Annotated in this window: 103 protein-coding genes (1 of these 103 running past the window's edge); 30 read left to right on the top strand and 73 right to left on the bottom strand. The window is 39.1% G+C overall.

What is annotated here, in order from left to right:
• The 30 genes from R2S57_RS08915 to gmd form a co-directional block, all read right to left on the bottom strand.
• Nucleotides 1–926, bottom strand: partial view of a glycosyltransferase family 4 protein gene (locus R2S57_RS08915; RefSeq protein ID WP_316844697.1) — the 5' portion only. It extends 112 nt beyond the left edge of the window; only the first 926 of its 1,038 coding nucleotides appear in the window; it begins with the start codon at nt 924–926; its stop codon lies off the left edge, out of view.
• Nucleotides 923–1,414 (bottom strand): serine acetyltransferase, encoded by a 492-nt coding sequence (locus R2S57_RS08910; RefSeq protein WP_316844696.1) that lies wholly within the window; start codon nt 1,412–1,414, stop codon nt 923–925. Before R2S57_RS08910 ends, R2S57_RS08915 begins: the two co-directional genes overlap by 4 nt.
• A complete protein-coding gene (locus R2S57_RS08905) occupies nt 1,414–2,637 on the bottom strand; it encodes an O-antigen ligase family protein (protein WP_316844695.1) in 1,224 nt (407 codons plus the stop codon). Before R2S57_RS08905 ends, R2S57_RS08910 begins: the two co-directional genes overlap by 1 nt.
• A gap of 6 nt (nt 2,638–2,643) precedes the next feature.
• Nucleotides 2,644–3,801, bottom strand: coding sequence for a hypothetical protein (locus R2S57_RS08900; RefSeq protein WP_316844694.1), 1,158 nt, complete (start codon nt 3,799–3,801; stop codon nt 2,644–2,646).
• 47 nt (nt 3,802–3,848) lie between these two features.
• Entirely contained in the window at nt 3,849–5,360 is a 1,512-nt protein-coding gene (locus tag R2S57_RS08895; protein ID WP_316844693.1) for a lipopolysaccharide biosynthesis protein, read from the bottom strand.
• Between the two features lie 127 nt (nt 5,361–5,487).
• Nucleotides 5,488–7,857 (bottom strand): polysaccharide biosynthesis tyrosine autokinase, encoded by a 2,370-nt coding sequence (locus tag R2S57_RS08890; RefSeq protein WP_316844692.1) that lies wholly within the window; start codon nt 7,855–7,857, stop codon nt 5,488–5,490.
• A gap of 23 nt (nt 7,858–7,880) precedes the next feature.
• A complete protein-coding gene (locus R2S57_RS08885; protein ID WP_316844691.1) occupies nt 7,881–8,663 on the bottom strand; it encodes a polysaccharide biosynthesis/export family protein in 783 nt (260 codons plus the stop codon).
• A 109-nt stretch (nt 8,664–8,772) separates the two neighbouring features.
• Nucleotides 8,773–9,504: a tyrosine-protein phosphatase gene (locus tag R2S57_RS08880; RefSeq protein ID WP_316844690.1), complete on the bottom strand. Its 732-nt coding sequence runs from the start codon at nt 9,502–9,504 to the stop codon at nt 8,773–8,775.
• Nucleotides 9,505–10,562: 1,058 nt separating this feature from the next.
• Complete coding sequence (locus tag R2S57_RS08875; protein ID WP_316844689.1) at nt 10,563–12,275, bottom strand: capsule assembly Wzi family protein; 1,713 nt, start codon at nt 12,273–12,275, stop codon at nt 10,563–10,565.
• A 105-nt stretch (nt 12,276–12,380) separates the two neighbouring features.
• Entirely contained in the window at nt 12,381–13,349 is a 969-nt protein-coding gene (locus tag R2S57_RS08870) for a glycosyltransferase family 2 protein (protein WP_316844688.1), read from the bottom strand.
• A gap of 10 nt (nt 13,350–13,359) precedes the next feature.
• Nucleotides 13,360–14,295 (bottom strand): glycosyltransferase family A protein, encoded by a 936-nt coding sequence (locus R2S57_RS08865; RefSeq protein WP_316844687.1) that lies wholly within the window; start codon nt 14,293–14,295, stop codon nt 13,360–13,362.
• Nucleotides 14,288–15,268, bottom strand: a complete 981-nt coding sequence (locus R2S57_RS08860) for a glycosyltransferase (RefSeq protein WP_316844686.1) — start codon at nt 15,266–15,268, stop codon at nt 14,288–14,290. Before R2S57_RS08860 ends, R2S57_RS08865 begins: the two co-directional genes overlap by 8 nt.
• On the bottom strand, nt 15,258–16,064 hold the full coding sequence (locus R2S57_RS08855; protein ID WP_316844685.1) for a DUF5672 family protein: 807 nt from the start codon (nt 16,062–16,064) through the stop codon (nt 15,258–15,260). Before R2S57_RS08855 ends, R2S57_RS08860 begins: the two co-directional genes overlap by 11 nt.
• Before the next feature lie 6 nt (nt 16,065–16,070).
• On the bottom strand, nt 16,071–17,516 hold the full coding sequence (locus R2S57_RS08850) for a flippase (RefSeq protein ID WP_316844684.1): 1,446 nt from the start codon (nt 17,514–17,516) through the stop codon (nt 16,071–16,073).
• A gap of 3 nt (nt 17,517–17,519) precedes the next feature.
• A complete protein-coding gene (locus R2S57_RS08845) occupies nt 17,520–17,756 on the bottom strand; it encodes a hypothetical protein (protein WP_316844683.1) in 237 nt (78 codons plus the stop codon).
• 27 nt (nt 17,757–17,783) lie between these two features.
• Nucleotides 17,784–18,770: a UDP-GlcNAc--UDP-phosphate GlcNAc-1-phosphate transferase gene (locus R2S57_RS08840; RefSeq protein WP_316844682.1), complete on the bottom strand. Its 987-nt coding sequence runs from the start codon at nt 18,768–18,770 to the stop codon at nt 17,784–17,786.
• A 508-nt stretch (nt 18,771–19,278) separates the two neighbouring features.
• Nucleotides 19,279–20,187, bottom strand: coding sequence for an NAD-dependent epimerase/dehydratase family protein (locus R2S57_RS08835; RefSeq protein ID WP_316844681.1), 909 nt, complete (start codon nt 20,185–20,187; stop codon nt 19,279–19,281).
• Nucleotides 20,180–21,388: a glycosyltransferase family 4 protein gene (locus R2S57_RS08830; protein WP_316844680.1), complete on the bottom strand. Its 1,209-nt coding sequence runs from the start codon at nt 21,386–21,388 to the stop codon at nt 20,180–20,182. Before R2S57_RS08830 ends, R2S57_RS08835 begins: the two co-directional genes overlap by 8 nt.
• A gap of 3 nt (nt 21,389–21,391) precedes the next feature.
• Complete coding sequence (locus R2S57_RS08825; RefSeq protein WP_316844679.1) at nt 21,392–22,246, bottom strand: SDR family oxidoreductase; 855 nt, start codon at nt 22,244–22,246, stop codon at nt 21,392–21,394.
• Nucleotides 22,243–23,361: a non-hydrolyzing UDP-N-acetylglucosamine 2-epimerase gene (gene wecB, locus R2S57_RS08820; RefSeq protein WP_316844678.1), complete on the bottom strand. Its 1,119-nt coding sequence runs from the start codon at nt 23,359–23,361 to the stop codon at nt 22,243–22,245. Before wecB ends, R2S57_RS08825 begins: the two co-directional genes overlap by 4 nt.
• 24 nt (nt 23,362–23,385) lie before the next feature.
• On the bottom strand, nt 23,386–23,808 hold the full coding sequence (locus R2S57_RS08815; RefSeq protein ID WP_316844677.1) for a WxcM-like domain-containing protein: 423 nt from the start codon (nt 23,806–23,808) through the stop codon (nt 23,386–23,388).
• 12 nt (nt 23,809–23,820) lie between these two features.
• On the bottom strand, nt 23,821–24,864 hold the full coding sequence (locus tag R2S57_RS08810; RefSeq protein ID WP_316844676.1) for a polysaccharide biosynthesis protein: 1,044 nt from the start codon (nt 24,862–24,864) through the stop codon (nt 23,821–23,823).
• A 477-nt stretch (nt 24,865–25,341) separates the two neighbouring features.
• Nucleotides 25,342–26,367: a glycosyltransferase gene (locus R2S57_RS08805; RefSeq protein ID WP_316844675.1), complete on the bottom strand. Its 1,026-nt coding sequence runs from the start codon at nt 26,365–26,367 to the stop codon at nt 25,342–25,344.
• A gap of 32 nt (nt 26,368–26,399) precedes the next feature.
• Nucleotides 26,400–27,155, bottom strand: coding sequence for a glycosyltransferase family 32 protein (locus R2S57_RS08800; RefSeq protein ID WP_316844674.1), 756 nt, complete (start codon nt 27,153–27,155; stop codon nt 26,400–26,402).
• Entirely contained in the window at nt 27,152–28,192 is a 1,041-nt protein-coding gene (locus tag R2S57_RS08795; RefSeq protein WP_316844673.1) for an EpsG family protein, read from the bottom strand. The genes R2S57_RS08800 and R2S57_RS08795 overlap by 4 nt, the downstream gene beginning before the upstream one ends.
• A 35-nt stretch (nt 28,193–28,227) precedes the next feature.
• Nucleotides 28,228–29,088, bottom strand: coding sequence for a glycosyltransferase (locus tag R2S57_RS08790; RefSeq protein ID WP_316844672.1), 861 nt, complete (start codon nt 29,086–29,088; stop codon nt 28,228–28,230).
• Between the two features lie 19 nt (nt 29,089–29,107).
• A complete protein-coding gene (locus R2S57_RS08785) occupies nt 29,108–30,586 on the bottom strand; it encodes an oligosaccharide flippase family protein (protein ID WP_316844671.1) in 1,479 nt (492 codons plus the stop codon).
• 215 nt (nt 30,587–30,801) lie between these two features.
• The gene (locus tag R2S57_RS08780) at nt 30,802–31,905 is read right to left on the bottom strand and encodes a lipopolysaccharide biosynthesis protein (protein ID WP_316844670.1); all 1,104 of its coding nucleotides are present in this window, start codon (nt 31,903–31,905) and stop codon (nt 30,802–30,804) included.
• Between the two features lie 52 nt (nt 31,906–31,957).
• Nucleotides 31,958–34,498 carry an SLBB domain-containing protein gene (locus R2S57_RS08775; RefSeq protein WP_316844669.1) on the bottom strand — a complete coding sequence of 847 codons (2,541 nt, stop codon included), beginning with the start codon at nt 34,496–34,498 and terminating at the stop codon, nt 31,958–31,960.
• Nucleotides 34,499–34,532: 34 nt separating this feature from the next.
• Nucleotides 34,533–35,666: a GDP-mannose 4,6-dehydratase gene (gene gmd / locus R2S57_RS08770; protein WP_316844668.1), complete on the bottom strand. Its 1,134-nt coding sequence runs from the start codon at nt 35,664–35,666 to the stop codon at nt 34,533–34,535.
• Between the two features lie 206 nt (nt 35,667–35,872).
• On the opposite strand from gmd, the gene R2S57_RS08765 reads away from it, so the two are divergent.
• Complete coding sequence (locus R2S57_RS08765) at nt 35,873–36,550, top strand: hypothetical protein (protein ID WP_316844667.1); 678 nt, start codon at nt 35,873–35,875, stop codon at nt 36,548–36,550.
• Nucleotides 36,551–36,718: 168 nt separating this feature from the next.
• Here R2S57_RS08765 and R2S57_RS08760 read toward each other — a convergent pair whose 3' ends face one another.
• Both R2S57_RS08760 and R2S57_RS08755 read right to left on the bottom strand, forming a co-directional pair.
• The gene (locus tag R2S57_RS08760) at nt 36,719–37,885 is read right to left on the bottom strand and encodes a glycosyltransferase family 2 protein (protein WP_316844666.1); all 1,167 of its coding nucleotides are present in this window, start codon (nt 37,883–37,885) and stop codon (nt 36,719–36,721) included.
• Nucleotides 37,886–37,932: 47 nt separating this feature from the next.
• The gene (locus R2S57_RS08755) at nt 37,933–38,850 is read right to left on the bottom strand and encodes a glycosyltransferase family 2 protein (RefSeq protein ID WP_316844665.1); all 918 of its coding nucleotides are present in this window, start codon (nt 38,848–38,850) and stop codon (nt 37,933–37,935) included.
• Nucleotides 38,851–39,198: 348 nt separating this feature from the next.
• Between R2S57_RS08755 and R2S57_RS08750 the strand changes: the two genes are divergently transcribed.
• Both R2S57_RS08750 and R2S57_RS08745 read left to right on the top strand, forming a co-directional pair.
• Nucleotides 39,199–40,623 (top strand): MBOAT family O-acyltransferase, encoded by a 1,425-nt coding sequence (locus R2S57_RS08750; protein ID WP_316844664.1) that lies wholly within the window; start codon nt 39,199–39,201, stop codon nt 40,621–40,623.
• Nucleotides 40,624–40,625: 2 nt separating this feature from the next.
• On the top strand, nt 40,626–41,540 hold the full coding sequence (locus R2S57_RS08745) for a hypothetical protein (RefSeq protein WP_316844663.1): 915 nt from the start codon (nt 40,626–40,628) through the stop codon (nt 41,538–41,540).
• 45 nt (nt 41,541–41,585) lie between these two features.
• Here the strand turns inward: R2S57_RS08745 and R2S57_RS08740 are convergent, their stop codons facing one another.
• On the bottom strand, nt 41,586–42,314 hold the full coding sequence (locus R2S57_RS08740) for a glycosyltransferase family 2 protein (protein ID WP_316844662.1): 729 nt from the start codon (nt 42,312–42,314) through the stop codon (nt 41,586–41,588).
• Nucleotides 42,315–42,575: 261 nt separating this feature from the next.
• Here R2S57_RS08740 and R2S57_RS08735 point away from each other — a divergent pair, with 261 nt between their 5' ends.
• The 6 genes from R2S57_RS08735 to R2S57_RS08710 all read left to right on the top strand — a co-directional run bounded on the left by R2S57_RS08735 (nt 42,576) and on the right by R2S57_RS08710 (nt 48,837).
• Nucleotides 42,576–43,475 carry a glycosyltransferase family 8 protein gene (locus R2S57_RS08735; protein ID WP_316844661.1) on the top strand — a complete coding sequence of 300 codons (900 nt, stop codon included), beginning with the start codon at nt 42,576–42,578 and terminating at the stop codon, nt 43,473–43,475.
• Nucleotides 43,476–43,575: 100 nt separating this feature from the next.
• Complete coding sequence (locus R2S57_RS08730) at nt 43,576–44,352, top strand: glycosyltransferase (protein ID WP_316844660.1); 777 nt, start codon at nt 43,576–43,578, stop codon at nt 44,350–44,352.
• Between the two features lie 142 nt (nt 44,353–44,494).
• A complete protein-coding gene (locus R2S57_RS08725; RefSeq protein ID WP_316844659.1) occupies nt 44,495–45,460 on the top strand; it encodes a hypothetical protein in 966 nt (321 codons plus the stop codon).
• Nucleotides 45,461–46,798: a flippase gene (locus R2S57_RS08720; RefSeq protein ID WP_316844658.1), complete on the top strand. Its 1,338-nt coding sequence runs from the start codon at nt 45,461–45,463 to the stop codon at nt 46,796–46,798.
• Nucleotides 46,795–47,613, top strand: a complete 819-nt coding sequence (locus R2S57_RS08715) for an alpha-1,2-fucosyltransferase (RefSeq protein ID WP_316844657.1) — start codon at nt 46,795–46,797, stop codon at nt 47,611–47,613. The genes R2S57_RS08720 and R2S57_RS08715 overlap by 4 nt, the downstream gene beginning before the upstream one ends.
• 12 nt (nt 47,614–47,625) lie before the next feature.
• Nucleotides 47,626–48,837 carry a glycosyltransferase gene (locus R2S57_RS08710; protein WP_316844656.1) on the top strand — a complete coding sequence of 404 codons (1,212 nt, stop codon included), beginning with the start codon at nt 47,626–47,628 and terminating at the stop codon, nt 48,835–48,837.
• Between the two features lie 11 nt (nt 48,838–48,848).
• Here the strand turns inward: R2S57_RS08710 and R2S57_RS08705 are convergent, their stop codons facing one another.
• The 6 genes from R2S57_RS08705 to R2S57_RS08680 form a co-directional block, all read right to left on the bottom strand.
• Nucleotides 48,849–50,069: a glycosyltransferase gene (locus tag R2S57_RS08705; protein WP_316844655.1), complete on the bottom strand. Its 1,221-nt coding sequence runs from the start codon at nt 50,067–50,069 to the stop codon at nt 48,849–48,851.
• Nucleotides 50,070–50,091: 22 nt separating this feature from the next.
• Entirely contained in the window at nt 50,092–51,261 is a 1,170-nt protein-coding gene (locus R2S57_RS08700; RefSeq protein ID WP_316844654.1) for an acyltransferase, read from the bottom strand.
• Between the two features lie 88 nt (nt 51,262–51,349).
• A complete protein-coding gene (locus R2S57_RS08695) occupies nt 51,350–52,762 on the bottom strand; it encodes an O-antigen ligase family protein (RefSeq protein ID WP_316844653.1) in 1,413 nt (470 codons plus the stop codon).
• Between the two features lie 23 nt (nt 52,763–52,785).
• A complete protein-coding gene (locus R2S57_RS08690) occupies nt 52,786–53,970 on the bottom strand; it encodes a glycosyltransferase (RefSeq protein WP_316844652.1) in 1,185 nt (394 codons plus the stop codon).
• A complete protein-coding gene (locus R2S57_RS08685; protein ID WP_316844651.1) occupies nt 53,970–56,126 on the bottom strand; it encodes a lipopolysaccharide biosynthesis protein in 2,157 nt (718 codons plus the stop codon). Before R2S57_RS08685 ends, R2S57_RS08690 begins: the two co-directional genes overlap by 1 nt.
• Nucleotides 56,126–56,827: a TolC family protein gene (locus R2S57_RS08680; RefSeq protein ID WP_316844650.1), complete on the bottom strand. Its 702-nt coding sequence runs from the start codon at nt 56,825–56,827 to the stop codon at nt 56,126–56,128. Before R2S57_RS08680 ends, R2S57_RS08685 begins: the two co-directional genes overlap by 1 nt.
• An 84-nt stretch (nt 56,828–56,911) precedes the next feature.
• Between R2S57_RS08680 and R2S57_RS08675 the strand changes: the two genes are divergently transcribed.
• The 4 genes from R2S57_RS08675 to R2S57_RS08660 all read left to right on the top strand — a co-directional run bounded on the left by R2S57_RS08675 (nt 56,912) and on the right by R2S57_RS08660 (nt 64,365).
• Complete coding sequence (locus tag R2S57_RS08675) at nt 56,912–57,532, top strand: acyltransferase (RefSeq protein ID WP_316844649.1); 621 nt, start codon at nt 56,912–56,914, stop codon at nt 57,530–57,532.
• A 166-nt stretch (nt 57,533–57,698) separates the two neighbouring features.
• A complete protein-coding gene (locus tag R2S57_RS08670; RefSeq protein ID WP_316844648.1) occupies nt 57,699–61,310 on the top strand; it encodes an Ig-like domain-containing protein in 3,612 nt (1,203 codons plus the stop codon).
• A gap of 1 nt (nt 61,311) precedes the next feature.
• Nucleotides 61,312–62,229 (top strand): type IX secretion system membrane protein PorP/SprF, encoded by a 918-nt coding sequence (locus R2S57_RS08665; protein WP_316844647.1) that lies wholly within the window; start codon nt 61,312–61,314, stop codon nt 62,227–62,229.
• A gap of 3 nt (nt 62,230–62,232) precedes the next feature.
• The gene (locus R2S57_RS08660) at nt 62,233–64,365 is read left to right on the top strand and encodes an OmpA family protein (RefSeq protein WP_316844646.1); all 2,133 of its coding nucleotides are present in this window, start codon (nt 62,233–62,235) and stop codon (nt 64,363–64,365) included.
• 132 nt (nt 64,366–64,497) lie between these two features.
• Here the strand turns inward: R2S57_RS08660 and R2S57_RS08655 are convergent, their stop codons facing one another.
• Nucleotides 64,498–65,580: a sugar transferase gene (locus tag R2S57_RS08655; protein WP_316844645.1), complete on the bottom strand. Its 1,083-nt coding sequence runs from the start codon at nt 65,578–65,580 to the stop codon at nt 64,498–64,500.
• A complete protein-coding gene (locus tag R2S57_RS08650; protein WP_316844644.1) occupies nt 65,567–65,950 on the bottom strand; it encodes a response regulator in 384 nt (127 codons plus the stop codon). The genes R2S57_RS08655 and R2S57_RS08650 overlap by 14 nt, the downstream gene beginning before the upstream one ends.
• 343 nt (nt 65,951–66,293) lie before the next feature.
• On the opposite strand from R2S57_RS08650, the gene R2S57_RS08645 reads away from it, so the two are divergent.
• Complete coding sequence (locus R2S57_RS08645) at nt 66,294–66,542, top strand: hypothetical protein (RefSeq protein ID WP_316844643.1); 249 nt, start codon at nt 66,294–66,296, stop codon at nt 66,540–66,542.
• Nucleotides 66,543–67,320: 778 nt separating this feature from the next.
• On the opposite strand, the gene R2S57_RS08640 is transcribed toward R2S57_RS08645, so the two are convergent.
• The 19 genes from R2S57_RS08640 to R2S57_RS08550 form a co-directional block, all read right to left on the bottom strand.
• Nucleotides 67,321–68,598, bottom strand: coding sequence for a nucleotide sugar dehydrogenase (locus tag R2S57_RS08640; protein WP_316844642.1), 1,278 nt, complete (start codon nt 68,596–68,598; stop codon nt 67,321–67,323).
• Between the two features lie 341 nt (nt 68,599–68,939).
• Complete coding sequence (gene rfbA, locus R2S57_RS08635; protein ID WP_316844641.1) at nt 68,940–69,800, bottom strand: glucose-1-phosphate thymidylyltransferase RfbA; 861 nt, start codon at nt 69,798–69,800, stop codon at nt 68,940–68,942.
• 78 nt (nt 69,801–69,878) lie between these two features.
• Nucleotides 69,879–70,739, bottom strand: a complete 861-nt coding sequence (gene rfbD, locus R2S57_RS08630) for a dTDP-4-dehydrorhamnose reductase (protein ID WP_316844640.1) — start codon at nt 70,737–70,739, stop codon at nt 69,879–69,881.
• A complete protein-coding gene (gene rfbC, locus R2S57_RS08625; RefSeq protein ID WP_316844639.1) occupies nt 70,736–71,284 on the bottom strand; it encodes a dTDP-4-dehydrorhamnose 3,5-epimerase in 549 nt (182 codons plus the stop codon). The genes rfbD and rfbC overlap by 4 nt, the downstream gene beginning before the upstream one ends.
• Nucleotides 71,284–72,336, bottom strand: a complete 1,053-nt coding sequence (gene rfbB / locus R2S57_RS08620; RefSeq protein ID WP_316844638.1) for a dTDP-glucose 4,6-dehydratase — start codon at nt 72,334–72,336, stop codon at nt 71,284–71,286. The genes rfbC and rfbB overlap by 1 nt, the downstream gene beginning before the upstream one ends.
• A 192-nt stretch (nt 72,337–72,528) precedes the next feature.
• Nucleotides 72,529–73,602, bottom strand: coding sequence for a relaxase/mobilization nuclease domain-containing protein (locus R2S57_RS08615; protein ID WP_316844637.1), 1,074 nt, complete (start codon nt 73,600–73,602; stop codon nt 72,529–72,531).
• Between the two features lie 29 nt (nt 73,603–73,631).
• Nucleotides 73,632–74,012 (bottom strand): plasmid mobilization protein, encoded by a 381-nt coding sequence (locus tag R2S57_RS08610; RefSeq protein WP_316844636.1) that lies wholly within the window; start codon nt 74,010–74,012, stop codon nt 73,632–73,634.
• Nucleotides 74,013–74,756: 744 nt separating this feature from the next.
• Nucleotides 74,757–75,320, bottom strand: a complete 564-nt coding sequence (locus R2S57_RS08605) for a DUF3109 family protein (protein ID WP_316844723.1) — start codon at nt 75,318–75,320, stop codon at nt 74,757–74,759.
• 2 nt (nt 75,321–75,322) lie between these two features.
• Nucleotides 75,323–76,096 (bottom strand): DUF3108 domain-containing protein, encoded by a 774-nt coding sequence (locus tag R2S57_RS08600; RefSeq protein WP_316844635.1) that lies wholly within the window; start codon nt 76,094–76,096, stop codon nt 75,323–75,325.
• Between the two features lie 99 nt (nt 76,097–76,195).
• Entirely contained in the window at nt 76,196–76,711 is a 516-nt protein-coding gene (locus R2S57_RS08595) for a DUF2480 family protein (protein WP_316844634.1), read from the bottom strand.
• 65 nt (nt 76,712–76,776) lie between these two features.
• Nucleotides 76,777–78,852, bottom strand: coding sequence for a SurA N-terminal domain-containing protein (locus R2S57_RS08590; RefSeq protein WP_316844633.1), 2,076 nt, complete (start codon nt 78,850–78,852; stop codon nt 76,777–76,779).
• A 287-nt stretch (nt 78,853–79,139) separates the two neighbouring features.
• Nucleotides 79,140–79,706: a hypothetical protein gene (locus R2S57_RS08585; protein WP_316844632.1), complete on the bottom strand. Its 567-nt coding sequence runs from the start codon at nt 79,704–79,706 to the stop codon at nt 79,140–79,142.
• Complete coding sequence (locus tag R2S57_RS08580) at nt 79,706–81,019, bottom strand: hypothetical protein (RefSeq protein ID WP_316844631.1); 1,314 nt, start codon at nt 81,017–81,019, stop codon at nt 79,706–79,708. Before R2S57_RS08580 ends, R2S57_RS08585 begins: the two co-directional genes overlap by 1 nt.
• Nucleotides 81,000–81,734: a type III pantothenate kinase gene (locus R2S57_RS08575; RefSeq protein ID WP_316844630.1), complete on the bottom strand. Its 735-nt coding sequence runs from the start codon at nt 81,732–81,734 to the stop codon at nt 81,000–81,002. The genes R2S57_RS08580 and R2S57_RS08575 overlap by 20 nt, the downstream gene beginning before the upstream one ends.
• A gap of 156 nt (nt 81,735–81,890) precedes the next feature.
• Nucleotides 81,891–82,871 carry a DUF6427 family protein gene (locus R2S57_RS08570; RefSeq protein WP_316844629.1) on the bottom strand — a complete coding sequence of 327 codons (981 nt, stop codon included), beginning with the start codon at nt 82,869–82,871 and terminating at the stop codon, nt 81,891–81,893.
• A 98-nt stretch (nt 82,872–82,969) separates the two neighbouring features.
• Entirely contained in the window at nt 82,970–83,959 is a 990-nt protein-coding gene (locus tag R2S57_RS08565) for a glycosyltransferase family protein (RefSeq protein ID WP_316844628.1), read from the bottom strand.
• A gap of 20 nt (nt 83,960–83,979) precedes the next feature.
• Nucleotides 83,980–84,834 (bottom strand): UDP-2,3-diacylglucosamine diphosphatase, encoded by an 855-nt coding sequence (locus R2S57_RS08560; protein ID WP_316844627.1) that lies wholly within the window; start codon nt 84,832–84,834, stop codon nt 83,980–83,982.
• Between the two features lie 1,409 nt (nt 84,835–86,243).
• On the bottom strand, nt 86,244–87,341 hold the full coding sequence (locus R2S57_RS08555; protein ID WP_316844626.1) for a hypothetical protein: 1,098 nt from the start codon (nt 87,339–87,341) through the stop codon (nt 86,244–86,246).
• Between the two features lies 1 nt (nt 87,342).
• Complete coding sequence (locus tag R2S57_RS08550; protein ID WP_316844625.1) at nt 87,343–88,158, bottom strand: sigma factor-like helix-turn-helix DNA-binding protein; 816 nt, start codon at nt 88,156–88,158, stop codon at nt 87,343–87,345.
• 436 nt (nt 88,159–88,594) lie between these two features.
• Between R2S57_RS08550 and R2S57_RS08545 the strand changes: the two genes are divergently transcribed.
• On the top strand, nt 88,595–88,807 hold the full coding sequence (locus R2S57_RS08545; RefSeq protein ID WP_316844624.1) for a helix-turn-helix transcriptional regulator: 213 nt from the start codon (nt 88,595–88,597) through the stop codon (nt 88,805–88,807).
• 416 nt (nt 88,808–89,223) lie between these two features.
• Here R2S57_RS08545 and R2S57_RS08540 read toward each other — a convergent pair whose 3' ends face one another.
• Nucleotides 89,224–91,719 carry a YfhO family protein gene (locus R2S57_RS08540; RefSeq protein WP_316844623.1) on the bottom strand — a complete coding sequence of 832 codons (2,496 nt, stop codon included), beginning with the start codon at nt 91,717–91,719 and terminating at the stop codon, nt 89,224–89,226.
• 130 nt (nt 91,720–91,849) lie between these two features.
• Between R2S57_RS08540 and R2S57_RS08535 the strand changes: the two genes are divergently transcribed.
• The 5 genes from R2S57_RS08535 (at nt 91,850) to R2S57_RS08515 (ending at nt 96,198) form a co-directional block, all read left to right on the top strand.
• Complete coding sequence (locus R2S57_RS08535) at nt 91,850–92,950, top strand: alginate lyase family protein (protein WP_316844622.1); 1,101 nt, start codon at nt 91,850–91,852, stop codon at nt 92,948–92,950.
• A 46-nt stretch (nt 92,951–92,996) separates the two neighbouring features.
• Nucleotides 92,997–93,503, top strand: coding sequence for a GbsR/MarR family transcriptional regulator (locus R2S57_RS08530; RefSeq protein ID WP_316844621.1), 507 nt, complete (start codon nt 92,997–92,999; stop codon nt 93,501–93,503).
• A 281-nt stretch (nt 93,504–93,784) separates the two neighbouring features.
• Nucleotides 93,785–94,600, top strand: coding sequence for a DUF393 domain-containing protein (locus tag R2S57_RS08525; protein ID WP_316844620.1), 816 nt, complete (start codon nt 93,785–93,787; stop codon nt 94,598–94,600).
• A gap of 5 nt (nt 94,601–94,605) precedes the next feature.
• The gene (locus R2S57_RS08520; protein WP_316844619.1) at nt 94,606–95,529 is read left to right on the top strand and encodes a TIGR01777 family oxidoreductase; all 924 of its coding nucleotides are present in this window, start codon (nt 94,606–94,608) and stop codon (nt 95,527–95,529) included.
• A gap of 192 nt (nt 95,530–95,721) precedes the next feature.
• Nucleotides 95,722–96,198 (top strand): SRPBCC family protein, encoded by a 477-nt coding sequence (locus R2S57_RS08515; RefSeq protein ID WP_316844618.1) that lies wholly within the window; start codon nt 95,722–95,724, stop codon nt 96,196–96,198.
• Here the strand turns inward: R2S57_RS08515 and R2S57_RS08510 are convergent.
• From R2S57_RS08510 to R2S57_RS08490, 5 genes are all read right to left on the bottom strand, one after another.
• Nucleotides 96,182–97,240: a nucleoid-associated protein gene (locus tag R2S57_RS08510; protein ID WP_316844617.1), complete on the bottom strand. Its 1,059-nt coding sequence runs from the start codon at nt 97,238–97,240 to the stop codon at nt 96,182–96,184. The genes R2S57_RS08515 and R2S57_RS08510 overlap by 17 nt on opposite strands.
• Nucleotides 97,241–97,299: 59 nt before the next feature.
• A complete protein-coding gene (locus R2S57_RS08505; RefSeq protein WP_316844616.1) occupies nt 97,300–97,800 on the bottom strand; it encodes a MarR family winged helix-turn-helix transcriptional regulator in 501 nt (166 codons plus the stop codon).
• Nucleotides 97,800–98,303: a GNAT family N-acetyltransferase gene (locus tag R2S57_RS08500; RefSeq protein WP_316844615.1), complete on the bottom strand. Its 504-nt coding sequence runs from the start codon at nt 98,301–98,303 to the stop codon at nt 97,800–97,802. The genes R2S57_RS08505 and R2S57_RS08500 overlap by 1 nt, the downstream gene beginning before the upstream one ends.
• Before the next feature lie 105 nt (nt 98,304–98,408).
• Complete coding sequence (locus tag R2S57_RS08495; RefSeq protein WP_316844614.1) at nt 98,409–98,981, bottom strand: TlpA family protein disulfide reductase; 573 nt, start codon at nt 98,979–98,981, stop codon at nt 98,409–98,411.
• Nucleotides 98,981–99,409: a hypothetical protein gene (locus R2S57_RS08490; protein WP_316844613.1), complete on the bottom strand. Its 429-nt coding sequence runs from the start codon at nt 99,407–99,409 to the stop codon at nt 98,981–98,983. Before R2S57_RS08490 ends, R2S57_RS08495 begins: the two co-directional genes overlap by 1 nt.
• A gap of 157 nt (nt 99,410–99,566) precedes the next feature.
• On the opposite strand from R2S57_RS08490, the gene R2S57_RS08485 reads away from it, so the two are divergent.
• The 3 genes from R2S57_RS08485 to R2S57_RS08475 all read left to right on the top strand — a co-directional run bounded on the left by R2S57_RS08485 (nt 99,567) and on the right by R2S57_RS08475 (nt 103,206).
• Nucleotides 99,567–99,899 (top strand): hypothetical protein, encoded by a 333-nt coding sequence (locus R2S57_RS08485; RefSeq protein ID WP_316844612.1) that lies wholly within the window; start codon nt 99,567–99,569, stop codon nt 99,897–99,899.
• Between the two features lie 111 nt (nt 99,900–100,010).
• Nucleotides 100,011–102,323 (top strand): TonB-dependent receptor, encoded by a 2,313-nt coding sequence (locus R2S57_RS08480; protein WP_316844611.1) that lies wholly within the window; start codon nt 100,011–100,013, stop codon nt 102,321–102,323.
• A 166-nt stretch (nt 102,324–102,489) separates the two neighbouring features.
• Entirely contained in the window at nt 102,490–103,206 is a 717-nt protein-coding gene (locus tag R2S57_RS08475; RefSeq protein WP_316844610.1) for a hypothetical protein, read from the top strand.
• Nucleotides 103,207–103,366: 160 nt separating this feature from the next.
• Here the strand turns inward: R2S57_RS08475 and R2S57_RS08470 are convergent, their stop codons facing one another.
• The 3 genes from R2S57_RS08470 to R2S57_RS08460 all read right to left on the bottom strand — a co-directional run bounded on the left by R2S57_RS08470 (nt 103,367) and on the right by R2S57_RS08460 (nt 105,941).
• Nucleotides 103,367–104,446, bottom strand: a complete 1,080-nt coding sequence (locus R2S57_RS08470) for an NADH:flavin oxidoreductase/NADH oxidase (protein ID WP_316844609.1) — start codon at nt 104,444–104,446, stop codon at nt 103,367–103,369.
• A gap of 107 nt (nt 104,447–104,553) precedes the next feature.
• Nucleotides 104,554–105,543: an aldo/keto reductase gene (locus tag R2S57_RS08465; RefSeq protein ID WP_316844608.1), complete on the bottom strand. Its 990-nt coding sequence runs from the start codon at nt 105,541–105,543 to the stop codon at nt 104,554–104,556.
• Between the two features lie 2 nt (nt 105,544–105,545).
• Entirely contained in the window at nt 105,546–105,941 is a 396-nt protein-coding gene (locus R2S57_RS08460; protein ID WP_316844607.1) for a DoxX family protein, read from the bottom strand.
• A 138-nt stretch (nt 105,942–106,079) separates the two neighbouring features.
• Between R2S57_RS08460 and R2S57_RS08455 the strand changes: the two genes are divergently transcribed.
• The 6 genes from R2S57_RS08455 to R2S57_RS08430 all read left to right on the top strand — a co-directional run bounded on the left by R2S57_RS08455 (nt 106,080) and on the right by R2S57_RS08430 (nt 111,680).
• Nucleotides 106,080–107,021, top strand: coding sequence for an ABC transporter ATP-binding protein (locus R2S57_RS08455; protein WP_316844606.1), 942 nt, complete (start codon nt 106,080–106,082; stop codon nt 107,019–107,021).
• Nucleotides 107,022–107,024: 3 nt separating this feature from the next.
• Nucleotides 107,025–107,822 (top strand): hypothetical protein, encoded by a 798-nt coding sequence (locus R2S57_RS08450; RefSeq protein ID WP_316844605.1) that lies wholly within the window; start codon nt 107,025–107,027, stop codon nt 107,820–107,822.
• Entirely contained in the window at nt 107,823–108,197 is a 375-nt protein-coding gene (locus R2S57_RS08445; RefSeq protein ID WP_316844604.1) for a GntR family transcriptional regulator, read from the top strand. It abuts the gene before it with no gap.
• 3 nt (nt 108,198–108,200) lie between these two features.
• Complete coding sequence (locus R2S57_RS08440; protein WP_316844603.1) at nt 108,201–109,058, top strand: hypothetical protein; 858 nt, start codon at nt 108,201–108,203, stop codon at nt 109,056–109,058.
• Between the two features lie 26 nt (nt 109,059–109,084).
• The gene (locus R2S57_RS08435) at nt 109,085–110,563 is read left to right on the top strand and encodes a TlpA disulfide reductase family protein (protein ID WP_316844602.1); all 1,479 of its coding nucleotides are present in this window, start codon (nt 109,085–109,087) and stop codon (nt 110,561–110,563) included.
• 130 nt (nt 110,564–110,693) lie between these two features.
• Nucleotides 110,694–111,680 carry an alpha/beta hydrolase gene (locus tag R2S57_RS08430; protein WP_316844601.1) on the top strand — a complete coding sequence of 329 codons (987 nt, stop codon included), beginning with the start codon at nt 110,694–110,696 and terminating at the stop codon, nt 111,678–111,680.
• Between the two features lie 73 nt (nt 111,681–111,753).
• Here the strand turns inward: R2S57_RS08430 and R2S57_RS08425 are convergent, their stop codons facing one another.
• From R2S57_RS08425 to R2S57_RS08415, 3 genes are all read right to left on the bottom strand, one after another.
• Nucleotides 111,754–112,644, bottom strand: a complete 891-nt coding sequence (locus R2S57_RS08425; protein ID WP_316844600.1) for a DUF6263 family protein — start codon at nt 112,642–112,644, stop codon at nt 111,754–111,756.
• A 15-nt stretch (nt 112,645–112,659) separates the two neighbouring features.
• A complete protein-coding gene (locus R2S57_RS08420) occupies nt 112,660–113,436 on the bottom strand; it encodes a zinc-dependent peptidase (protein WP_316844599.1) in 777 nt (258 codons plus the stop codon).
• Between the two features lie 97 nt (nt 113,437–113,533).
• Nucleotides 113,534–114,559 carry a Gfo/Idh/MocA family oxidoreductase gene (locus R2S57_RS08415; RefSeq protein ID WP_316844598.1) on the bottom strand — a complete coding sequence of 342 codons (1,026 nt, stop codon included), beginning with the start codon at nt 114,557–114,559 and terminating at the stop codon, nt 113,534–113,536.
• 105 nt (nt 114,560–114,664) lie between these two features.
• Here R2S57_RS08415 and R2S57_RS08410 point away from each other — a divergent pair, with 105 nt between their 5' ends.
• Nucleotides 114,665–115,015, top strand: coding sequence for a hypothetical protein (locus R2S57_RS08410; protein WP_316844597.1), 351 nt, complete (start codon nt 114,665–114,667; stop codon nt 115,013–115,015).
• 134 nt (nt 115,016–115,149) lie between these two features.
• On the opposite strand, the gene R2S57_RS08405 is transcribed toward R2S57_RS08410, so the two are convergent.
• A partial coding sequence (locus R2S57_RS08405; protein ID WP_316844596.1) for a hypothetical protein occupies nt 115,150–115,343 on the bottom strand: 194 nt, incomplete at its 5' end.

The following is a 115,343-nucleotide window of genomic DNA, read 5'->3' as shown; positions in this document are numbered from 1 at the left end:
GACATCAATGTGTCTAAGGCCAAAGATAAAGCTTGGACATCCCCGGGAGGAACAAATAGTGCGGTTTCCCTATTTGTTAATACGTCTGGTATTCCGCCAACAGGGGTAGTAACAATTGGAACTCCATACCCCAAAGCATCTAAAATAGCCATCGGCAATCCTTCAGCATAACTAGGAAGGCAAAAAATTTTTGCATTGTTAAATAACAACTCTTTATCCTCACCTACTACCCAGCCAGAAAAGACTACATTACTACTTATGCCCAGTTCCGATACAAGTTCCTTGCCCTTATCTAATTCACCATTTCCTGCTAAAATCAATCGCCAATTGCCATGCTTTTCAGATATAAGGGCAAACGCATTTATCAAGTCTATGAAGCCTTTTCTTTCAGATAACGTTCCTGCGAAAAGTATTGTATTATCGCGCTGATTAATAGGATTTCGACCCTCAACAATATTTGAAGGATTATAAATTACATGAATTGGAAGCCCTTTACCAAATTTATCCTGAATATCATTTTTCCAAGAATCTGTTAACACAATTAGCTGATCACATTTAGTGAATAAATATCGGTAAAGTTGACCAAATTTACCATTTATTGTTGTTTGAATTGAAAACGCATGAAAATGAAGAATAACTTTTTTTCTTAGCAATTTTGCAATCACAAAAAACACCGTCTTCCTAAGGGCAGATACAGGTTCGCTTAAATGAATATGAATTAGTTGCGAATTATTGACATGAAATAAAAATTGCCAGATAGCTCTAAAAAAATATCCAAGCTTTTGGAATACTCCTCTGTCAATTTGTGTTTCAATCCAGTGACAGCTATACTCGTTCCATTCTTGAGTACCACTATATGCATTAATCACCGATGTAACTCCACCGCGTGTTTTGCTTGAAGGGCCCACCACTAATACTTTCTTCATAAACTAACAGTTTTGACGTTAACAACCCTTGCCGGATTGCCGACTACAATCTCATTATCGTTAACATTTTTCACCAGCACAGAGCCAGCCCCTATATCTACATTATTACCAACGAAAATTTCCCCAATAATACATGTATTAGCACCGATGTTGACATCGTTTCCTATTACAGGCGATTTCCCCCCGTCTCTCTTATTACCAATTGTGCTGTTTTGTCGTACAGTGACCCTTTTACCAATCACTGTTCCCTCATTTATCACTAAGCCTTGTCCATGAAAGACATTGAAACCGAAGCCAATTTGTGTTTTGTCAGATATATCAATCCCTAAGCACCATTGAACAATAATTGTATAGAAAATTCGAACGAAAAATAATAAATACCTTAAAATTTTATGTTTATAAATACCTGAGCTTATCCTAAAACAGATTATAAAAATCCTTCCTTTAGTATTGCCTTTTAAAAATTTCAATTCTCTAATCAACTCCATTATTTAGTAATATTTATTTGTTCAGCCGTTAGATTGTCTCGTTTTACATAAAGTAATGCAAATACCATTGCTAAGATAATTTCCATAATAGAAGAAATCACCCCGCCTTGAACTAATTGATAAAAAAAATAAGAAATACTAAAACTAAAGCATAGATCTCGGTCCGGGGACTTGCTATAGAAAGACTTCTTAATGATTAAAAACATATATGATATAAATAGTATAAAACCTATTAATCCATCTTTAACCAACGCAGTCAAAAATCCATTATGAGTATAAATTTTAAGACCAATTAACGATTGCATGTTCAGCATAAAGTTTTCAAGACCTATACCGAAAAGCATCTCCCAAAAAGAGAGATTTGACCAAATATGAAGTGCAGCGAGCTGAAAAACCAAGCGCCCAGATCCAATATCAGACTCCTCATTCCCTGTAGAAAACTGTTGTTGATCCAAAATTCTGTTTCGTAAAACCTCATCCGTACTAAATAAAAAGGCTACTACTAGCCCTACTGCAATTAAAATAGCAATATAAATTGGACTATGTTTCAATTTAAAGTTCTTGAAGAAGAGATATAATGAACCAGTAATCAGAGTTAAATATCCCGTCCTAACATAAGTTTTATATATAACATAAAGTCCAATAACGATAGCAAAGTAAATTACATATTTCGAAATATTGATATTAGCCAAATCGGACTTCACATAAAAACTGTAGTAAATGAGGATTAGAATACAAAAACTTAATGTAATACTGGCACTATGAGAATTTTCGAAAACACCAATAAATCCCGAAGAATCCTCAGCTCCAAAGATGCTAAGCCTGTATCCAGATTTAATAGGGCTTAATACCTTCAATAAAAAAGGTACGCTAGCATAAATTAATATCAAAGAAAATACAATCAAATATCTACGGAGTTTTTCTAATGTAAAGAACCTACTCATGTATAAGATAACCAGGGGAAAGGTTAATGATTTAATAACATCTAGCATCACTGACCCCAGATTATTAAGACCAAAAGAAAATAAAGGTTTAACGGCTATAAGGAACCCAATATTTGATAGTGCGTTTCCTTTTAACTTCCTCTTTATTAGTTTTGAAACCATATACAAGTAGATCAAACCTATCGTAACAAAAGAAACTTTTACTCCTCCGGCAGATAAAGGCTGTATATAAAGAATAAAGAAGATTATTACAAACAACAAAATTGATTTGATCTTCATATATGATTATTTTTTGAGGCCCACAATCTTGTCAAACTCATATTTTATGTCATATTGATCATTATTCAGCTTAAGTCTCTTTGTATAATCTTGCTCAAAAAAGCTTAAAATATCTACACTATTATTCTCATTAATCTTATACTCAAATATAGGCCGATCGGAGGCAACATAGTCTACAAGTTTACTTGTTAAAAGGTGGTCCGTACCTGATATAATGTTTAGCAGAAAATCTGATTTCTTTAATACAGTTATCACATCATACCGATCAAGGTCATAATATACCCTTACTTTATCACCTAAAATGTTTTTTATCTCTTCAACAACCTGAACACTTTCGACATTACTGCTAATTGTGCATATTACAAATATGAAATCTTGCCTAATGTGCGTTTTAATAAATTCCATTAGTACCTTAGGATTTCTCATCTCCTTATAAAGAATCCCTGTGTACGCAAAGATAATTCGTCCTCTGTCTTCAAGATCAAATGCCCTGTTACTTATTTTTAAGTTATCAAAGTTCATACAATGATTGACAACTTTAATCTTATTTTCTTCAACTAACGGTAAAAATGCATGAATAGATCTAATATTAGGAACGATCAAATAATCAAAATACGTCAGCACTTTTTTTTCAGTCTCAACAAAGCGCTCCAGTGGTTTATTCGAAGCGGTTGAAAATGGATCGCCATAGTCAGCAAATTTCACAGCTTTTTGTAATGAAGGATTAATCTCAATTGCTTTGGCAACGCCTTTATGAACATGAAAGGGAAGACCAATTGACACAATACTCTCATAAACAGTTACATTTAATTTAAGTGCACTAAAAATTTGATTAGAGAATTTAACGAGATAGTGTGTTTCAGGAAAAAAAAATTTGTATAAATTCATTAGGCCTCCCTTAAATGAATCAAGAATGCCTTTTCCTTTATTCTCCTTCTGTGCTCCAGTAAAAGCAGGGTATTCCGTTTCACCGAGGAAGCTAATTGTTATCTTATCAGGATTTCTAAATTCAGATAATAAATTAGCAAATTTGTTTTTTTTGGGGAGAATTAAGTCTACGTTATAGCCCCTTCTCGTATACTCATTAACAAATTCGAAACATCTAAATCCACGTGGCGTCGATTCAGGATAACAATAATAAGATACAATTAGAACTCTATTCATATAAATTAAACATTTTACGGTTATATACTCAGGCTTACGTGCATAAACTACTTCCTTTTCAAAAGCGAAGAAGAGATTGATTCCTTTTCACTCCGAGATAATAAAAGGAATGATATTGCTGCCAACAACAAAAACAAGAATCCACAATGAAACACTATACCACCCCAATTTTTAATCTCTACATATGATTTGTAGACAAACATCAAACCAATTGAAATAAGCATAATTAAAATTGAAGAGATTGATGATCTAAAAAAAGTTATTTTAGGCACCCCCATGTTCATTGCTGTATATATAGGCATAAATAAAAAATTTTTCATTGTTAGAACAACTGCACTTGCAATAGCAATCCCATAAAGTTTAAGATTTGTAAACCTTATTAAAGAAATGGCAAGAAGAAGATTAATTATTCCCATCACACAAGTGAATATTCCTGGCACTCTTACCTTGTTATATGCGCGGTTAATTGAAAAGAGAGGTAATACCCCCAAATTTAATGGCAAGGGAATAAGCATAATGATAAACAACCAATACATTTCACCGATTCCCTTACCTACCCATACTGTAAGAAGAGGTTTTGATACAATACATAATACCCCTACTCCACAAGAGATAAATAATGTCAGTAATTTGTTTGACAATAACGTCAGTCTAATCATTTCTTGCTTTTTTTTCTGGGCATATAGATTAAGGACGAGTGGAGCTAATGCTCCAGAGAGTGTAATCGCAAATGTTCTTACCATGGTGCTCCATTGCAATAAAACTCCATATTGACCCGCGGCATGATTTCCTAACATCTTGTTTGCAACCAACAGGTCTATTTGCAAGAATAATATAGTCCCTAATTGAATGACAACCAGCCAACCACCCATAGAAAGTAAATCCTTTAAAATGGTATTATCAAAAGACTTAAAAGTTAGGCTTATAAAAGGGGTATATTTTCTGAAAAGGTAGTAACTATAAGCAGCAGAGATTAAACTCCCAGCCAAAAATGAGATACCATAACCAAGTAATGAAATTTTAAAAGCGAAGAAAATGAGAAAAATAAATATCAAGCGAACATAGGTATTTATTACAGTCACACGATTCACTAAATCCAATCTATTTGCAACATAGGCGGATGAATTAAATAGCGAAGAGAAGCATGTTAGTGCAAACGAAACGGTTACGCAAATAAAAAGCAGATTTGAATCTCCAATTAATTCGTTAGGGATTGAAATAAGGGACGAAATATTCAATGACCCATAGATCATAATAGGTAGTAGACAAACAACCAAAACCGACATTGCTACATAAGAGGTGTTAAAGGTTCGTGAAGCCTTGTCAAAGTTTTTTTCGGCAATGTCAATTGCTAAATACCTTGAAAGTGAGCCGTTAATAGCAACTGTAACTAACGCTGCATAGCCAACAATAGCTGTCGATAAAGGAATTATACCATATGCACCTATTCCAAGTTTACGAATTAAAAAAGGCGGTAGCCAAAAGCTTATTATACCATTAAGAAGAAACAATACAATATTAGACGTTAGATTTTTTCTAAGTGCTCCGTTATTATTCATTTATTTTAGAATATCGATTTGGCATTAGAGCTGTGAGTCAAACAACAGTATCTAAAAGCCGTTAATAATAGTATTTATACAGATTATCTAGACAGCAACAATAATTATATGATCTATTGAGAAAAATTTACTTTTTAAACAAACGTTTCCAGATACTTTTACTTTTGTTGTCAGTTAAACCATAACTTCCGTAGCCATAACCATAACCATAACCATAGCCATAACCATAGCCATAACCATAGGATCCAGTTGCTTGTATATCGTTTACAACTATCCCAAGTTTCTTCATTTTTTTATTTAAACTTAGATCATTGACTATGTTTAATTGTGTCTTCGATGTATATTTTTGACGCACGAGGTATAAACATATATCAGAATAAGTGTCTAGTAATTGAGCATCTGTCACAACACCGATTGGTGGAGCATCAATAATGATGTAATCAAATTGGGATTTTAACTCCTCGAAAAGTTGTTTTGTCCGAGGATTCAATAGCATTTCTGTTGGATTAGGCGGAATTGGACCAGAGGTCAAAATAAATAAATTTTCTTGAAAGGCAAGATTTTTAATTATATCGCTACTTTTAACCTCTTTATTGATAATGAAATTTGTAAATCCTAAGTTATTAGGGATACTTAATTTCGGTGACAAACCGGGCTTTCGTAAATCCAACTCCATCAATAATACTCGTTTCCCTGCAACTGCGAGAATATTACCCAAATTTATAGCGACAAAAGATTTACCTTCTCCTGAAATACTTGATGTCAATAATATTACCTTTTCGGAGGAGTCATTAAGATAAAATGAAAGATTTGTTCGCATTGCCCGAAATTGCTCAGCGATGGCGGATCGCGAACTATTTGCAATGACTAGATTATCAGGTTCTTCATTATGACTGATTTCTCCTAGAATTGGTACACTCGTAGCTCTTGTAACATCCTCTTTTGTATTGATTCTGGTGTTTAAAAAGTCTAAAATAATAATTGTTGAAACTGGAAGTAATAGTCCAACTACCAAGCCGATTAAGATTATAATAGATCTTTTTGGGCTAAAAGGGCTAAACTCTGATTTTGGAGGATCAATAGTTTTGGAGTTGGAAATAGTAGACGTCTTTGAGATTGCAGTTTCCTCACTTTTTTGCATTAAATAAATATACAGTTCTTGCTTTATTTGTTGTTGCCTAGCTAAATTCAGGTAATTACGCTCCGTTTCAGGTACTTTTTTGACCTCACTTTCTGCAGAGTTCATTTGTTTCGTCAAACTATTTTTGGTGATAGTTAACGCATTTTTTGTACTTGCCAAATTAGCCAACATATCTTTTCGAAGATTGGCAATTTGTTGATCTAAGTTGACTATTTGCGGGTTGGTTTCCGTCACCCCCAGTAACCTTCTATCTCTTTCCAATAAAAGAGTGTTATATTTCTCAATAAGACTTGTAAAGACTAAATCAGAGGGCAGTAATGAGCTCGGTAAAACTCGTTTAGAATCATCATTTAGATAACTCTGCAAACTATTTAAAATACTTAACTGAGTTTCTGTATTCGCTAACTGACTTACAAATTGCGTCGTATTCTGAACAAGCAATTTGGATTGTTCGGTCATGTCAGCTAGATTATTTTTTTGCTTAAAACCTTGAATATCACCCTCTAAATCCCCTAATTCGCTACTAATGTAAGCCAATCTATTTTTTATAAATTTGATGGTACTATCTGCAATTTCATTCTTGTCCTTCAAATTGCTTTCTACATATTTCTGTATTAACTTATTTAGAATGTCTTCTCCCTTTTTAGGTATGGGATGATTTATAGTTAAATCTATTATTGTTACCAATTTATTGTTTACTGCAACATTAAGATCACTCATTAAGCTACCTACCTTTTCATCGATAGACACTATAGTAAAACCATATTTCTGGTCTTTAAATGATTGACCTGGATTTCTTGATATAGTAAAAGTTCCCATTCTACGGATATTAATGGGTTTATCAAATGAAATTACTGTATCAATGTCATCACTGGAAAGAGACAATTTACCGTTATGGAGTAATGTTAGATCTATTTTGGCCTTACGAATACTGTCCGCCGGTACAATTAGATTAACTGAAAATGGGCTTTTATACTGTTCTACATCCTTCACATTGCCCCGCTGATAGTATGTTATGTTCAAATTCATGTCCCGAACAACCTGCTCCATCAGAAATCTTGTCTTCAGAATCTGTACTTCATTGTCAACAGTACTTTTAACTCCTAACAATCCACTAAGATCTCCTAGCATTGCACTACCGTCGGGCAGCCCTCCACCCTTTTTATCATCATTCACGAGTAACTTTGCAGAAATCAAATAAATAGGGGTTTGATACCTAATGTATGTATAAGCGACACCTAAACAGAAAATTAACGAAAGCAAAATCCAGGGCCATTTACCCAACACTTTAGCAAACATTAGCATTAAATCAATCCCATCTTCGTCTTCGTGAGTATTATTTACAACTGTATTCATTTATATTCTTAAGTGTGTTAAAATTAGAAAACTCTTGATATTAAAACTATTGCAACTGAAAGCGCTGATCCAATGATTGCAAATGTTTGAGTACGAGCCGCATTATTTGCTGCGACACGAGCTTTATTAGGTTCGACATAAATCACATCGTTTTGCTTTAAATAAAAATATGAAGATTTAAATAACATCTCTGAGTTCAAATTTAATCTTGCAAATTCCTTTTTACCATTGACCTCACGAATTAATAGTATATTCTCTCTTTTCCCATAAATTGTCAGATCGCCTGCTAATCCTATGGCGTCGAGAACACTAACTTTTTCGTTTGGCAAAGTATAAGCTGCAGGCCTCGCGACCTCTCCTAAAACAGTTACCTTGAAGTTAGCAAAGCGGACTTGTACAGTCGGGTTCTTAAATAATTCTTTAGCTCTTGACCGAATAGTATCTCGTGCTTCAAATGTGGTAAGGCCTGCTAATTTTATCTTTCCGATGACGGCTAATTCAATTTCTCCCTTTTTATCCACTAAATACCCTGACACTTGTTGTTGACCAACCGTAGTTACAGAACTAACCTGATTAACCACCCCAGTATTTTCTGGATCACCTGTAAATATTGAGATTGATAGTATATCATCAACTTGTATTTTAGGATCTGAATAATCTGCAGTACTTTCTAAAACCGATTTGCCTGCCAATGATACATCTTGAAAATATGGCACATTTTTGGTGGATACACATGATGAAATTAAGACAACTAATAATATAATGACAGATATATTAATTTGTTTAATTGTAATTTTTCTATTCATAAAGCGGGGATATATTTATTGATTTGCAGGCAAATATATCAGTTTAACTTATATATTTTACCATTTTTGTATATATGTAGAATAATATGGTGGGTATATTTAAGGAAGCCTATCCAAAGATCTCTACGTTTCTAAAATTATAATTTCCTATTAAATCATAAAGCTCACCCTTTTTAACAGACTTTTCAAGTGCTGACATATGCCTTTCATGATGTAAATCCGTCCCTGCTAGATCATATAGCTTTAATCTAAGTAAATAATCGGCGGCTTGTTTGACTTGTGGCCCGTAATATCCAATCACTGAAAGTAAATTTAGTTGAAATAGACATCCCATATCTTTAAGCCGATGTAAACGTTGGTAATTTTTGTGGTAGAAGGTGTATCTTTCAGGGTGGGCTAAGATAACTATGTACCCTTTTATCTGTAGGTCAAATATAATCTGTTCTACATTGGGCGATTCGTTAAGATAAGACATTTCTATGAGAATGTATTTTTTTGGTAAACAAATATGCTCATCTTCACTTTCAAAGTTCTCATCAATCATATATTCTGCAGCAGCCTCAATTTCGACATTTATTTTAGCTGCCTTCAACGCGTCTTTGGCCGCCTCAAGTGCTTGTCTAATGCTATCTGATGTATTCGGATAAAGCTCTTTAAAAATGTGTGGTGTGCAGAAAAATTTACTTAGACCTAAGGCATTAAGTTTTGTAATTAGAGCTACCGTCTGGGCAACATCAGGCGCCCCATCATCTATCCCTGGCAAGAGATGAGAATGCATATCTAAACCAAGCCAACACAAATCTGTAACCTTAACTGGTTTTTTTTTAAATATCGAGAACATTAAGCAACGTTAACTTTCACAATCAATCCTTTTATTGACTACTAAAGTAGATATATTTTTTCTCATAGAGAACATTTAATGCAAAAATGAGTTTAAAGTTTATATTTTTTTTCCGCAAAGCCAATATGTTATGCAAAAAAAAATCGATTGCACGATACAAATCAACGAATTAACAATTTCATAATGAAAACGAAATGAACTTTTCACAATTTATCCTTACAAAAACATAAAATCGACCTAACATCGTTTTTTTATCAGGAAATTAATATTCTACATATTAATTAATCCCACTTTTAGACGAGATTATTTATACCTTGTTATCCCAATTCCAAAAGTTCTTATCTGTATAAACGATATCTTTTGCCGTATATTGATAATTGTGGGAACTAATGTAAGTCAATTGAGAATTTATGACTAAATTCTTATAACTCGAGTCAAATTTGCCCAAAAACAAACTCTATCCATTTCCTCCCTGGATCGGTAGTAATAGCGGCATAATATATAGCATCGTTATATACAAGCCTCTCGATTTGCAAACCGATTCTCTTCATGGCTTTACCCAGCTTACATCTAAAGATTGCGGGTTACTGCCCCGAAACAATTCCTGCGCCAAGACCTGCCCATACTTGTATAGCCGTCTTTCACCTGATTATGAACATACGAATGATTTTTAATCGAAATTACTAGTCAAACTAATCCGAATCAAGATGAGTTAATCGTACACCTTCGATCTAGTGCTTACCTAGTTAGCTCTTTTTTGCTTGGTAGTTGTTTGCTGTTTGATTAATTAGATCGATAGCTTTGATGAATACATTCCATTGCCTACTTACATCGTATAACTGATGGGTTATTTTCGCAGATTTAGCGATAAGTCCTTTAAGATCCCAATTCAGGCTGAAGATTCTGGTTTTCGCGGGCTTGACCATCTACCCCCAAAATTAATGCATCGATTCATCGCTTTTAAGCAATAACGTTTTGCACCGATTTTGATACTAGCATTTCGATAGGCTCAAGGTGATATTAACGGTGACTGATAAATAGGTGCTGATCGGAATTCCCTAGAAATTATAGAGTACACCTATTTTGATCTGTAAATTATTTACATCTTTCTTTTTCCACTCCCAATAATCAGGACCCGCCTCCCAATTATACTGATAGTTTAATGATCGAATATAGGTTAGTTGGGAATTGATTATAAATTTATCGAAATTCCATGCGAATTTGCCCCCAAACGCTAAATCGACCCAATGCCTGTTGATGTATTGTGGTTTTTCCCCAGATGCCTCTGCGTAACGGTACAATAAATCGTTATTATTAACCACTCTCTCTATTAACAAACCTATTTTTTTAAGGCCCTTTACCCAAGCCAAATCCAAAGATTGCATGTTACTTCCAGGGCCAATGCCTGCGCCAAGAACTTGCCCTCTATTCGTGTAACCGTCAAGTACCTGATAGTGTGTATACCACGTCTCGCTAGCTCTGGTTTCTCTGGTAGTGCTTTTTTGTAACTGGGTAAACTCCAAGCCTATTTGAATAAACTCATCTTCCTGAACTAATGGTACTAGTTTTCTAAAACCGGCCACATAGGCTCTGGTATGCTCAGGCTCGACAATCGCATCCCTTAAATCGTAAGCATGATCATTACGGCCGTATTGCAAATAAACTTCGGCTTTGCTTTCTGGTAACACATAACGTGCAGAAAAGGAGATATACTGGTCTTGTTTAGATTGATCTTCGGAATTGGTGCGATCGGGATTAACAAAATCTTCTTTAGGCAAGGCCTTAAATATGGGGAAATAATCTGCAAATCCCCTGCCCATATCTCTCCTATTTACTATAAACGATCTGTCTGCACCAAGGTATAAGCCTGGCACCCATTTCGGCTGATAGGTGACTGCAATCGCCGAAAGGTACCTCCAATCGTTAGCTTTGCGCACAAACCCCGTACCTGCCGGTGATGCTACGCCGGACTGTTCTAGTTTCCCTGCTATGATTTGTCCTTCAAAATCACCGATATAGGTTTGAATGGGTCTGGATGTATTTAAACTAAAATGCTTAAAACCAGATGCATTATTAGTCATTAGTAAGGAATTCCTAACGCCTGGTCCCCACCATAGGTTTTCATTGGACAGGCTCAGCGCCACTTGCCCTACACTTACTCCTATACTGCTTTGACCCCAGCTTAGCTTGCTATATTTCTCGTCGCCAAATCGGTCTGGCAAATCGATTCTGTTATAATACAGGGAAACTACATTTTTAAAAACGGATCCATTTGCATCGCTTAATTTTTGGAAGTTGCTATTCTCTGCAAAGACGTACTCCGGCCTTAATTGAATAAACAAAGGACCAATTTTGGCGAATACACCTGCAGACACCTGGGTTTGATATCCTTTAGCTTGCACCATAGATCCATCATTTATCCCATATGGGTGGTGCGTATTCAGTTGCTGTTGCACTACTGCAGGCAATAAGTAAAATGCGATCTTACCTTCATTTGCTATATAAAGTTCTTTCCTAAACTGGGTAATATAGAGTAATTCGCCATTTTTCTGCTGACCCAAAGCAAGGTTATTGGTAGCTGAAATATGCATAGGTCTGATCATGTAGGAGGCATTGGAACTATCAAGTCCCAGCAATTGTTGTCTTCTATATGCATCCTCAACATTCTCTAACAACCCTACAGGGATAGTTTGGGCGTAACTTGGAACCGCGAATAAACAGATGAATGATACAATACTTAAACCGAGAATTCTGATTTTTGAATGATGCATATTTTTTTAAGAAATGTAGCCGAAGTTAGTCAATTTAGGCCATGTTTGAGAATAGTGTAATTAATTTTAATGTTTTGCAAAAAAATAAATCTATAAGACAAAGTTTTAAACTTGATTTAAAGCCATTTTAATTTTCTTACGCAGGCGAAGGAGTAGGTAATACTGCGCAACTGTTGACAACAATCCTACCTTTTTAAAATGATGACGTAGCATAAAGCTAATTAATATGCGGTTGCTTTGCTTCATTGCAGTTAAAAACCCCGAGATAATCGGTAGGCTGGTTTTGTTGAAATGCGGTTTGTAGGTTTCGAAGAAAACATCCATCATTTGATATTGCTTTGTGAGTGCAGGTAATTGAGTTGTAGTGTACAAGTATCTTTTAAAACGAGAGCCCATCGAGCGGCTGTCTAGGTTGGTACTGAAATTTTTACTATGCTGGCGATAGGCCAATAATTTCTGGGGTAATAATATTGCTTTGCCGAACGAGCAAGCTACCAGAGCTATCCAATAATCATGATAGACTGCATTGCTGGGAATGATATTGATTTGATTGATTAATGCCTTGTTGAGCATCATGGTACAACCATAGGCATAGTTGCCAAACAGCAACACAGGTAGCTTTAAGGTTGCAGGCATGCTCAACTCCTCATTAATTTCGATACCCATCTCATCAACAAACTGAAATTTTGTGTATACTAATATCGGAAAGCCTTCCAATTCAGCTTGTTCCAGTAGCTGCATGTAGGCAAGGCTTGCCTCTACTTTATTTGCGCACCAAATATCATCCTGGTCGGCAAACATCATATAATCTATCCCCCTTACACCAATATAGTTAAACAACGTGCCAAAATTAAGCACTGGCGATCCATGTCCCCCTTCTAATTCCAATATCTTAATACGGGAATCTTTAGCAGCGTATTTTTCTAAAAGGTTGCGTGTTTGGTCAGTTGATTGGTCATCGCGGATATATAGTTCCCAATTCGTATACGTTTGAGAAATTATGCTCTCCAGCTGTTCGCTTAAAAATGCTGAACCATTGTAAGTGGCCATCAAAATTGTAATTGTAGTTTTCATTATGCCTGTCTCATTTTTTATACAGTCTGACCATCATTTTGAAGCAGCCTTTGCAAAGCAAACGAAAGTTTTGCAGAGGATGACGAATAAAATGTTTCATTATATACCTCATTCCAATATGTAGTTCAAGTGAACGGATATGATGCAAAGCCAATAGGTCTGCATTGTTTTTTTTGAGTTGCCCAACACCATGTCCATTAGGCTGACTAACAAGTTTAGCTTCCATCTTGTTCCTTACCGCTACTTCGGAAAGGGACATTCGCCGGTGGTTGTTCATCAGACTTTTATTGTGGACTCTAACTCTTGTGAAGGAAGTTTCCACATGGTCAAAAACAAATTCCGGATTTAATAATGCGATATCAAACCAAAAAAGCCAGTCTTCATTACTATCCAGGCCGGGATCAAATTCTCCGGCTTTTTTAACAAGGGCAGCATGTACAAGGGCACTGCTTACGGGAAAAATATTGTTTTTTATCAGGCGGTTTAAAAGCTTGAACCCCGACAGGGTCTCCTTTGCAAGATACCCTTGCGGATATTTCTCTACCGAAACGGAACGTCCATCTTCCTCTTTAAAAAAAGAGGATTGGGAGAAGACAAGCGCACAATCCTTCATTTGCAGTAAGCGAAGCTGGAGAGCAAATTTATCTCTAGAGAGCAGATCATCTGCATCTAAAAATTGAATGTAAATCCCTCGGGCCTTTTTTATACCTACATTTCGGCTGGCAGAAGGCCCTGAATTTGATTGATAAACATATTGAAAGTTTTGCTCGGGATGTTGTTTGATATAATCCTGCACCACTTCCTCCGTATGATCAGTTGAGCCATCATCTACAATAATACACTCCCAGTTTGGATAGGTTTGCGCGGATATGCTTTCCAGGGTTTCTGTAATCAGGTGACCATAGTTATAAGCGGGTACGATAACTGAGATCAGGGGATTATTCATGAACTTCCTCTATTTTTTGTTTCATAATTGCCCAACGATGGATCCATTGATGCTTAAGCAGTACTTCCTGATAGTTCCGCTCAATAAGCGAAAGATATGATTCATAATTATCGAGAATTGACAAGAGTTGTTGGGCCGCGTTTTTCATGTCGATTTCTATAATTGCATCATAATCGAACAACTCCCGCATATCAAAAGGCGTTACTCCGACAATCAGGCACTTGGAAGCCATGGCTTGAAGGTATCTTAAGGTCATTGTAGATATATACTCCGCGCGTTCAGGATGAGTGATATCAGATGGGACGCAGATCACAATTTTTGTTTGCGCCAGGGCTTGTACAAAGGAGGGCTTATCTGGATATAACATTGGCAGATTTTGCTTTCGGTACTGGTGGTTTTTTCCAGCCTGAGTGAGTGGCATCTGAATTAAATCGTGGTACTCTTGATACATCCGCCCAAACTCCAGCACGTCAATCGTTTTATTTGCATAGGATTCAAAGTGGTATTCGGAAGCATTGAGTGCTTCGGGTAGCCACATACTCTTACAGGTACTTTGGGGATCTTTTTTCAGGTGGTCTTGCAAGACTTGTTTGGAGGAGAAAAATACATATCTGATGTTAAAAAAATTGAGCAAAGGGAATATCCAGGATTGAAACCTTGGCCAAGCATCGTGCATGTAAATATAATTTTGACGGGTAAAAAAGACGTAAGGTAGCATGAGCCTAAAATCGCCACTGATCATGGCCGAGAAATTAACTTGCTCCCGGTGCTCTAAATTGATACGGAAATGGAACAGGAAAGGCATAGCACTGAGTGCGCGTACAAGATACGACTTCAGCCGGCCATATCTGACCACTTGCCGACTCACCTCGAATGCAGGATCCTGCTCAATGACATGGTAAAGTTCCTGAATGCCATCCAGAAAGAAATCTGCTTCTTTGGCCTGCAGGAGCCGCATTTTTTTACAATTCATATCCATAGGCGTTAATGTGATTTTTCCAGAAGTTCAGGTCATATCTCCACCAGGCATGACAGCCAAAAGGAACCCTGTTTCCGTTCATTTGATATAAGCCTCTAGGATTAACTTCAAAGCTAAATGGGATAGCTGCTGAAGCCGGTGGCACCCTGAAGTTTTTAAAAGCTTCAGGGATCAATACCGACCAAAAAATATCTTCATTGACCACTGGCTGAAATGGATAAAAAGAAAAATTATATATAAAATTATACTTTATATCTCTCCACAAATTGATATAAAACGGTTTTTGGTTAGAATAAAAAGGATGTTCGAAACCCATTTTCTTAAACTGCTTCACAGCATTATAGCAATTTGAAATTTTCCGAAGACTGAAACCTCCATTTCCCTGGCCCGAGATAGCAAAAGTTCCGTCACTATTTTTTTTAATAAAAGGTGCGCCAATATAATCATAACCACAATTACACCAGTATGCTAATTCATTCTTAAACACAAATGCATCTAATTGATAGATAAGCATAAATTCGTAATCCAAAAATGCTTTATAAAAACCTGGTTTTTTCATTAGCCGATTATAGCCGGTTGTACTGAAAAAAAATCGGTTGTCAAATATTTTATACTGTGCTTTTTTCTCTTTGATAAATTGGTTATCAGCAATTGTTGCTGACAGCCGGGCTGGAATAACAAAATAAATATCATACTCGCCCAGCACATTAAAACACTGCTGAAGCGAAATCAACTCAAATGCACTGAGGACTTCCTTGTAAATTGGAATAACAATACATACTTGCTTCATTTTATTTTATTTCATTAAAAATCTTAATCCAGGGTAGGTCGACAACACTTCAATCACATCCTTGTTTCTCCAGATGAACAACTGTACCAGCAAATAGGCTATTGCAGAAAGACCAACCGTAAAGGTAAGTACTAATATGGGCATTATCGTGATTTGCAAAATAAGGTATCTGATCAAAAAAAACGTTAGGCTAGCCAGAACACTCTTTAGAAAAACCTGTACAGGTAATACGACCGAAAAATGTTTTCTGACATAAACATACAATACCAATGTAACTGAAAATTCGGCAAAGAGTGAGCTAATCGCAGCGCCTAATTGCAAAAACCTGGGAATAAGCATAAAATTTACGGAGAGACTAATTATTACCCCCACTATAGAGGCATACAAAATTTTTTTTTCCTGCATTAGTGGTAACAGAATTTGGTTGCTTAACACTTGAGCCAGACCTATTACCACAATAAGAAAGGACAAAACCCTTAAGGAATTTACACCAGGCAAAAACGCCTGCCCGGCAAATACGCTAATGATTTCGTTTGCTAAGCAAAAAATACCGATGGCAATCGGTACACTAAAGAAACAGACAAAGCGTAGCGACTTGTTTAATAGACTAGCGGCTGCTACATTATCCTCTTGATTGAACAAGAAAGTAAGACGGGGTAGCAAAACAAGAGAAACCGCTCCTAATACCGAAAGTGAAATTTTTGCGACCCGCATGGAAGCTGCATAATAGCCCACAGCAGTATCATTGGTTAAAAAGCTTAAAATAACCGTATCAAACACCAAATATATGGTGGTAACTAAAGCACTTGCCAATAGAAGAAACAGTGGCTTAAGGTGTTTCCTGATGGTTAGATTTTTAAAAGAAATATGGATCTTTTTGCGGATGTAATACATATTAAATGCGGCTGAAGCGAGCATAGCAATTAGGTTCAAACCATAATAAATGCTACTATCTTCTGGGCTCTTTACAAGTATAAATAATAAAGGAACGGTACATGATCTAATGATAACGGTTCTGATGGTGATATACTTAAATTCTTCCAAACCTTGAAAAAACCATTCTGCAATAAAAACATTTCCTAATACAATAGCCATCCCTATCTGGTATAGCACAAAATTTGAATAAAGTTTATCGATAGAAATTGTTAGAAGAAAAAATAGGATAATTGCAACTATAGCAGTAACCAAATGAATGAAAAGAAGTGATGAAAAGGTTTGCCCAAGAAGTTGACGGTTATGCTTAACCTTTGCCACCTCACGTAAACCATAAAGTGGAATACCAAGACCTGAAAATATTAGAAAATATAAGGTAAAATTATCTGCCAGACTGACTGCTCCCAGCGCTTTTGGGCCTAAAATTCTAGAGGCATAAGGAAAAGTAATTAAAGGGAAAGCAAATTGGGTAAGCGACAATAGCACATTATATCCAGCATTTTTTCTTAAGACAGCCATCCCTCAGTTTTTTAAAAAATAAAGCTCCACCATTTTAAATAAGTATTTTGCATAAACCAATGGCGTAATGGTGAAAAGACCATTGCCTTGACAAGAGATGAGAATTTCCTTGTTCTGTTTAATGATACTTGCTAATCCGGATATGCTTATACCACCTAAACGCATTTTTACTGCTAATATAGCTAACATTAAATAAATATCAATGGCGACAAGATAATCAGCTTCACAAATTGCCGCCAACGCGCTACGCTATAGTGAAAATAAAATTTAAGCTTTGGAAGGTTGCTTCTCTCTGAGAAGCAACCTTCTTTTTCCTTCTAATGTAAACCGTAAGGCGACAAATAACAAACCTAGCAATACGACTCCAATTATTGTCCAGGTCAGGCTTGGTTCTAGTATAATGAGTAGGGCATTAAAAATAGATTGAGAAATAGCATAACCTAATGCTACCATAGGATGGGGGATACGCTTTTCATTAGCTAGAAATTGATAAAAGTGACTTCTATGTGCTTTGAAAATATTTTCTCTACGAACTAAACGAAAAACAATGGTAGAAATGGCATCTAACCCATATAAAAGTAATAGTAGTAAATAGGTCACCTTGCCAGAGGCGACTATCAAACTTACCATAAAAAAGATAATGATAAAAGCAATTCCTACGCTACCAACATCCCCGGCAAAGCTTTTTGCTTTGGTACGGAGATTAAAAAACATAAATACAGTTACCGCTAATATAGCTGTAATGAGTAGGTCCTTTGACACGAAATCTGGTGTAACATTGGTATCCAGATAATACAATGTGAGCAAAGTAACAAAAGAATAAATACCAGTAAGTCCATTTATACCGTCCATAAAATTTATGGCATTAATGATCCCAATCGCCATGACAAAAGCGACAGGTACGATATAAATAGGCAATTTAAATAATCCAACCTGATAGAATAATAGAGATACCGCCAGAAAATGACAAATAATTCTAAACCTGTTACTAATTGGTTTGATGTCATCTGCAAAACTAATACTACTGATGATGACCAAACCCAGCACAAAAAAAGGATAGCTAAAGTCAGAAATGAAGCAATGCAACAGTACGGCGATGGTAAAAATGATCCCTCCGCCACGGATGGTGATCTTACTGTGCGAACTTCTAAAATTGGGCTTATCAATAATGTTATAGCGATCTGCTATTCTAAAATAGAATAGTTCGATTAGAAAAAATAACGCTAAAAATATGGCACTTGAGGTAATGTTCATTTGATAAGTAAATATTTACAGTATAGTTTTAAGGCGTCAAGAACAGACGTTGGATTCCATCGAGACAATCTTCTTTCTTTCAAATCATTAAAGGTTAAAGTTAACTTCTAAAACTTATAGTCATTAATTGGTGAGATAAAACTCAAATTCTTTGCAGAGATATGAGGCCCTTGCTACACCAGTTCGGAATGCTTAAGGGCCTGGGTTTATTTAGATGCTTTGGTATTAAAGTTGCTAATTCCTGGAAAGAGCGGTGGCAGCCATAAGTTAAATTAAATGTTCCTGTCATTCCTATTGTCGGGGGAATTAGCTTAGCCATGTCTTCTGTTATGACAATGCTTTTAAGAACAGCAACCTTAAAACCAAATGCATCCAGATGTTTCCGAACGTAGGTGCCCAGGTAACCATTTCCACCGGTTAGTAAGTAAGTATTAGATACCGTTTCTGTTGAATTATTTACCGCCATTTGATTAAGTTAGTTAACTTTCCAGTTTTTTGCGTTGTTTTGTTACTGTTTTGAATGTGCAAATGAATTGGCGGTCTTAATCAGTCCATCCTTAGCACTTAGAGGAAGTGTAATACCTAGAGTTTGTCTTATTTTAGTATTGCTTACCACATAGTTCTCCGTAAGCTTATGCAATCGCTCGGAATTAAGTGGAAGTTTTATTTTATCCCCAATCTTCGCTATAAACCTTATAAATGATGAAGAAATCTTCCATAGCCTTGCTTTTGTTCCTATTGATTTGGAGAGAATTTCGACAACTTCATTGGTCGATAATGGTTTGTCATCTGAAACATTATAAATCCCTGATGGAATATCTTTTTCCAGTAAGGATTTGATTACAAAACACAAATTTTCAACACTCAAAAAAGATCTTTCATTTTCAAATGCTGCTAATGGATAGGGTATACCTCTTTGCACAAATTTATATAACAAGTTTAGATTTCCTTTATTACCTGGCCCGTGAATCATACAAGGACGTAAAATATAATAAGATTTACCATCGGGTAAGGCTTTGCTTTGTATGTATTGTTCGGCCATTAGCTTTGACTTACCATAATGTGTTTTAGGGTTCGGCATTATATCTTCCACTAAAATACCATCAACCCCGTCAGCTGCGGCTTTTACAGAACTGATAAAAATAAATTTTTTAGCCTCAGACAATAAAAAAGCATCATAAAGCTTTTTCGTTAGCTCAAAATTTACCTGATAATATTCATCGGGATTAGAAGTTTTTTTGAGATCGTGTGCTTTTCCTGCCAGATGGACAACCACTTCATCATCCTGAGCAAAAGAAATTACTGATAAAAGTTCTTCCCGACTTACAGCCGTCGTATTGATGCTGTAGTGCTTTAAGTATGAAACCAGGTTATTACCTACAAATCCAGAAGTACCAGTTATCTTAACTTTATTCATTAGTAAAAATTTTTTCCAATTTATTTAACAGTAATTCACGTTCGAAATTAACATCAAAATAAGCTCTAGAATTTTCTCCCATTTTGTGTAATGCATCAGGAGACATACCCGCCATTTCTATTGCCTTATTTGCTAACAATTGAGGATTTTGAGCATCACTAACTAAACCTGCTTTAGCCTCTATAAGTATTCTTCCACCCTCACCATCCAGTGAGGCAAGAATAGGTTTACCACAGGCCAAATAAGATTGAATTTTTGAAGGTATTGTTAAACTGAAAATATAATCTTTTTTTAGGCTAACCAGTAAGCAATCCGCGCAGGAAAAATAATTTGGCATTTGCTCAACTGGAAACGAGCCCAGCAGATAAAGCTGATTTTCTAAGTTTAACTCTTTAATTTTTTCTTCTACAAACTCCTTTTTTCTTCCATCCCCTAGAATGATCCATTTTATGTTTGGATTTATCTTCGCAACAATTTTTGCACTCTCAATGATGGTTTCAAAATCTTGTGACTCACCAATATTGCCAGCAAACATAATCTTAAATCCAATTGGAAGGCTTTTTAGAATGTTATGATCAGGTTCAATAACTTTAAAAAAATTTTCAACAGAATTAGGATAATAGATAATTTTACTATCTGCCACTTGTTGCTCAAGCAAAATCTCTCTAAATGCTTCTGACTGGATAAGAACTTTGTCGCTTTTTTTGTAAATCCATCTGGTTAGTTTTTCCAGTAACTTTATTATTAATGTGTTATTTATTCCTCCAGCAGCGGTTACACTTTGCGGCCATAAATCCTGAACCCAGAAAAAAATGGGGGTGTTCTTTCTGATTTTATATGCAATTGCAGGTAATCCTACGGTAATCGGAGAGGGTTCATAAACTAATATCTTATCAAAATCACCTTTGAGAAAAATAGCCTTAAAAGAACTAAATAATGCAAAAGAAAAATAATTAATCATTAATCTAAAACCACCTGCTGCTCCTCGCGGAATAACTTTGCTGCGATGAATTTTTATTCCTTCCCATATTTCTTCTTTTTTTGAAAAAAAAGAATAGCCTTTATAAAAATTTCCATTAGGATAATTTGGTTTACCAGTTAAAATCTCCACACTATACCCCCTTTGAGCTAGTCCTAAAGCAATATCATTTATCCTGAAATTCTCTGGCCAAAAATATTGGGTAACAATCAGAATTTTCATCAATTAATAGAAATTATAAAGAGCATGTTTCTCATCAATCCAGACTTTCATTTCATGTAACATCTGTCTATATGATGGCACAGTATAACTAAATGAATTATTGGTTTTTATCAATGATTTATCTACTCTGTAGTCATCATAAGGCTCAACTTCAATATCAGTTTTATCGAATATTTCCTTAAAAAGATTTACTAAATTATATTTACTGATTTTCTCATTATTAACTACATGATGTAAACCTGTAATTCCTTCACTGATTGCAGCGACAATCACCTTTGCCAGTTCAACCGTGGTTATTCCAGTCCAATAAGCATTTGTATAACCTTTAATTTTACCCTGCTGATTCATAAACCAATGAAAAAGACCAATACCATTCTCTTTCAGTTCAGGTCCTATTATAGAGGTACGAATAGTTAAGTTATTCGCATAGGTAACTTCCCCTAAAGCTTTTGTTTCGGCATAAAAACCTTTCCCATCTTTAAAACTATCTTCTGTGTAACCACCTTTTTTACCATCAAAGACACAATCTGTACTAATATGAATTAATCGGAAGTTAAGCGCCTTACCATTTTTCGCTAAAAAATGAGGAAAATAGCTATTTAATAAAATAGATTTCTCTGGATTATCTTCAGCATCCCTGTTTAAAATACCAATGCAATTGATTACATAATCTGGCATTTCCTTTTTTAACACATCTGTCAAAGATGCCAAATTAGTAACGTCGATCTGATGTGTTGGCAAATGGCCATCACTCCCTCTTGCAATATCTACCACAGTAAAATCAGTATTTTCTTTGAAGTGATTATAGATGACGTGACCTGCCATCCCTTTTGAGCCTATTATTAATACTTTTTTCATTTATTCCAGGTTACGCGATTCACAATTGAGGTATAACTTTGTATAGCTTTGATTACTCTATTTGAAGTGTTTTCAACATTATATTCCCAAGGTAATTCATCTCCACTGCCCTGAGTTCCTTTAACCACTTCTATAGCTTGCAAGATTTGATCTTTACTTATGCTACCTAAAACTATCGATCCGGCATCAATAGCTTCTGGTCTTTCTGTACTCGTTCTAATACTTATCGCCGGGAAATTCATCATTGCAGATTCTTCACTAATTGTTCCACTATCCGATAAAACAATATATGACATCTGTTGTAAATGAACATAGTCAAAAAAACCTAAAGGCTGCACATTTTGAATAAGAGGATGAAACTTTATTTTTTTTTCTTTTATACGCTTTTGTGTTCTGGGATGAGTAGAAAATATTATTGGCATTTGATACTTCTCTGCAACGGCATTTAAACTTTCAGAAAGAATATCAAAATGATCTTTTAAATCAATGTTCTCTTCACGATGGGCACTTACAACAATATAATTCCCACTTTGTAATTTAAGTTTTTCAACAACTTTTGAATTTTCAATCTGTAATGCATATTTATTAAGCACTTCCTTAAGAGGTGATCCTGTTACAAATACGTGATCTTTTCTAAATCCCTCACTTAATAAGTATCTTCTGCTATGTTCTGTATAGCACAAATTAATATCACTGATGTGATCTGAAATTTTTCTATTAATTTCTTCCGGCACATTTTGATCAAAACATCTATTACCTGCCTCCATGTGAAAAATTGGGATTTTCAATCGTTTTGCAGCGATGGTAGATAATACGCTATTTGTATCACCAAGAACAAGTAATGCATCTGGCATTTCATCCTGCAATACCTCATAAGATCTGGCAATAACATTCCCTATAGTTTCACCCAAATTTTTACCAGCAACACTTAGAAAATAATCTGGTTTTCTAAGCTCAAGATCCTCAAAGAATATCTCATTTAATTCATAATCATAATTTTGACCTGTGTGAATTAGTATATGCTCGAAAAACTGATCGCATTTTTTTATACATTCGGCCAGCCGTATAATTTCTGGTCTAGTGCCTACAATTGTGGCTACTTTTAATTTCTTCATATCTGAATATTCTATATCAACTTGTTACCATTTATACCATAAACCCTTTGCAAATCTATAGTCATCCGCTATGGATTGTTCAAGAGTTACATCAGAAAAAATCATCAACTTGGAATATGGTTCTAAAGCCTGAAAGCCTGTAGCTGTGCCAGCGCTAATATTCAGGATTTCATTAGTATTAGCATGCAAAGCAAATTCTTTATAGGGTAAGTCTTTTGAAGGTTGATCCCAATCATCAGGTTCAACCAATATTACTTTAAATGATCCTTCCAAAACAAAAAACCACTTCTGCTCTTTCTTATGGCCTTGCCAGGCCCTAATTGAATCCGTATCAATAGGTTCAGTAATATAAAAACGTCTAATAGGCGTCATGTCAAAATCATTAAAGAACGTTAAATTGCCTCTATTATCTTTTTGATTTTGTCCTTTTATTAATGGTACGTTCATAATTAAATTCAGTTATCCTGGGTACTGAACGACACTTTTTTCATTAAATACTTCTTTTCTGATCAAAGGGAGTCTGGAAAGTAATTTCTTCATACCTTCAACATTTTCTTGTTTTGTATTGTGTGAGTGATAATCTTCAATTATAGAAATATCTTTTTCGCCTTCGGAAAAATATTGTGCATAATTTAAATCCCTATTATCTGCTGGCACACGATAGAACTCGCCCATATCTTCCGCTTTGAGCATTTCTTCGCGTGTGCAAAGTGTCTCGTAAAGTTTCTCTCCATGTCTTGTGCCTATTACCTTAATCTTAGTATCAGAATTACACAGCTCTTTTAGTGCTTGGGCCAAATCGCCTATAGTACCTGCGGGCGCTTTATTTACAAATAAATCGCCTTGATTACCATGCTCAAAGGCAAATAGCACTAAATCAACGGCTTCATCTAACGACATCAAAAATCTGGTCATAGCTGGATCAGTTATAGTTATATCCTCACCATCCTGTATTTGCTGTAAAAATAATGGGATTACAGATCCCCTGGATGCCATCACATTCCCATACCTGGTTAAACAAACCGTAGTTGTATTATTTGAAATATTACGTGAAGCAGCTATAGCCACTTTTTCCATCAAGGCTTTGGAGATACCCATTGCATTAATTGGATATGCTGCCTTATCGGTACTCAAACAGATTACCTTTGTCACTTTATTGGCAATCGCTGCATCAATAACATTTTGAGTACCAAACACATTAGTTTTTGTAGCTTCCAATGGAAAAAACTCGCAAGAAGGAACTTGTTTCAAGGCAGCTGCATGAAATACATAATCTACTTCTCTCATTGCATTTTCAACGCTGTTATAATCACGCACATCACCAATATAAAATTTCAATTTTGGATGATTCAAAGCAACCCTCATGTCATGCTGTTTCTTTTCATCTCTGGAGAAAATTCTTATTTCGCTAAAATGGTCTGTATGCAGGAATCTATTTAAAACAGCATTACCAAATGAACCTGTTCCTCCTGTTATGAGAAGTGTCTTATTATTTATTTTCATTTATTTTTATTATGAATTTAATGATGCTAATTAAAATTAAGGACTAAAGTACAAAATCTTACCTTCCTTGTAACAACTTTTCGAAGTTTGGGAGCAAAGTAATGAAGCTAGTATTTAATTAGTTTTTTAGGTTTAGTTAATTGTTCTTTATGAGCTAGCGTTAACCGCAATAATACTTTCTTAATTAAACCATAGTTTTAAAAAATCACTTTTAGCGGTAAGTTATTCATTTTAAATATTAACATTTTTCTCTTGTATTTACAAAAATACACTGGATTAAACATTTACACAAAATTTCTGAACAACCGGCATAGTTGATTTTATACTAATATGTGTAATATACCGCCCCATGATTATTTTAGATCCCATATACTACCAAAATTTGGCAGTTTATGAAATCTTATGATTTTTAGACTTTTTAGAATTGAATTATTAGTTCAAATTGATCTTATTATATACTCAAATCTTAACAATCGGTTATATATTTTTAGCTGAAGTGACAATGTTAATCAATTCCTGAACGTTATTTTTTATTTCCGGAATGGTTTCTCTTATCTCTTCGTTCAACGTTTTTTCAAAAGCATTAATAATGCTATTTGTGCTGATTGGGTCAAAAGTTACAGATGGTTTGCAGATTTCGTATGTATACGGGAGATCCGCTCCTATTACCTTACATCCACATTCTATTGCTTCAATTAGACCGAGACCAAAACTCTCTGTTAGGGATGGAAAAATAAGAAACTCAGATTTTAAATATTGTTCATGAAGTGTATCTCTGTCGACATAACCAATGTTCTCGATAGGATAACCTTCACGAACTTTTTCTGAGATTAAATTTAGTAAATAAGAATAATCACCGGCAAGCGTTAATATCAATTTGCCTTTCTGATTTCTATTATAGAATTGACAAAAAGCATCAATCAATCTTTCATGATTTTTATGTGGAGTACCATTGCTGACATAGATATATGTGAACTTTTCTCTAATAATATCTTCTGTTAAACTTCCAAACTGTTCATAAAAGGGTAACACTTTAACTTGATCTGGGTGTATATTAAATTTTTTTTGAAGTTTTAGCTTAATCAGAGAGGATTGAACGAACCAAAAAGAAGTATTTACCTTGAAATGCCTTAAAACCATAATCTTAATTTGAAACTTTATTCTATCTAGAATAGAAAATTCTTTTGGAACATCCAAGTACATAGGATTATGAAAATAAGTGTATACAACGGAAGTAAGCTTTATATTGGGGGGTAAATTACCAAAACAAAATACTTTTGAAAATTCAGCAGTTCTATTTTTATAAAACGAATACCTTCTACTAATACCTGCTTCTAAATAATAAATTTGATTCTTTGATTTAATAGCTTGATGTTTGTCACGAACTCTAGAATCTAGTAGATAGAATATTTTCGTGTCTGTTTTTTCCAACTCACATATCAGATAGTCAAGCAGCACCTTTCCCCCACCATTATTTATATATATCGCATCAATCAAAATCATACCAACTATTGAATTTACCAAACCGTGACCAATTATCTAAAAACTACTGACTTAATTTTCTTGTAAATATTTTCTAAAGCTATGATAGGGCTACTATAATATCTTTTGATAAATCTAAAACCCCTTAATAAAAGCGATGGTTTATTATCGACCCAGCTGCCATTACACAAATGAAGTGCGTAGGTTTTTTCAAGTGAAAATTCACCGGAAGGATTTGTAAACGTTACAGGAGAATAGATTTTCATACCGTCTTTCAGGCTTTGTTCTATTGGTTCATATTTGAAACCCCAGTTTTGCTCTGCAATTTGAGCTATGCGCGAAGTAATCGTGGTTTTATCCATTTTACCATCACTTCCTATGAAAGAAATGGAATCATAAAACATTAAACACTCTTTTATAAATGGATGATTTGAAACAGCGCCCATTACAGCAGCTTCTATAGCTATATAGTTGGTGGGTTTAAAATATTCAATACAAGAGAAAAAAGAGTTATCTAAAAAGCCGTCAAAAGTTTTATAAAGCCGCACATCTGAGTCTAGATATATACCACCAAATTTATATAAAGCAAATAACCTTACATAGTCTGCAACGAATGCCCATTTCTTATTTTGCAAGGCTTCCATCGCATAATTACTATTAATCTGCTGTTCAAATCTAACCTTATCCCAAAGCATAATTTCGTAATCAGGTAAGAACTCTTTCCATGACCTTATACATCTATCGATATTGTCTGGATATGCATCACCACTAATCCAGCAAAAGTGAATTATTTTGGGAATTTGTCTCATAAAAAAAAATTAAATAATACTGTTTTGTAAGGCATATATGCCTCTGCATAAACTGTGACCATTTCATAATGTCTCCACAGAGAAAATAGCGTGTACAGCATAAAAATCCATGCTCGATTCTTATTGTTGGCGACATAAAGAATAAGTGGCACCAATAAAACTTCAACATATAAAAAATATATAGAACCTCTTATAGCTGCTTGTGGCAAAAAACCTAAGCCTAGATATAAAACAAGCGCAAGGAAATATACATTGATAAAAAGAGGCCCATATTTCGGGAATTCTAAAGCTATTTTATCACGATATCTATAGGCTAATATGAAAGTAAAAAATCGTATTACAATCGCGGTATTGAGCCCAAAATGTATCTCCTTTTCTGTTGCCAGATAAATCTCGAGTTTCCAAGCTATGACCGCTGGCAAATAAGCTACAATTTTCTTAAATATTTCGTATAACAACAAGTTTGAAAAAATTGCCATTACGCCAATTAAAATATATGTGCTCCTCTTATAATAATCATTCCTGAGAAATCTTATTATCACGACTAATATAGCAGTATAATGAAACATAGTTGCTACAAATAATAACCACCAAAATTTCTTGTTATTATGATTAATCATGGCCCATAAACAAATTGCAAGAGCTAAAGACTGACGGATAGACCCCATTATTCCTGAATACAGAAACATTCCTGCAAAAAAAAGAAGAGTTACGTACGGATAGGGGGAGTATTTTCGAAAGAAAGGAAATAGTACTGCAATATTCGCCCCTGCCATTACAATTAATAATGTTTGATAAGGTAGACTAGATAAAGTTATATTAAGAACGGTAAAAAACGGTTCAACAAATACTTTTGAAGGATCAAAAATCTCAATAAAGGAAAGCTTTTTTATAGCATCAAAAATCTCCTCATAACCGTCATAATCGTTACCCATAGCACGAAAACCAGCAACAAAAAAAATAAAAATTGCAAATAAAAAATAAAAATAATTATATAAAGTATCTTTTCTTATTATGAAATCAACTAGTGACAACAAAAGTAAATAGATAAAGATTATAATATAAAGAAGCATTATTTGGTCATGATTTTTCCAGTTACTATTTTAACGAAAACTACGATACGGTAATAAAAATATTTTGAAGCACTACCGTACCCATAACTTTTGAGATCGGAGGCAAGTTTAAAATGATAAGATAAAAACGACTTTAAATTTAGTAGTCTACGAAATTGATTTTTAAACATTGTACCACTTGAATCCTTGTCAGTAACATTTTCGCCATGTCTACGATATATCAATAAAGGCTGATGAATGGCAAATATTTTACCAAAACGTGCTGTCTGAAATGCTAGCCAACCATCATGAGCATCATGAAATGAAGTTGGTTCAAGGCCATGTTGCTTGCACGCGGCATTAAACATCGCAGTAGCCCCACCAACTATACGCAAAGGGACGTGTTCAAATTTTGAAATTGAGTCTGGATTAAAACGGGAATATTTCCAATGTGAAGGAAAAAGTATATTCAAATTGCCATCAGCAATTGCCTTATCCGTATGAACCAAAATCGGTACATAGGGATATTGATTCTCCTTATCCTTGATGAAGTTATAGCTAATCTCAATTTTTTCGGGCAACCAATAATCGTCAGCGTCACAGAACATGTAATATTCAGAATCCACAACTTCTAATAATCTAAAAAAATTCTTATAGCAACCTAAATTATGTCCTCCTTTATCAATTTGAACTATATTATCATACTTTTCACAATAATTAGAAATTATTTGATTCGTACCATCGTTAGATCCATCATCACGAATGTATAATGTCCAATCGTGATTTGTTTGTGAAATAAGTGAATCTATTTGCGTTGGGAGATATTTTTCGCCATTATAAACTGCCAATAAAATTGCTATGCTTTTAGTGTTTTTATACATTGTATTAACATTAAAACTGTTACCTTCTAAACTTTACTTTAAACATTTCTATAACGCCAATCCTTTCATTTAAAACCTTAAAGCAGTAGCAAATCATTATGACTAGGAAAAAGAAAGAAATTGTGTACTGAATCCAACCTTGAAACAATAGAGTTGAAATAAACGGAAGCAATGTCAACATCAATAAAATACCTAGTGTTTTTATAAATTGTTTTTCAAACTTGAACCCGTATTTTATATACACAACCACGTATAATAATATTGCCACGACTACCGAGCCTGTTAGAAATGAAATTCCAAGCCCTTGTAAACCCCATTTTGAATAAGCATATATATTAAAAATAAAAACCAAACCATTACCTAATAATGCATCGTAGATAAAATATGCTTTTTTATCTCCCTTAGACAAAATGATATAAGACATGGTTAGCCAAATACCTCGAACTAAAAGAGAAAGCGACATCCACCGTAGCATTGGTACAATTACCAAAAATTCAGTGGATAACAGGACTCTCACAATTAAAGGCGCAAAAACAATTAAAACTATCATAATTGGAGCTATTATGAGTGATATTAGCTCTGACTGTTGGTTAACCAAAATATTAACCTTTTCCTTTTCAGCATGTACCGCAGCCAAACGTGGGAAAAAATCAGATGCTAAAACCGCCGTTACCACGGCAATACTTTGAGCAATAATTGATGAAACGCCCTGAAAAAAGCCAAGATCTTCTATTCTTCCATATCTACCTATATAAATATTTGTAACATACGTAAAAACTGTTATTGTTACTGAGCTAATCATTAAAACAGATCCTAATTTCAAGATAGGTAAGCTCAGATTTACTGTTTCTTTAAATTCCAACTTATCAATTTCCTCCAATTTGATTTTATTCGAAAAATAAAGTTGCACCAAATAAATTAATATGGAACTTGAGATCAAAGAAAGCACTATTCCTAATACACCAAAGAAATACAGTAATGGGATGCTTGTAAGCAAACTCAAAACAGCTCCTAAAATTGATGCTTTCGCTAAATAAGTTAGATTGCGTGTTCCTTGCAAAAAAGTTACCTTTCCTGTAGATAGCGCTGTAAAAAAAACATAAATAGATAGTAATGCGAAATACCATGAATGATCGGTGTCCTGAAAAGCAATTTTACTAAACCAAACTGCTCCAGCCAAAAAGATTAACACCATTAATATGCCAACAAAAAATACAATTTTAGAAAAAACTTGATTGATTATCGTCAGCCTTTTTAGATCTTTACTTTCAAATGCTTGTGAAAAATCACGCACTGCGCTTTGGAATACACCAAAACTTAATAAGTTAAAGACGACTGCAATTGTAGACTGAAAAATAGCGTTTATTCCCATTCCAGCACTGCCTAAAAATATTGCAACAAATTTTGATCTCAAAATAGAAATCAGCATCTGTACAATTTGAGCACCACCAAAAACTGAGGTGGATTTTACCATATTTTTATAAGATGAGCTTTCCATCAACTAATTAAATTAATACACGAATAACACTCAACCATTAATGAAATATGATAAATGAGTAATAAAAATATTGTTCTTAAACTTTACTTCCCATTTAATGTTACCGCTTTGATTATTCCGGAATAGATTAAAAAAGTTAGCAGAATCTTTCGTCCTATTGGTAATATCCACTAATAATTTCACTACTAAAAATTCAGTATGATTATTAACATAAGCTAGCTAACAATGTCCTTAAATATTTTCATGAATAACAAAGACAAAATAGATAAAAAACAAAAGACAGATACACCCATAAGTATACCTTTAAGCTTACCAAATTTTTGTATATTGAGAGGATAAATAGGTCTGTCGATTACTTCTAATAGTGGAGCTTCCTTAAGTAAGGACATCTTCGCCATCTCCAAATTTTGCACTACATAACTTAAAATCGCTTTGTTTGTTTCTGCAGAAAATTGGGCTTTTTGTGCAGGTGCAACTCTTTGAACTTGTTTAGTCGGATTTAAATTCGGAGTGGCATCTGCAACAGCAACTGCAGTATAAATAGCCCCGTTCATTACAGCTCTTACAGAATCTGTTTTACGTTGCATGATCTGTACATTTTTTAATGATTTTTTTGTTTTGGTTTGTAAATAAAAATTGTTTACATTTTTTACAATTGCATCATTGAAAGTTTTAGCAAAAACTTCATCTTTAGCTTTAACGTCCACTTTTATAATATTAAGCTTTTTGTCCAGTTTTGCAACATTTAAATAATTTTTTGAAATGTCATCAACAATTATGGTCACTAAACTATCTCTTGAACGGTTCGACTTTAAATAACCATTCCCTTCTACTAAACTATCAGCCTTAAATCCTAATTTTATTAGCTTCGGATTTTCTACCCACTGTTTATTAAATTTGTTAAATTGAATGTAGCGCTCCATCAAAGTCTGGGTTCTACCATTTACCTCAATCGTTGTCAATAGAGTCTGTTGCAGCATCTTACGCGATTTATATAATTCTAGGATGTTATCCCCCTGAAAAATCCCTCCACCACCGTCACCGAGATCAACTCCGGCCATAGATGCAAGGCCAGCAAGATTACCTAATCCACCTCCACTTTTTTCCTCTTCAAGTACAAAAGTAGAAGTAGCCGTATAAATAGGTTTTTTTACAGTTGCATACCAAAAACCTAAAGCACCTCCTAATAAACCAAAAGCAAAGATAATTATCCATTTAGATAAAAGATATCTCCCCCATTCCTGAATTTTGAAAATAAGTTCTTTTAGGGATTTATCTTCTTTAGGATGACTTGTATCTTTTTGACTTTGTGTAGTCATAACGTTCTTCATGTTTAAAAAAATCCTTGTCCAAATTCTGGGATAAAAATTATTATCTCAATAAACTAACTACAACAGCAGCTAAAGAAGCAACCGCTGTTCCAATCCCAATCCAGCTTTGCGCAGTTAAACGCTCTCTATCTGCGCGCTTAGGAACCAATATTTCTGCACCAGGCTTAACAACAGGATAATTGCTGAAAAACAAAAATTTACTTACCGCAGCCGCAGAGCCGTTAGCATATTTAATATAGGTTCCACCTTTTCTCGCATTTGAGGTAAAACCACCCGCACCATTGATATATTGCCTTAAGCTCTTTCCAGGAAGATAGACTATACTATTTGGATTAAGTACTTCTCCTGTGATCCGCACAGTTTGCAAGGTACGTGGAACACGGATAACATCGCCGTCCTCTACAATCAGGTCGTATTTTCCCAGTGGTTTTTCCATTATCCGTTCCAGATTGATGCCGACCAGGTCACTTTGAATCAGTTTCTGTTCCACTTCTGCCGCCAGCGTATCTTTAGCACCAGCTTCCTGTGCCCGTTTTAAGTTAAGGTATTTTTTCTCCTCTTCTTCTTTATTGTTAATGGCGTTCTTATCAGCCGGATTTACTTTTTCAGCGCCCGGACGTTTCAAACTTGCCCCTTCCGTATAAGCATAAGAGGTGAGTCCCCCTGCTCTTTTGATCACATCAGAAATACGTTCATTCTTATTGGTGATGGTGTATACACCAGGATAAAGAACCTCTCCTTCCAACTTAACTTGTTTCTGAATCGAATAACCCTCTGAATTCCTGATCGATACGATATCAAAAGGCTGCAAAATAAAAGTTGGCCCCTCAATTTTCAGGTTCTGGTCAACCGAAAGAGTGAATACTTCAGCCGTACGCGAAGTTTTACCCATGGTATCTGCACTTTTAACCCTTCTGGAGATTTCAATCCGGCTGGGTGTAGCGCCTTCTTTAAATCCTCCTGCCATTTGGATTAAAGCTTCAATACTCATATTATCTGCATACTCAAATGTGCCCGGCTGCCTTACTTCTCCTTGGATGCTAAGCTTATATTCATCCCTCAAATCAAACAAAGACGATATCGTTACTTTATCTTCTCTTTGAAGCGGAATATCGGGTTGCGCGCCAGACATGATCTTAGCTACGTCAAAAGAAATCAAACTGGCGGTATTGTCGAAATTCAAGCGGTTGATATAACCTCTATTTAAAAAGGCATCTTCTTTTAAGCCATCAGCCTTAGTAATCAAACCTTTCAAGGTCGCACCATCTTCTAATGAATACATCCCAGGACGAAAAACGGCTCCTTCGATTTGTACCTTATTGGCAAAACGATCTAAAATCGTATCTACAATTACCTTATCTCCATTCTGAGGGCTATAGCTATCGAATTTCGTGCTCGAAACATCAATGATCTTCCGCTCTCTATTTGTATTTTGCAACACTTTAATATTGGAACTATAAGCCTCCGTTGAAAAGCCGCCGGCAAAACGCAGGAGGTCAGCAAGACTTTCACCAGATACCACTTCGAATAAAGCCGGCCTTTTAACCTCTCCTGATACTTCTACCCGCTTATCATAAACCGGAATGTTAATCACATCCTGATCCTGCAAACGGATATTTCCTTTTTGGACACCATTAAGCAGGAAGTCGTACACATCTATAGTGCCCATTATCTTGTTGCCTCTGATTACCTGGATCTTACGGAAAGATCCGTTTTCATTAGGCCCCCCTGAAGCATTTAAAGCATTAAATACGGTTGAAAGGGAAGAAAGTGAATAGGATCCCGGTTTCGCAACTTCTCCAACAAGCGTAATTTTAATCGTACGGATATTTCCTAAGTTTACAGCTACAGTAGTTCTGCCCGTTCTTAGTGAAGGATAAGTGGATGCAAGACTCGACCGGATTTTACTGACCGCCTGCTCGATGGTCAAACCACCTACAGCTATGTTTCCTACATATTGCAGACGTATTATGCCATCAGGACTAACTTTCAATTTATAACTAGCCTCATTGTCCCCACTCAAATCGACCAATAGTTCATCATCCGGACCAATTACATATCCTTTTGGAGTGGCCATCCGGAGATTGGGTTCAAATGTGAGGTTGGTACTGGCAAAAAGTTCCTTTCCAAAAATATTGGGCTTTAAGCCTTCGAAGATATTGGTTTCAGTTTGTGGGTAATTTTTATTGTTTGTCGTTTTATTACTAACTGTATTTTTTGTTGAGTCACGATTGATCTTGACCGCTGTTCTCGACCGATCATCGCTGTCTTCTACATCTCTATTCGAGGTGTTATTGCTCTGTGCAGTACCACTGGTTGCCCCATCCTGCTTTCTGATTTTCTCTACCCTTAGTCGTAGTTTTTGAATTTCTTCAGCTTTCATACCTTGTGCAGCAGCCATCTGCTCTAACTGTGCGTCGTTGTAACCGATAGATTCTGCGCGCTGCATTAATTGCCTGATCTGCGTATCAGTTAAGTCATCGACCTTCACATTTGCATAATTGGTCTGAGCCATTGACTGCTGGAATACAGTGAGCATGATCAGAAAGAGTAAGGTTGTAAATATGTTTTTAAACTTCATAGGTATAAGGAAGTATTATTTAATTATATTGTGATTATTCGAAGTAATTCAATGTCCTGAATCCACCTTCTTTTAAATACTGATCCTTTTTCATCACTTGTAAATCTGAATGTACCATTTCTTTCACTAACGCAGGAAGATCATATTTTGGTGTCCAACCTAACTGAGTTTTTGATTTTGTAGGATCACCCAAGAGCAAATCGACCTCTGTTGGCCTGAAGTACTTTGCGTCGACCTGGATCACCGTCTGGCCTGGCTTTAAAGTATTTGCATCTAAGCCCAAACTAATCATCTGTTCCTCATCAACACCTATTACTACGCCTTTTTCATATTCGTCTTTCCCGCTGAATTCCACCTCTATTCCCAATTCGGCAAAACTCATCCTCACAAAATCTCTGACTGTGGTAGTCACCCCTGTTGCAATCACATAATCTTCGGCCTTTTCCTGCTGCAGAATCAACCACATCGCTTCAATATAATCTTTGGCATGTCCCCAATCCCTTTGTGCAGATAGATTGCCCAAATAAAGACATTCCTGAAGTCCAAGGGCAATTTTAGCTGCTGCTCTTGTAATCTTGCGGGTCACAAAAGTTTCTCCCCTTAATGGGCTTTCATGGTTAAAGAGGATGCCATTACAGGCAAACATGTTATATGCTTCCCTATAATTTACCGTAATCCAATACGCATACATTTTCGCCACAGCGTATGGTGAACGTGGGTAAAAAGGCGTGGTTTCACTCTGAGGAACGGCCTGTACGAGTCCGTAAAGTTCAGAAGTAGAAGCCTGGTATATTTTAGTTTTGGTGAGTCCGAGTATCCTGACGGCCTCCAAAAGCCTCAATGTGCCTATTCCATCAGCATTAGCCGTATATTCAGGCATCTCGAAGCTCACATGCACATGGCTCATTGCTGCAAGGTTATAAATTTCATCCGGCTGAGTCTCCTGTATAATCCTGATCAGGTTTGTAGAATCTGTCAGGTCGCCAAAATGTAGTTTGAAATTAATATTATTCTCATGTTGATCCTGATAGAGGTGATCGATGCGGTCAGTATTGAAAAGCGACGACCTTCTCTTTAAACCATGAACCATATAGCCCTTTTTCAGAAGAAATTCTGCAAGATATGCCCCGTCCTGTCCCGTAACACCTGTTATTAGCGCAACTTTCATAAACTATTTTAATAACTTTTTAAGCGAGCAAACATACATAATTTTTTCTAGCTTAAGGAGAGAGTGGGTATACTCATTTAGAATAACGTGAAAAAATGGTTTTTTCCCTACGCGCCCTTTCCTAGTATTAATTCCGAAATATAAATACCTATCAATGATTTACTTCTGATAAATATCTTTACTTTTGAGGTTGATATCCTAATCAAATGAAAAAAATTGTACTCCTTTTAATTCTTCTGGCGAATTCGCCTTTTATTTTTTCTCAGACTAGTGCAGACTACAACTACTCCATTGGTTTAAGAGCCTACAGTATCATGCAGCTGCCCAAAGTATTCAACCAGACGAACTACCAGGATTTCAACCATACCTATGCGAATGCTCTGTTGATGAAATTCAATGACAACCAGATCAGTTACCGGGTCGGCGGGAATTTTTACCGAAAAGACATCACCTTTACCAATACCTGCGCGAACTGTGAGATTGCAGAAGGAACGCTGACAGATTTTGCGTTTAAAGTTGGTTTTGAAAAGAATTTTACCTATTCGCGCATTCAACCATACTTTGGGGTGGACCTTGGCTACCGCTCTAATCGGTTTAGCGGGAATACGTATCCAGGCAGTACCATGTTTGCCGGCACAGCGAGGTATGCGGAATCATCAAAAAACGGGTTGGTCATCTCTCCTATAATCGGTGTAAAGATCAACATAATATCTTTTATGAATATTTTTGCCGAGAGCAGCATGGACTACTTTTATTCCTACGAACGCCAGGATTTAACAGATGCAAACGGAACTTCCAGAACGGTGAATACCTATCAAAAATCAGAGTTTTTGCTCAACCTCTTTTCTGCGGGAATCCAGTTTAATATAAGCAGACGAAACTAGATTCAAAATATAACTATTTTTATGGAAGAGGGTTTTCTAAGAAGTAGAATCCACGGGGATAATATAAGACCGAAAGTTAAAAAAATGGGACACTCTTAGAGGTATCCTGCTCGCTTCTCACTGGAACCCTAAATTTTGCCTTAAAATATTATGTTATCGCCCGTTAGCTTATTTCCTGATCGCTTTTTCCCAAATAACGGATTGGTTCCCCAAAAAGTAGCGATATGCTCCTGCAATAATCGCATAATTCATCATGCAGAAATAATAAGGAACAAATAATATTTTTAGCCTGATTTTCTTTTTCTCCATCCAAAGCCCGGAAAATGCCATCAGGTAAAACAGGCTCTGGAGGAAAAACATAACAAAATAGAGGTTATTTCCACCTGTTGCCATGATGGTAATATTACTGATGTAAGCGGCAATTAATGCCAGCGGGGCCAGCGTCCACCGAAGCACTCGGTGACTGATGTACTGGAAAGCAAGCATAGGATATCTGAAAGGATTCATCAGTGATCTTAACCAGATTACAGACTGGATCCCACCTGCTCCGATCCTGACCTTCCGCTTTAGCTCTTCTTCTATATTTGCGGAAGAGGTTTCCTGTGCGAAAGCCTTTGGCTCATAGCTTATCCGGTAACCTTTTTCCGCGATCCGCATCGAGATCATAAAGTCATCAAGGACGCTTTGTTGAGGCACAGGCACATAGAGTGACCTTCGGATACTAAATAGTTCCCCAGCTGCCCCCACTACTGTGTAAAGTTCTGAATCCCACGCCTTCAGTTTTGATTCATATTTCCAATAAATTCCCTCTCCGGCAGTTGCATCGGCATGCTTATCAACATATACTTTCTTTTCTCCGGCAACCCCACCAATACGTTCATCTGCATAGTGCTTACAGAGATGGAACAATGCATCGGTATTAAGGAAGGTATTGGCGTCAGTAAAAACGACAAGATCGGTATCAACACTGTCCATCGCACGGTGTACAGCTGCTATCTTTCCTTTACGATCAGGGGAATGCAACAGCTGGATCTGAGTAAATCCCGCCACGATTTCCGGCGTCCTGTCGGAAGAACCATCCGTAACAAAAATGAGCTTAAGCTTTTCAGCAGGATAATTAAGTGCCAAAGTATTGCTGATCTTTTCCTCGATAAAATCCTCCTCGTTGAAAGCCGCGACAATAACTGTACAGCTTGGCAGCTCCTGATAACTGAAAACTTTCGGAATGCCGGGAGCAAATACACGTTTAGCCAAGATCATAAGATATAGTAAAACACCGTACCCAAGATAGGTATAGATGACCAGCAGAATAGAGATAATGAAGAAAATGCGCATAAAACAAGATATGTTTGGTATAGTTTCCTACCGTTAAATTCGGACCATTAAAATGAATTTGTACTGTGGGTAAGGTTCCAATAGACAGCCTTGCACATCGCGGTGATATGCTTAAACTTACCTCTGATCAGGAACTGCAACAAGTTCCTTGGAAACACCATCAGGCCAAAATACAGAAAGAACAGGATTTGCTTATAAAAAACGGAATGTTTTCTTACCAGCAATATGCGGTTCCTGTTCATGTAGTAAATCTTCAGGGGACTATCTGCACCAACGGAAACAGATTCTTTATGGTAGATCAGGGCCGATGTATTCACCCTGATCTTAAATCCGGCTTTTCGGATTCTCAGGCTCCAATCCATTTCCTCATAATAGAGAAAAAAATTCTCTGCCATCAGTCCTGCTCGCTGAAAGACTTTACGGGAAACCATCATCGCAGCACCATGCGCGAAAGCAGTGATATAGACCCTGTCGTCATATTGACCCCTGTCATCCTCGAACTGTCCCAGACACTGGTTTCTTGCGGTAATGGAGGTGAGTTCAGTGAAACCGACGTACTGGATTTTCCCGGGGTGTTCGAAATAGTTGATTTTTGGACAGACTATCCCCGTATCAGGAAAATCCTGAAAAGTTCCGCTCAGGGTTTCTAGCAGGCCGGAAGTAAATTCAGTATCATTATTAACCAGAAAAAGGTAATCTCCATCTGCTGCTGCAATCCCCAGGTTGTTTCCTCCTGCAAACCCGAGGTTCTCCTCAGAGTGGATAAATTTAACCTGAGGATACCTGTCCTTCCAAATGGGGATAAAATTTTCACGGCTGCCGTTATCAACGATGATTACCTCCGTGTTGAGGTAAGTGTTTGTTGTGAAAATGGAGTCCAGTAATTCCTGGGTTACATCTGGCTGATTGTAATTCACACTGATAATGGAAATTTTTTCGCCCGGTTTCTTTGCAGTCAGATTCATACTCGGATCGGTTACACGTTTGGAAAGTTCTGGGCCATCTTTATATTGCTTTTATCATCTGGCGGTTTTGAGTGGTATCTGACATGTTACCTCCTTACTCTGCCCGTCTATTTCTTATTAAGAATGATCAAATTTAGAATAATAATAGGACTAAAAAGACTTAAAATTTCGGGAAGATAAGCTATCCAGCGCAGATGCGTTCCAAATCTTCTTCTTATATCTCTAATTTTTTATTCTCCCCGGCGTTTTACAACTTAGCGCTCTGCTGAAAAGACCCGATTATTTAATAAAAAATTGCATTTATAAGCGTTCTATTTATACCTTAGATTTTTTGAAATTTAGACCCGCATGCTCTTTAATTCCCTCAGTTTTTTTCTGTTTTTCTCAACAGTGCTTTTACTCTACTATTTCTTACCAAAGAAATATGTGTGGATGATGTTGCTCGCTTCGAGTCTGTTTTTTTACATGTGCTGGAAATGGGAATATATCTTTCTACTCTTCTTCCCGGCGACCATAGATTTTTTCGTGGCCAGGCAAATAGAGACCACTGACCAGCAGCGGCGGAAAAAGCTGTTCCTCTGCATCAGTATCATCACCAACCTGGGACTTCTTTTTTATTTTAAGTATTTTAATTTTTTTCTTGACAGCATTAATACCACATCTGCATTGTTCGGAGGTTCAGCACTATTGAACAGCGCCAAGATTCTTCTTCCCGTTGGGATCTCCTTCTATACCTTTCAGAGCATCAGCTACACCGTAGAGGTGTACCGCGGAAATATGGTTGCAGAAAGAAATTTTGGGAGATTCGCTCTTTTTGTCTCCTTTTTCCCCCAACTGGTAGCAGGCCCCATTAACCGGCCTCAGGTACTTCTTCCCCAGGTCAATAACCTAAAGCCTCTTGAGCCGGGCAACCTGATCATTGGCGCCCGGAGAATATTATGGGGTCTGTTTAAAAAAGTAGTGGTAGCGGACAGGCTGGCCTTTTTTGTCAACCTGGTTTATAACAATCCCGAGTCTTATCATGGCTTATCCATCCTTTGCGCAACAGTATTTTTTGCCTTTCAGATCTACTGCGATTTTTCGGGCTATTCCGATATTGCCATCGGCGTAGCCAAAATGATGGGAATTGATCTGATGAGAAATTTTAACAGGCCCTATTTCTCTTCATCTATACGGGAATTCTGGAGCAAATGGCATATTTCCCTATCTACCTGGTTCAGGGATTACCTTTATATTCCATTGGGTGGAAATAAGGTGGGAATGGGCCGCTGGATATTTAACCTGTTCATCACCTTTCTGGTATCTGGGGTCTGGCACGGGGCAAGTCTGAACTTCATTATATGGGGCGCGCTTCATGGGCTGTTGATTTCACTAGAATCCTTAAATCAGAGAAAAAAATTCTTCACCTTTAAACTACCGTTATGGCTGGGTACACTATGGACTTTCTCAGTTGTCTGCTTTGCTTGGATTTTTTTCAGGGCGAACAACCTCCACGATTCCTTCACTATCATCAAAAATCTTTTTGACTATGGCCATTCCTTCATCGCAGAGGTGAGGCAATCGACAGGAACTGATCTTTATAACTTTGCTGTAGGTTTCCCCTTAATCTTTTTACTGCTGATTTTTGAAGGCTTCTGGGGAACACAAAAAGTACAGTACTATTTCTATGCTTACAGGTCGGTACGTTTTCTTAGCTATCTTACCCTCATTATGCTCATTGCGATGTTCGGGGTACTGGTGTCACAGAGCAGTTTCATTTATTTTCAATTTTAGCCATGAAGAATTTTTTTATTCAGATATTCAAATTACTCCTGATCTGCTATCTCATATTCTGGTTGCTCGATGAGGGTTTTACCTATGTATTTCAAAAGGGCAATTACACCAAGATCCAGTGGCTGGACAAGATCAGTAATCAACAGTTCGATTTTGCCGTTCATGGAAATTCAAGGGCATATACTTCGTTGGATCTAAAGATGATAGAAGATAAAACAAAAAAGAAAGGGATCAATATTTCAGTAGACGGGAGTTCTATTACCGATCAGTACCTTATGCTGAAGCTCTTTATCCTCAAGAATAACAAGATCAAAAAGCTATATCTGCAGATAGATCCCTTCTCCTCAAATACCGAAGAGATTTTTGATTTTGCTGTTCCGAAATTTTTTCCATATCTGAAGGAACCTGTCGTGTTTGACCATTTTAAACAGTTCGGCCCTGAATGGTATGCTTACCGGTATATACCCTTCTACAGATACGCCAAATACAACACCCTATGGGGTATCCACGAGGTAATCAATGACGGCTTCAATCTGCTGCCCCAGGACTTTGATAGCTATGGCGATTTCTTTTATCCGGAAGTTCACTATAAGGGGCCAGCAAAACTAAGAGATCTTACCTTCGACCTGAAAGGGAACTATAAATTCCTAAACGAAATTATCGCACTCTGTAAAGCTAATAATATAGAGCTCATACTCTTCACCGCACCCGTTGCTGATATTAAAATTGATCAAGGTTACAAGCAGAATATTGTAGAGTTCACCAGGCAGATGCAGAAGGATAAAGGTGTTGAATATTTAAATTTTGGGGATATCTATAAGCACGATCCAGCCTTCTTCTACAATGAAATCCACATCAACAGGAAAGGGGCAGAAGATTTTACAAACCGCATGGTGCCTATTTTTGCTAGAAAGTAAACAACCGTCCATGAGTGCAGAAATCCAAAAAAATCCTCAGAATAATTAACCGCCCAGAACCCTTGATATCCTTTTTAAAGACCCCTTTATCAGCCCCCCGTCAATCTGTATCCTTCTGTCGGTGGTCCAGGTCAGCGCCCTGATATCGGTTACCAGGTGGAGTTTCCCAAAGCCCTTATCTCGAAGTTTTAGTGCCAGCCATCCATCTTCATTGGTCCCCTGCGGATGGTCAAACCCCTCTACAGCTATGCCTTGCTCCCTCCTGAATCCCGAATTGAACCCATAGACATTTACCGCCTCGTCTTTAAAGATCTTATTAATCCATCTTGAAAATCTCGCCAGGTGCTCATAAAGAAAATAGGTCCTGCGTCCGGTTTCTGCAATTGGCAAAAACGCGAATCTTCCGTATGTAAGCGAAATCCCTTTATCCTCCAGGGGCGCTGTCATCTGTTCAATCCAGTCTGCAGGATAAATGGTATCGGCATCGGCATTAAGTATATATTTTCCTTTGGCAACGGCAAGACCTGAATTACGTGCAAAAGTTATTCCCTGTCTATTCTCCAAGATACATTTTACGCCGGTGTTCCTCACAAGAGTTTCAGTGCCATCGGTAGAATTATTGTTCACTACAATAATCTCCACCACTCTTTTAGTTTTGTTGGCAGCCAAAGAAGCCAGTGTGGGCAGTATATTGTCCTCCTCATTGAAAGCCGGGATCACCACCGATACTTCTGGGTCACCGACCGAAATGGCCTTATAGGAAGTGTTCGCCATAGTACTGAGTTCATCTAGGGTGAACCGGCGATCTATAAATTGGGAAATGTGATGGGGAACTTTAATCGGCCACATGGTTTGAATATTAAGACACAATATTAAATAAATACTTCAACAGTTTTAATGTTCTGGTTATATTTGATTATACAATAGTAGTAAAACAGCATATTTTAGAGCGTTGAGATGTAAAACGATGAATAACAATTTTAATTCCCTAAATTTGTATGGTCTACCGAAACAAAAAGCCTCTAATTCAAACGAATGTCCAAACAAAGAGAAACTATCCATATTGTTATTGCCACGGATAACCATTATGCTATTTTATTAGCTCCCTTAATCAGATCGGTACAGACTAATCACAAAACTGGTGAACGGATTGATTTTGCGATCATTGATAACGGCATATCCAGACTAAACCTTCAAAAGTTAAAATCCCTAGTTGACGGGGATGATTATACGCTTACCTTTCATGATATGCAGTCGGTACTTCCACAAGATCTCCATCTGCCACTGGACGGTACGGGGATGCCGCAGATCACCTATATGCGCATGTTTGCTCCATACATTGTCGGAAGCAGCGCCCGCCGCGTGATCTACCTGGATGTTGACATGATCGTAAACAGGGATATATCTGAACTATGGTCAGTGGAACTGGATAATAGAACCGTAGGCTGCGTACAGGACCACTCGGCAACAGTAAGTTGCGAATGGGCAGGTATACCCAACTACAAAGAACTCGGACTCGATCCAGAGACAAAATATTTCAATGCGGGTCTGTTGGTGATTGATATTGAAAAATGGAAAGAAGAAAACATACCGCAAAAAATACTCACCTGCGTTGAGGAAAACAAGGATTCGCTGCTTTTAGCAGATCAATATGCCCTTAACGTGGTTTTTGCCAATAACTGGAAAGAGCTGGACCACCGCTGGAACTGCAAGGCCGGTGTAGACGTAAAGGATCCCTTTATCATGCATTTTATTGATATCAAACCCATATATTCATCTTACAATGGTAGTCAGTTTTACAAAAATGAATTTTTCCGGTATCTTAAAATGACACCCTGGGCAGACTTTAAAGTTGTTCCCAACTATGTAAGGATTTTCAGAAAAGGGTTTTACAAAGTAAAAAAAACAGTTAAAAAAATCTTTGCTTTGAAATAAAACAATAAATTTATCAATGTTCATTATCCGTTCTCTTCAACTGCACCTATAAAAGGTCAAACTGGGAGCGGCATCATTCCAGTTAACAAATCATCATTAAATGCAGTCAAACGAGTTCGAATTTTCAGAGGTTACCTTACTGGTCACCCATTATAACAGACCAGCGTCTCTGGCCAGATTACTCTCCAGCTTCGCTTCGCTTGGCTGTAGCTTCGGCGAAATTATCATCTCAGATGACTGCAGTACTGAGGAAAACCTCATTCAGGTAAAAAAACTCCAGACCGAACTCGGGTTTAAGCTTATCACCACACCAACCAATGCCGGACTGGGAAACAATATCAATAAAGGACAGCGGAATGCAACCCTTCCCCTGACACTGTATGTACAGGAAGATTTTGTTCCCCTCCCCCTGTTTCCGCAGAAACTCTCCGCATCAATCGAGTTTATGCACAATGACAGCGCTCTGGATATCGTGCGTTTTTACGCCTATCAGCGTTTTCCATTTTTGAAACCATTTGCACAGGGTTTTTCAGAGATGCAATTTAACCCTGCAGACGTCCTGAGCACCTATAATAAATTCTACCTCTATAGTGACCATCCCCACCTGAGAAGAAGTGACTTTCTAAAAAAGTTCGGAGATTATAAAGAAGGGGTAAATGTCGAAAAGGCGGAGTACAGTATGATGATGTCGTTTCTTAAACGCAAAGGCAAAGGTTTTTTCTATGAGGATTTTAAAGGTCTTTTTGAACAAAAAAATTCCAGTGAAGAGCCTAGTACATTTAAACGGAACTGGAAAAGGCATCCTTCCAATATAGTGATAGGAATGGCCAGGCACCTTTACAGACATATTAAATTCAACATCAACTATTATTTTTAAGACCGGTCAATAGGTCTTATCTTTTGATTAATGTTAACTTTATCCTGTAGGTGGCTACCAAAATTTATCAAAGCCCCCCGGGTTTGCATTAAAATACAATAATGACAGGGCAAAAAAAACACCGTTTGACATGTTAAGGAAAATGATCATCAAAATTTTAGGTTTATATACAAAAATCCGGCACCGCAGCGTCCCCGCAAACTACCGTTACTTTTTTAGGGATACCTACCTTTGCCAGGTGATCCAGTGGAAGTACCTCATCAGGGATTATGTGATCAAAAAGCCTTACAAAAACATAAGCTTTAGTGGAGAGTTTACCCCCGACATCGCCTTTGCACTGCCTTTTGCATACTGGCATTTCAAAAACGGCACCTTACTTCAGACCGAAGGTGCAAAATATACCTCAAAACTGTATTTCTTTTCACCAGACCATCTTGAAACTTTTGATTCCCGCACTACAGAGGGAAACTATAATTTTGAAACGCCTAGGATTCTCTATAGCCAAAATTACAACATGCGCAAATGGGCCCGGGTTCCCTTAAAGGAGATGTACCAGAATAATATATACTGTTATGACAAGCCAATACTGATCATTGCCAACCGATACAATATGGAGTGGGACGGGCCGCCGATCAGTTTTTTCAGCATAGATCTTTTGGATGAACTGTTCAACAGATATAAATCTGAATACCAGATTATTTACAACAGGCCCAGACCTGAGAATATCACAAATGACAACAGCGATATCTATGATCTAGACGAGTACGGCTGGATCGAGCGGCAGCACCCGGAGGTACTGTTGATGGAAAACATGTTTAAGCAAAACCTGGGCGGGGCAAATAGTTTTAATCATTTCCAGTTTATGGTCTATGCAAATGCAGAACATTTTATATCCACACACGGGGGAACAGGCGCGCTGGCCAGCTATTTTGGCGGCATTAATATCATTCTGTCAAAAAAAGGCCCAGAACATTACTTTGGCTGTTTCACAAAACTCTACACTAAGTTTTCAGGCGCAGAGATGCACCATGCAAAGACTGATCAAGAGGTACTGGACCTTGCAGAAAGACATCTGAAAAGAAAATCATCATATCAAAATCAAGCTTAAATGAGCGGGACAAAAGATAATTATTGGATTAAATCAGGAATCATCAACATCCTCCAGAACTTTTCTGGTACACTGATCAACCTGGCAATATTTTTCGTTCTCGTGAGGCTCCTCACCAAAAATGACTATGGGGTCTGGGGAATTTTCCTTCAAACGGTCACTATCCTGGAAATTATCCGCAACGGCCTCATCCAGAGTGCGCTCATCAAATTCATGTCAGGTTCTGAAAAAAAAGAGCATTCGGACATCTTTTCGGCAACACTGACCATCAGTGGCAGCCTTACGGTACTATGCATCTTATTAAACCTGATTTTCGCAGGATACCTTTCCCGTCTGCTCAAGGCACCAGAACTTGAACCTATGTTTCATCTGTATAATATCGTATTTATCTTTTCAGGGATTTTGACGCAGTTCAATTGTATAGAACAGGCGAACTTCAAATATACCGGTGTACTTTTCAGTGGCCTGGCAAGGCAGTCAGTCCTTTGCCTGTTCCTGTTTATCTGTCTGTTTTTTAACCTTAAGACCGATCTGATCACCCTGGTCTATGTACAGATCTTTTCTGTAGTGGTTAGCATCGCCATATCCTGGTTCTATGTAAAAAAATTCATCAGTTTCAGCTATAGGTTCAGCAAAAACTGGATCAGCAGGATATTCCATTACGGTAAGTATGCATTTGCAACTTCGGTCAGCTCCATTCTCTCGGGCACAATTGATCAGTGGATGCTTGCAGGCATCATCTCCCCGGCTGCCTCAGGATCATTCAATATTGCAGTGAGAATCGGCAATCTCATTGATATCCCAACCAATGCTGTGGCCACTATCGTATTTCCACAAAGCTCCAAACGAATTGAAACCGAAGGAAAGGAAGCCATTAAGTATCTTTACGAGAAGTCGGTGGGTACAATTCTTGCGATGGTGATTCCAGCGATCATCTTTATTTATCTTTTTGACGGGCTGATCATCAGGCTTTTGGCAGGAGACAAGTATGCCGATACTGTCCCTATACTCAACATCACTTTGCTTTATTGCATATTCGGCCCCTTTGGCAGGCAGTTTGGGGTAATTATTGATTCCATCGGTAAAACCAGAGTTACTTTTATCATTGTAATTGTCAATACCTGCGTGATTTTGATACTGAACTATTTTCTCATCCACCGATATGGGGTGATTGGAGCTGCCTACGCCACGCTTATCGCCAATATTTTCGGTTTTACAATATCTCAGGTTATTCTATGGAGGGAACTTAAGGTGAATGCGCTTAATGCATTTATTTATGCCTATCGCTTCTATCCTGAATTCATCAATAAATACATATTAAAAAAGGCGAAGCTATGATCGGGGTAAAATTTATCGGAAGGCTTGGTAACCAGATTTTCCAATACGCCTTTTTTCAGTACTTAAAGGCAAACAACAACGAAAAATCGTTTTTTTTTGTTAATCCCCATCATGCCTACCTGAGCAGGTATTTTGATCTCGGGACTTTTCAGAACCTGACCTTATCCTCAAAGGCGTATTCGGTATATACCCGGATGCTACCGAAAATATTCAGGTTTAATGAGATTTACATTGAAAGTATCCAGGTTCCCCGGGCGGTAGAAGTGAAAGATCAGACCATCTACAAAGGCTTCTTTCAAACCGACTTTTATGTCAGGAATATTCCGAAAGGGCTTAATATAAAGATCAAAAAGAAATTCACCGACCGTTTTGAGACGGAGTTTGGGGATGTTTTCCGTTCGAACAAAACAATTGTTGTTCACATCAGGAGAACTGATTACCTGAACTATGGCAAAAGGGACATATCCCTGCCTATGTCTTATTTCAAGACCAGGCTGGATGCTCTTGGGGATACAACGGACTGCAAGATTTATTTCGTTAGTGATGATATTCAGTTTGTAAAGACCTACTTCGGGGAACAGCCAAACTATATATTTTCATCAAATAATGAAATAACAGATTTTCAGATTATAAAGAATGCAGATATTGCCATCATTTCAAACAGTAGTTTTGCCTGGTGGGCTGCCTATCTATCAGAGAAAAACAATACGGTTTACGCACCTAAAAACTGGTTGGGTTTCCGTATCGGCAAAGAGCATCCCAAAAGGGTAATGACCGATAAATTTATCTGGTGCGATGTCCTTGCAGAGCATTAATTTAGCAAAAAAATGAGGATACTTCATATTACAGCTTACATTACCGGTGGCGCAGGAATTGCAGTCATGCGTCTTCACCAGGCGCTTCTGGAACATGGCATCGACTCTGAAGTACTTTGTATGCATGCCCTGGATGAGAATCTCTCATCAGGCGTGTACAGAGCTGAACAAAAAAAACCATTCATTGACCGTGTCTTTAAAAAACTGGGGCTAGACAGAAATACAAGAATTAAAGGTGGCCGGAAAGGTAAATATGAAATCTTTAGCTTTCCTTTTTCCCATTACCGGTTAGAGCACGATCCCAGGGTTAAAAGGGCGGATCTTGTCCATCTACACTGGATATCCGATTTTGTGGATCTCCCTTCATTCTTCAAGGCTGTAAAAAAACCCATGGTATGGACCGCGCATGATCTCAACCCCATACTCGGGGGGTTCCACTATGAGCAGGATGTGGTCCGCAATATCAATTTCCAGGAGGCAGAAGATCTGCTGCGAATAAAAAAACACGACAGCATTCTCTCCGCCGGGGTCAGGTTCATTGCAAGCAGCACGCAAACCCTGCAAAAAGTCAAACATTATCTCCCGGATGTGAAATGTAACCTGATACCATGTATACTGGATATTGCCGGCTTCAGGCCGATCGATAAGGGCACTGCAAGAGGAGTCCTTAATATCTCCGGTGATTCACTGATACTGGGAACGGGCGCTGATGATCTGGAAAACTACAGAAAAGGCTATTGGCTTTTACTTGAAGCGATGGGGGAATTAGAACCTGATGAGAAAAAAGCAATCACCATTTTGACATTCGGGGCAATCAAAGCAAATGTCAATGGAGACACCGAACGCAACACAAATGTAATCCGTTTCGAACCCGTACATGATAAAAGATTCCATTCATTGCTCTACAGTGCAATGGACATTTTTATCAATCCCTCCCTTGAGGAAACATTCGGGCTTACCGGTACCGAGGCCATACTGTGCGGCACACCCCTTATTGCATCAGCAACTGGAGGAATGATCGATTATCTCGAGCCAGGGGTGAGCGGATATTTATTTAACCCTGGCGATGCGGTTGAACTACGGAAATTGATCAGGGCAGCGATAAAGTCAAAAAAAGAAAAAGCGGTAATTTTAGAAAACTGCAGGGAAAGCATCCTTGAATGGTACAAACTCAACGATCCCCTAGGCAGACATATCGATCTTTATAGGGAAATGCTGACCTAAAGCCTAAGCGATTAATTTTGTCCTGTTTTTTCATGATAAAATCCAGAAATCAGACTGCTCATTTCAGACAGACGCCTCGACCAGGTATTATCTGCGGCAATTGACAGCCTGTTCGCTTTCGCCTCCTGACTGTCATTTTTTAGATAAAAAGATATCGCATCCGAAAAGTCACCTGCGTTATGACAATAACGGACCGAATCAAAGGTAAACTCCAAAAGGTCCATATTAAAATCCGTCGAGATCACAGGCCTACCGGTTCCCAGGTATTCAAACAGTTTAAGTGGAAAGATTGTCGCACTCACCTCATCTTTCTTAAAGGGAACCATAGCGATATCGAATCCCTTGACCACTGCTGGCATCTGGTCATAGGGCACGCTTTCGCGAAAATAAACGTTGTTAAGATCCTCGAACTCTGAGGGAACGAATTCCTTGGCGGTAGGCCCTACCAAGACGAAGCTCTTATCGGGATTCCCGATCGCTACCTGTATTAACATATCGAAATCAATACGGCGTTCGATCGCCCCTAAATAGCCGATAACCGGCCTTGGAATATCCGAAACAAATGGATGTGGCAGCAAACCTGGATCCAGAGCACGTGAAGAAACCGTTAAATCCGCAGCATTGGGAATAAAGAAGGTATGCGTTTTCTTTTTCATTTTCTCTCGGTAAAGTGCTTTACTTGTGCAGATTACAAGATCGCTGTTATTGATGAGCAGATCCTCGGAGAGAAATCCATGTCTTTGATCGTAGTCGGTAATGATGGGGTCCACACAGTGGTAAACTTTCAGTGCAGCCCTGGGAAGCATTGCGGAAACACCGGGATAGTGAAAATTAAAAGAGTTAATAAATATGAAATCACTGATGCCTCTTTCTGCCATGATGCGGTTGATTCTGTCGGAAATCCTGCGTTCGTTCCATAGCAACAGTCTGCGGTAAATACGCCCTTCCGGCAGAAAGTTAATAGAGAGCAAAAGCGGCAAAATCAAAATCTTTAAGCGCGGGAATCCGCTATCGAGAATTCCGTTGGCACCTTTTTTGAAATGGGGAAGCCTTAACGCGATTTCTGATCCTTCATTTTTTTTAAAGTAATCCTTAAGGGTATAGGGAAAATCAACGTAGTAAACCTCGTTACCTTCAGCCAGATACTTTGCTGTATGATAGCTGGTGGATTCAAACTTCCAGTCGAATCTGGTCGCACCCAATATCACAATTACTTTATCTCTTAATTCCATACTATCTGCCCCAATTTTCAAATCAACCTTTTTTCCAAATAGAGTACACTCTCCTGACAATGGTAGAAGGCCAGTTTTTATCCATAAAAGGTTTTTCAAAACATAGAAAAAATACCGCACTCAAAGCCAACACTATGGGGATAAACAAGCAAAGCTGCAAGAGAAGGTTTATTGTGTAATAACGCGTGAGTGTTAGGTGTTTGCTAAACACAATAAAAAATTCTGCAAAGGGGAGATGAATGAGGTAAATGGTGTAACACATCCCACCGATAGCCATAATCCACCTGCTGGTAATCAGCCGGTTGATGAGGTCCCCTTTAAACGCGGCGATAAAAAAGACAAAAAGACAGATAACTACTGCTAATCTGTTTATGAACTCGAACCCCCAGCTCCACAGCCCGATAAGTCCTACAAGAGAGATTAGGGCGACAAAATCATAAATCCTGCTTTTTCTGATCAATGCCCAGTCACAGGTATAAAGATCAGCTAGCATAAAACCTACCAGAAAATAATGAAGATGCCCCAGAATTGACAGGCTGAAAGGAGGCATGTACCATTTAAAATATTGTTGCACCAGCATCAGCACCAGAATAAAAACAATATTTAAAGCCCGTCTTAATCCTTTTTTACGTATTGTAAAGAAAAGATAGGAAAGAAAGGGAGCCAGGATATAAAACTGGATTTCAATTTCGAGTGTCCATGTCGGGGGATTGAACGGAGACCAGACACCATAAAAAATGGCATGGGTATAGGTAATATTGGCAAAATAATGGGGAAGATATTCAAAGAAAGACACATGGCGCTGGAAGATGTAGACCAGAAAGAAAATACTGATCCAGAAAATGTAGGGAGGCTCAAGCCGGGTCAGTCTTCTCCAGAAATATTGTCCGATCCCTATTTTTTTTCCGCTGGCCAGATGATAGGAGGCGAATGGCAGTGCCAGGATAAACCCGCTGATCACAAAAAAAATGTAAACACCCAAGAACCCTCTGTACGCCAAAAAATTGGCAAATGTATCTCCTCCGGGATTGATAAAATCGATAGAGGTATTTCTCTCAAACCGCTCATTTAGATGCTGTATGAGCACCGGAAGGATCGCAAAAAACCTTAGTCCATCAATTTCACTGATGAGTTTTCTTCCAGAGGTGACCCTGGCCAGTTTATCAGGTATGGATTGCAGAAATTTATACATTACTCTTCTTAGCTTTATATCCTTTGATAAAACCAAATACAAAAAACACAACTGCTGGTAGTACCAGGATTTCAAGTGGCATATGAAATTAACTATTTTTTATTGATTCAACTTTTTTCTCGTCAAGGTTATTGGCCATTAGTACAAACGACCATGACATATAGAGGATAACCACCGAAGGAAATCCGTTCATCACCTCATTTGCATAACTACAGAAAAACAGCCCAGCAGTACCAGATGTCAGCGCAATGCATTTCACCTTGAGTCCATTATCCTGGATGTTCCATACCGTTCCACAGCACTTGCCTATCATAAACATAATAAGGGAAAACCATATCACAAGCCCCACGGGACCATACATCACCCAGATCTTGACCCAATAACTATCCGGAGGAATATTGGAAAGATATTTCTCTGAATTAAACTTGATCCCATTTAAACCGATACTGCCTACACCTGCACCGAAGGGTTTATCCTTCATCAGCTCCTTAAGTTTGCTCTGGTTAATCAGCCTTGCATTAAAAGAGTCATTCTGTGGGTCTACCGCGGTGCGCAACCTAACAATCTGGTAATTCCCACTTCCGATCGTGGTATATTTAAGAAAGCCAAAGAAAGCAAGCCCCAGCAAAAGACCTGAGAAAAGAACCTTGAAATTTTTGCTCAGTGAAACGGCAAATACACCTGCAACCACCAGTGCAAAAAAAGCACCCCTAGTACCGGAGATCAGCATACCATAAAAGAGTATCAGCCCGGAGATCCCCAATAAAATCTTCTTCCATCTTTTAAAGGGCCCAAAAGCCATAACCAGTGCTATTGCAGCCATTGCAGCCTGGGATGCTCCAAACTGCCCTGCATCAGTATAAAAAGAAAACACACGGAGCCTGCCATCAATGATATGCGTGGTTGCTCCCCCTTCGTCAAGCCACCGCTGCTCGCCGGCCGAAACACCGATAAAGTACTGTTTGATCCCATATAAGGTACCCAGTACAGAAAGGGAGATGATGATCATAAAAAAAATGTCCAGGTCGCGCTTGCTTTTAAACAACAAAAAGCCGAGCGGGGCAACCAGCAACCAGTTCAGTGCTGTAAAACGGACCTCGTTCAGCCATCCGAGAAGACTTGCACCCTCGGGATTGACCAGCTCTATGATATTCAGCGAAAACCAGATCAGGGCGATGATGAGATGATCATTATTGATTTCCTTCCATTTGATCTGTTTATGGTTATAAAGCAGCGAAAGCCAGGTGACCCCAAGCAGAACTTCCATTAAGGGCCCAAAAGGCAGCCCTGTATTTTTTAACAAGCCTGCAATAATGAAACAGTACACCAGATAAGCTAGGAAACCTACTTTTGGATTGGAAAATAAAGCAATTGTAAATATAATGCTCCCTGCAAAAAGCAGTGCAAAGAAAACGGCATAGTATTCCAGTTTAACGGTGAGCAGGGCCGAAATAACAGCGAATGAAAGCACTGCGGCGAGGATCACAAACCTTCTTTTCATCTCATATGATCTATTGGCCCACATCAACTGTTGTTTTTTTTAAGGCTGTGCCTGGTTGCCACGTTTGACTTATCAGCGAAGAGCGACCTTGCCAGAGAGACAAACTGATAAAATATAAATTTGGGAATAAAAACCAGTGAACGGCGGATCTTGATATCAGTTGTTTTACTTAGAACCGGGATCATAAAACTCACCACGTAGATGACCAGGGAGCAGAAAATCACAGCAGCCAACACCGGACTGGTAAACGCACCAATACCCATTAGCAAAACAGCCATGGACAAAAATATAAACAGGGGCGGCCTCAACAGGACAGTGCCAAAAATGAACTGATTGAGATTAAGGCTGGCCAGCCCCTTATAAAGAATGGAAAACCCAAACTTAAAATACTTAAACCAGGTCGCTATCCACCGGGAGCGCTGGCTGATCAACTGCTTGGAACCCGAAGTCTTCTGATCATAAACAATTGCACGCCGAGCAAAGGCAATCCTTTCTCCGGCAGATACAAGCCGGGCCTGAAGGACCTTATCAAATCCGGCCCCTCTGATATCTGTATTTTTCAGCATACTGATATAGAGATTTGAATCAAATGCCATCCCCGAACCCGCCAGGGTCGCAGATGAGCCGAGATCAAAGATTATCCTACCGTCATAAAAATGGTAATAAATATCGCGGGCCGCATCCAGGCATGCAATAGTGGTATCAAGGTTTTTTGCCGATCTAAGGCCCTGAACTGCACGGTACCCCAGTTCAAAGTACCGGTTTAGTTCAGTTATCAGTTGTGGATGGGCAATGTTATCGCTATCCATAATCAATATTGCCTCGTGCGGACGGGTAAAATGCTTGATGGCATAAAAATGAGATGCTGTGTTGCTGGCCAAAATGCTCTCGGGAAACAGAACTTCAACACGATCATCTTCGAAAAGAAGCGCCTCAGATGGTTCACAGTTATCAGCAACAACATATATACGAAAATTGCCATAGTCCATCCCCAACAGTGAACTAACAGCATCGGCCACAAAATCTACCTGTTGATAGGCAGTTAGGATAATTCCATAATCTTTCTGACTGATTATTGGAACTGCAGGCTTTTCGCGGTTTACAGAAAACTTCCAGCACAAAAACAGGATCATTGGGAAAACAAGATAGAAACAGATAACAGTTCCTAAAATATACAATACCCCATGTCCCATTGAAAGCCCATCCATTATCTTTTCGCTTTAAAAAACTCTGGCTCTCCCGGACCCATTTCTGCCATATTAAGTACCCATCCCCGGAAAACCCCACTTTCCTTTAGCATGGAAAGATATTCTTTTTCGTCATCATTGATCGATTTTCCCGCTTTGAATACCGCAATGGCATCACTCGTAAAAGAAAGCCATTCCCTTACCAGGCTGCCATTGTTGAGAGCTGCAACATCAATAATGATCAGGTCATAAATATTTTTTGCCCAGTCTAACTGGTCGCTGATCTGCTGGGCGGTGGTAAGCTCTAAAAGCGCACCTTCCTTCCCTCTATTGGCCAGAACCGAGATACTCCCCTCTGTCTGCAGCCCGGGCACTTCTTTTCCCTGTAAAAAATCCTCTACGTATTGCCCGGTAGCGGTGTTGTTTCCCAAAGCCGGGCTCCTAAAGTTACCGTCAATCAATAATACTTTTCTGTTTGTTTTTTCCCATGACCTGGCAAGGCACCTGGCAAAAAAACTTTTCCCCTCAGATGGACCCAGGCTGGAAATTACAATCACCTTATCCTGCATTGCCAGTTCCAGTTCGTACCTGATCGAACGCATGCTGGCCCAAAAACCGTTATGGACCGGATCCTCCCAGTCGCTGTTAAGAGCTTTCTGCGTGTCGGCAACCTTTGGTACCGTTCCAAGTACAGGTACAGAACTCTCTGCGGCCAGGGCTTTGGGGTCGAGTATACGGCTGTCGGCAATAAATACGATAAAAAGCACCAACACACAAAAAATAAGACTCACAACGCCACTTAGCACAATCAGTGATAATTTCTTGGAAGGCTGGACGAGTCCGCCCACACCCATCTGAACGATATTCATCTTTGACTCAACCCCGGATTCAAGGCTACTCTGGTTATATTTGTTCAGGATATCCAGATATTCTTTACTTGCAATATCAACATTCATCTCCAGGGTCTGCACCTCTGCTTCCTGGGGCACCAGATTTCCAAAGTCCCTGGTGAGTAAATTAATTTTATTTTCAAGGGAATTGATACCGTAACGGGAGATATCCATCTGTATCTCCAGATTGATCTTTTGATTGACCAGTTCCTGTTTCGCACTCAGGGGATTGTTGATGTACTGATCAGAAGATTTGTTGATCTGTTCGCTCAGCTGGTTTCTCAGCGAGTCATAACTGTTTTTATATTTTTCGTCCAGGTCATTTTTAAGATACAGGTCATAAAGACTGCTCAATTCGGCCTTCGTATCTACCAGGCTCTGGTTTACTTTGGATAGCCTTGATTCAATATAACTCCGTTCCCGGGGGTCGAACTTGGCATCGATCTCGTTGAGCGCACCAGCGTAAGATGCTGTCTTCTCAACAGCCTCCTGTTTTTTGGTGTCATAATCGAGAATCAGCGCATATAGTTGCTTGGACTGTTCCGTAAGATTTAATACCTTATTTCTGATCTTGTAATTCTTCAGCCTGGCCATTCTGGTGGCCAGGGTATCGGTTTTCTCGGAAAGCATATTCCTCAAAAAATTATTTGCCTTGATCTGCGAGGCTTTGATGAGTGAAATATACCCTTTGATAAATTCCGCTGACAGGGTATTTACTACATAAGCTGCAAGTTCGGGGCTTTCTGCCTCGAACTGTACGGTGATGAAGTCACTTTCTCCTGATCGGAAAACCGATATTTTGTTCTTAAGCCCATCGGCATCGTAATTCATGGATTTGAGCACCCTGGAAAGCCCTTCCTCATCCGGAATGGTAAGGTCAAGTTCCTCATTCTTATCATATTTTTGCCGATAGATCGCGATCGCATGGGTTATGGCGTCCTTATTAAGCGTTTCGACCAGATCGCTTTTAGGCTTGAAAGGTTTTTGAGCAGTAAGGTCATGAATGATCAATAGATAAGATACCTGATTGAGAACCCTTTTCATCCGTATCATCTCAATGAGATTACTAAACTGCTGACGTACCTGCTCCCCCTGTACTGCCTCAATGATTACGGACTGTTGCTGTGTTTCGTCAACAATGCCTGTTGAAATCTGGGCCTGGGAAATGAATGAACTCTTTAGGTTACGCACCAGAATTGCAGTAATAATAATGGTAATCACCGGAACCAGTACCAGAGCCAAACGGTAACGTCTGACAAATTTTAAAAACTTATATCCTTCAGCCATTATTTTATTTCTTCCAACTTTTTTACCGTTAATTCCTCGAGTGAAATTTTTGCATTCAGGTAGCTTGCCTCCATCTGGAGCTTGGCTTGCAGGGCATTGCTTAATGAATTTGAGGCACTATTATATTCGGCAAAGGTTACCTCAGCCTTCTGGTATTTAATTTTCATATTCTCAAAGTTACTCTGTGCTGTGATATACATATCGTTGACCGGTGCCAGTGATTTCTGAAACTGAAGCAGCGTAACATACCTGGATTTAACCTGAGCCTCTAACTGAAGATAATACTCTGCCTGATTCGACTGTGCAATTTTTAACTGTTCCTTAGCTTTTTTGATCTGGCTTGGCTTGGTCAGCAGGGACCCGGGATTTATTGCAATACCAAACTGGTAGCCGGTAAGTAGGTCAGCAGTCTGTAGATCTACCACTGTATTGCTTGTCGCCTGATTTGACCGGGCAACGTACTGAAACGATAGGGGTTCCAACCATGACAGCCTCGCTCCAGAGAGATCACTCTTGGCCACATTAATCTGGTTACCAAGTGAACCAACCCTGGGATAGTTCGCCTTTGCAGACGCAACAAGTTTTTCCATATAGAGGTAGGAAACTTCGCTTAATATGCTTTCTTGTGCGAGAACGCTGTTTAACTTAAGCAGGGTGAAGATAAAAAACACCATTAAGGGCTTGAGTTTGTTTTTAATCATAAAACGAGTGCAGTAAAGGTCAAATATATGGTTATGATTTAAATTATGCTAATATTGTAAAGATAACAGTAATTAAGATCCACAATGAAATCACTCTTAAAAGTAGTAAAGGGTAATGATAGGCTTAAAAAAATCGTACACTGGATGTTGATCCCGACGGGAGAGGCCCGCCCAAGGACCTGGGTAAGCGTATTTATAAACCCTTTTTTCCATAAAAAAGGCAAGAATAGCCGCATCAGAACCAGGACACGTATGGATGTATTACCATTCAACAGTTTCGAAATTGGCGAGGACTCTATAATAGAAGATTTTTCCACGGTCAATAATGGGGTCGGTGGGGTGTTTATCGGAAATAGAACACTTGTTGGGATGAGCAACGTGATCATAGGCCCGGTAAATATTGGTGATGATGTCATTATTGCACAGAATGTGGTCATCAGCGGCCTAAACCACTCATATACGGACGTAAGCCTTCCCATTTCCAAACAGGAGGTTGTTACATCCCCTGTCAATATAGGCGAGGGCAGCTGGATCGCAGCAAATGCTGTGATAACAGCTGGGGTCACTATAGGAAATAATGTAGTGATTGCAGCCGGAGCAGTAGTTACCAAAGATGTCCCAGGTTTTTGCGTCGCTGCTGGAAATCCAGCAAAGGTGATCAAAAGGTATAACCCAACGACCAAACTTTGGTCCAAGGTAAACTAACAGAGTGACATATCCCCTTCAGAAAATCCGTACCTTACCGGGTATCAAACTGTTACATTCCTTATTGATTTGAGAATTGTCAATATTTTCTGCAAAATGTTCATTAGTGTGAAAATTTGCAATTAACTTTGCAAGTTAAAGACCAACAAACAACTAATCCAAGTTTATGATAAAAATGTTACGCTTCTCGATGGCCTTCGTGTTGTCTGTATGTGTATTTCAGAATTCCTTTGCACAGTTCCCTTATGTCGAGAGTTTTCGTAATTCCACCTCGCAGGGAATAATCTTTGGCGGATCACCATCAGCCTTTCTGACTGCCGCCGGCAGTGCTTACAATGTGGGTACTTCAAGTCATACAGGAACCCCTTTGGACGCCAATGGAAATGGATATCTAAGGTTGACGAGTAATGTCCAAAACCAGAAAGGATATGTCATCAATACCACCAATTTCCCTTCGGCGAACGGACTGACAGTTAGTTTTGAATATTATATATACGGTGGAACAGGTGCCGATGGTATCAGTCTGTTTCTTTTCGATGCAAACGCAAACCCCTTTATTATTGGAGGCTTTGGCGGCTCTCTTGGATATGCACAGATCACAACAACTACCCCCATCTCTCCTGGGGTGAGCAACGGTTACCTTGCGATCGGCCTGGACGAATACGGAAATTTTTCCAATCCAACCGAAGGAAGGCAGGGAGGCGTTGGATTTAAGCCAGGCTCTGTAACCCTCAGGGGCAAGGGAAACGGCTCGGCACTGACCTCGGGTAACTATAGCTACCTGACCACTGCTGAAATAGAAAAGTTCGGTTTCTCTCTAGTGGGTGACGGCGGGCAACGCCAGCCCGATTCAACTAATGCCGGGTATAGGAGAGTTTACATGGACCTGGCACCACAGCCTGCCGGAGGCTACAATATAACAGTAAAGGTTACCCGAGGCGGAGTAAAGCCGATTACCACCACAGTGATAGAGAACTACTATTACGCTGAGGCCGCTCCTGACAACCTCCGTTACGGGTTTGCATCTTCGACCGGTGACCAGACGAATTTCCACGAGATCAGACAGGTACATATTGACGCCCATGATCAGTTCGGCCTAACCAATCCCCTGGCCACGAATGATGCATTGACGCTTTGTCAGGGAAATCAGGCTGTAGTAGAGGTGACGGCTAATGATACTACAACAAACACCGGGGCAGTATTGAATAAATCCACAATTGATCTCGATCCGAACCTGAATGGGATACAGACTACCTACACGGTATCTGGCAAAGGAACGTTTTCTGTAAATTCCCAGGGGGCAGTCCAGTTCATACCTGAACAGAATCTCTCAGGCACGGTATCTGGATCCTATACGGTAAAAGATTCATATGGAAGAACATCTAATCCGGCAACGATTTCATTAAATTATGTCGCTGCACCGAATCAACCTGATGCCGGCACAGACCAGCTGCTCAATATTTCTACCCCTACCACAACATATATTCTGCAGGGCAATAGTGCCGCACTAAACAGTGGGCTATGGACACAGTCGTCAGGGCCAAGCGGGGCTTCACTGGTAAATGCCCAGCAACCGAACGCGACAGTAAGCAACTTAACAGGCGGCACTTACATCTTCAAATGGACCCTGACCTCGCCGGGCGGCTGTTCACGATCAGATGAGGTACAGCTTATTGTCAACCACATCCCTGTAGCACTCAATGACACCATCACGACCAGCAGGGATACCAATATACCCATTAGCGTTCTTGGAAACGATACCGATGCAGATGGGAATTACACGATAAATCCTTCAACCATCATCATCAAAAGTCAGCCCTTACACGGAACACTTGTTGTTGATCCTGTCAGCGGCATAGTAAATTATAGACCTGCGGCAAATTATAGCGGTTATGATTCATTTGTATATACCGTAAAAGATAATTTTGGTGCCGAATCCAATACCGCAATTGTAACGATAGCTGTAAATATCAAACCTGTTGGAGCGGCGGATATCGCCAATACGGTGACCGACCTCCCTGTAAGCATACATGTGCTGGACAATGATCCTGGTAAAGCAGGATCAATTGTCATCAAAAAAACAGATCCGTTGAAGGGGACAGTTGTGCTCAATACCGATGGCACTTTTACCTATTCGCCCAACGCCGGCTTCAGCGGAAAAGACAGCTTTACCTACAGCATACAGAACAAAGAAGGATTACAGTCCGATCCGATTACGGTAACGGTAAATGTGGGGCCTTTAGGCATTCCTGATGCCGCCTCAACTGTGGCGGGGAATCCTATTGCTATCTCGGTGAAGGGAAATGATCCCTCTAAAAGTGGCACCACAGTTTCTCTGCAGCTTTCCCCGCCAAATGGCACTGTAAATTTCGATGTATCCGGAAATCCGGTTTATACGCCAAATCCGGGTTTTTCGGGAAAAGATAGCTTCGCCTATATCCTGCAGACCGCTGACGGACTTTCTTCAGATCCAATCAACGTAACGGTGTCGGTAAAACCGTTGGGTTCTCCTGATGCCTATACTACCCCATTCAACCAGTCCATTGCGGTTCCTGTAAAAGACAATGATCTCAGTAAAAACGGCACCAGCCTGGTATGGATAACTCCTCCCGCGCACGGCAATATAAGCCAAAATCCCACTACAGGACTACCCGTTTATACTCCTAATGCAGGGTTTAGCGGTCAAGATGTTTTCACCTATATCTTAAGGACTGCTGACGGCATTGATTCAGACCCGATCACTGTAACGGTGACCGTACGCCCGGCCATTGTGATCACTGCGCCCGACATCTCCGTGGAAACACCGGTAAACGGACCGAAATTGATCGAAGTTCCCCTCCCCACAGGTGGAAAGATCACCATAACTGATCCTCCCAAACATGGCACAATAACTTTTGATCCCATTACCGGGCAACCCGTTTACACCCCCGATCCAGGCTACTCCGGCCCGGACGAATTCACCTATATTATTGTCGATAAAGACGGAAACCCTTCCACTCCGGGAAAGGTTAGCATTGTGGTGCTTATCCCGGGAAAAATCGGACTGGCAAAACGGCTGAAATCAGCACCTGTGCGGAATCAGGATGGAAGCTATACCGTGAGCTATTCGTTTGTTCTGACCAACTTTGGCCAGATAGCCATAAGAGATCTTAGTGTGACTGATGATCTTTCGTCTACTTTTAGGGGCAATACCGTTGAAGTACAAAAGATCACAGCGACTGGTGGACTGTCTGCAAATAGCAGTTTCAACGGCACATCTAATAAGAACATGCTTACAGGCAGCAATACTCTAGCTAAATCCGCTTCAGCCACCATCGATATCGAAATCAAGGTATCACTTGACCATTACGATGGCAGCTTTAGCAACCTTGCCAGCGCAGAAGGATTTTCTGTAAGTGATAATAGCAAGACAACTGACGTATCCACAGATGGTAGCAGGCCAGACCCCCTAATCCCCGGGGACGTTAGCCCTGCACAGCCGACAGAAGTCAAACTCATAAGGGAGGATCTTTTCATCCCTGGAGGGTTTTCGCCAAACAATGATGGCATCAACGATTATTTTGTGGTAGGCAATACCAACGGAAAAAAAATCAATCTGGATATTTTCAACCGCTGGGGAAATCTTATCTACCGCTCGAAAGGCTATCAGAACGACTGGAACGGAAAGACAACAGAGGGCATCCATGTCGGGGAAGAAGTTCCGGCGGGAACCTACTATTATATAATGACCATTGATGGAACAGATAGGCGAGTAGGTTACATTACAATCAACAGATAAGATGAAAAGATATACTATAATTTTAATACTTTCCCTGCTTTTCCTCAAAAGCTGGGGCCAGCAGGATGCAATGTACACCCAGTACATGTTCAATACCCTCGCGATAAATCCAGCGTATGCGGGTAGCAGGAACCTTGTGTCGGCAACTGCACTTTACCGTAATCAGTGGACAGGAATAGAGGGAGCGCCAAGGACCGGCACCTTCAGTATTGATGCTCCTATATTAAATAAAAGATTTGGTGTGGGCCTGCAGGTTTTTAGTGATAAACTCGGCGTTACTCAGACCGCAGGTGGTTCTGTGAGCGCCGCATACCGGATAAGAATGGAGAAAGGTAGCCTGAGCTTCGGTCTCCAGGGCACTGTCAGCCATTACAGCGCGAGGCTCAGCGGGGTTTTACTCAATTCAAATCCGAGCTATGATCCTGCATTTATGAATGATGCAAGTAAGACACTTTTTAACTTTGGAACGGGGATATATTATAACTCAGACAAGTTTTACATCGGTCTTGCCGCCCAGGACCTGTTAAATAACAGTCTGAATGCCTCAAATGGGGACAACTTACAGGCAAGTCAGGTTCCCCATCTTTTTCTCACCGCAGGTTATGTTTTTCCATTGGCTACAGACTTCAGGTTGAAACCTTCGTTTTTGGTCAAGGGTGTTAAAGGTGCGCCATTGGAAGCCGACCTCAACGCTTCCCTGTGGATCAAAGATATTCTGGCCATCGGTGCTGGCTACAGGACAAGCGCAGATATCACCGCCCTGCTTGAGGTGCAGGTTACTCCCCAAATACGCATTGGCTATAGTTATGACAGAAGTACCACCGAGCTGCAAAACTTTAACTCGGGCAGTCATGAGATTATGCTCAGATATGAATTTGGGTTTGAAAAAAACAAAATATTATCACCAAGATTTTTCTAAGTTATGAAACTTAACATCAAAATAACGCTGCCAGTATTCTTCTGCCTTAGCTTAATTTTTTACCAGGGTACGCGCGCCCAAAGCTTTCAGGGGCAGAGTGAGCTGAATACGGCACGTAAAAGTTTTAATTCGCTTGAATATATCTCAGCAATAGCCAAACTAAAAAAATTTCTGGCAAAGGATACATCCAATTTGGAGGCAATGGAAATGCTGGCCTATAGCTACAGGATGACCAAGAATTATCCGGCAGCCCTAGAAAGCTACCGCAAGCTGACAGACCGGTCACCTGTAAAAAACGTATGGGCTTTATATTATGCGGAAAGCCTTGCAAACAACCAACAGTATGAGGAATCCGAGAGGTGGTACAGAAAGTACCTCTCATCGGTACCTGCAGATAAACGAGCGGCGGCTTTTGCCTCTACAAACCTGGGCAATATAAACAAGAACCCGGGCCACTGGCAGGTCGGCTTTTTAAATATCAATAGCCAAGCTTCTGAATACTCGCCTGCGTTCTACAAAGAAGGCCTCCTGTTTTCGAGCAACAGGCAATCCGAGCATTTTTCCAAGCATATCTTCAAATGGGACAACACCCCGTTTAGCAAGCTCTATTACGCGGAGAAACTTGAAGATCTTAAAGTAATCAATCCGGATAGCCTGGTCAATACAAAATCCTCCCAGAAACAGAAAATAAGATATAACGATGATGACACGCCCGAAACCAGCAATGATAATAATATCCTGTCAGCTTACGGTAGGAGTATTGAGCGGGATACGCTGAATCTGATGTACGGCCAGGATAAAATCGTGAAAAAACTGGGTGGGGTATTTGACAATAAATACCATAATGCTGCTGCTGCGGTGTTCCCTGACGGCGCTATCATTTTTACCAGAAATAATTACATAAACGGCAAAACCTCCAAGAGCACCGACGGCACCATCAAGCTGAAAATGTATACAGCTTACGGCCCTAACCTTAACTCTATCAAGGAGTTTCCCTTTAACAGTAACGAATATTCGACGGGCCATCCGGCATTGAGCCCTGAAGGAAATATCCTTGTTTTTACCTCTGACCGTCCAGGAGGCTTTGGGGGAACAGACCTTTATTACTGTGTAAAATCAGGGCAGGGAGAGTGGACATCTCCGGTAAATCTGGGCAAGCAAATCAATACCGAGGGCAATGAAATGTTCCCAAGCTTTGACCATGACGGCAACCTTTTCTTTTCTTCCACCGGACTTGCCGGTCTGGGAGGGCTTGATGTGTTCCAGGTACAACTCAGAGAGATGAAACCGGTCTCCCATCCCATCAATATGGGCTCCCCAATTAATTCGTCAAAAGATGACTTTGCGCTAATTATTACCACGGACGGTAAAAAAGGATATTTCAGTTCCAACAGGAACGGAAACGACAATATCTATGAATTCAGGAGATCCTCTTACAAAATTATCCTTCAGGGAACCCTGTCAGATGCCAGAACGCGGATCCCTCTTGCGGGGGGGCGTATCCTGATGCACCATCTTGATGGCAATGACACCATTAAAACCGATAATAAAGGACGCTTCAGACGGGAGTTACCAGCCGAGACAGACTATGAAATCACAGCTCAAAAACTGGGCTACATAAATAATATACAATTTACCACCTCTGTGGGGATACAAAAGGATTCGGTAATCAATCTTGACATCAGACTCAGCAAAACCGAAAGTGCCCAACAGTATATCCTGAACCATTGTGACTCACTAAAAAAAGTCTTTTCGGTAAAAAACATTTACTATGACCTAGACAGGTCTGAAATCAGATCTGATGCCAAAGGTGCGCTGAACGAGCTCGCAGACCTGATGAGAAAATATCCTGAGATTACCGTTATCACCTCCAGCCACTGTGACAGCAGGGCGTCTGAAGAGTACAATAGAAACCTATCACTACGCCGCGGTGAATCGGCAAAAACATATCTAGTGTCCAGGGGAATACGTTCAGAGAGAATCAAAGTTGAGTATTACGGGAAGACAAGACTAGTCAACCGCTGTTATGATGGGGTAAACTGTTCGGAAGAAGACCAGCAGTTAAATAGGCGCACCGAATTTGATGTAATTTTACAGGGCGTGAATATTACCAGAGAGAACTGTTCGGATAAATAGGACAACAAGAGCGCGGAAAGCTAAGCCCCAATTGGCTGTGAGGCCTATAAAACAACTCCCTGCTGGAAAAGGCACCTCTGATTACTGGATCTGCTTTTTCCAGCGATGAATGAGAAAATAATGGTTCATGGTTTATACATTTTCCTTCTGGCGCATCGCGGAAAATGTAGCTATAAGGATAGCCACGTCAAATCGCAAGGAATATTTTTTTGCATAAAAATTATCGAGTTTTTTCCGTTCCCGTTCAGACATTTCCCTATTTCCACGCCGGCTCACCTGCCAGAGACCGGTCAGGCCTGCAGGCGCCAAAAAACGCAGGGCCCATTCATCGGAGGTCAGTGCTTTTGCCTCATAAAGCGGCAGGGGGCGATTTCCCACAAGAGACATGTCCCCTTTGATCACATTGAGAAGCTGTGGAAGTTCATCTAGGCTATATTTACGGATAAATGCCCCAATCTTTGTCACGCGAGGATCGTTTTTGATCTTGATAAAAGTAGCGGTTGTACCTTCAGCGGGAATGTACTGGTTGAGCTGGGAGAGTTTTAGCAGATCATCACTGCTTTGATGGCGCATGGAGCGAAATTTAAAAAAATCAAAGATTTTGTATCCCGCCCCAACCCGTTTACTCCTATAGATTATGGGTCCTTTAGATTCCATGCGGATCATCAGCGCGATCAGGAGAAATAACGGGATCAATAGGATAAAGGCAAAACACGAAATACAGATGTCAAAGAGACGTTTTTTCAGAGGGAAATCAGTCTTCACCTTACTTACCGCGGCACTGGTTACGCGGGGCTGAAAGGATCGGAGTCTGATTAGAAATTTAATCCTGTTGCATAGATCATTTGCAGGTATAGGGAAAACGTAAAGATCCCCAACATTTAGTACCTGAGCCATTAGGGACGCTTTTTTATCCTCCGGGCCTGACAAAAAGATAATCACGATCTCCCTCAACAGGCTGTTTAGCTTCAGTCTTTCCACAAACCTGTAGCATTCTCCATCCTCATCAACTTCAATCAAGATTGCATCTGGCAGACTGAGAAGGGTCTGTCCAGCAATATACTCATCGAGTTTTCTGATTTCTTTCTGCGTTTCTACCTTAAAGTGCCGCTGAAGTTCTGGCAGCAGATCATTAAGAAAATCCTGCCCAGTATAAACCACTTGGGTAACATCTCCCTTAATCGTCCCATTGCCAGGATCTTCAGTTGATTGCATGGTTGTCCAATATACTGCACATGGCCTTTTCCAGCTCAAAGGGATTAAATGGTTTGGAAAAGTAGGCGTCAACTTTAAAAGGGATGGTACTTATCTGGGCGGAAAGATCTTTGATACCGGAGAGAATAATAATCGGGATATGCCTGTAAAGTCCGCTGATCTTCAAATTGGTGATGAGATCAGGTCCGCTCATATATGGCATATTGAATTCAGAAATGATCATATCGGGCATATTTCCTTTTTGCAGCCATTGTATAGCCTCGATAGGTCCGGACTGCATCGAAACATTATACCGGTCACCCAACATCAATCCCAAAAGGTTGAGCATAGTAACTTCGGTATCAATTACCAAAATTTTTTTGTGTTTCATTTTCTTAGCTTGGTTTAGAACAAAAATACCCAGAAGTTGTATAATAAAAAATACATTTTATTTAAAACATGGTTTAATTGACATAGATCATACAGAATATAACATTTTCGCTACGAAAATTCCCATATGTACTTAAACTCGGATTTAAAAAAGATATTATTAAGATACACAGCCTTTAAGCTGATCTGTCTAAGGCAGCAAATACTGGCGACATTATAGTCTGCACCAGACCGAACTTTTGATTTCGGTAATAATTCACGGCAAAGCGGGACTTCTTTCACATCGGGAGGCCTGGCAGTTATGTTTGGCGAACCTACCAGATTTAAATTATAAAAACGATGGTATGCATAGTGCAGATCCTTATACCCTAGCGCATATCATCAGAGAACTATCCGTTATTAGACAGTCTTTTCCCTCATCGGAACCTGAAACCGGGAAAAATTTTGTAAATGGAAGAAGGGACCGCTATTATGAAAAAAAGGTCAGCAGTCCTGCATCTAAAACTGTTGTAAAGACTGATCAAATCTTCCCACCTTTGGCAACTGAAAAGAAATCAACCCATAAGCTGAAAGCCACAAATGTTTCTGGTTAGCTCATTGCATCAGCTCACCGATAATTAATTTATTTATACGGGGATAGGCAAGTAGGCTGCGACCTGGCTTTCCGAGTAATGGCCCGGATTAATTGCTAATGTTTTTTGAGGCCCTTATGTCGAAGGCCTGCAGTCCGTCGTCGACCAGTCTTATCCTGAACTCAACTTCATCGGATAGATTAAGTTCATTATCAGCATGCAACAAGAAAAAAATTATATCCTGCTCGTGTTCATCTATGATCTCTCCTATTCCACTAGTGAGATCCATCTTAGATATCCTTCCAAACCTTAACATATTTCAACTTTATTGATGAGAATGGGAATTTATATAAAAATTGAAAAGTCGATATAGCTATTGGTACAGACTTCACACCAAACCAAAAAATACCGATGATTAGACGACATTCAATTTTAAAACAATATTCTTAAGGGTAAAAATAAATATTTTGGCGCAAAAAAGCCTCAACTCAACAAAAAATGAGAAATAAACAACAAATATTAAAAAAAATCATAAAAAAAATAACTTATATACGAAACACACGTTAATTAGCGAACCAAACAATGTGCTCCCAATCAAACCAGTTAATATTCAACGGCAAAGCGGCAAAAGACAACTAACAAAACCTGTGGCGAAAGAAAAAACACTAACATTGTATGTTATTATCTATCTTAGTGCTTAAATCAATTAATTTCCGCGCGATGAAAAAATGGGCTTAAATGATAATGATAAAGGCAGTGTTCGGATGCGGTAATGGGCATTACATGCAAAAAAGCTATATTATAATCTTCCGTCAACAAAATTTCGCGGAATGAAAGATTTAGTATCGAAAATAACAGTCCCAGCCTTTCGGAACCTATCATAATCAATATTTAGAAACTGCTCGTGAGAGACTGCAAGAATTAAAGCCTCGTATTGATAGCCTATCTCTTCAACTAAGCGAAATCCATATTCCCTTTCCACCTCAGCTGGATCGGCCCAGGGGTCAAAGACATCAATCATTAGTCCAAAAGAGGCCAGTTCCCGGTAAATATCTATTGCCCTGGTATTGCGGATATCAGGGCAGTTTTCCTTAAAGGCAAACCCCAGGACCAGAACTCTCGCCCCATTTATTCCCTTGTCTCTGGCAATCATCATTTTAATTACCTTATTAGCCACAAACATCCCCATGGTATCGTTAACCCGCCTCCCGGAGAGTATTACCTCGGGCTTATATCCTAAAGACTCGGACTTGTGGGCCAGATAATAAGGATCTACCCCGATACAATGACCACCGACCAGCCCAGGTTTGAAATTTAAGAAATTCCATTTGGTAGAGGCGGCAGCCAGTACATCAGTTGTGTCAATTTCCATTCTGTCAAAAATCAGGGCGAGTTCATTAACAAATGAAATATTAACATCGCGCTGTGCATTCTCGATTGCCTTGGACGCTTCAGCTACCTTAATGCTTGGCGCTAAATGCGTGCCGGCAGTTATGATAGATGAATACAGTTCGTCGACTTCAACAGCAATCTTGGGATTTGATCCAGAAGTAACCTTCCTGATTCTGGTCAGGGTATTTATTTTGTCACCTGGATTGATCCGTTCGGGAGAATAACCGCAATAGAAATCTTGATTGAATTTTTTTCCTGATATCTTCTCGAGTACGGGCACACAATCCTCTTCTGTGCAACCCGGATACACGGTTGACTCATAGATTACAATATCACCCTGTTTAAGCATTGAGCCGACCATCCGGCTTGCCTCCAAAAGGAGCGTGAGGTCAGGGCGTTTGAGCTTATCTATCGGCGTCGGTACGGTAACGATATATATATTGCAGCTACTCAAGCTCTGCAGATCGGCACTTAAAGTTAGTCCCAGTCCTGAATGAAGCTTTAAAACAGTCTGTAATTGCGTAATATCAGCCTCATTGGTACCATCAACCAAACCGTTCAGTTCATCCACCCTTTTAGGGTTGGAATCGAAACCGACAACCTTGTATTTTTTAGCAAATTCGATGGCAAGGGGAAGTCCAACATAGCCCAAACCGAGAATTCCGATCTGCTTTTTAGTTTCCATATCTTAATCAATAACCCCAAAGATATGCAAATTCATTTTTGCATTGGGTAGCGATCTTTAAGAGAAAATTTCATGCTTATTTGCCCCATGTGACGAGCTGGATAGTCCCTGAAAAAATGGGGAGATATGTCCCTACAATGGAAACAGGGATTAACAGCGCCTTTCTTTTGGTTGTTAGTTGATATTGGCCGATCAAGATCTAGTAAATTTCCGGGAATGCAGATTAAGCTGAAATGGTCTTGGAACGAAAAAGGCTGAATTCCCCTCTGTAAGGTGTAGCTCAGCCGTCAGGTTATAACACAGGCAGTACTAAATTAAAGCGTTTTAATTTTATAAAAAGGCTATTTGATCTGTTTTATTAAATAGCTCCCATAACCACTTTTAACAAGCGGTGCCGCTATTTCCCGTAACTGATCTGCATCAATGAAGCCCATACGATAGGCGATTTCCTCAATGCATCCTATCTTCAACCCCTGGCGCTCTTCGATAATCTGGACAAACTGCCCTGCTTGCATCAAAGAGGTGAATGTGCCTGTATCCAACCAGGCAGTCCCGCGGCTTAATACACCGACCTTTAATTTTCCCTGCTCTAGGTATACCTTGTTTACATCAGTAATTTCGTACTCACCCCTTGGAGACGGCTGGATATTCTTGGCAATCTCCACTACCGCGTTATCATAAAAATATAGTCCTGGAACTGCATAATCGGATTTAGGTGCCGCCGGCTTCTCCTCAATGGAGATAACTCTGGCCTCACTATCGAATTCAACCACTCCATATCGCTCAGGATCCGAGACCTGATAGGCAAAAACCACTCCTCCATCGGGGTCCGCACTCGCCTGCAAAAGCCTGGCCATTCCATCCCCATAAAATATATTGTCCCCAAGCACCAGAGCAACCTTTTCTTTGCCGATAAACTCTTCACCAATGACAAAGGCCTGTGCAAGTCCGTTGGGCTCATGCTGTACAGCATACCTAAATTCACAGCCCAAAGATTTTCCATCACCGAGCAATTTTTCGAAGTTAGGCAGATCATGGGGGGTAGAAATAATTAGAATTTCCTTTATCCCAGCCAACATCAGCGTAGATAAAGGATAATAGATCATCGGTTTATCGTAAACCGGCATCATCTGTTTACTACAGGCAAGGGTTAATGGATGTAAACGTGTTCCGCTACCACCAGCTAAGATTATACCTTTCATATTTTAGTCATTAGGTCATTGCTTCATTGGTCATTGATCATTGGTAATGACAGACTTAAATGAAATAATGACGTCTGTTTATTTTATTTTAATTTGTTTTATACACGCCTCCAAACTATCTCGCCAGTAAGGAATTTCGATATTAAATGTTTCTTTAATTTTTGTTTTGTCCATTACCGAAAATCCTGGCCGCGTAGCCTTGGTTGGATAGGCAGATCCCGGAATAGGATTTACTTTAACCCTGGTTTCACTGATATCGAAAATAGCCTTCGCGAAGTCGAACCAGGAGGTTACACCCTCATTGCTATAATGGTACGTGCCATATGCTGTTGATGAAGAAGCAATAATATCGAAAATAGCATTTGCCAGATCGATTGCGTATGTTGGTGTACCGACCTGATCAGCAATAATATTCAGTTCATCACGCTCAGCACCAAGTTTTAACATGGTCTTTACAAAGTTATTGGCATACTCAGAATATAACCAACTCGTGCGGACAATGAAATGATTTGGCAATTTAGCAGTAACCGCCAGCTCACCATCCAATTTAGTTAATCCATAAACGTTAATGGGCTTAGCTTCATCATCTTCGTTCAGTAATTTTACTTCATTGCCTTCGAAAACGAAGTCGGTTGATACATGTACCAAAGTAGCCCCGTTGGTTAAACAGGCCGAAGCCAGATAGGCCGCTCCGGTTTCATTTATCGCTTTAGCCAGGTCGGTTTCATCTTCCGCTTTATCGACAGCTGTATAGGCTGCACAATTGATTACAAAGCCTGGTTGTGTTGAAGCTAAAAGCGCACCAAGGCCAGCTTCGCTCAAAATATTAGCCTCCTGCTCTGCAGGAAAAACAATTTCGGCAATGCCCCTGCGCTCGGCCACAGTTTTTAAACATTGCCCCAATTGCCCGCCAGCTCCGATTACTAATATTTTGTTCATATGTGCTGTAAAGCTGAAAATGGGGTTAAAAGCAGGTCTTTATCGGATATTGCTTGATCTTTTTCCGGGATTAGCCAATCGATATTCAAATCCGTATCATTATAAATCACCCCGGTTTCCGAAGCTTTATTGAAAAAATTATCGCATTTATATAAAAATTCCGCGGTTTCGCTCAAGACAGAAAAGCCGTGTACAAATCCCCTAGGAATATATAACTGAAGTTTATTTTCTGCACTTAAACGTACCGCGATATGCCTGCCGTAAGTAGGTGAGCCTGGACGGGCATCTACCGCTACATCCAACACCTCACCTTTGGTTACCCGTACCAGTTTGGCCTGGGCAAATTCTCCTGTCTGGGCATGTAAACCACGGATTACGCCGTAGGATGAATAAGATTGGTTATCCTGAACAAATCTGCCTGATAAACCTGTTATCTCTTCAAAGGTATTCTGATTGAAACTTTCAAAAAAATAACCTCTTGGATCCTCAAATACCCTTGGTTTAATAATCAGACAGTCTTTCAATCCTGTTTGCTCAATTTCCATTATTTATTGCTGTACTGTTGTTCGTAATAGGATTGATAATTACCAGAGGTTACATTGTTTAACCAGTCTTCATTTTGCAGATACCAGTCAACCGTTTTGGCCAACCCTTCTTCAAACTGCAGGCTCGGCACCCAATCCAATTGATTTTGCAGTTTGCTCGAATCAATGGCATAACGCAAATCATGGCCGGCTCGATCGGTTACATAAGTAATCAGTTTTGCTGATTCACCAGCTTCCCGACCTAATTTCTGATCCATGATATCACATAATAAATTGATCAGATCAATATTCTTCCACTCATTATGACCACCGATATTATAGGTATCTCCCGCTTTAGAATTATGAAAAATAACGTCAATGGCCCTCGCATGATCTTCTACCCATAACCAGTCGCGCACATTCTCACCTTTGCCATAAACCGGGACAGGTTTATTATTTTTAATGTTATTGATTGCCAGAGGAATGAGTTTCTCAGGAAAATGATGTGAACCATAGTTATTCGAACAATTCGATATTACACAGTCCATACCATAGGTATCATGGTAAGCTCTAACAAAATGATCTGAGCTCGCTTTTGATGCAGAATAAGGGCTATGGGGATCGTAGGCTGACGTTTCGGTAAACATACCTTCTTCCCCTAAAGCACCGTATACCTCATCGGTACTTACGTGGTAGAACCGCTTTTTATTATAATCTCCTTTCCAATATTCACGTGCAGCATTTAATAGATTTACCGTTCCGATTACATTGGTAATCACAAAAGCAGTTGGATCAGAAATAGAACGGTCCACATGGCTTTCGGCTGCAAGGTGGATCACGGCATCGAAGTTCTCATTTTTAAAAATATCGAACATTGCTGTAGCGTCTGTGATATCCTCTTTTACAAACCTATAATTACGCTTATTTTCAATATCTGTTAAATTAGCCAGATTGCCCGCATAGGTAAGTTTATCAAGATTAACAATCTCGTATTGAGGATAATTGTTTACAAAACGGCGGACTACGTGGGAGCCGATAAAGCCCGCACCACCGGTGATTAAAATTTTTTTCACAGTGTTGAGATGATTTTCAGTGTGCTAAAGTAAGCTAGATTTAACCGAAATACAACTTATTTTAAATTTTGGCGACGTTATTTTCAGACGTCAATTGATAAACAAAAGTAATGAGACGCTAATATCAATGTTTATTTTTTCAGGATGGTTTTAGCACGATCATATGATACTAGTAGTGGACATTGATAAGGTTCATCTCCCACGCCGAGCAATCCCCTGTTCAGATTCAGTTATATTAACAGACATTTGTTTTGAAGGGTCTGGTGTTGCCATATTATCCTGGCTCTCTCCCTTTTTATAAAACATAATCTCATCACCCTGGACATATCCTTCCGGCCGATCCAATTCCTTAGTGAGTGTGAGGAGATCTATAATTTCTTTTCCATCATGCACCCTGTAGGCATGGTGGTTGATTAGGGTAAACCCAACTATACTTTTTCGTTCCGCATGATAAACAATATCTGCATTAAGCTTCTCCTTTAACAAGACAGCCAGATCAGACCTGTAACGCTGCCTGAGATAGGAATGCCAGAAAGAAGGGTGACGAACCGGTTTACCGGATGCGACCTTTAATAGTAGTTCAATTACCCCCCTAAGCGCCTTATTTGCCATGAGGCTAGGCTGGTAGTGCTTTATGCAGAGATCAATATAATTTAATTCTATCGAGTGAAGTGTCCTGGAATGTTTGACCATATGAACTGCAGAATCTTTGACATAACCGGAATAACCCATATTCTTTAAAAGAATCAGAAACTGATCCAAACTTGTAAAACCATACCGCAGTGCTTTTCCTGCATCCAACTTGGCCTGGGCGACAGGATCAAATCCGATTAATTCATGTAATACCAAAGATGCCCTGAATTTTTCATAACGCGAGGCAACAGATTTTCTGTCCTTACATACCCTCACCGAAACCATATGCACATGATTATTTGGATTGTCGTTATGGAAATAAATCAGGTAGGGATTATCCCCGTAACCCATTTTTTTTAACCATTGATGGGCGATCTCAGTCAATTCATTTTTAGTACGGGATTGCCCCTCGGCCATAATACAGACATGAAGCTGCTTGTTTTTAACCTTTGGATTGAGTGAGCCGATCATCTGCAAATAGGATTTGAAGTCTGCCGCTCTTGGTTTGGATATGGTTGTAAGGGCCTGAAAGTTCCTGACAGACATCAGTTCTGCTTTTCCACAGGATAATTTGTCGCTATTATACTTTATTGCCGCAAACTGGCTATTCGAGGAGAGAAACTGGACTATCATTCCTATTATCAGATAATGTATTAAGCCTTTTAATTATTGTTGATCACTTTAATAAGTTTTCTCATGCACCGGCCTATATTATGTTGTGAGGAAATACATTTATCTATTAGGTTCCTCAACTCATCAGCATGGCAGCAATCATGTGTTCCTTCAAAAGGATTTTGTGCAAAGCGGTGGATCGCCAGGATAGAGGAACGCGATTCAATCGCAATTTGGTCCATCCACTTGACAAGTTGAGCTGAATCTAATAAAAGATGGGCTCTTTTATCGAACAATATCTGTCTTAGATATTCCGACATGGTAACACCGAGTTTTGTAATATCCTTTTTAATCTCCCTGTATTCTTCATCGGTGAGACAACAGATCGCTTTTCGGTTTCGTAATTCATTCTCTTTATATGGTTTTTTCATAGCAGCTTTTTATGGTATCGGAGCGAGAAAAAAATATTTGCAAGTCTACGTCCGCAAAATCATAATAAACCGAATAAATCATTGACAGTCCTGTAACAGTATCCAACGATTTTCCATGTCGATCGCCATAAGGAGGCCACTATAGGGTTTTTCATCTCAAGATCCACCGAATGAAGCCTTAAAACAAATTCTCAATTAAAAACTCTCTTTTTTCCACGCGAAGAGTGAGGGGTCCCGGAAATTAAAATTATTTATCTGCTCAATTTTCATGTTAATCCAAAGCCAACAAAAATAGCATCTTTGATGCTATAAGGTACATTTTAGGTTCAGCATTACCACTGGTAGAGCGATGTTAGCATAAAATTTTCTTGGTCAACCATTGACAGTCCTGTAACAATACCCAATGATTTTTTTAATGCTATTGTACCATCTGCTGATTAATTTTAACTTAAAGGCTTTGACTAATCCAGGCATATCCTTACAAAACTGAATAGCATTTTTTTTGATAACCTATCGATAATAAGTAGATGAACTACCATATGCCCTTTAAGGGCGCCAAAATAAGATGTTGTTATTAAAAATATAGGTCCACGTAAAAAAAATGCCCCCTAGATTACATCCAATAGGATCATGTGGAAAATTTGGATAGCTCGCAAATGCTATCTAGAATCCGGCCCATGGGCGAAACAGGTGAAATAATATAAAGATCAAAATTGACGAGCTGACAGGCAAATGTCTTCCTGACTACATTGATGCTACAGAACTTTCAAGTTCTTTGTACCAGTCTTCTCCGTATTTGCGGATAAGTGGTCCTTTCAAAAAGCTGTATACAGGCACTTTAAGCTCACGCCCAAAAGTACAGGCATCGTGGCATATGTGCCAGCGGTCGTAATTTAACACATCAAATTCCGGATATTTGGTAATCCGGATCGGATATAGATGGCAGGAAATAGGCTTTTGCCAATCTACGATGCCCTGCTCGTAGGCCTTTTCAATAGCACATTTGGTGATTCCGCCTTCAAAAAGTACATAAGCACATTCCTTATTTTTATCTACACAAGGGGTGGTCAGATCGCCATCTTCATCTACAACATAAACACCTTGTTCTTCAATGGCTTTGATACCCTTTCCATTCAACAGGTGTTTGATTTTCGGATAGATCTCCTCTAAAATACTCTTTTCATCGTTATCCAATGGTGCGCCCGAATCGCCTTCAACGCAACAGATCCCCTTGCACTTGCTTAAATTGCAAACAAAGTTTTCTTTCAATACATCTTCGTGCACCAGCACCTGTTCAACTTCTATCATCATTATTCTTTTGCTAAAGCATATTTCAGCCCACTTGCTGATTTTAATTCCATAGTTACCGCGCCCACCAATATCTCTACCTGGGCCTTCACCGGAACACGGTTGCCATCATCGGTTACCCAAAGGTACAGCCTGCTATCTTTTTTAAAGATCCTGCCTGGTTTAATCGATGGACTGAATTTTAAACAACGGATATTCCCTAATTTACTTTTCACTGATTCCTTACCTACATACTCCACCTCTAGTGCCGAAATCTCATCACCTAAAAAATAGTTCAGCTTAAACTTATCGCCAATTTTGATTTTACCAATATCAAGGCTCCTGGCAAAATAATAGGCCGAAACCAAGTCAAATGTCTGATTGGTCGGTGTAGTAAAAGTTCCCCTGTTCGAAACCACTTTTTTACCACTCTGGGTAAAACGTGCCTTATCCTGGCGTCTGTAACTCGCCTCCCGGATGTTTTCCTGGTAAAAGTAAGGCAATAAGTCGGTTTTATCAATATACGAATCGTAATGGTCCCTAATCTTGTAAAACACATCGAATGTGCCCGAGGTCTGTGCATCAACAGTAAGTTTATAGGTAGGCTTATTATCAAATTTTAAATCAGAATTGCTTACTTTAATAGTAGCTTCTGCCGCTGTGATAAATCCATATCTTAATTTATACTGTAAAACTTCTCCCTCCTGAAATACCGCTTCTTTCTTTAAGGGAAGTTCCTGTGCCGTTGCGAAAAGGCTACATAAGCCCGCCGTAAGCGTGATTAATAATTTCTTCATTGCTCTTGTATTCATTTGTGTATGTGTTCGGGAAAGAGCCGCCTCTAAATGCGATTAAGTTCTCCCCTGGATGAAGATATACAAAAAGCAAACCAAAATTTAATCTTTTCGCTTATATACTGGAACGGTAGAGCATGGCTCGCCGAACATGATGCTCTTCACCACAGGGGTAAGCAGATTGGTTACTTCAACATAAGCCGCAACCGGCACATCAATATCGCCACACCCTTTTACCACCACACGTTCGTTGGCATAATCCTGGGGGTTAATTTTGGCCAGTGCTTTGGCAAACAAAACAGCCTCTAAAGTATCCAGTCCACCAAATACCACCTCGTTGGCGTAAGGCTGTAACCTGTTGGCCAGTAACATATATGCCCAGGTCGGTACAATGGCATCTGCAGAGCAGATAATGGCCACATTTTTATCCTGGTATTGTGCCCAATCATGATTTTTAATAAATTCCCTAAAGTCTTTTTCCTTAAGCATTAAGCCATGAAAAAGATTATCTACAATATCATACAGTACTCTTTCGCCCTGATGATAAAAATCTTCGAGGTTTAAGGTTATTAAACCGCTATTGGCTACTTTATTAATGAAGTTTTCCTGAATTTCCATGGCCTTAAATAAAAAAACCGTTCCGACTAAACATCGGAACGGTTACAAAATTACGGAATTTCTAATTAATAGAATTTCACACGATTGTCTTTTATCTTCGCATTTTCCTGTAAAGCCTGGAAAGCTGATCCTAACGAACGCTGACCTAAACTTAACAACATGCTTTCTTTTTGTTTAAACATGTTTGCAATTGGTGCCGGACTTGTAAATCCATCAACTGAAAATACATATACACCACGCTCACCCTGAACCGGGGCCGATACTTTACCTGGCTGTGAACCAAAAACACTACCTACCAAGGCATTTTCTTGCGCCACACCTGGAATTACAGGGTTAGCGAATACTACGTTCTGAACTGGGTTAACCGGACGGGCAACTTTAGCAGCAACCTGATCGATATTTGCTTTGCCTGCGTTAGCCAATTTTTCTTTCAATAGCTTTGCTTTAACGGCATTGATCACCATCGGTTCGATTTCTTTTTTCACATCAGCCAATGATAAGATACCTTTTGGACTGATTGCAGTTAAGTGCGCTACCACGTAAGCATTGCTCATAGTATAAATTTCAGGTAAAACATCACCTTTCTCTGCAACATAAGCATCCTGGATTAATTTACGTGGATTGTCTAATCCAGCTGCAAATCCCTGGGTTGGTGCAACTTTATCGGCTACAGCAACTTTTAATCCTTTCTGTGACGCAAATTTGCTAAAGTCGTTACCTTTTACATCCGTTAAGAAGGTGCTCGCTGCTTTGTAAGCTGCAGCCTGGGTTTTGCTACTTGCACCCAATGCTTTTTCTACATAAGCCAGTTTAGCCACTTTAGATGAACCGATCTGTTTTTCGATTTTAAGGATATGGTAACCAAATTGAGATTTTACAACTTTAAGATCTCCGGCTTTACCATCAAATGCAGCGTTCTCGAATTCGGGAACCATTTGTCCGCGGGCAAAAGTTGGCAATTCGCCACCTTTATCTTTCGAAGGATCTACACTATAATTTTTAGCCAGTTCAGCAAAGTTGCCACCTTTTAAAATCAATCCTTTTAATGAGTCAGATAGCTTGATCGCTTTATCTTCGCCACCAACCTTAGCCGGGTCGATTAAGATATGGCTTGCTTTTACCGAATCAGGAGAGATACGGGTAGAAACAACTTTAATGATTTTATAAGAGTTACCGGTTAATTTCGGACCATAAAAACTGCCGGCAGGTAAAGCAAATACTGCTGAATCAACTGCAGGATCTAACTTACCTTTTGTGATATAGGTAAAAGGAACTTTAACGTCTGAATTGATCGCCGCGAAAAGTGAATCATTTTTAGCTACCTGAAAATCAGCAGCAATTTTATCAACCTGAGTTTTAATTGCTAACGAATCTGCTTTGTTCGGGCTGATGCTAAAAGTAACATATTCGAAAGCACGTGTTTCTTGTGGATTGTTGAAACGTGCTTTGTTCTGATCATAATATTCAGAATAATCACCGTCAGTTAACTTAACCGACTTATCTGGAATAGAAGTATAATCTAAACTTACATATTTAAAGTTGGCCAGTTTGTTACGGTTGTTATACTCATCTGTAGCCTCTAATGAAGTTACATAAACTGAGTTACGGATTAAATTAGAATATTTAGTCTGTAAGGCCTGTTTTTTAATCTCCTCTTGCAACATGTTCGACTGTTGAATCGCCTGAGGTTCTTTCGATTTCAGAAAGTTCATCAATGTAGCACGGTCTATCTGTCCGGTTTGGGGATTAGAGAAATATTGTTTGATCAATGGGCTAGGGTTCTGGCCTTGTAATAAGTCCAACAGTTCATCTTCTGATACGGTTAAACCTAAACGGTCGTATTCTTTACCTAACAAAACATTAGCCAATTCTGCATTCCATGCCTGGTCTACAGCCATAGCGGTCATTTGTGCATTTGCACTACCGCCATATTGTTGTTTCATCTGGTTTACACCCTGATCAACTTTTGGTCCGAATTCATCGATATTGATATCGTTTCCATCAATAGACCCAACAACTTTTTGATTTGCCGACCAAAAAGGTTTACCCACGTTAATTGCATCACCTACTAAAAATGCAACAATTGCAAAACCGATTGCAAAGACTAGGATATAGCCCGCACGGTTGCGCAAAAATGTCATTAATCCCATATTATACTTTATAAATTTATTTAGTTCTTTTTTAAGAGGGCGCAAGATACAAATTTGCCTTAAAAAAGAAAACACAAAATTTTATTTATCAAGTGTTTAATTATTAAGGGAATGGAAGATGTATTTTGGCCTATGAAAGACGTGGGTTTAGCAGGCTATATCACCGTCAGGATTGTTGAAATTTTAAGAGATTTTAATCCTCATCCATCCTACATCGTCCATGATACTTTTGAGCATTACCTACCCCAGTATAATTAGCACTTCATTCGAAAAGGCGCTTATAAACTACCTTTAGAATTAATTTCTCCACTACCCTGCCCCATTTCATATGTACTAAAATCTTGGGGGGCTTTAAAATCCTTTGCTCTGGTAAAATCACCATTTACAGATAAAATATCAACCATCTGGTTCGAATAGAATATTTTCTTCGATTCATCCCAGATCAGTTCCTGTGAAGAAAAGGTATCACCCTTACTGTTCTTCACCACCACGTTTTTCCTGAATTCGGTTTTAAGCTCGGTATCTTTCCTAATCGCATAATCGCAAACCAGGTTTCCATCGATGGTGCCGTTTGGATTATAGAAATCGATATTTACACCTTTAATCATTTCCTGGTAAGGACTGCCGGTAGAAGGTGTAACCTTGTCCAATATCGGAGCCGTACCTTTGGCTTTCACCCGGGCAGAATCACTGTAAATGATGTCAACACCTATGGTACGGTCTCTGGTGAGCGTTACTTTATTTGACGAAACTGCATTTGCATTTTTTAGATCATCGTCTCCACATGAAGCCAAAAACAAAGGCAACACCAGAAACAGACCATATAAAAATGTTTTTCCGTTCATTAATCTACGCGGTACTTACGGAACCATGTATCGTTCAAAGTAAAGCCTAAGTGGAAGTTGATATATTTTTCTTTAACAAGATTATTGTCCAGCGTTCCCCTTTGGCCAACCTCGGTTGTAAAGTTAATTTTATAAAACGCGCTACCACCGGTTGCTGTTGGCAATGGAAAACCAAAACCTAGCGATGCACCCATTTGTTTAATGTCCTGATTATTGATCTGGATATAGGTTTTATCGTAACTCACGCCTAAACGGTAATCTATACGTTTCATGTAACTGTTGTAAGAAAAGGCATCTGGTGTCCATTGTCCACCCAATGATGCACCCCAGCTATCCTGCAAACCTTGGTTTACATTATTGATACTCGTTGCAGACCATTTGCTCATTCTGAAATCGGCACCAATTAACCATTTATCATTTTGTTGGATCGCGATACCAAAATTATGTGTTAAAGGTAGCGTAAGGTTAGATTTTCCGTTATTCACTGTATTTAGCGTATCTGCGGCGGTACTTTCATTCCCGTCCTGATCTCTTGTGTATAACGTGGCGTAAGAGGTTAGTGTCGAGTTTACTTTTCCCGAAGTACTTCCTGAGTAACCTAACGTCACAATAGTTTTTTTGCCTAATGTAAAATCGTACTGGATTCCGTATGAATAGTTTAAACCACCAACGCTGTTTTTGGTTTGAAGTTTGGCATTGTAAGAACCTACACTATTAAATTCGGTAGCGCGACTGGTTTGAAGGTTTCCGAAAATATATTCGATATTACCACCAATCCTTAAATGATCGCCAAAACGGTAGCCATAACCTAAATAAGCTTTTGATAAACCACCTTCACCTTCATAAAGTTGATTTAAGGTTGTGGTATCAACTTTTACCGTGCTCCTGTAATTATAACCCAGATCCGAGTAAGGTAAAATACCAAAACTCAATGCCGATTTTCTGGTAACCGGGGCTGCAAATGCCAAATGGCTAAAAGTGGAATTGAAACTCGATTCGCTCAAGTTGTTACGTGTTAAGCTGGTTACGCTCGCACTCATACCAATATCAATCGTTGTCAGGTTAATATTAGCATAGGATGCCGGATTTTGCATATTGATGTTATTGAAACCGGTAACCTTGCCTACAGCAGTAGAAATTCCGCCCATTGCCCTAAACTGTGGCAATAAAGATCCTTTTATATTTCCAAGGCCATATCTTGAATATGGTGATGATGTGGTAACCTGTGCCTGGGCACCAAAACCACAAACTAGAACGAGTATGGCTGTAATATAATTTATTCTTTTGTACATTTTAATCTGCAATAGCTTCATTTAATCCTTTTAATACCAAGTAAGGATCTTTTATAATTTGAGGCGCAAAGATGCTGTTTTGTAATTGCTTATACAAAAAATTAGCATCGCCCCCTGTTATAATCACCTTCAAGGCACTTTCTTTTTTATTATTTAGGGCAATAAAGCCTTCAATTTCATTTATTATACCCTGTAAAACACCGTTTTTAATTGCCGATAGCGTATCAGTCCCCTCCACTATATCCTCTTTTGCATCCCACTCTACCAAAGGCAAACGGCCGGTAAATTCGTGCACAGCTTTAAAACGCATGTTAATACCCGGGCTTATGCTTCCACCAAAATATTCTTTCGATCCGCTTAGAGCATCATAAGTAATACAGGTTCCGGCATCTACCACCAAACTCGCGCTTGCCGGATACAATCCATTTGCACCCAAAACCGCCGCCCATCTGTCCAATCCTAAAGTAACGGGTGTTTTATATCTGTTTTGCACGCCGTTAGTCAACAAAGTCGAAAAACGGATATACTCGGTATGCTTTTTTAAAAATACTTCCAGTGGACCAACTTCCTGGTTAACACTGCTGATAATTGATTTTGCCGGTGAAAATTTCTCGATCAATTGCGCCAGATCGAGTATCCCAAGTTTATTGAAACGCTGATGATGAACAATTTCTTTTTTTGCAAAAACGGCAACCTTCGCAGAAGAGTTTCCAATATCAATGCTTAACCTACGCATTTAAAATCTCCTTTTGCAAATAATATGTTCCTTAGAAATTCCAATGACTCCATTTTTTATCAATCCAATTAAAACCTAAAAGGGCTTTAATTCTAAAATCATGCACAAAGCTATTAATCTTTGTCAAGTTTCGTTCTAGTTATTTGTTAAAAAAGGTTAAACAAACAGAAAATACTGCACCGAAAGCACAAATAAAAGGAACAATGTCTCGTAAAACCAACGTTTTTTAGCATTGCTAAAATAGTAGGCCAACAGTACCGATCCGGGTGGTACACAGAGCAGAAAATGCCAGGTTCTGAAATCGGGTTTGAGGTAAAAACTGGCCGCAGAAACAATAAACATAAAAAACAACAGCTGAAAACTTTTGCGCGTACTGATAAAACTCCTGAAGAAATTTTCGCGGAGCTGTAGCGATGCCAGTATAATAATTACCGTTACCGGAATAAGCACCAGGTAATCGTTATAATTGATTTTAAAAACCGAAGGAAATTTATTGCCCAGCGGCTTCCAGATCTGATAAAAGGAGCTTAAATTATCGTTCCAATAATAAAATACAGCGAGGAAAAAGAACACCGTAATAAAGCCAATCAATCCTGCCACCCACTCGCGCCAGTTAAAAGATCTAAACAGCAGCAAGGCAAAAAAAATCATCAGCAACATGGCCATAAAAGGGAAATAAATCAAGGTACCCACCGCAATGATCATCCCGATATCAAAAACGGTCGTAATGGAATTGGGACTTTTGCCCAACTTCAAAAATTTATCGATAATCCAGATCAATAGAAAATTGCAGATCAATGCCGGAGATAAGATCATGAAAGGCATAAACAAACTCGTTCCTGTAACAAACATTAATCCAGGAAGGAAACTGGGTTTAGCTAATAAATTATGGTTGTTTACCACCCTGTTAAAAATCAAAGCCTGGACATAAACCAAAATTCCTGCAATAAAAATATTGGTAGAAGGGCTAAAAGCATTGTCCAAATCAATATTGATCAACAGTCTGGCAAAGGGCTCTAAAAAATCGAAGTTTAACTGCGCAGGGATCTCATAAAAGATGGCCATACGCAAAAAAAACGTGTAGGCCAGCAATAATACGAGGTTAATTGGACTTAGCTTTCTAAACTGATTAATCATGCCTTTTTAAAGAGTAGGCAAAGTAAAGAAAATATTTTAAGAGTAACGGAAGAAAGACCAAGACTAAAGCAGAAAGAAAACCGACTTAAGGCTCAGAACTAAATTCTAGCATATTTCTTCACCATATCATCAATAATCTGAGCGGTTTCATCCGGAAAATGGAATTCGTGCTCCTGGGGATTTTCTACCCAGTTTTTGATAATCGGCAGCCAGTTCCTTGTGCTGCCCCAGATCACGGGTAAGCCAAACTGCTTTAAGGCATAGGCATTGCATTGCTGCTCAAACTGGAAACGCATAGGCGCAACCAATAGTTTTTTCTTTAAATAAAGTGCTTCAGCAGGCCCTTCGAAACCACCACCCGTAAATAAACCCTCGCAGGTGGACAGACTTTTATTAAACTTTTCATTGTTAACCGGCTCGACAAAAACATTAGCTTCCTGATAGGCCACTTTGGTGTGTTTAGAAAAAACCTGCCATTTTACATTTGGAACCTGTGTAAAAAGCTTCACCAATCGTTTATCATCAATGGCGGGAAGATATACGGTATAATGACCAAGATTTTGGCTTTCCATATTACGTATCTCCGCCCTGATTACCGGGGTATGGATAAAGGTATCGTAACGGTCGAAGTGGAAACCAATGTGGAATTTGGTAGGAGCATAACGGCTCAAAATAAGCTTGCCCCAATCTAAGGTTCTTGGCCGCGGTACTTTTTTAGATTTAAAGGCCGCCTGGTGACTCAATGAAACACATTCTATGCCCTGCAGTTTACAGGCCCATGCACTTACTGGTTCAAAATCATTAACAATTAAGTTGTACTCTTTAAGCGGGAGCTGATTCATATCTTTCCTAAAACGGAAAAGATTCATGTTCAGCCAGGTTTTAAAATGATCTACACCGCCTTTTTTTCCAAAGATGAAACTGAAACCATGCAATTGGTATTTTACGGGCTGGCTGAGTTTTACATCTGCCTGTGTTCCGCTTACCAAAATATCCAATTCGCCATATTGCTGTAACAAAGGGATAATTTCCCTCGCCCTACTGATATGACCGTTACCTGTTCCCTGTATTGCGTAAAGTATCTTCATTTATGCCCGAATATCTAAAATTATTGGGCAATTTCATATTTTATATTCTGTAAAAGAATATTTATATCCAGTTTACTTTTTAAATCTTCAGCGTCAGATAGCATGCCTTCATCAAGTTCATCCTTGGTAAAATGCTGATGCTCATACTTAAATATCGTCCAAGCCTCATTTTCGTATTCTAAAGCGGTTAAACTTTCTACCCAATCACCACTGTTCAGATAAACCACTTTTCCACCTTCTGTCGTGATCTCCCGTTGCTCTGCCTGGTGAATATGGCCACAGACCACATACTGATACCCCTTTTCGATAGCCAGTTCCGCTGCTGTCTGCTCGAAACTGTTGATGAATTTAACAGCATCCTTAAACTTGGCTTTTATTTTTTTTGAAAAGCTCATTTTCTCCCTGCCAAATGCGGAAAGTACCCAGTTTACAAAACTATTGATCAGGATCAGGGTATCGTAACCCACGGCGCCCAGCTTGGCCAGCCATTTAGAGTGCTGCATGGTTACATCAAAAACGTCGCCATGGAAAAACCATGCTTTCTTACCGTCCAGTTCTAAGATCAGCTTATTCTGAAGATGGAAAGTCCCCATTTCCATGCCATCAAACTTGCGGAGCATTTCATCATGGTTTCCGGTAAGGTAATGTACCTGCACGCCCTCTGAAACGAATTTCATGAGTTTACGGATCACCTTCATGTGCGATTCGGGCCAATAACTTTTGCTAAACTGCCAGATATCGATGATATCGCCATTTAGGATCAATGTTTTGGGTTTAATGCTTTTCAGATACTTTAAAAGTTCTTTTGCGTGGCAGCCATAGGTGCCCAAATGTACATCGGAGATCACGACTACATCGACGTTTCTTTTATCCATAAACGGGAAATTTTAGGGGGAAGAGTTTTATTACCGCTTGCTTTAAGCAGTTTAGAGATAAATTAGCTGTGTTACCACTCTTCTTCCTCATCGAGTTTTACCTCAAATGGGCTAAAGAAATAAAGTACAACAATTAACAAACACACGGCAAAGAATGACTCTAACATATTACCTGATTTTACGATACAAATATAAGACACTGTATATCAAACAAATGTTACTACATTGTTAAATTATTTAATAGTCCGATTAATTGTGGCAGCGACTAAATTTCGGGCAAGTATTAAGCCGCTAAAATGGGCTAAGCCCAATTAATATCAATATTTGTGAATAAGAAAGAGCTATTCCCAACTGTACAGAAAAACCCGTTATCTTTTTTAAAGCAAGATAAGCCCAGCATTACAGAAACCACGCGGATTTAGATCACTTTCATTATAATAACCCGGAATATTACAGTAGCCCCCCCACATATTGTATTTCCTGGCGTATACATTCTGTTCTGCCCAGCGGCATTACAAGCAGCCTCAAAAATTATTTGTTCCCAACATAACATTACTCATAGGCCCAAAACGGATTACAATAGAGCGCTGCATCTTATTTCCGACCAGGGGAGATATGTTTACGAAAAACCATAGTAGCTGTATCTTAATTTCAAAATGATGTGAAATAGGCACAAAGCTGTATGGTCTTACCCCAATCTGAATAGTCAGTGAGCATCAAAATACACTCACCCTACGGCTTTACAGGCAGCCTCATACATTTTATAGCAGTTCATCAGCAATGGTATTATTTTTTAATTGTTTTTAACATGAGAATCGCCATTGCAATGCCTTATTTTATCGGCTTGTGAGAATGGTTAACATCTCACCCTACGGTTCTGCAAAAAACCTCTTTTTTTATCTTACTTCACGATCACCTGCGTGCTTACTTTCACCTTATAGCTGCCCCCTACCTTTAGACAAATGGACAGTGGGCCTCAGTTCGTCCTCACCCTATAGCTGCACAGTCAGCCGTCTATATTTTAAACCAGATTCATCAATAATGATAATTTTTCATGTATTTAACATGAGTCGCGCCGTTGCAATGCCCTGTTTTATTGGCTTGTGAGAATATTTATACCTCACCCTACGGTTCTGCAAGAAACCTCTTTTTTTATCTATTCAACTATCACCTCTATGCCTGCTTTCGCCGCATTATAGCTGATCTTTTCCTTTGGAGAAATATTGGGCTACAGTCATCCTCGCCCTGTGGTTTTACAGGCAGCCGCCTATATTTTAAAGCAGTTTCACCAATGATATTATTTTTATTTGTTTTAACATGAAGTCCGCCATTGCAAGGCCTTATTTTATCGGCTTGTGAGAATGGTTAACATCTCACCCTACGGTTCTGCAAGAAACCTCTCTTTTATCTTATTCCACGATTACCTGTATGCCTGCTTTAGCCGCCTTATAGCTGATCTTTTCTTTTAAACTGTAATAACTCCAGTTCTGTAACAGGTAGTGGTCTTCCTTTGCCATCTCCTCTTTTTCCTGTTGGTTGACGAGTAACAGCGTCGCCGCCTGGTGCTTAACACAGAAATCGATCAGCATCCTGCTGTAAACGTGCAGTTTTTGCTCAACATACCGCTTTTCCATGTGCCGGTAATCCTCTAAACTTTTCATCTTCCGCTTCCTTCCATGTCCACCGCTATTAAAGGTAGCCGCTTTTTTCACTCTGTTAACCGCCGCCTGTATCGCAAGCCTGCGATGAAAAAATTCTTCCTTGTCGCCAATGGCATGCTCGTGGTTACCGATCTTAACGGTTACAGGGTGCTCTATAGATAGAGAGGCTTCTGCGATTACCGTAGCGTCTAAAAAGTGCTGTTCTTTTTCGATCTGTATGGCTGCCAGTAGGAATATCTTTCCCTTGTCCAACTGTATATGGCTGGCTCGGAGTTTTAAGGTTCCGCCCATGATCTTGTCAAGCATCTTCTTCTTATCTGATCTGTCCCTTCCCAGATATGTTTTAAAGGGGATCTGAAAAAGCCTAAAGGTAAAATTCCTGTTATCAGCCGTTCTGTTTAACTTGCAAATTACTTCTGCACCAAATGGCAACGGAATATTCCGCTTGTAGTTCCGCAGCGATTTTTCCCCCTTCCAGTAGGCATCCTTTTCTTTATTGAAATAGGAGATCAGCGTATTGTTGAGGTTGCTTAGGATGTTTGTGGGGATCTGCCCTTTGAAATGGTTTGAAAGCAACCTGTATGTAGTATTCTGGCGTGAGGATTTCAATATGCCATTCTCTTCTTTTTTTTCATCTGCTATTTTTAGTTTTATATCCTCGGTCAGGTAAAAGAAATCCTTCACCCGTTCCTGAACAAAATGATGGCTCATGATCATATTGGCCGCACGGAAACAGATCCATTGCCAATTATACAGTTGACCAATCGCATCTTTGACCACCTCCTTATCTTCGGAATCGATCAGCAACTGTATTTTGCGGGTAACAACCATTGTACTGTTTTCCATATTACCTGATTTTTGTTTTCCTAATTTTCAGTGAAGCAGTTGCAAAGGCCTGCTGGATATATCCCTGATCAAGGTTCAAGGCACTTGCTATCTCACTGAAGCTATATTGAAGTTCATATCGCATCTGAAGGATCATGGACTGCTCTTCGCTGACATCCCCCTCAAAGCTGAACATACTGGTTTTTTCAATTTTACTGAGTTTTTCTGTATCTGTGATGACCGACTTCAGGCATTCGAGGGTTTTCTCCACTTTTCTTGCCACCTGATAATCCGAGATACCACCGATATGCCAAGCCATCTTTCCATAGTCAAAAGAATATTTGATACATAGCTTGATAAAAAGCTGTTGGTCCTGGCCAAGGTTAGGTATAACCGCCTCCACCCGCCTCCATTGTTTTTTTTCTTCTTCACCGGGTTCATGATGGTAAAAGATATCCGAACCATCATCCAAAGCAGGATCATAGCCACCCATAAAGTCCTGATAATTTTCAATTTCATCCAACCTTAGCATATTCCGGTTAAACCTATTATTAGAGGTTTTATAGTAGGCCTTGCAGCCGTCTGAAGTCAGTTTTCTGACAAAGGTTTCGATATGCTCTGGACACGTGATAACTTTTCTTGATAACCAAAGCTTTAGGAATGCTTCATTTACGATAGAACCTGCATTGACATCGTCCTTTATATACCTGAAACCATAGTAATATGTCCGCGGATATAATAGTTTATAGAAAAACTCAAGTCCTTTTTCATTTCCGTTACGGAACTCTTCGAAATGAATAGCATGAGCTGCATTGGTGGGTCTTTTTAATAGCTCCATAATTATCTCATTTAATTTTGAAAATCAAATAAGCCTCAACATATAGTTTCCTGATCTACAAAATAGGGCCCGGTAACTCACTAGCTACATTGCAGCTTAGCTCTGGTAACCGCCCACAGACCTTTCAGCATAGACCTCAACAACATGGATATGTGAGCACCAACCCTATTATTTATAAAGTGGTGAGTACTACACTTACGCTCGCCGAGATTAAACTTACCAAATTTTGCTGCGAGGCTCGTATGCAATCCTAATTTCTGTTCTAGAACCACAACAATATAATTCTTAATTCATAAGAATATTTTTCAAAAATAATAATTAGTAATGTAAAAAGCAAATTAAATAATTTATAATATTATTATATTGACATATTACATTAATTCAAGATTAAACTTGCTAATTTTAGTAATATTATATTTGTTTTACAGCAGTTGACATGAGTAAAACAATCTATAATCGCATCAAATCGGTATTAGCCGAAAGGGGAAGAACAAACAAGGATTTGGCAGATGCCTTAAAGATAGCACCAGAAACTGTTTCTAGCTGGTGTACCAATTCTGCTCAACCATCCATAAAAAAACTATTTCAAATTGCTGTCTACCTAGATGTTGAAGCAGGAAAATTATTGGTTTCTTCTAAAAGCGAATAATTCTATAATATGTATACGTTAGATGTCTACATTGAATTACATCTTCTCTAAGAAAAATTATTAATACCAAAAAATATCGTATAGTCGATAATAACTAGTCAAATTGATTTAAAGCTAGTCATTAGCTCAATATGTTTTTTTTTGAAATAGTCTCCAGGTGTTACCGAACTCAAGTAAATCCTATTTTAAAATTACCATCATCGATGATTTCCGCATCCTTGATCTGACAATTTTTGCTCATACCTATATAAGGGAGATAAGATTTTTAGTAAATTTTAGATACAATGGGTCGTTGACAATTAATTTAGTCTTCCTCAAAAAGTCTAAGAGAGATGAAGATCCTCCAAAAAATATAACCACAACAAAAAACCCCGTAAGAGCAAATCCTACGGGGTGTAAAATCTATATAAAAAATATTAAGCTTTTACTGCTTTCTTTTTCTTCTTTTCTTCTGAGTAAAACCCGAAACCCAAACCCGCCAATAACAGGATCGATCCGGCTAGAGAAATTTTCTCACCAGCGTAATAAGCTGTAGGGTGGAAAATAAACTCAAGTTTGTGGTTACCTGCTTCCAACTGTGCGGCACGTAAAACGTAATCAGCTCTGAAATATGGTTTCTCTACACCATCAATGTACATTTTCCATCCTTTGTTGTAGTAGATCTCTGAGAATACAGCAATGGCATCTTTGGATGTAGAATATTCGTAGGTTAAGTGATCAGGGTTATAGGTGGTTAATTTAATAAAACCTTCCTGACCTGTGCCCAAACGTTTCGTATCGATCAAAGCTTTATAACTTTCATCCACAATGGCTTCTTTCTTTGCATCGAAACTGCTGATGGCTTTCATTTCCTCATCCGAATTTCTGGCAAACTGTACGCTTTGTACAAACCAGGCATTACCAGCAGCGGTAGCATTACGCTGCATTTTGTACGATCCGGTCTGAGGGTCCTGCGTAATGATGTATTTAGTGTTTAGCATATCCAATACATCCTGATTGATGCTTTTGGTTAACTGGTTATCAACCAGTTCCTGAAAACGTTTCAACCTTGCAGAGTGGAAACCACCAACGGTTTTATGGAAATAAGAAGTCTCGGCGCTTTTAAACGGATCGCCCAGCGACATATCAAAAACCCTAAAGTTTGGATCTTTATCTGCAGAGATAAAATTATCTACATCCCTTGGCTGATAATGATTGTTCAGGTCGCTTTTGCTTACAAAGTTCTGGTTATTCATGTAACGGCGGTCTACCTGCCACAAATCGATCAGAACAAATAATGCCAATAAACCAAAGGCCAGTTGCATATTCATCTTTTTGGTGATGAAAGCCCAGGTAATACCAAAACCAATTGCAATAAACAATAGGGTACGTAATGCATCGGCACGTGCCAAAGCCACACGATCGGCCACAATACCATTTAAGATTTCGATTGCCGCACCACGGTTATTCTGCAGGGTTTGTGTTAAAGCATCTAAAACCTGTGCCTGGTTATCCTGTGTAAAGCTGAAAAACGCCGTAGGGATAACGGCAATAATTAAAGCAAAACCTCCGGTAATACCTGCCGACCAGGTTAAACGCTGCACTAAATATTTTTGATCATATTTCCCCTCTTGTGCTTCTTTAATCGCCAATATAGCCAATAACGGCACCAATAAGCCAACTACTGCAAGGATTGATTCTACAGCCCTAAACTTGTTGTAACCTGGCAGGTAATCAAAAAAGATATCCGAAATAAAAGGCAGGTTTTGCCCGAAAGAAAGGAACAATAATAACACACTCGATCCCAAGATCCACCATTTCCAGCGGTGTTTTACAATAAATAATCCAAAAACAAATAAGAAGCAGATAATCGCGCCAAAATAATACGGACCAGATGTACCCGGTTTATTGCCCCAGTATTGGTTGGTGCCCAAATTCTGCGCTACATAACCAATAGCCTGTTTAGGGTCTACCCCCTGAAGGTTTTTTTCAACTGCTTTATAGGTATTGCTTTCAGGTTTAATAATCTCATCGATACTGCTTGCACCACCATAAATATTCGGGATCAGGAAGGAGAAACTCTCGCCTACACCCTGACTCCATTGGTAGGCATATTCTTTATCTAAACCATTTGCTGGTTCAGCTTTATCGGTAGTTAAGTTAGATTTACCACGGATGGTTTCTTTGCCATACTCGTAGGTTGTCCATAAGGTACCCGCATTCACCAAAACCGACAGTAAGATACCCGCAGCTATATACGCTACAGATTTACCAAATGCCGGAAGCTGTTTTGCTTTAAAGGCATGGTAAAGCTCAATACATCCCAAGATAAATAGCGCTATAAATAAATAATAGGTCATCTGGATGTGATTCGAGCGAATTTCCAAAGCCATAAATAAGGCCAGCAAACTGCCTCCAACCAGATACCTTCCCCTCAGCGTGAGAATAATGGCAGCCAAAATGGGCGCGAAGAAACCAATTGCCAACGCCTTATTGCCGTGCCCCGCCGCGATAATGATGAAATTATAAGAGGTAAATGCAAAAGCAATGGCACCTGCCGCAGCGAGCCATGGATTTATTTTTAATACGCAAAATAGTAAATAAGCCCCTAATAGATATAGTAAAACCGTGCCAACAGGATCAGGGAATACACCTTTAATTAAATCGATCGCATAAGTGGTAATATTCAAAGGATACTGTACCCAAATCTGATAAGCTGGCATGCCACCGAACATCTGGTTGGTCCAAAGTGGCCCTTTACCATCTTTCGCCTTAATATCCATAATTTCCTTTTGCATGGCCTTTGCCTGCAAAACATCGCCCTGTTGTGGCGCTTTACCCTGTAAAACAGGACTGAAGTAGGCAAAAGTGATGACTACAAAAAATGCAATAATAGCCAGGTGTAGGCCATTTTTATTAAACCAGTTATTCATTAAGGTTTGTTTAAGTTTAAACGAACGTCAAAAATAAAAATTTGGGCGGTATAAAAAAGGAATAAATTAAATGTGTGCTGAATAAAAAATTAGATTTGTGAAAGCATATAAAAAATTCAACCCATTTAATATGAGAAAGTTTGTTGTTACCCTCGCGCTGGCGGCCCTATCTTTTACATGCTTTGCACAGCTGGTAAGTTTAAATGCTAGTGAAATTAAAACGCTGAAAAGCCAGATCCAAAACAACGCAGAAACCAAAAATCTCTATCTGGGCTTTCAAAAATCGGCTTCAGGCTACCTGAACGAACAAGCCAATCCGATTGATACCATCAGAACCGAAGGCTTATTGAAAGGAAACCCAAAGAAAGTGAAAACCCAGCAAGCTTTGCCCGATATGGCTAAAATGTTCGCATTGGCTTTGCAGTACCGGTTGACCGGTGATCAGAAATATTTAAACAAATGTGTAGAATTTCTTGGCGCCTGGGCAAAAATCAACCGCCCCAATGGCGATCCGATTGATGATACCAATCTCGATCCGGCGGTTGAAGCCTACGACCTGGTTAAAACGGATCTCCCGCCTGCAGACAAAAAACTGATCGAACAATGGCTCAGCGAAACCGCAAGGGCAGAAATCAACAGCAAACGGATGAAACCAGGTAGAGGCACCGCCATCAACAACTGGAATGCGCACCGGTTAAAAGTAGTTGGCGAAATTGGCTATGCTTTAAACAACCATGAACTGATCAACTGGACGATCGAAAACCTCAAAAGCCATATCAACATCAATCTCTATGCTGACGGCACCAGTCTGGATTTTAAAGAGCGCGACGCCATGCATTACCACATTTACGATCTGGAACCAATGCTGAAACTGGCCATCATCATCGACAGGGCAAAAGGGCCAAACTTTTACACCTACGAATCGCCAAATGGATCATCGATCAAAAAATCTGTTGCCTGGTTAATCCCGTACATCAATGGCGAAAAGCAGCACGAGGAATATGTAAACACCACGGTTAAATTCGATCGCGACCGCGCAAAAAACAACGAACCGGGTTTTGCCGCTGGTACCATGTTTAAACCTGAGCTGGCGCTACCTGTATTAAAACTCACTGTTTATTTCGATCCAACACAGACCGACTTGTTAAACCGGGTAAACAACAAGCAAAATAACTGGCAAATGGTACTGAACGAAACTAAGCGCGAGAGCAGCAACTTTCAGAATAAATAAAGTTTCAATAATTTTTGAAAGTTTAAAAATAACTTTATATTTGTGTATGGAATTAGCAGCAGCAAAATTGAAATTTATAGAGGCCTGGGGTAAATTAGGCTCCGAATGGGGAATTAACCGTACCATGGCCCAGGTGCATGCGCTCTTGCTGATTTCGGCCGAAGCGCTGACCACTGAAGAAATTATGGAGCAGCTCAGCATTTCGAGGGGCAATGCCAACATGACCCTGCGCGATCTGATTGGCTGGGGTTTAATCGAAAAACAACATAAAGCCGGCGAACGTAAAGAATACTTTTTTGCCGATAAAGACGTGTGGAACATTGCCCGTCAGGTAGCCAAAGAACGTAAAAAGAGAGAGCTAGAGCCTGTTTTAAAAGTGCTGAACGAACTCGCTGGCGTTACAGGCGATGAAAAAGACCCCGAGTTTACAACCTTTAAAAAATCGATCAAAGATATTAACAAACTGGCCGTGAATGTAGATAAAACTTTAGAAACCATGCTGAAAGCCGAAGAAAGCTGGTTCTGGGGTTCGGTGTTGAAGGTTTTTAAATAGAGATGTGAGAAGGGAGATTAGAGATGTGAGAGCTGGGTGGTGAGTAGCAAGACATTACAAGATTTGAGTAGCAAGTAAAGAGTATCAAGGATCAAGACAATTCAAATTAAACGCTAAACCCTCTAACCTCTTAAACGCGAAGCAACATATGCTAAACCCTAACCCCTAAACGCCATGCGCTAAACCCTAAACGCTAAGTCCCAAGCCCTACACCATAAGTTAGGCTTATTTTTTCAATCATAACTTTCAATTTTTACTGAAAGTATTAAAATTTAAATAAAATGAAAACGCTTAACAACCATGTGATTTTATTTGACAATGAATGCCCAATGTGTTATGCCTATACCAAGGCCTTTGTAAAAACAGGTATGCTGGCTGAAGATGGTCGCGAGGCGTACCAACAGATGCCCGATCATATTTGTCCGCAGGTAGACAGGCAAAGGGCAGCCAACGAAATTGCGCTCGTAAACACCGAAAATGGCGAAGTAAGTTATGGCATCCAGAGTTTATTTAAAATTATTGCGCACGCCATGCCCTTCTTTAAACCGCTGTTTTTATTCGGCCCTTTTGTTTACCTGATGCGTAAATTTTATGCCTTTATCTCTTACAACCGCAAAGTGATTATCCCGGCAGCGGTTAAGGCAAACAGCATACAGCCCAGTTTTAAACTGCATTACCGTTTGGCCTACCTTCTTTTTACCTGGCTTCTCACGGCTTATGTGTTAACTGCTTATGCCCATCTGCTTACCAGTTTTGTACCTCTTGGTAGCCCATACCGCGAATACCTGATCTGTGGCGGGCAAATGATTTTCCAGGGCAGCATCATTCTTTTTTATAAAAAAGGAAAACTATGGGATTATCTGGGCAATATGATGACGATTTCTTTCGCTGGCTCGCTCTTGCTCTTACCTGCTTTGCTGCTTGGGGAATGCCTCAGCATGCCCGGTATATTTTTTATCCTTTATTTTTTAATGGTGGCCGGACTCATGTTTCTGGAACACCTCCGCAGAAGCAAACTGTTAAAACTCGGTTGGATCATGAGCCTTACCTGGGCACTTTACCGTTTAATTGTGTTAGGTTTAATCTTTAGTGTATAGAAATCATGACATATAAAAAAATTATACTCTCTGGTGGAAACGGATACTTAGGTACCGTACTGGCCAAATATTTTAGTCCCCTAACAGAAGAAGTGATTGTTCTTGCCAGAAAAACACAGGCCACCACAGGCAACATTAAAACCTTGGTTTGGGATGGGCAAAACCCGGACGACTGGACAACAAGCCTCGAGGAGGCCGATTTACTGGTTAACCTATGTGGCAAAAATGTAAACTGCAGATACACCGAAAAAAATAAAAAGGAAATTTTGGATTCAAGATTGATCCCTACCCGTTTACTTGGTGAGGTGATCAACGAAATGGAAAATCCGCCAAAACTCTGGATCAACATTACTTCTGCCACCATTTACCGCCATGCGGAAGACCGTGAGCAAGATGAGTTAACAGGAGAAATCGGTGATGGTTTTTCTATCGAGGTATGCAAGGCCTGGGAAGCCAGTTTCTTTGAAAATGAAACCCCTAAAACCAGAAAAGTAGCGCTCAGAATGAGCATTGTACTCGGACTGCAAGATGGGGCATTCCCGCGCCTGCTCAACCTGGTTAAACTGGGTATGGGTGGCCAACAGGGCAATGGTGAACAATATGTAAGCTGGGTACATGAGTTAGATGCCGCAAGAAGTATCGAATGGCTGCTTCAGCACAACGAGATAAAAGGTGCTGTAAACTGCAGCGCACCCGGCGCGGTTAAAAACCAGGTATTTATGCGCAGTATCCGAAAAGCTTATGGCATAAGTTTCGGTTTGCCCACTCCGGCCTGGCTTTTGGCTATCGGCGCGAAAATTATCGGAACAGAAACCGAGCTGATTTTAAAAAGCAGGTGGGTTAAACCTGGTGTGTTGTTGATTGGGGGTTTTGAGTTTAAGTATGGGGAGATTGATGGGGCGATGAAAGCTTTAAAGGCGGAGGGTTAGAAGGCAGGAAGGAGAAGCGGTTAATTAGTCCGGAGCCGGAAGTCTGAAGACCCTAGTCGATTTACCCATATAACCATACGCCTAACTCCACGCCTCTGCGCTTTTTCTTTGTGCCTTTTGTGGTAAAAAAGATCGAAAACAAGATTGAACGGAAAGCGCAGGGCCCTGGGCAGATACAAGTAAAACAAAAATATGCCAATCCTAATTTTAAAAACAATGATTAATGCGCCGATTGAACGCTGTTTCGATCTGTCAAGAAATATTGATCTTCATGCACAGTCCATGCAGCATTCTGGAGAAAAAGCCATCGCGGGAAAAACAGATGGATTGATTAGTTTAGATGAATCGGTCACCTGGCGGGCCAAACATTTTGGTCTCAATTTCACCATGACCAACAAAATTACCGCGATGGAACATCCACATTTCTTTATAGATGAAATGACCAAAGGTCCGTTCAAAAAACTCAGCCATCAACACCTCTTTAAAACCATTGGCACACAAACCGAAATGAGCGATATTTTCCAATTTGAAGCACCTTATGGTATTTTAGGAAGACTGGTAGAGCAATTGTTTCTGACAAGTTACATGGAGAAGTTGCTAATGCATAGAAATGAAGTGGTTAAGCGGGAAGCGCAACGCAGAATCGCCCCTCCTACTCCTCTTCCCTAAAATATACCTTATAAAAGTTCATCGATTTATCGTCATCGTAGCCTTTTTCGATCATATCTTTATTGCCATGGATATAAATATGGAAGTTTTTATCCAACTTTAATACACTTTTATAGGCACGGGCTTGCTTTTTAACCGCAGATTCGGCAATCTCAAAATTATCCGCAATCGGACTTTCAAACTCCTGTTCGTAACTTTTCTTATAATTTTTAAATGATTCAATTCCTTCGGCATTTCCGATTACCTCATTACCAAATTCCTCTATATCAAAGGTTTCTTTTTCTTTGAAATACTTCATTGAGCGGTTTAGAAGGTCAATTTTATCCGCTTTACTGATTTCATAATCATCATCCAGTTTCTGTGTGACGAAGTTTTTATATACTCCTAAAACATTATTGGTCTGGTTATAACTGTCGTTCCTGATTTTTAATTTTAAAAATTCATCTTTCCAGTAAACGGCAGAATCGTTGCTGCTTTTCGACTGATCCAACACTACCACTTTATAACCTTCTTCCCTATCCACATTAAAAATCAGGCAGCCTTTGTCCAATTTGTTAATGCTAATGGCCTCTTGCTCGTAACTTACGTTAAAGCCATCCTGCTCAGGATAAACTTTTAAGTAGGTATCTTTCGTCTCAGATTTGAAAACCCCAACCACATCTAACTGTTCACCTTCGATCTGCACTTTTTCGAAATAGGCAACATATAATTCGCCCGATTTAATTTTTGGGTGGTTGGCTACATCATATAAATGTTTGGCCAATTGCTGCGAATCTTCGTGAAAAAGCTCATTATTTTCGAAAATTTCATGAACAAAATGGAATACTTCATTGAGTTCTAAATTATCATTGGGATGATAAAAACGGTATACTTCATTTACCTTTTCGAAAGGTTTCAAAAAATACTGCATTAGCAGGTTTCCCAATACTTCATCATCAATTTTTAAAGGCGCATCAGATAATTTATAATACTCCTCCAGCAGTTTATTGCCTGTATGGTGGATAGAAAGTTGCTTAAGCGAAGCCTCGAAAAATGAAATCATAGGCGCAAAAATAGTAAAATCATTGATTAACCCATTCCATCACACTATCATTCCATCATTCAAAATTCAATCCTACTTTCATTTTTAATATAAACCTCAGCCCTTTGCAAAAAACTCTTTTCCTGTAAGCTTGCTTCAACTTCGTTAATGGCTTTCATCAAATTATTCTCGGTGTTCGTAATTTCTGCTGTGGCTTTGATGATCACTTCCCAAACTGGTTCCATGGTAGACAGCAGTGTGTTTCCTTTTTCTGTAAGCTCAACCAAGCGTTTACGGGTATCTACCTTATCTTTTTTAGACCTGATCAATTTCTCTTTCTCCAGTTCTTTTAATAAACTGATGGTGGAAGGATGTGCATAACCAATCTCATCTGAAAGTGAAACCACACTCATAGTCGATTTTTTATACAGCGTATATAGTACCGGGAACCATTTGGGTTGGAAATCAATTCCGAATGCTTTATAAATCAACAGACCATCTTTCCGGATCTGATCGCTCAGCCTTTGCAAACGGGTAGAAATGGCCAATAAACCAGAAGCATCAATTACATTTTGTTCCATTAAACAGATTTTAAATCCAGGCCATAAAACACATTGTCGACAGCCATGCGGGGGAAATAAACCGGTAGTTTTTCCATTTCCACTTGTTTAAACCCATTACGCTCGTAAAAACGGCATGCAGCCTGTAATATATCCTTGGTACCCAAATATACTTCATTCATATTGTTATCCGCACAATAGCTCAAAAGGGTTTTTAATAGGGCCTGGGCTACTCCCAGTTCCTTTCCACGGCATTCTTTTTTAACGAACATCTTTCTAATGGCTCCCGAGTGGTACTCTGGTACAGCAATTAAGGCAATGGTACCCACCAGTTCGCCGTTTAATTTAGCTCCCCAAAAAGCACCGCCAGAGCCATCATAGTTTTTCTCAATATCCAACAAGTCTGGCTGTGCAACCAGATCGATATCTACATTAAATTCTATTTGCTGGATGGGCAGAATTAACCCGATAATCGCTTCACAGAATTGATTATTTAACCGTTCAATTTTAAAGTCGTTTTGCATTGCTAATTATTATCCAGCAAATATATGTAGTTAACTACATATATTACAAATATAAATTTCATTTGTACATCAAATTTATTTGCGCACGAATTTGGAAGACTTATACTAATTGCTATTTTTTAACTTATTCAGGAAGTCAATAACCTTTTGATCGGCGTAATTGGCTACCCCTTCGTGTTTGAAAGACAACCGACCCTGTTTATCGAAAATAACGGTTGTGGGCAATGATCCCGCAAATATCTGTTCGGGAATATCACTTTCTACTTTGTAAACCGGCATCGCGTATTTACGATCAGCCATAAACTTCGCTGACTTTGCAAAATCACCATCGGCATCAGCGAAAATGAAAACGATGTTTTTATCGTCTTTAAACTGCGTATACAATTTATTGATTGAAGGCATTTCGGCCCTACATGGCGGGCACCAGGTTGCCCAGAAATTAAGGAAAATAATCTTGCCTTTTAAATCGCCCAGATCCACCAGCTTGCCTTTTGCATCCTTAAACTGGATTCCGTTAAGGTTCGCAATATTTTCCTTCGGTACTTCAACACTGGGTTTATAAAAACCAATTTCCATTAATCCCTTAATAAAAAAAGCTTTTGCATCAGGCACAAAAACAATTACCAAAATAATAATTATAAATAATGCGTTGAATATATTTCCTTTGACAAACTTCATTAATTGGCGGATCTATTTGCTGCAAATAATAACGAAAACATATTCACAATTGGTATGGCAATAACCTTTCCTGGGAGAAGAAACAGCTGAAAAAACATCATGAAACGGTTAATATTGTCGGTATACCTAAAAGGATTATCAATGAAGCCCAGAAAACCCATATTATTATAATCTGGTTTAATATAAATGTAATACGCGGCTATTAAATAAGCTATCACAAGAAAAACGCCTACACAAGCCCTTCCAATCTCAAAACTTCTAAACTTATTAAAAGGAATGTAATAAATAAAGAACAAAACTGCCGTAAAAGCAATTAAGCCGGTAAGGATGATCCAAATGCGTGGCCAATACAGCTTATAGTGATGCGCTTCGACCCAACCTGTTGGGCTGGGATTATTTCGCTCAAAAAACCACTCGAATATCGACATGTTATGAATTCAATGTTAACTTAATTTTTCTTATCTGAATGTAATCAATACTACTTCTCCCCTTAAACCATTCATAAAATCGCTGGTCAGAACAGTATAAATACAATGTTACTTTGTAAATATATATAATTGCTTAGGAATTACTACTTTTGGCCTGTTGAAAAAGCATAGACAAAACATTCAGAAATATTTATCGGCATTTATGCTGATGGTGTTTGCTATTGCTTTAACTCCCTGGAGTGTTCTCCACCACCACAATACCGTTCCTGTTGTGCCCAAAGAAGCACATTGTAAACATGTAAGTCATGTGCAGGCCCACGGCGATACCTGTTTAATCTGTAATGCGAGTTTTGAGAAAAATTATGTGCAAACGCACCACATTTACAGAATCTTTTTATCTGCTAAAATTTTTAACCGTACCGAACCTACGTTAAAGAATGCCTTTACCGAAATAAAGCGCACCTGCTTACGTGGTCCCCCTTTAGCTTAATTTCTTCTTGTAGCGCATCCGCGCTGAACCAAATTATTTACATGAGAAACTAAAACCAGCTTCAATTAAGCTATTGTTTTGGCTTTCCGATCATTTTATTTACGACAACACATGAAAAAATTACAGCTTATTGGCTTGGTAATTCTATATACATTATTGAGTAGCACTGTTTTCGCTGCCGCCTTAAAAAACATAAAAGGTAAGGTTATTGATGCCAGCACCAAACAAACGTTGCCTGGCGCAACTATTTTTATTCCAGATTTAAAGGTTTCGGCCGTAACCAACAATGATGGAGAATTTACATTGAACAACCTTCCATCGAAAGGAAGTTATTTAGTAGAGGTACATTATGTTGGCTATAAAACCGCAACCAAAGTGGTCAACCTGGCCGATGCTACCGGATTGGAGTTTGCTCTGCAGCCTACCGCGATAGAAACCAAGGAAATTGTGATTACAGGCAGTTTAATCAGCAGTACGAGCAAACGGAATAGTGCCTCTTCGGCAGTGATTGGTAAAGACCAGTTGCTTCAGCCTTCTACCAATTTAATTGATGCTTTGACCAAAATCCCCGGTGTATCACAGATTACCACTGGTCCATCTATCTCCAAACCCGTAATCAGAGGTTTGGGTTACAACAGAATTGTAACTTTAGATGATGGGATTAAACAGCAGGGTCAGCAATGGGGTGATGAGCATGGTATCGAAATCGATCAGTTTAAATCAGACCGAGTGGAAGTTTTACGTGGCGCAGCATCGCTAATGTATGGCTCTGATGCACTTGGTGGGGTAATTAACTTATTAGAGCCAAGTTCTGCACCCGAAGGTCAGGTTAAAGGTGAGTTTATTACCAATTATTCTACAAACAACGGACTTACCGCCAACTCATTAATGTTAAACGGTAATGAAAACGGTTTTGTTTGGAGGGCCCGTGGAACGTACAAAAATGCTTATTCCTTTAAAACACCTACCGGATATTTCCCTAACTCTGGCTTTAATGAAACCGATTTAAGCGGAATGGTGGGTTTAAATAAAAGCTGGGGTTATACACATTTAAATGTTTCAAGCTTCCGTAATAACATTGGTTTCTATGAGCCAACTTTAGATGACAATGGAAATTTTGTTAAAGAAGATGGCAGTGCCTTTACCAACGATGATAATAAAAATCGCACTTTAGAATACCCACGTCAGGATATCCGCCACTTTAAAATTGCGTTGAACAACAATTTTGTTATCGGTAATGGCAATCTGAAAGCTGATTTTGGCTATCAGCAAAATCAGCGTCGTGAGTTAGACGAGCCTACCCCATCTTTGTTCTTCGATCTTAAAACCTACAATGCGGATTTAAAATACTATCTCCACGAAACCAATGGATGGCAACCCGTTTTTGGCCTGAGTGTAGATGATGCGCACAGCCAAAATAAAGGCAAAGAATTTTTAATTCCAGCCTATGATACTTTTGGTTTAGGTGTTTTTGCTTTTGCAAAGAAAAACTGGGAAAACAATACCTTCAGCATCGGCGCCCGTTACGACTTCAGAAAAAACAACGGAAAACAATTATTTGTAGAGGATGAGGAGCAATTTGCGCCTTTTAAAAATAAATTTTCTAATGTAAGTGGCGCATTGGGTTTTACGCACCAGTTTAACGATGAACTGAACTTTAAAGCCAATGCAGGTTCTGCTTTCCGTGCACCAAATCCGGCCGAACTGGGCTCGAATGGCGTTCATGAGGGTACATCTAGATATGAGATCGGTAATTCCGCTTTAAGTCCTGAACGCAGTTACCAGGTAGATGCGGCCTTAGAATACGAAGGCAAAATTATAAGTGCAAGTGCCAGTGTTTACAACAACTACATCCACAATTATATTTACGCATCAAACAATGGCGAACAAAGAGTAGCCGACGGTACACTTTATGATGTTTACCGTTATGGACAGGTAAATGCAAACCTTTATGGTGCTGAAGCGAGTTTAACCATCCACCCGGTTCCATTTATCCATTTCGAAAATACCTTTGGATATGTGCATGCGCAGAACAATACCTTAAACAGGCCGCTTTCGTTTATCCCGGCCGGAACATTGAGAAACGAGTTGCGTTTTGAGCCTAAACTTAAAGGAACAAACGATGCTTACCTTTCTGTGGGCATCAATTCGGCATTTAAACAAACCCGTGTGGATGATGTTTTCGAAACACCAACCAGTGGTTATACTTTGTTAAACGCAGGCATCGGTGCTACATTTAATTTGGGTAAACAACCCGTTAAATTGTCGGTATCAGCCAATAATTTGCTAAACCAGAAATATTATGATGCTTTAAGCAGGTTTAAACCAGGTCGTTTTGATCAGGAGAATCCTAATCTGGGTGTTTACAATACAGGAAGAAACATCACTTTTGGTTTGTATGTTCCTTTTACCCTGGTAAAATAATTTAATTCAGTTAAGGCTGAAATTACCAAAGCGGGACTGATCGACAGGATCGGTCCCGCTTTTTTTTATATATCCAAAGCAACCGAAAAGATTCACCGACCAAACATATCTAAGCAATTGACTGTTAAAAAGATAGATCAACCAATCATTAACTAATAAATCTGCTATGAAAACACCTTTCAGAATCTTTGTATTGGGTACATTTATGCTATTTGGTTTAATATCCTGTTCAAAAAACAGGGACGAAATGGATACGAATACGCCAACAACTTATACAGGTCAAAACCCAAGTCCGGCCAATTTAAGTGTAAGGGTAGTTTATATTGTTCCATCTGATCGATCATTGAATAAAACCTATACCGAAGCTGCGGGTAATTGCATTACACAATTAACAACATGGTATAAAACAACTTTGGGGAGCAATAAAACTTTTCATATCAATAACAATATGCTCGTAGAAACCATGCAGAGTTCGCATGTGGCAGCATGGTTTAATGCTCAAAATGGAAATACAGGCGATTCACAATTCTATTTTTATGCCAACGCAAAAAATGATGCTAAAGCGTTATTAGGAAGCAGTTACGACGAAACAAAATACATCTACCTGGTTTATGTTGATGCTGCTGGAACAACTGGTGCTGGCGCGATGGGCTTTACGGCCATGCCCGAAAACGACCTGAAAGGCTTAACCGGTCAAATGACTGAAGCTGTTCCACGATGGATCGGTGGAGCCGGTCATGAATTGGGACACGCTTTTGGATTGCCACACCCAACAAATGAAAATCCACAGGCTTTAATGTGGACGGGTTATACGACGTATCCAAATTGCATATTGCAGGATAATGATAAAACCATTTTAAACGCAAGTAAATTTTTCTATTAAGAGAAGAGTCACCTTAAAGTTTTTTGGAAAGCAATTGCAGGAACATGAGCGGGTTTAGGTGGCTCAGGCAGAAAAGATAGGATCAGGCTACGAGCTTGGTGATTAAAAACAAGAAAGCCAGCAAATGCTGGCCTTCTTGTTTTCAGTATATAACCGCTAACTATTTCTTAAACGTTTCCCGCTTAGCCCTCACATATTGATTTGGCCATTCGGTATTATCGCCTAGCACTTGTGCGGCATGGCTAGGAAAATATGCATCACGTAGCGATTCGCGCGCAATAAAAATCAGATCGGCCTTGCCTTCTTCTAAAATTTCTTCCGCCTGGTGCGCTTCTACAATTACACCTACTGCACCAGTATAAATGCCAATTTCGTTTCTGATCTTATCCGCAAAAGGAACCTGGTAATTCGGTCCTGCAGGAATAAAGGCATCGGGTACATTCCCACCCGAAGAGGTATCGATTAAGTCTACCCCACGATCTTTTAGCACCGCAACCAACTGCAACGAATCATTCTCGTTCCAGCCACCTTCTGTCCAGTCTGTTGCCGAAATACGCACAAATAGTGGCAGGTTCTCCGGCCATACCGATTGTACAGCTTCAACCACATCGATCACCAAACGGATGCGGTTTTCGAAACTGCCTCCATAAACATCGGTACGTTTATTACTCAAGGGACTAAAAAATTCGTGTAACAGGTAACCATGGGCGGCATGTATTTCTACCACCTTATAGCCAGCATCTAAAGCACGTTTTGCCGCAGCCCTGAAAGCAAAAACAATATCCTGAATTTCTGATATTGTTAATTCATGTGGTTCAACCTGTCCTTGTTTAAAAGGAATTGGTGATGGGCCAACCGGTTTCCAGCTGTTTTCGCCATCAGCAATCTGCTCACCCCCATTCCATGGCACTTCACAACTCGCTTTTCTACCTGCGTGTGCCAATTGGATACCTGCAATTGCCCCGTTATCATGGATAAAAGAAACAATCTGTTTCAGTTTATCTACATGTTCATCTTTCCAGATGCCTAAATCGGCATAGGTAATTCTTCCATCAGCGGTCACTGCCGAAGCTTCCTGAATAATCAAGCCTGCTCCACCAACCGCACGGCTTCCTAAATGCACCAAATGCCAATCGTTGGCAAAGCCATCAATGGCAGAATACTGGCACATCGGAGAAATAACAATCCTATTTTTTAAGGTTACGTCCTTTATGGTAAAAGGAGAAAATAATTTCGACATATCATCTTTTGTTTTACCGCAAAGGGCACAGAGACTTTAAGCAAAGAAAGCCAAGTCTTTATCCTCTACGCTCTTTGCGCTTTCCTTCTTTTCTTTGCGGTTGAATATTAAAAACCAGCGTTCTCTAATTCGTTATCAATCAACTGAATTTCTTCAGCACTTAATTTTACATGTATGGCTTCGGCATTTTGAACAGCTTGTTTTTCATTTCTTGCGCCCACTAAAGCGATGGTAATACCTGGTCGCTCAACCGTCCAACGTAAAACCAGCTGAGATAATGTAGCATTTTTCTCATCAGCCAAAGGTTTAATTTTAGCCAGAAACGCATTTGTCTTTTCAATACTTTCTGGTGAGAAAAATTTATTCCCCTGACGGTGATCGCCTTCTTCAAATTGATGGCCAGGCTTCATTTTTCCGGTCAGCAAACCACGTTCCATCGGACTGTAAGCCAAAACAGATTTATTTTTTTCGATACAATATGGAACAGTCTCCTCTTCTACTCCACGGTTTACCATACTAAATGGAATTTGATTTGAAATAATTTCCAATGTTTGATCTGCTTCCTTCAGCTGTGCTACATTGTAATTGCACACACCCGCATAACGTACTTTACCTTGCTCAATTAACCTGCTCACCGCTTCAAAAGTTTCGCTGATTGGCGTAGTAACATCCGGCCAGTGGATCTGGTACAAATCGATATAATCTGTTCCCAACCGTTTTAACGATTGTTCACATTCATAAATCACACTTTCCTTACCCGCATATTTATAAATATCAATTTCTTTACCGTCATTATTTTTACTCTTAAACCCGAAATCACCTTTGGCGAGGTCCCAGCGCATACCAAATTTGGTTACCAGCTGTAATTTATCTCTCGAAATGCCTTTTATGGCATCACCTACAATTTCTTCACTATCGCCCTGCCCGTAAATGGGTGCGGTATCAATTGAAGTCACACCTAAATCGTAACCTGCCTTGATTGCAATTATCGCATCATTTCTATCGGTACTTCCCCACATCCAACCACCTGCTGCCCAGGCACCAAAGGTGATTACTGAAAGTGAGAGGTCTGAGTGACCAATTTTTCTGTATTCCATAATTATTTTTTAATGATTTTATCAACCGCATAACTGTTATGCGGTAAGTAAGCGAGTAACACCGATAAAAATGCCACATGAATAAGTTGTGTAGGCAAGGCATCCCAATTTTCGATTGTTGTTGAACCAAAAATCAAGACTAAACAAAGCATACCTGCTAATATTAAACCTTGTTTGGTAAATAAGCCCAAAATGATCATTATTCCGGCTATTAATTCGGCAAAAGGCAAAATGTAACTGAAAGCGATTACTAACGCATCTGGCAAGAAAGATTTAGAAAACTGCCCCACCATCCAATTACTGAAACCTGCAAGTTTTGGCAAACGTACCAAGCCATGTCCGAAAAAACTTAGTCCAACGGCTAGTCGACCAAGCAGGTAAGCCCATTTTGTATCCATATGTTATCGATATACTACAAACATACAATCTACACATTAAGGAAGTTTTAATGCAACAATTATTAAACGGATATTTTACCTTCCAATGGCGGAGGAGATGGCAAAGAGCGCCAAGCGCGCGGCGTTTAACGTCGAGGTATGAAAGGGAAACGCCAACCGCTCTCCGCCCAACGCAAAACTTTTTTTCACAAAAATTTGGAGATCACCAAACTACACCATACATTAGTGTATTATTTAACTAATACAGTAGATATGATCAATATTAACAATCTTAATTTTGGCTACAGCAAGCATAAGCCATTGTTTAAAAATATGAGCATGCGGTTAAGCAATGGCCATATTTACGGTTTGCTTGGAAAAAATGGTGCGGGTAAATCCACCTTGTTAAAAAATCTGGCAGGTTTGGTTTATGCACAAAGCGGCACTTTGGATGTAATGGGTTACAACCCAGCTAAACGGCAGCCTGCACTTTTAGAGCAGATCTGTTTCATTCCGGAAGAGTTTTATTTGCCTTCGGTAAAAATCGATGCTTATCTAAAAGCAAATGCGCCATTTTACAAGAACTTCGATCATGCTTATTTCGCAGATCTGATTAAAGAATTCGACATTCCAGTTGAACAGAAACTCATCAACATGAGTTATGGACAAAAGAAAAAGGTAATTATCGCCTTCGGATTGGCTACCCAAGCTAAACTGGTAATTATGGATGAACCTACAAACGGACTGGACATTCCTTCGAAAGCACAGTTCAGAAAAATTATGGCCTCTGCCATGACAGATGAGCGTTGTATCATCATCTCCACCCACCAGGTTAGGGATCTGGATAACCTGATCGATACTGTGATTATGCTTGATGAAAATGATGTGGCACTTAAAGCGACGGTAGAAGAAATTACGGCAAAGCTAACTTTCAAAAAAGTGAAAGAAATTGATGACAGCATTATTTATGCCGAGCCATCACTTTCTGGTTATAATGCAGTAATGCCAAACTACCATCAGGAAGAAAGCAAATTGGATATGGAACTCCTTTTTAATGCCATACTTGCAGAAAAAATCAAATTTAAACCTTTATTCAGTTAAGCAATGAACAACACATTTAATATCAATCGATTTGGCCTATTGCTTAAAAGACAATGGCTTGATTTCGGAAAAATTTACTTGATCAGTTTTGGCGTATTAATTGGGATCCTGACCTTATTTTATAGCATAAGCTTAACAGAAAATAGTTTAAAATACATCTCATCTAATACTTTAAATTTTAGATACCCCCTATTCCTGATTACAGGCTTTCTCTTTGTAAGCATTATAGCAAACAGTTATTTCATGCACTTAGGGCAAAAGCCTAAAGCCATTATCAACATTTTGATACCCGCATCTAGCGTAGAAAAATTTTTATGCGCTATATTTTACACCTTAATTATTGGAATACCAAGTTACTTGTTGTGCTTTTACCTTACAGATCTTGTTTTTGTTTCTTCTGTTAGGGCAACACATAACCTCACAACAAGTTACACCGACTACCAGGGTAAAAAAGTGGTTATAGATAATCTAGCTTACTTTTTCTCTACCAAAACAGTTAAAGATTTTTATCCATTTTATTATGTGCCCCTATTAATCAATGGTGTTTTTTTATTAGGATCTATATTTTTCCAGAGCTTCCATTATGTTAAAACAGCAATTTCGCTGATGGCATTTGGGGTGCTTTGGGTTGCATCAACACTCTTTGTAATGCAAAAACTAACAAACAATACGGTTTGGGTTGGAAACCATTACTGGCAAGATGAAAAGAATATTTTTTTCTTAATGAGTCTAATTGGTATATTACTAACACTTGCATTCTGGTTCATCTCATTCATACGTTTAAAAGAAAAGGAGGCCTAAATGGAATTTAACAACAACAAGGCAATTTACCTACAAATAGCTGAATACGTTTGTGAGCAGATATTATTGGGTAAATGGAAGGCCGACGAAAAAATCCCATCGGTAAGGGAAATGGCAGTAGAAATGGAAGTAAATCCGAATACGGTAATGCGTACCTACGAATTGCTACAAGGCAAGAATATCCTTAACAACAAAAGAGGGATTGGTTTTTTTCTGGCTGATGATACCATCGATCAGGTAAAACAATATCGTAAAACCAGTTTTATCGACGATGAACTCCCCAACCTGTTCAGAAACCTTTATCTGCTGGGAATAGATTTCGACGAACTAAAATCACGCTACCAAACTTTTGTATCAAAAAACTTTAACGCCTAGAAAATGAAAACAAGCAATAAATTATTAGCAGGCCTGGCAATTGCCCTGCTTATCGTTCCATTAACCGTTATGATCTTAATTGCCAAAGCAAACCGGATCGACAATAAAACCTATGATAAAATGTTAATGGGAGCCGAAACCATAGGTGATGATGTGGATCAGTTTATCAAAAAATATCCTGTCCAGGCATTTCAAAATGTGGTGATTAGTGGGTCAGAATCATCTTACCTAAATGTAAAAATAATTGCAAGCGATAAATTCTTACTTAAAGCAACCAACGATCTTGCTCCATTTATCGAATACAAAGTAGATCAAGACGGGAAACTTCAAATATCATTGAAAGCAGAACGCAATTACCAGCAGGGAACACTGCTTATTTTTTCGCCAAATTTAAAAAGAATTACTTTTAATAATGTATCTGTTGACAGATTATCAGTAAATACAGATAGTTTAAATATAGAAATCACCAAAGGTGTAAACTTCAGATTTGGAGAAGATGTAAGGATCAAAAATCTGCATCTGGTAAAGAAAACTATGTATCAGGAACAAGATGTGGTGATACCTGGGATTACCATTGAAGACGCAAAAATTGAAAACCTTCAGGCTGAACTCAATTCGGCATATTTAACTGTAAACAACACACCGCTCCGTAACGTTGATTTAAGAGTTAAAGATGCAAAAGCAGAATTCAAGAACGAAGAAAACAGGATTATTGGACCCATCGAAACCCTCTTGTTAAATAGCACAGGTAAAAATGATGTGAATTTTCAGCACATCAAGATAAACAAAGCAAGTGGAAATCTTTCAGATGAAACCAGTATCCAATTGCCAACGGTTAATTTAAAACAACTAATAAAATAGAAACCATTTTAATCCCGATCTAGATCATGAATTTTTTATTTAAATTATCGCTCTCTTTTGCAATGCTATTCCTCTACGGCAATTCCGATTATGCCCAGACCCTTGCTACCAAAAATTTTGTCATTAAAGGTAACGTTAAGCATACGAAAGAGAAATTTTGGGAATTTGTTACTACAGGCTTTTATGGGAACACATTAACGAGCCTTCCCATAGACGACAAAGGTAATTTTTTAAAAACAATAGCATTAAATAGTCCACAAGACCTTTATCTATACCTGAACGATGATGCTATTACTATTTTTGCTATACCGGGCGATACCTTAACTGTTAATTGGGATGCCCAGGATTTCAAAAGTACCTTTAAAGTAAAAGCCCAGAATCAAGACAGGCAAAAAGAACTTGATTTAATGTTGCAGATTTATCAAAACTACAGGACTCCGACTATAACATTGATGAAGGAATTGTATGACACCAAAGTTTCAGATGTCGAAAAAATTGATAAGATAGAGAAATTGTATAATAGATATTTAACCACCATCGAAAGTTATGGCCCATTAACGAACTCTTCTAAAATCATTGCTGATGTTTACTATACTTTTTTGCACGAATTTGTCGAAAAAATTAATAATAACACGAAGAAAATGGGACACGGCAGCTATATTCAATATAAATTGAGCGTTCCAAAAAGTTTAGGTCAATTTTTTCCAGCGGCTCCCATAGAAAGGCTGATTGATGAAAATCTTTTTTTAATATCGCCCCAGTACAGAGAATATATTACCAATAAAACACGGTTTAATTCCGCATTTAATTCGATTATAAAAACAGTAGCACATCAAAAAGAGCCTGATACGCCTAACAGTACTTTAAACGACTGCTATAACGGCTTAGCCTCTTTATATCAATCAAAAATGATCAAAGATTGGTATCTGGTTAGCGCTTTAATGTTTGGATATGAGTATTATGGCTTTGATAATTCTGAAATTGCCTATCAGAAGTTTAAATCAGAAATCGGAACAGCTGAATATTTAGATACCTTGGAAAAGTTCCACGCCAATGTTCAGCGATTAAAATCTGGAAATAAAGCACCAGAATTCCAACTAAAAGACAATAAAGGTCAAACCGTTTCCCTAAGTGATTTTGAAGGAAAAATTGTTTACATCGATTTTTGGGGTGTTCATTGCGGGCCCTGCATTTCGGATATAAGCGAATATGCAACCAAAGTCCATGAAAAATATAAGGACGTTATTTTCATAAACATTTGCGTAGACGTAGACGAAAGCGAATGGAAAAAAAGTTTGAAAGAACTAAAACTTGAAGGCATTAATCTGATGGCCAAAGGGTGGATCCAAAATCAGGTATGTAAAGATTATGGGGTAAATGGTATTCCACATTATGTACTTATAGATAAACAGGGGAAAATGGTTAACAATAGTGCCCCACGTCTTTTCGAATTGGCCAATGACACAGATAACGAACTGGATTTATTGATTAAACAACCTAATTAAAATGCCTACCAACCTAAATAACTGATGTTTTATTTACTACATGTAAAAAGGGCATGATTTTTAAGCTATCTCATTGGCAAAAGTTTAACTTGTGCCAATTAGCTTTTTAGTTTTCAACTCACTACCCATCATGAAGAGATATATTCTTTTATTTGCCCTTAGCCTATTCGTTTTTAGCCATGCAAAAGCACAAAAAACAGATACCCTATCCATCACCCTGGATAATGTCAGATACCCTTATCCGGTAAAATATTTTCCCATTAATACCGAAGGACAGGATATTAAAATGGCCTATATGGATGTTGCACCAACCATCGCAGCAAATGGGAAAACAGCAATTCTTTTCCATGGTAAAAATTTTGGCGGTTATTATTGGACAAACGTCATTAAAGCTTTAACCAATGTTGGTTATCGCGTTATTGTACCCGATCAGATCGGTTTCGGCAAATCATCCAAAGCCTTTATCCATTACAGTTTCCATCAAATGGCAAGCTGGAATAAAAGACTATTAGATACACTGGGCATTCAGAAAACGGTAGTTCTAGGTCACAGCATGGGCGGCATGCTCGCTACCCGTTTTGCCTTAATGTACCCTGAAACGACAGTAAAGCTCTTACTCGAAAATCCTATCGGACTGGAAGACTATAAAACTTTTATTCCTTACATCACCACGGCACAGCAATACCAAACAGAGCTTAAAACCACGGCAGAAAGTGTTCGCAAATATTATCAGGGCTCTTACTTTACCTATTGGAAACCAGAATACGAATACCTGGTAAATATTGCCGGAGGTGTAACCAATAGTTCCGATTATCCCCGATGGGCAAAAGTTGCAGCATTAACCTATACCATGATTTATGAACAGCCTGTGGTATATGAATTTCAGAATTTAAAGGTGCCTACCGTTTTGTTTATCGGTAAGGAAGATAAAACCATTGTTGGTAAAGGATTGCTTACGCCAGATCAACAGGCACTTCATGGCCAGTATAGACTTTTAGGGAAACAAACGGCGGCCAAAATTATTGGGGCTAAAATTATCGAATTTGATGCCTGCGGCCATATTCCGCATATCGAAATCCCGACGGAATTTTTAGTGGCTTTAACGGGGAGCTTGTAACTTCATAAAAAGACCTCGCAGGTTTTTAAACGGCAAACTCCGGATTAAACCTGCGAGGTCTAGGTCCAATAAATCAATTAATCTCTTTCCCTACAATTTTATTAATCCCCTGCATTTCGAAATCAATGTCTTTTCCCATCGATTTCATTTTGCCATATAGCTCAATACGAAGGTGACTGTTGAGCACAATTCCTGTTTTAATATCCAGGGAGGTTTCTCCAGAATTGGTTCCACTTAAATCGGTTTCCATTTTGTTGCCCATGGCTTCAAAATTACCTTTCGATACCAATGTACCTTTTACGCTCAGTATGGCAATGCCGTCTTTCACTTCCTTCAGGGTGTATTGTGTTATCGTTTCAATGGGCATACTCATCTGCATTTTGGTATCAACCGTCCAGCTATCGCCAATTTTAACTGCCCTATCCGGGTAAATTTTAAACGACGATTCCATGGTCTGTTTTACCACCTCAGCGCTGAACTGTTTGCCCAATTCATTTTTAATCTGCTTAATCTCGTTTGTATCGTTGCTCATCTTTACCGCCATATTGTCGAGCATTTTTTCAATCCCAGCAACTGTTTTAATTCCGCCGTTTGGCGTAACAGTCATAAAAAACGAAGCACCTTTTAAACCACTGAAGGGATTTTTCTTCGTACTGTCCTGATCATCCGAATTAAAGGTCATGCTAGTACCCATCGCAATAGATTTGATAAAAATCCTGTTATAAGTTACTTTAATATCCTTTTCGCCACTGTGACCTTCCGTAATATCAAAAGTATAATCCGTACCAATATTTTGAGTTAAATGTACATCCTGACCGCCAATTTTCTGGTTAATGATCTGATCGGAAGTAATCGAGAAATCGTATTTATAACCTGTTGGATAATTTTGCCTCAACACATACGTTTTCTGTGCAAAAGCACCAATCGATATTAAACTACAGAGAATTGTTGCAAATATTTTCATTTGATAATTATCCTTTTAACCCGCAGGCTGTTGCGCAAAAATGCGGCTTAACTGAAAATACAATTCCGGGTGTTTATCCTTTAATAGCTCAGGTTTTTCAAAGAAATATTCTGAAACTACAGCAAAAAATTCGGCCTGGTTGGTGATGGCGTAAGGATTGATATCTGACTTGTTATCTTCAATTTTCTCCATCTCCTCATGCATCATTTTGATCCAGGGCAAAGTATATTCATGTGCGATTAAATTCTCCGGAACTCCATCTGTTGCACCATCCGATTTATCTAAAAGGTGTACAAATTCATGGATCGCCGTATTCTCCTTCCCTGCGCTTTTTGAAAAACCATGACGCAAAGCCGAACGCGACAAAATCATCTGTCCGTTCATGTAACCTGTGCCTACCATGCCCATAATATTTCTTTCCCCGCCTTCTTCAAACTGAAAATCCTTATTAAAAGTATCCGGGTACAGCAAAACGCTGGTGAGGTTTTTGTATTGCCAGTCATCGAAACCAAAAATCGGGATCACCGCGCTGGAGGCGATCAGTAACTCGTCTAAAGTGGTCATTTCCAGCCCCACAGGTTCAATTTTAACCGTACTAAAAAATGAAGCTACTTTTTGCTCAAAACGAAGTTTGTCCGTCGAATCTAAATTATGGTAATAACCCACGTAATCATCCAGTATTTTCTTGTCCACATCAGTTAAGGGCTCAATAGCCACCTTCTTTTTTTTAAGGATAAGGTATAAGGCAATCAGAAATATAGGGATTAAGTAGGCAAATGGCAGCGAGTTCATAAAAAAAGATTACACGGATTTAAGGGATTACACAAATTAACGTGATGACATGGATTAGGTTGATTACACCAATTTAACAGGTTGCAACAATAGAGTGTTAGCTTTCGATAATTTCCAATTGGGTCAGAACATTTTCGCGGCTAACCGGATAAGGTTTATTGTGACTAATTGCCTGATAAACGGCTTCGAAAAGGGGTAGATAACTTCCTACTTCAGATTTGATAATTTCCTCAGTTTTATTTCCATCAGCATCAATGGTGGTTAACAAACCATCCTTACCGGCGGCTTCTATACCATAAGCCTCATCAGTCAGTTTCATACCGGCCAACAGTTGCTCTTCCTGGATATCGGCCCTTTGTTTAATGAAACTTCCATCCACACCATGTAACACAAAAGCTGCCTGCGGATCTACCACCAACATGCTGGAAGTTACAAAAACATGTACGCTATCAGGATAACTTAACTGGATCGAGAAATAATCATCTACCAGGGTACCTACCCTATTTTTGCCCAAAATTTTATAAAAACTTAAAGGTTTGCCAAACAAACTGATCACCTGATCTAAAAGATGCGGACCTAAATCGTATAAAAGTCCACTGGCTTCTACCGGTTCTTCTTTAAATGCTTTTGGCCCGATTACATTGCGGTAACGATCGTAACGCAGGTGCATTTCATTCAATTTACCCAATTTACCACTTTCTAGCACCTTTTTTACCGAGGTAAAATCGCTGTCCCACCGTCTGTTCTGATAGAAAAAGATCTGCTTCCCAACACTGTCGGCCAGTTCGAAAAGTTCTTTGGCCTGTGCAGTCGTTGCCGTAAAAGGTTTCTCAACCAAAATATGTTTATGCGCATTTAATGCCGCTTTCGAATGTTCATAATGTAGGTTGTTTGGTGTATTAATCACCACCAATTCTATTTCCTCATCATTTAAAAGTTCATCAACGCTATTGTAACTTGTAATATTTGGGTAATCATTAACCGCATTTTTACTGCTCCGCTCTACTATCGCCTTAAAATTGAAACCACTGTGTGCTTGTAAAAAGGGTGCATGAAAAACCTTCCCCGACATGCCGTAAGCTAATAAACCCGCCTGAATTGTTTTATTGATATTCGTATCCATAGGTTATAAATGTAACTAAAAATACAATTACGATTCAAGCTTTAATGTTAAAACCTCAAAGCTTTTACTTAAGCCTTACACCATTTTACACTATCTTTGTACCATATGAAGCCGTCGGAGATTAATGCCAAGTGGAAAGTTTTACAGGAAAAGATTTCAACCGAGTTTGATTCAGATTTTCCTGATTTAAAAGTAATGCTTTTTCTCATTGGCGTTCAGGAATTGGGCAAAGGCCCTAAGAAATACAGCAAACGCCAAAAAGAAGAACTGATGCATATTGCTACCTGTCGCTTATTGAGCGAAATGGGTTTTTATGAATTAGAAGGCCTGGACCAGGATGGCTGGCCGCACTGGAAATTAATTAAAGCCATTCCGCCATATACTATGCTGGAGCAGGAAATGCTGATGAAATCGCTCGTGGTGAGCTATTTTGAGGATATTTATTCTGAAGATTAACTTACCCTGCCGTCAGAATGAACATCTGACACCCCAACCGTATCTCCTTTCCGTCTTGGAAAGCAAAGCCATTTGCTTTTTTTAATGTTCGTCGGGCTTTTTCGCTACTATTTGGGCAGTAGGGCGATTTTGCCTCAGAGCACTACCCCAAGTTTAATACCCCCCGCCTGTACAGGCAGGCGACAGGGGAGCGGACATTCCGGTTTTTCATCGGTATAAAGCGAATGGCTGGGCTTTCGGAACCGATAACTGCAGAACCCTGATGTTCCAAAACAAAAAAATAATTTATTCTTCGCTTTAACCCTGTTTACAGTTTGGTGAAACGGTA

The sequence above is a fragment of the Pedobacter psychrodurus genome (assembly GCF_032678585.1).
GTDB classification, from domain to species: Bacteria; Bacteroidota; Bacteroidia; order Sphingobacteriales; family Sphingobacteriaceae; genus Pedobacter; species Pedobacter psychrodurus_A.
This window is presented reverse-complemented; position numbering and strand designations above follow the sequence as displayed.

What these genes read in the sequence shown, in the direction of transcription:
- R2S57_RS08900 (WP_316844694.1), bottom strand. Translation starts at nt 3,801, where the DNA reads ATGAATAGAGTTCTAATTGTATCTTATTATTGTTATCCTGAATCGACG.
- R2S57_RS08515 (WP_316844618.1), top strand. Translation starts at nt 95,722, where the DNA reads ATGCCAATCCTAATTTTAAAAACAATGATTAATGCGCCGATTGAACGC.
- R2S57_RS08490 (WP_316844613.1), bottom strand. Translation starts at nt 99,409, where the DNA reads ATGTCGATATTCGAGTGGTTTTTTGAGCGAAATAATCCCAGCCCAACA.
- R2S57_RS08690 (WP_316844652.1), bottom strand. Translation starts at nt 53,970, where the DNA reads ATGGATGGGCTTTCAATGGGACATGGGGTATTGTATATTTTAGGAACT.
- R2S57_RS08710 (WP_316844656.1), top strand. Translation starts at nt 47,626, where the DNA reads ATGAGGATACTTCATATTACAGCTTACATTACCGGTGGCGCAGGAATT.
- R2S57_RS08545 (WP_316844624.1), top strand. Translation starts at nt 88,595, where the DNA reads ATGAGTAAAACAATCTATAATCGCATCAAATCGGTATTAGCCGAAAGG.
- wecB (WP_316844678.1), bottom strand. Translation starts at nt 23,361, where the DNA reads ATGAAGAAATTAAAAGTAGCCACAATTGTAGGCACTAGACCAGAAATT.
- R2S57_RS08650 (WP_316844644.1), bottom strand. Translation starts at nt 65,950, where the DNA reads ATGAAACACAAAAAAATTTTGGTAATTGATACCGAAGTTACTATGCTC.
- R2S57_RS08445 (WP_316844604.1), top strand. Translation starts at nt 107,823, where the DNA reads ATGGAATTTAACAACAACAAGGCAATTTACCTACAAATAGCTGAATAC.
- R2S57_RS08565 (WP_316844628.1), bottom strand. Translation starts at nt 83,959, where the DNA reads ATGAAGATACTTTACGCAATACAGGGAACAGGTAACGGTCATATCAGT.
- R2S57_RS08670 (WP_316844648.1), top strand. Translation starts at nt 57,699, where the DNA reads ATGATAAAAATGTTACGCTTCTCGATGGCCTTCGTGTTGTCTGTATGT.
- R2S57_RS08740 (WP_316844662.1), bottom strand. Translation starts at nt 42,314, where the DNA reads ATGGCGAACACTTCCTATAAGGCCATTTCGGTCGGTGACCCAGAAGTA.
- R2S57_RS08885 (WP_316844691.1), bottom strand. Translation starts at nt 8,663, where the DNA reads ATGAATAGAAAAATTACAATTAAACAAATTAATATATCTGTCATTATA.
- R2S57_RS08500 (WP_316844615.1), bottom strand. Translation starts at nt 98,303, where the DNA reads ATGCAAAACGACTTTAAAATTGAACGGTTAAATAATCAATTCTGTGAA.
- R2S57_RS08865 (WP_316844687.1), bottom strand. Translation starts at nt 14,295, where the DNA reads ATGAATAATCCCCTGATCTCAGTTATCGTACCCGCTTATAACTATGGT.
- R2S57_RS08675 (WP_316844649.1), top strand. Translation starts at nt 56,912, where the DNA reads ATGAAATCACTCTTAAAAGTAGTAAAGGGTAATGATAGGCTTAAAAAA.
- R2S57_RS08655 (WP_316844645.1), bottom strand. Translation starts at nt 65,580, where the DNA reads ATGCAATCAACTGAAGATCCTGGCAATGGGACGATTAAGGGAGATGTT.
- R2S57_RS08855 (WP_316844685.1), bottom strand. Translation starts at nt 16,064, where the DNA reads ATGAAGCAAGTATGTATTGTTATTCCAATTTACAAGGAAGTCCTCAGT.
- R2S57_RS08580 (WP_316844631.1), bottom strand. Translation starts at nt 81,019, where the DNA reads ATGAAGCTATTGCAGATTAAAATGTACAAAAGAATAAATTATATTACA.
- R2S57_RS08455 (WP_316844606.1), top strand. Translation starts at nt 106,080, where the DNA reads ATGAAAGGGAAACGCCAACCGCTCTCCGCCCAACGCAAAACTTTTTTT.
- R2S57_RS08450 (WP_316844605.1), top strand. Translation starts at nt 107,025, where the DNA reads ATGAACAACACATTTAATATCAATCGATTTGGCCTATTGCTTAAAAGA.
- R2S57_RS08660 (WP_316844646.1), top strand. Translation starts at nt 62,233, where the DNA reads ATGAAACTTAACATCAAAATAACGCTGCCAGTATTCTTCTGCCTTAGC.
- R2S57_RS08705 (WP_316844655.1), bottom strand. Translation starts at nt 50,069, where the DNA reads ATGGAATTAAGAGATAAAGTAATTGTGATATTGGGTGCGACCAGATTC.
- R2S57_RS08800 (WP_316844674.1), bottom strand. Translation starts at nt 27,155, where the DNA reads ATGAGACAAATTCCCAAAATAATTCACTTTTGCTGGATTAGTGGTGAT.
- R2S57_RS08530 (WP_316844621.1), top strand. Translation starts at nt 92,997, where the DNA reads ATGGAATTAGCAGCAGCAAAATTGAAATTTATAGAGGCCTGGGGTAAA.
- R2S57_RS08610 (WP_316844636.1), bottom strand. Translation starts at nt 74,012, where the DNA reads ATGAAAAAACCATATAAAGAGAATGAATTACGAAACCGAAAAGCGATC.
- R2S57_RS08480 (WP_316844611.1), top strand. Translation starts at nt 100,011, where the DNA reads ATGAAAAAATTACAGCTTATTGGCTTGGTAATTCTATATACATTATTG.
- R2S57_RS08550 (WP_316844625.1), bottom strand. Translation starts at nt 88,158, where the DNA reads ATGGAGCTATTAAAAAGACCCACCAATGCAGCTCATGCTATTCATTTC.
- rfbD (WP_316844640.1), bottom strand. Translation starts at nt 70,739, where the DNA reads ATGAACAAAATATTAGTAATCGGAGCTGGCGGGCAATTGGGGCAATGT.
- R2S57_RS08805 (WP_316844675.1), bottom strand. Translation starts at nt 26,367, where the DNA reads ATGATTTTGATTGATGCGATATATATAAATAATGGTGGGGGAAAGGTG.
- R2S57_RS08780 (WP_316844670.1), bottom strand. Translation starts at nt 31,905, where the DNA reads ATGACTACACAAAGTCAAAAAGATACAAGTCATCCTAAAGAAGATAAA.
- R2S57_RS08505 (WP_316844616.1), bottom strand. Translation starts at nt 97,800, where the DNA reads ATGGAACAAAATGTAATTGATGCTTCTGGTTTATTGGCCATTTCTACC.
- R2S57_RS08730 (WP_316844660.1), top strand. Translation starts at nt 43,576, where the DNA reads ATGCAGTCAAACGAGTTCGAATTTTCAGAGGTTACCTTACTGGTCACC.
- R2S57_RS08560 (WP_316844627.1), bottom strand. Translation starts at nt 84,834, where the DNA reads ATGGATAAAAGAAACGTCGATGTAGTCGTGATCTCCGATGTACATTTG.
- R2S57_RS08585 (WP_316844632.1), bottom strand. Translation starts at nt 79,706, where the DNA reads ATGAACGGAAAAACATTTTTATATGGTCTGTTTCTGGTGTTGCCTTTG.
- R2S57_RS08735 (WP_316844661.1), top strand. Translation starts at nt 42,576, where the DNA reads ATGTCCAAACAAAGAGAAACTATCCATATTGTTATTGCCACGGATAAC.
- R2S57_RS08790 (WP_316844672.1), bottom strand. Translation starts at nt 29,088, where the DNA reads ATGTATAAAAACACTAAAAGCATAGCAATTTTATTGGCAGTTTATAAT.
- R2S57_RS08745 (WP_316844663.1), top strand. Translation starts at nt 40,626, where the DNA reads ATGAAGAATTTTTTTATTCAGATATTCAAATTACTCCTGATCTGCTAT.
- R2S57_RS08605 (WP_316844723.1), bottom strand. Translation starts at nt 75,320, where the DNA reads ATGATAGAAGTTGAACAGGTGCTGGTGCACGAAGATGTATTGAAAGAA.
- R2S57_RS08760 (WP_316844666.1), bottom strand. Translation starts at nt 37,885, where the DNA reads ATGCGCATTTTCTTCATTATCTCTATTCTGCTGGTCATCTATACCTAT.
- R2S57_RS08535 (WP_316844622.1), top strand. Translation starts at nt 91,850, where the DNA reads ATGAGAAAGTTTGTTGTTACCCTCGCGCTGGCGGCCCTATCTTTTACA.
- R2S57_RS08700 (WP_316844654.1), bottom strand. Translation starts at nt 51,261, where the DNA reads ATGTATAAATTTCTGCAATCCATACCTGATAAACTGGCCAGGGTCACC.
- R2S57_RS08595 (WP_316844634.1), bottom strand. Translation starts at nt 76,711, where the DNA reads ATGGAAATTCAGGAAAACTTCATTAATAAAGTAGCCAATAGCGGTTTA.
- R2S57_RS08420 (WP_316844599.1), bottom strand. Translation starts at nt 113,436, where the DNA reads ATGAACTCGCTGCCATTTGCCTACTTAATCCCTATATTTCTGATTGCC.
- R2S57_RS08850 (WP_316844684.1), bottom strand. Translation starts at nt 17,516, where the DNA reads ATGGCTGTCTTAAGAAAAAATGCTGGATATAATGTGCTATTGTCGCTT.
- R2S57_RS08645 (WP_316844643.1), top strand. Translation starts at nt 66,294, where the DNA reads ATGCATAGTGCAGATCCTTATACCCTAGCGCATATCATCAGAGAACTA.
- R2S57_RS08765 (WP_316844667.1), top strand. Translation starts at nt 35,873, where the DNA reads ATGAAAAAAATTGTACTCCTTTTAATTCTTCTGGCGAATTCGCCTTTT.
- R2S57_RS08555 (WP_316844626.1), bottom strand. Translation starts at nt 87,341, where the DNA reads ATGGAAAACAGTACAATGGTTGTTACCCGCAAAATACAGTTGCTGATC.
- rfbC (WP_316844639.1), bottom strand. Translation starts at nt 71,284, where the DNA reads ATGGAAATTGAGCAAACAGGATTGAAAGACTGTCTGATTATTAAACCA.
- R2S57_RS08860 (WP_316844686.1), bottom strand. Translation starts at nt 15,268, where the DNA reads ATGAATTGTAAAAAAATGCGGCTCCTGCAGGCCAAAGAAGCAGATTTC.
- R2S57_RS08835 (WP_316844681.1), bottom strand. Translation starts at nt 20,187, where the DNA reads ATGAATAAAGTTAAGATAACTGGTACTTCTGGATTTGTAGGTAATAAC.
- R2S57_RS08695 (WP_316844653.1), bottom strand. Translation starts at nt 52,762, where the DNA reads ATGAAAAGAAGGTTTGTGATCCTCGCCGCAGTGCTTTCATTCGCTGTT.
- R2S57_RS08785 (WP_316844671.1), bottom strand. Translation starts at nt 30,586, where the DNA reads ATGGAAAGCTCATCTTATAAAAATATGGTAAAATCCACCTCAGTTTTT.
- R2S57_RS08475 (WP_316844610.1), top strand. Translation starts at nt 102,490, where the DNA reads ATGAAAACACCTTTCAGAATCTTTGTATTGGGTACATTTATGCTATTT.
- R2S57_RS08470 (WP_316844609.1), bottom strand. Translation starts at nt 104,446, where the DNA reads ATGTCGAAATTATTTTCTCCTTTTACCATAAAGGACGTAACCTTAAAA.
- R2S57_RS08910 (WP_316844696.1), bottom strand. Translation starts at nt 1,414, where the DNA reads ATGGAGTTGATTAGAGAATTGAAATTTTTAAAAGGCAATACTAAAGGA.
- gmd (WP_316844668.1), bottom strand. Translation starts at nt 35,666, where the DNA reads ATGAAAGTTGCGCTAATAACAGGTGTTACGGGACAGGACGGGGCATAT.
- R2S57_RS08415 (WP_316844598.1), bottom strand. Translation starts at nt 114,559, where the DNA reads ATGGATACGAATATCAATAAAACAATTCAGGCGGGTTTATTAGCTTAC.
- R2S57_RS08895 (WP_316844693.1), bottom strand. Translation starts at nt 5,360, where the DNA reads ATGAATAATAACGGAGCACTTAGAAAAAATCTAACGTCTAATATTGTA.
- R2S57_RS08685 (WP_316844651.1), bottom strand. Translation starts at nt 56,126, where the DNA reads ATGGCTGAAGGATATAAGTTTTTAAAATTTGTCAGACGTTACCGTTTG.
- R2S57_RS08460 (WP_316844607.1), bottom strand. Translation starts at nt 105,941, where the DNA reads ATGGATACAAAATGGGCTTACCTGCTTGGTCGACTAGCCGTTGGACTA.
- R2S57_RS08525 (WP_316844620.1), top strand. Translation starts at nt 93,785, where the DNA reads ATGAAAACGCTTAACAACCATGTGATTTTATTTGACAATGAATGCCCA.
- R2S57_RS08750 (WP_316844664.1), top strand. Translation starts at nt 39,199, where the DNA reads ATGCTCTTTAATTCCCTCAGTTTTTTTCTGTTTTTCTCAACAGTGCTT.
- R2S57_RS08600 (WP_316844635.1), bottom strand. Translation starts at nt 76,096, where the DNA reads ATGAAGAAATTATTAATCACGCTTACGGCGGGCTTATGTAGCCTTTTC.
- R2S57_RS08720 (WP_316844658.1), top strand. Translation starts at nt 45,461, where the DNA reads ATGAGCGGGACAAAAGATAATTATTGGATTAAATCAGGAATCATCAAC.
- R2S57_RS08810 (WP_316844676.1), bottom strand. Translation starts at nt 24,864, where the DNA reads ATGAAAATAAATAATAAGACACTTCTCATAACAGGAGGAACAGGTTCA.
- R2S57_RS08615 (WP_316844637.1), bottom strand. Translation starts at nt 73,602, where the DNA reads ATGATAGTCCAGTTTCTCTCCTCGAATAGCCAGTTTGCGGCAATAAAG.
- R2S57_RS08540 (WP_316844623.1), bottom strand. Translation starts at nt 91,719, where the DNA reads ATGAATAACTGGTTTAATAAAAATGGCCTACACCTGGCTATTATTGCA.
- R2S57_RS08680 (WP_316844650.1), bottom strand. Translation starts at nt 56,827, where the DNA reads ATGATTAAAAACAAACTCAAGCCCTTAATGGTGTTTTTTATCTTCACC.
- R2S57_RS08495 (WP_316844614.1), bottom strand. Translation starts at nt 98,981, where the DNA reads ATGAAGTTTGTCAAAGGAAATATATTCAACGCATTATTTATAATTATT.
- R2S57_RS08640 (WP_316844642.1), bottom strand. Translation starts at nt 68,598, where the DNA reads ATGGAAACTAAAAAGCAGATCGGAATTCTCGGTTTGGGCTATGTTGGA.
- R2S57_RS08840 (WP_316844682.1), bottom strand. Translation starts at nt 18,770, where the DNA reads ATGAACATTACCTCAAGTGCCATATTTTTAGCGTTATTTTTTCTAATC.
- R2S57_RS08905 (WP_316844695.1), bottom strand. Translation starts at nt 2,637, where the DNA reads ATGAAGATCAAATCAATTTTGTTGTTTGTAATAATCTTCTTTATTCTT.
- R2S57_RS08435 (WP_316844602.1), top strand. Translation starts at nt 109,085, where the DNA reads ATGAATTTTTTATTTAAATTATCGCTCTCTTTTGCAATGCTATTCCTC.
- R2S57_RS08510 (WP_316844617.1), bottom strand. Translation starts at nt 97,240, where the DNA reads ATGATTTCATTTTTCGAGGCTTCGCTTAAGCAACTTTCTATCCACCAT.
- R2S57_RS08875 (WP_316844689.1), bottom strand. Translation starts at nt 12,275, where the DNA reads ATGCATCATTCAAAAATCAGAATTCTCGGTTTAAGTATTGTATCATTC.
- R2S57_RS08570 (WP_316844629.1), bottom strand. Translation starts at nt 82,871, where the DNA reads ATGATTAATCAGTTTAGAAAGCTAAGTCCAATTAACCTCGTATTATTG.
- R2S57_RS08590 (WP_316844633.1), bottom strand. Translation starts at nt 78,852, where the DNA reads ATGACATTTTTGCGCAACCGTGCGGGCTATATCCTAGTCTTTGCAATC.
- R2S57_RS08880 (WP_316844690.1), bottom strand. Translation starts at nt 9,504, where the DNA reads ATGTTCTCGATATTTAAAAAAAAACCAGTTAAGGTTACAGATTTGTGT.
- rfbA (WP_316844641.1), bottom strand. Translation starts at nt 69,800, where the DNA reads ATGAAAGGTATAATCTTAGCTGGTGGTAGCGGAACACGTTTACATCCA.
- R2S57_RS08410 (WP_316844597.1), top strand. Translation starts at nt 114,665, where the DNA reads ATGAAGCCGTCGGAGATTAATGCCAAGTGGAAAGTTTTACAGGAAAAG.
- R2S57_RS08465 (WP_316844608.1), bottom strand. Translation starts at nt 105,543, where the DNA reads ATGGAATACAGAAAAATTGGTCACTCAGACCTCTCACTTTCAGTAATC.
- R2S57_RS08440 (WP_316844603.1), top strand. Translation starts at nt 108,201, where the DNA reads ATGAAAACAAGCAATAAATTATTAGCAGGCCTGGCAATTGCCCTGCTT.
- R2S57_RS08825 (WP_316844679.1), bottom strand. Translation starts at nt 22,246, where the DNA reads ATGAAAAAAGTATTAATAATAGGCTCAAAAGGGATGGCAGGTCACGTC.
- R2S57_RS08725 (WP_316844659.1), top strand. Translation starts at nt 44,495, where the DNA reads ATGATCATCAAAATTTTAGGTTTATATACAAAAATCCGGCACCGCAGC.
- R2S57_RS08520 (WP_316844619.1), top strand. Translation starts at nt 94,606, where the DNA reads ATGACATATAAAAAAATTATACTCTCTGGTGGAAACGGATACTTAGGT.
- R2S57_RS08430 (WP_316844601.1), top strand. Translation starts at nt 110,694, where the DNA reads ATGAAGAGATATATTCTTTTATTTGCCCTTAGCCTATTCGTTTTTAGC.
- R2S57_RS08755 (WP_316844665.1), bottom strand. Translation starts at nt 38,850, where the DNA reads ATGAATCTGACTGCAAAGAAACCGGGCGAAAAAATTTCCATTATCAGT.
- R2S57_RS08830 (WP_316844680.1), bottom strand. Translation starts at nt 21,388, where the DNA reads ATGAAAATTCTGATTGTTACCCAATATTTTTGGCCAGAGAATTTCAGG.
- R2S57_RS08575 (WP_316844630.1), bottom strand. Translation starts at nt 81,734, where the DNA reads ATGCGTAGGTTAAGCATTGATATTGGAAACTCTTCTGCGAAGGTTGCC.
- R2S57_RS08890 (WP_316844692.1), bottom strand. Translation starts at nt 7,857, where the DNA reads ATGAATACAGTTGTAAATAATACTCACGAAGACGAAGATGGGATTGAT.
- R2S57_RS08425 (WP_316844600.1), bottom strand. Translation starts at nt 112,644, where the DNA reads ATGAAAATATTTGCAACAATTCTCTGTAGTTTAATATCGATTGGTGCT.
- R2S57_RS08815 (WP_316844677.1), bottom strand. Translation starts at nt 23,808, where the DNA reads ATGAACGTACCATTAATAAAAGGACAAAATCAAAAAGATAATAGAGGC.
- R2S57_RS08870 (WP_316844688.1), bottom strand. Translation starts at nt 13,349, where the DNA reads ATGAAAACTACAATTACAATTTTGATGGCCACTTACAATGGTTCAGCA.
- R2S57_RS08715 (WP_316844657.1), top strand. Translation starts at nt 46,795, where the DNA reads ATGATCGGGGTAAAATTTATCGGAAGGCTTGGTAACCAGATTTTCCAA.
- R2S57_RS08665 (WP_316844647.1), top strand. Translation starts at nt 61,312, where the DNA reads ATGAAAAGATATACTATAATTTTAATACTTTCCCTGCTTTTCCTCAAA.
- R2S57_RS08775 (WP_316844669.1), bottom strand. Translation starts at nt 34,498, where the DNA reads ATGAAGTTTAAAAACATATTTACAACCTTACTCTTTCTGATCATGCTC.